Raw genomic sequence first — 115,343 nt, 5'->3', positions numbered from 1 at the left:
GGTGTGCCCGCCGATATCCGCAAGAAGATCGGCGTGCTCGATACGACGATCCGGCTCTCGATCGGGATCGAGCATCCGTCCGATCTGGTCGCCGATATCGCGCAGGCGTTGAGCAGGGTGTGAACGGGATGAGCAGGGCAGGAGAAGAAGCATGTTGACGATCACGGCGGTCATCCGCGCGAAGAAGGGCCATGAGGCGGCGATGCGTCAGGCATTGCTCGACGTCGTCGAGCATGTCCGGGCCAACGAGCCGTCTACCGCCGGCTATTACGTGTCGCAGGATGCCGCCGATCCCTGCGTGTTCGCGACCTATGAGCGATACCTCGATCAGGCCGCCATGGACCGGCACAACAATTCGCAAGCCGTGGCGCGGTTCTTCGACATTGCGAAGCCGATCATCGATGGCGATGTGGTATTGGTGTCGGCGACCGAGATCGCCAGCAAGTAAGCGCGTCCGCTCTCGGGCACCAACAAGGACAACCGGCGGTGTCCAAAATGGCTCACGGGCGGAACAAATACCAATCACGCGAGAATCGCGCACGCGTGCGGGAAATCCTGCTTCGCGACTGGGACCCCATTGGGGTTTACGGCATTCCAAAGGCTGCTAATGAATACGACAGCTACGCGGACAAGGCTTACGTTATGCTGATGGATGATGGCGCATCCGCGAACGCAATCGCGCTCTATCTTTTCAAGATCGCCACCGAGCATATGGGGTTGACCGATCGCGGACGCCTTGCCGAAAAGAGCAAGGAGGTGGCCCGATTGCTGGTTCAGCTTCGGCCGGAGTTTGGCATTCAATGAAGGCGATCTGACATGACTGGCGAACGCGCCTCGGCAGCATGTCGCTGCGGCAAGGTGGAGCTCGAGACCACCGGGCCTCCAATCCTGCGCGGCATCTGCTATTGCGCGAGCTGCCAGGAAGCGGGGCGCCGGCATCAGGCGGTGTCCGGCGCGGATGCCGTCCTGGCCGACGACGGCGGCACCGACTACGTGCTCTATCGCAAGGATCGCGTCCGCTGCATCAAAGGCGGCGAGCTGCTCGAGGCGCGGCGGCTGAAGCCGGAGTCGCCGACGCGGCGGATGGTGGCGCGCTGTTGCGAGACCGCCATGTTCCTCGACTTCACCAAGGGGCATTGGCTCACGGTCTATCGCGACCGCCTGGGTAACGGCATCGGGCCGGCAACCATGCGGATGATGACGGCCGAGCGGCCCGCGGGCACGATCCTGCCTGATGATATCGCCAACTATCCGGGCCACTCCGGCAAGTTCGTGCTGAAGCTGCTCGGGGCGTGGCTGGCGATGGGATTCCGGCGGCCGGGCATTGAGGGGGTGCCGCAGGGTCACAAATAATAGCCTGCTCCGGAAAGGCTTCATCGCAAGGGATTCATTCTGGGATTCAGTCGACACGGAGTAATTGCTGACCAAAGTAATCGGCGATTTCAGCACAAACCCACCGCGGCAAGACAAGATCGAAGCGGGCGCGCGCCCGTGAGGACGTTGACGCGGAGACGGCGTGCCATTATTGGCGGCGCGGAAAATTCCAACGCAACGATACGGGATGGACTCGATGCAAGTGACCTTGATGAAGGGCAAGATTCATCGCGCGCACGTCACCGAAGCGGACTTGCACTACGAGGGTTCGATCTCGATCGACCGCAATTTGATCGAGGCCGCCGGCTTCCTGATCAATGAACGCGTCGACATCTATAACATCGACACCGGTGCGCGCTTCTCGACTTACGTGATCGAGGCGCCCGCGGGATCTGGCATCATCGGCCTCAACGGCGCGGCCGCGCGGCTCGTAATGGCGGGCGACAAGGTCATCATCGTGGCCTACGCCGGCTTCGACGCCGATGAGGCGCGCAAATTTCATCCGCGGATCGTGATGGTCGACGACAAGAACCGGCAGATCGCAAAGACCGGTGCATCATCCGCGAAAGCTTTCGCGGAGGCGTAAGCCGTCAGCCGGCCATGACATCGCGCAAAGCAACGCGTTGTTAGGAAAGTGTGCGCCCCGATTTGTGCGATTCCGATTCGTTCTTCGCGAACAAAGTAGAGTCGGAGGGGGAACAAAGCGGTCTGCGGGCCTGCGAGTGCGCAGCGAGGCGCGGCCAACAGTGCAGGATCCGGTGGAGCGTAGCTTCACGCATACGACATGCTGCTAAATCTGCGGCACGATCCCACCGGCCTTGGCGATCAGCTCGAACGACCGTAGCCGCTTCTGGTGATCGTAGACGTCGGAGACGATCATCAGCTCGTCAGCGCCGGTCTCGGCGACCAGCGCATCGATGCCGGCACGCACCGTCTCGGGCGAGCCGATGATGGTGCGCTCCAGCATCCGCATCGCCTGGACTTTCTCCGACGGCGACCAATAGGTCTCGATGTCGTCGATCGGCGGCTGGCTCAGGCCGCGCGCGCCGCGGAAGATGTTGGTGAACGACATCTGCTGCGTGGTCGCAAGCCGCCGCGCTTCCGCGTCGGTGTCGGCGGCGACGATGTTGACGCCGACCATGGTGTAGGGCTGCGCGAGCTGCTCGGACGGCTTGAAGCGCGCGCGATAGATCTGCAGCGCCTGGTTCAACAGCTCGGGCGCGAAATGCGAGGCGAAGGCGTAGGGCAGGCCGAGCTCGCCGGCCAGCATCGCGCCGAAATTGCTCGAGCCGAGAATCCACAGCGGCACGTCGGTGCCGGCGGCCGGCACCGCCTGGATGCGCTGGTTCGGACCGGCAGCGGCGAGGAAGGCCTGCACCTCGAGCACGTCCTGCGGAAAGTTCTCGGCGGATTCAGGCGTGCGGCGGAGTGCGCGCAGCGTCAGCTGATCGGTGCCCGGCGCGCGGCCGAGGCCGAGGTCGATGCGGTCCGGAAACAGTCGCGCCAGCGTGCCGAACTGCTCGGCGATCACGTAAGGCGCGTGGTTCGGCAACATGATGCCGCCGGCGCCGACGCGGATGGTGGTGGTGCCCGCCGCGATATGCCCGATCACGACCGACGTTGCGGCGCTCGCAATGCCGGCCATGTTGTGGTGCTCCGCCACCCAGATGCGGCGATAGCCCAGCGCCTCGGCATGGCGGGCCACATCGCGCGCATTGTAGAGCGCGCCGCGCGCGTCGGTCTCTTGGGTGACGCGGACGAGATCGAGAATGGAGAGGGCGGCCACGGCGGCTCCGGAGCGTTGGGGACGGGAGCCGGTGGTATTTGGCTGTGTCCAGGTGGGGCGAAACGGCGCGGCGGCCGGTTCATGCAGATGCATATGGATACGGTCGCCGTGTGGGTCAATCCGCCGACCGCGGGAACGCGCCGAACCGACGACGCAGTGCTGCGAATCCAAAAATATCGAAAAACAACCCCATGCACAGTAGCTGTGGCCGTGGGGATCCCCGGAAAAAGCGACTTGACGCGTCGGGCAACTCGGCGGTATTTTTCCATTATTCCGAAATTGTGCAGTTCGTAGGTGTGACCTTGGTGAGCAAGCGACGGGCATCGCTTCTAATCCGCCCTACAGTTTGAGACTCGTCGCGTCAGCCCCCAGACGATCGCGGCCGTGGCTGCCGTCGCGATCAGATGCTTCAAGGTGTGTCCGCTGACGGAGCCAAGCGTGTTTGCCATCTGATGGTCGAGCACCTCGGCGAGCTTGGCCACGACATACAGCGCCATCGCGGCGGCGAAGGCGAGGCGCTCGGTGCGCGGCGCGCGATCGATCGCCTGCCAGAGTGGGATCAGGATCAGCGGCAGCACCTGCAACAGCAGATACGGCCGCAGGTCGCCCGCACCATGGCTATCGGTAAAGACCCAGCATGCGACGCCGGCCACGGCGAACAGCGCGAGCGCGATCGCTTCGATGTTCGTCCTCGATCCCGGCCGGGTGTCGCCGCGGACGCCGACGAGCAAGCCCGCGCCGGCGAGCGCGATCGGCAGCATGTCCCAGGTCAGCCGGCCATTGCCGGGGGCGAGGTGAAAATAGGCGGACCCGAACGCGGTCAGGAACAGGCCGATCAGGAACAGGCGATAGCCCGGCCACCCGGCGCGGAGCTGAGCGCTGTTGCGCCGGGGCCAGAGCGCCAGCCAGCCCCAGATCGCGACCAGGGCGAAGCCGGCGTTGGACAGCACATCGCCTGCGTGGGGGATGCCGAACAGAGCCGAGTGATCGGCGAAATCATTGTAGTGGGCCGGCTGCGCAATTCGCCCGTGCACCGCGAACGCCGCAATGATGCCGAGCGTGATCAGCGTCGGGGTGTACTTCATCCACGGCTTCACGGGCCGATCGGACCCCGTCAATCCGTCCATCCGGAAGGTCGTTTGCATCGCCGGCTCCATCAAAAATGAACAATGTTCAATAACTGATCATAAAAATGAGCGATGTTCAAGTTCTATTTCTAAGGGAGCGGCTGGCGATGGAGGAGGTGCCTGGGCCGCCACCAAGAGTCTTCGGCCTCGCGGGGCACGGCTTCGGCGCCGTCAGCCGTGCTCCGCCGCAAAGCAGCTAGCGCGCAGCGCGTCGCAGCGAAACGCAACTTGCCGAAAATGTGCGCATGGTGGCCGCTTACGCCCACGGCAGATCCACCCTACCTTCGCTGGGCGCCGACCGCGCAGCCCACCGATCCGATCCGGAGCGAACCCATTCCCCAACTCATCTTCGGCCTGACCAGTCTCCTGATCCTGGCCCGCTTCATCTGGCCGCTCGACTGGCCGCTCCCGGCCAAGATCGTCGCCGCGGTGCTGGTGCTGGTCGCCTTGCAGTTTCACCGCTGGAACAGGCTGTCGTCGGGATCGGAATTCTCGCCGGAGTTTCCGCGTCCGGTGGTCGCGCTGTTCAACTGGGCGTTCGGCGCGGTCATGCTGCTGGCGCTGTTGCAGATGGCGCTCGATGCCGGACTGATCATCGCTGCGGTGATCCATGGCGGCTTCGTCGGCGCGCCCGACGGCGTTCGCTACGCGATCGCTGCGATCGCGGCCGCAGCGGCCGCGATCGGCGTCCAGCAGGCGATGCGCATTCCGCCGCTGAACGATGTCGAGGTCGCCATCCCTGGATTGCCGCGCGAGTTCGACGGCTACACCATCCTGCACCTGACCGATCTGCACATCAGCCGGCTGTTTCCGGCGTCATGGGCGCGCGAGGTCGTCGCGCGATCGAACAAGCTCGGCGTGGACCTGATCGCGATCACCGGCGACCTGATCGACGGCACCATCGATGCGCGACGCAACGACATCGCGCCGTTGGCCGACCTGATGGCCGCCGACGGCGTCTACGTGATCTCGGGCAATCACGAATATATCTTCGGCTATGACGGCTGGATGGCGCACTACGATACGTTGGGCCTGCGCTCGCTCGAGAACCGGCACATCGTGCTCGAACGCGGCGGCGGCCGGTTGGTGATCGCAGGAATTACCGACCGCGCGTCGCGCCATCGCAAGCATCCAGTCCGCGACCTTGCCGCGGTGCTCGACGGCGTCCCCAAAGGCGCGCCAATCGTCCTGCTCGATCACCAGCCGGCCGACGCGCGCAACTCCGCTCGGCTCAGCGTCGCCCTGCAACTCTCGGGGCACACCCATGGCGGATTGATCATCGGGATCGACCGCCTGGCCGCGCGCGCCAATGCCGGCTTCGTCTCGGGCCGCTACGACGTCGACGGGATGACGCTCTACGTCAACAACGGCACCGCGCTGTGGCCGGGCTTTGCCCTGCGGCTCGGCCGCCCGTCTGAATTGACGCGGATCACGTTGCGTGTTGCGGGCGAAGCCTGAGTGACTTGTTTCGCATGCTGTGATGCGATCACAGACTCGTAGGAAACCCATCACTGTCGCCGCGGGTGAAAATTGATGGGTTTCGCTGTGCTCTACCCGACGTGACCTATGCGGACTTGGTCAAGCGCCTGAAGAAGCATGGCCTCAAGGATGAGACCGAGGCCGGGATCACCATGAAGCCCAAGCGGGGATCGTTTACGGCGATCTTCTTTCTTGCGTGCGTTGCAGCACTAGAACTTGAACAGGTGGTGCTGGAAGAAATTTAGGCTCGGCCATAGAGTTGTGGCCATGTACCCGCGCTGGATGGAAATCGCTGGATACGTCTCTATCGCCATCGTTGGGATATTGATCTTTCTCGCCGCGATTTTGGCCGAGGGACTATACCCTGCGATTGGTGAAATTGTCGGCCTGCTGTTGTTTGTTGCCATTGCCAGTCGCCTCAGTCGGCGGCCTCGGGGAGCAAAATGAGTACAGCAATCAAGGGCCGTTTGATCGGCCTAGCTGTGATCGAGTTGATCATATTCGTTATGTGGCTGTTCGGCAGTACGAACCCGGCGGTTTTCGCTTGGATAGGACTTGGTCTACCCGTCCTATTTTTGACGTTTGCTGTGCCCATAGCGGCGTACATCAGGTACCGTCGCTCTTTGACTGAAAATGGGTCGCCCGCACGACACTAGGCCGCTTAACCCGCTTGTGGCGCTTGCGCCATAATACCGCAAATATCTCCGCAATTGAGACGCCGCGGCGATGCCGCATGCTTAAGACATTGGTCATCTCTTTGCTTGCATTTTCGCGACCTCATTCAGCAGGAGGCACCATGTCCGACATCACCATTCCCGGCGGAAAAATTCGTTCCTTCGTCGAGCGGATCGAGAACCTTGACACTGAAATCGGGGAACTCAGCGAGCAGAAGAAGGAAGTCTTCTCGGAGGCCAAGGGCGAAGGTTTCGACGTGAAGATCCTCAAGGAGATCATCAAGCTGCGCAAGCAGGACCAGGACGAGCGCGACGAGCGTGAAAGCCTGCTTGATCTCTACATGCGCGCCATGGAGACGGCGCCGGCAGAAGGCAAGACCGCAAAGGCGGCGTGAGGTTTGGGAAGCGTGATGCTTCCACAAGCAGACAGCAGAGTAGGGCGGGTTCGCGACTTGTCTGCCGTCGCTCATTGAGCGAAGACGGAAGCGCAACCCGCCGAAGTTCTTGCACTGTTCTCGGGGCGGATTCACAAGACCGTCTGTTGGTCAACCCCAGACAATGACGAAGAACGTTTTCTTATCTCCTCTCCTGTATGCCAAAGTCTGCTCCGGCCGCATAACGGGACAAGGGAAAATCCGAAACCATGATCACGGACCTTGGAAGTGCCGACGCCGCTGCGATGAGCGAGGGCGATATGCCCGGACCTCGGTCGCGCTTTCTCAACCGCCGGACGTTTCTGGCCGGCTCTGCTGCCGGTCTCGCCGCACTGAGCCTGGCCGGTTGTGCATCCGACTACATGAGTATGGCCGAGGCGGCGAAACTCTACGGGCCCGTGCCCGACGAGAAATTCCCGATCCCCGCGGTCGACGTCAGCAAGGTCGATCCGAAATATTTTCGCAAGACGGTGAAGTACGACAGCGATGAGGCGCCCGGGACGATCATCGTCGATCCCGGCAAATACTATGTCTATCGCATCGAGGGCGAGGGAAACGCGACCCGCTATGGCGCCAATGTCGGCCGCGATGGATTCCGCTGGAGCGGGGACGCTTATGTCGGACGCAAGGCCGAATGGCCGACCTGGACGCCGCCCAAGGAGATGATCGCGCGCCAGCCGGAGGCGGCCAAATATGCGCGCGGCATGCCGGGAGGCCTCGACAATCCACTTGGCGCGCGCGTGCTCTACCTCTACCAAAATGGCGTGTACACGCTTTACACGATCTATAGCACCAGCGCCCCCGAAACGATCGGGAACGGCATCACGAGCGGCTGCACCGGCCTCCTCAGTCAGGACATGATCGACCTCTATTCGCGAACGCCCGTCAAAACGAAGGTGATCGTGCTGCCGGCGTAGACGGCGTCGGCCGTCGGTCCGTCAGTATGGGCTCGGCCCTGAAGGGGGCAACCGCGGCAGCGGAAAATTCGTTCCTTCGTCGAGCGGATCGAGAAACCTTGACACTGAAATCGGGGAATTGAGCGAGCAGAAGAAGGAAGTCTTCTCGGAGGCCAAGGGCGAAGGCTTCGACGTGAAGATCATCAAGGAGATCATCAAGCTGCGCAAGCAGGACCAGGACGAGCGCGACGTGCGTGAAAGCCTACTCGATCTCTACATGCGCGCCATGGAGACTGCGCCGGCGGAAGGCAAGACCGCAAAGGCGGCGTGAGGTTTGGGAAGCGCTTTCATGCGCTTCGACAACAGGTAGCGGGTAGGGGCGGGTTAGCGAAGCGCAACCCGCCGCGACTGTTGCGCACGAAACGGCGGATTACGCCTGCTTGATGGTCAGTCGAGTTGGCCCGGAAAGTTCACCTTACGTCCAGCTTCCAGATTGCGCACCATATTGTCGACCGATATCTGGTAGAACTCGCGGACATCGAAGCTGTGCCCGTCGTTCAGTCCTGCCTCATGTTCCGAAATTATCCTTATAACGCAGTTTGCGAGGGAAATTACTGCTGTCTCACTCAAGGGGAAGTCCGAATAGATCGAACGTGGATCAGCGAAGTATCGTTTGTCGAGGTGAGCGAAGAACTTGTCTCGTCTGTGCGGTCAGATTCAACGTTAGGTTCGACCTAGCAAATAATTCGTCTAAATACTCGCGAGGCGGCTGAACCTGACCTGGCGGATACGGTATGTAAGTCGGCTGCCCAGCGGTGAGAATGCTTTGTAGAAGTTCGGGCCCAGTGGTATCCAGCTTAACTTCTACGCGAGAGATTGGAGCTAGTGGGGTCCCTTCTTCCCGTGCCAAAGACCGATGCGGTTTGGTCGGAAGGGCTGAAAGACGAAATGCTTCGAGGAGCGCGGTTTTTCCAGAATTGTTCTGCCCAACGACTACAGTGAAGCCCTTTGGGATGCTTATCCAACCAGAGTCACCAAAACCCTTGTAATTTAGAATGCGGAGCTGGCTGATTTGCATCGTTTTCTCTGAGAAGTGTGCGCATCCTGGTCTGTACCAAAAGGGCGGCCTATTCGGCCGCCCTTTGTCGATAGTCGAGTCGAGGCTTGAAGTAGGCGCCGCCGCCTAGCGCCTCACGAACACCCCGTCGTGCTTCCGCAAGTATCGCACTTCATGCAGGTCCCGTTCCGCACCAGCGTGAAGTTGCCGCACTCCGAGCACATCTCGCCTTCGTAGCCCTTGGCCTTGGCTTCGGCGCGACGCTCCGCCTTGGACGGGGCGGCGGCTGCGGCGGTGCCGGGCTTGCTCCAGTTCAGCGCCTCGAGCTTCTCGGTCGGCGAGAGATCGTGGCTGACTTCCTGCTTCAGGGCGACCGCGCCTTCGACGGTGTCGGAGGCGCCGCGAGAGGTTGCGCCGTGCGAGGCCAGTGAGGTCACGCGGTTGCCGCCGGCAGGGGCGTTGTCGGCGTTCTGGCTTACCGCGGCCGAGCCGCCGCGCATGATGACGAGGTTGTCAGTGCGCGAGCGGGTGAGGCCGCGCGACAGATACTTCGTCGCCTGGTGCTGCGGCGCCTCTTCCGGCTGCTCCTTGCCTTCCTCGACGCCCTTGCCGAGCGCGTCGAAGCCGCTCTCGTTCGGATCGACGTGGGCGAGATCGAAGCGCGACATGTAGCTCACCGCGAGCTCGCGGAAGACATAGTCGAGGATCGAGGTTGCGTACTTGATCGAGTCGTTGCCCTGCACCGGACCCGCGGGCTCGAAGCGGGTGAAGGTGAAGGCGTCGACATACTCTTCCAGCGGCACGCCGTATTGCAGACCGAGCGACACCGCGATCGCGAAGTTGTTGATGAAGGAGCGGAGCGCCGCGCCTTCCTTGTGCATGTCGATGAAGATCTCGCCGAGCCGTCCGTCGTCATATTCGCCGGTGCGGAGATAGACCTTGTGGCCGCCGACAACCGCCTTCTGGGTGTAGCCCTTGCGGCGATCCGGCATCTTCTCGCGCTCGCGCATCACGACGATACGCTCGACCAGCTTCTCGACGATCTTCTCCGAGACCTGGGCGGCACGCGCAGCCATCGGCTTCTCGTAGAGCGCCTCGACCACATCGTCCTCGTCCTCATCGTCGGAGATGAGCTGCGAGTTCAGCGGCTGCGACAGCTTCGAGCCGTCGCGGTACAGCGCGTTGGCCTTCAGCGCCAGCTTCCACGACAGCAGGTAGGCGGACTTGCAGTCCTCCACCGTGGCGTCGTTCGGCATGTTGATGGTCTTGGAGATCGCGCCCGAGATGAACGGCTGCGAGGCCGCCATCATCCGGATGTGGCTCTCGACCGACAAATAGCGCTTGCCGATCTTGCCGCAGGGGTTGGCGCAGTCGAACACCGGGTAGTGCTCGGCCTTGAGGTGAGGGGCGCCTTCCACCGTCATCGCGCCGCAGATGTGCACGTTGGCGGCTTCGATCTCGCGCTTGGTGAAGCCGACGGCCTGGAGCAGGTCGAAGCCGGGCGTGGCAATCGCTTCCGCGCCGATGCCGAGCTGGTCGCGGATGAAGTCCTCGCCGAAGGTCCACTTGTTGAAGGCGAACTTGATGTCGAACGCGGTCGGCAGCGCCTTTTCCACCTTGGCAATGGCTTCATCGGTGAAGCCCTTTGTCTTGAGGGTGGAGGCGTTGATCCCGGGCGCATTCGACAGCGAGCCGTGGCCGACGGCGTAGGCCTCGATCTCGGCGATCTCGCTCTCGCGATAACCGAGCGCGCGCAGCGCCGAGGGCACCGCCTGGTTGATGATCTTGAAGTAGCCGCCGCCGGCGAGCTTCTTGAACTTGACCAGCGCAAAATCAGGCTCGATGCCGGTGGTGTCGCAATCCATCACCAGGCCGATGGTGCCGGTCGGCGCCACGACGGTGGTCTGGGCGTTGCGATAGCCGTTGACCTCGCCGAGCGCCAGGGCGTCGTCCCAGGCCAGCTTGGCATGGGCGACGATGTCGGCCTGCGGGCACGAAGCGTGATCGAGCGGCACCGGGTTGACCGAGAGCGCCTCGTAACCGCCGGCGTTGCCGTGGGCGGCGCGGCGGTGGTTGCGGATCACGCGCAGCATGTGGCTGGCGTTCTTCTTGTAGCCCGGGAAGGTGCCGAGCTCGGCCGCCATCTCCGCCGAGGTCTTGTAGGAGATGCCGGTCATCACAGCGGTCAGCGCGCCGCAGAGCGAACGGCCTTCCTTGCTGTCATAGGGCAGACCCATGGTCATCAGCAGGCCGCCGATGTTCGCGAAGCCGAGGCCGAGCGTACGGAATTCATAGGAGAGCTCGGCGATCGCCTTCGACGGGAACTGGGCCATCATCACGGAGATTTCGAGCACGATGGTCCAGAGCCGGCAGAGATGCTCGTAGGACTCGATGTCGAACCGTTTGGTGGTGGTGCTGTAGAACGTCAGCAGATTGGCGGAGGCGAGGTTGCACGCCGTGTCGTCCAGGAACATGTATTCCGAGCACGGATTGGAGGCGCGGATGTCGCCCGACGACTTGCAGGTGTGCCAGTCGTTCATCGTGGTGTTGAAGTGCAGGCCGGGATCGGCCGATGCCCAAGCGGCGTAACCGATCTTCTCCCAGAGGTCGCGGGCCTTCAGCGTCTTGGTCACCTTCTTCGTGGTGCGGCCGACGAGGTTCCAGTCGCCGTCGGTCTCGACCGCGCGCAGGAAGTCATCCTTCAGCGACACCGAATTGTTGGAGTTCTGGCCGGAGACCGTGAGATACGCCTCGGAATCCCAGTCGGTGTCGTAGATGTCGAACGAGATGTCCTTGTAGCCCTGCTTGGCGAACTGGATGACGCGCTTGATGTAGTTGTCGGGCACCAGGTTGCGGCGGGCGAGCTTGATCTCGCGGCGCAGCGCCGGGTTCTTCTCGGGATCGAAGCAATCGTCGCCGCTGCCTTCGCAGTTGACGCAGGCCTTCATCACGGCCTTGAGGTGCTTCTGGTTGATCTTGGAGCCGGTGACGAGGGCTGCGACCTTCTGCTCCTCCTTCACCTTCCAGTCGATATAGGTCTCGATATCAGGGTGATCCGCATCGACCACGACCATCTTGGCGGCGCGGCGGGTGGTGCCGCCCGACTTGATCGCGCCGGCGGCGCGGTCGCCGATCTTGAGGAAGCTCATCAGGCCGGACGAGCGGCCGCCGCCGGAGAGCTTTTCGCCTTCGCCGCGCAGGCTCGAGAAGTTGGAGCCGGTGCCGGAGCCATATTTGAACAGGCGCGCCTCGCGCACCCAGAGGTCCATGATGCCGCCCTCGTTGACGAGGTCGTCGCCGACGCCCTGGATGAAGCAGGCATGCGGCTGCGGATGCTCATAGGCCGACTTCGACTTGGTCAGCTTGCCGGTCTTCCAGTCCACGTAGTAGTGGCCCTGGCCGGGACCATCGACGCCATAGGCCCAGTGCAGGCCGGTGTTGAACCATTGCGGCGAGTTCGGCGCGACCATCTGCTTTGCCAGCTGGAAGCGGAGTTCGTCGTAGAAGGCGAGGGCATCTTCTTCCGTGGAGAAGTAGCCGCCCTTCCAGCCCCAATAGGTCCAGCAGCCGGCGAGGCGATCGAACACCTGCTTGGCGCTGGTCTCACCGACGATGCGCTCGTTCTCGGGCAGCGCTGCGAGCGCCTCGGTGTCGGGCACCGAACGCCACAGCCACGACGGCACGGTCTCTTCTTCGACCTTCTTCAGGCGCGCGGCGACACCGGCCTTGCGGAAATACTTCTGCGCCAGCACGTCGGAGGCGACCTGCGACCAGAACTCCGGAACCTCGACGTTCTCGGCACGGAACACGACCGAGCCGTCCGGATTGCGGATCTCTGAGGTGGTCAGGCGGAAATTGATCCCGGCATAGGGAGATGCGCCGCTGGTGGTGTTGCGTCGTTCGATTCGCATGGTCGAGCCCCGTCACTTCTTCTGCCCGGTCCCGCGTTTCCCCGCAGGTTGCCGGAATGTTGTCTGTTCGCGAACTCCGGGAATACGTGTGCACGCCTCCCGTCATCCGCAGCTCAGCCGGTGGATCCGGCCTGTTCCCTCGTCCGCTCGGCGCGGGTTTGGCCCGGCCCTGCGGCGGCACAATCCCTTGGGGGTGCCCGACTGGTCGGGTCCTTCGGGTCATGCAATTCAACGCCCCAAACGCTATCCACGCGACACGCACGCGTACGCATTTTGCGGGCCGGTTTCGGCCTCTGTTTCCGGGTCCTTCTCGGCCCGTTTGTCGTTCCCGACGCGGCCCAAAATCAGGGCAGACAAGCCCTTCACCCGCGGCCGAAGGCCTGGCGGAGTGGTCATTTTGGAACCCTTGTGGGAGCGACCGGCGGGGACCCAAACACACTCGCGCCGAACAGGTTGAAAACTAGGCCATGTCCGTTACGCCCGTCAAGAACTAGTACGAGTTTCTGAATCAAACACTAAATATGGTGGAGGGGAGGGGGATAACAGGGGGCGGTGCCGCGCCTGTGATCGAGCCAACTATCGGTGAGTCCTCAGGGATTCCCAAGCCAAAAAAATTCCTGCGCCCTGTGGATTGGAGTTTCGCCCCGCTGTTCACAGGCGAAGTATTTATTCGCCGTCCCGGATTGAATTTTCGGGACTCACGTAAGGCTACGGGCAAACTACGGATCAGGCATGTCAGCGGCGTGATGGTCGGGCGACAAAATCGCGGGCAAGGTGGGGCCGACTCACATTCCTTTTCACACCCTTGCCGGGTTCCATGACAGATCCGAAGCACTCCGCGCGGCCGCGCCTTGCGCCCGCCGGCCTGATGTTCCTCGCCATCACCTCGGTGGGCTGGGGGTTCAACTGGCCGTCCACCAAGTTCCTGCTTAGCGAGCTGCCGCCGCTGACCCTGCGCGGCACCACCGGGGTGATCGGCGCCGTGCTGCTGGCGGTGCTGGCGTTGATCCGCGCCCAGAGCCTGCATGTCGAGGCAAGGCTGTGGCCACGGCTCGTGCTGTATGCGCTGCTCAACGTCACCGGCTGGATGGTGCTGATGGGGCTCGCGCTCTTGTGGCTACCGGCGAGCGAGACCGCGCTGATCGCCTACACCATGCCGGTATGGGCCTCGCTCCTGGCCTGGCCGGTGCTCGGCGAGCGGCCGACGCTGCTGCGGACCATCGCATTGGTGATGGCATTCGCGGGGCTCGCCGCGATCATGGGCGGCAACGGGATTTCCGCGAGCGAGGAGAAGCTGCCGGGAATCATCATGGCGCTCGGCGGCGCGTTCGGCTTCGCGCTCGGCACGGTGCTGGCGAAGAAATATCCGCTGGTGATGCCGCCGATCCCGGCCGCGGCCTGGCAGATCGGTATCGGCTGCGTGCCGATCGCGATCATCGGCCTGTTGATCGAGACCACGCATCTCGACCGCATCACGACGGTCGGCTGGTGGCTGCTGGTCTATTCGACGGTGATCCAGTTCTGCGTCGCCTATGTCGCCTGGTTTGCCGCGCTCGCCCGCCTGCCGGCCTCGGTCGCCGCGATCGGCACCATGGCGGTGCCGGTGATCGGCGTGATCGCCTCCGCGGTCGCGCTGCACGAACCGCTCGGGCCGACCCAGATCACGGCATTGCTGTTCACACTGGTCGGCGTCGCGCTGGCGACGCGGTAGCTCGCACCCCGCTCTGCGTTATGCGGTGGTTAGCGCCTAACCCCGTCATCCTGAGGAGCGCGAAGCGCGTCTCGAAGGATGCACGGCCCGGCCGGTGGCCGATTCATCCTTCGAGGTTCGCAAGTGCTCGCACCTCAGGATGACGGGGCTGACGGAAGAGTCACGTCACTCACCCAGCGCCTGCTGTAGCATGCTGGCGAGCTGCGCCTTGCGATAGGGCTTTGCCAGCAGCAGCACGCCTTCATCGAGGCGACCGTGATGCACGATCGCATTCTCGGTATAGCCGGAGGTGTAGAGCACCTTGAGGTCGGGCCGTCGTTTTCTCACTTCGTCGGCGAGCTGGCGGCCGTTCATGCCGCCGGGCATGATCACGTCGGTGAACAGCAGGTCGAATTTCTCGCCCTTGTCGATCAGCGCCAGCGCGGCGCGCGCATCGGGCACCGCGATGGTCTTGTAGCCGAGGGCGCCAAGTTGCGTGACCACGTAGTTGCGCACCAATTGATCGTCTTCCACCACCAGGATGATTTCGCTGCCGCGCCGCACCGGCTCGGGCGCCGCAAGCTCGACCTCGACCTGGCCGCGGGCAGGGGGCAGATAGAGCTTGATCGTGGTGCCGTGGCCTTCCTCGCTGTAGATCTTGATGTGGCCGCCGGACTGCTTGACGAAGCCGTACACCATGCTCATGCCGAGGCCGGAGCCCTTGCCGACCTCCTTGGTGGTGAAGAACGGCTCGAACACCTTGTCCTGCACCGCGTGCGACATGCCGGTGCCGGTGTCGCTGACCGCGAGCAGCACGTAGCGGCCCGGCGTGATGTCGGGATTGGTCGCCGCATAGGCGTCGTCGAGCACGATGTTCTTGGTCTCGAACAGCAGCTTGCCGCCGTTCGGCATCGCGTCGCGGGCGTTGATCGCCATGTTGAGCAGCGAGTTCGCAAGCTGCGACGGATCGATATGGACGCTGGCGACATCGGGCGCCAGCACCGAATTGATCTCGATCTGCTCGCCGAGCGTCGGCCGCAGCAGTTTCGCGATATCGACCACAGTGCCGTTTATGTCGACGGTGCGCGGCTCCAGCGGCTGGCGGCGGGCGAAGGCGAGCAGATGCTGGATCAGCTCGCGGCAGCGCTCGGCGGCGCGGTCGATCAGCTCGGCGGTCTGCGCCAGCTTCGGCTGGGCGCGCAGGCTGTCGACCAGCGTTTCGGTGGTGCCGGTGATGACGGTCAGCATGTTGTTGAAGTCGTGCGCGACGCCGCCGGTCAGCTTGCCGATGGCGTCGAGCTTCTGTGCCTGCTGCAGCTTGTGCTCGGTTTCGCGCGAGGCGGTGATGTCGTGATAGATCAGCGCGGCGCCGGTGATGGCGTCCTCGCCGTCGCGCAGCGGCCGGCCCGACACCACGAGGTGAATCTCCGACGCGCCGCGCACCGGCTTGGCGACGAATTCCAGCCCGTCGAATTCCTCGCCGCGCAGCGCCCTGGCCGAGGGCATGTCGTTGGCCTGCATCGGCGTCTCGCCGTCGGCCTGGAACACGTTGCTCATGGCGCGCAGCTGCCGCACCGTCATACCAGGCTTGTAGCGCAGCATCTTCTCGGCCGCCGGATTGGAGAGCAGCACCGTGCCGGCGCCGTCGAGCACCAGCACCGCCTCCGCCATGGTGCGGAAGGTGGTTTCCATCACCGAGGTGGAGCGGCGGAGCTCTTCCAGGGCGGCGCCGAGATCCTTGGTGCGCTCGGCCACCTTGCCCTCGAGCGACAGATTGGTCGCCTTGGTCGCGCTGAGCGCGCCCTGCAATTCGCGGCTGGCGCGCCGGGCCGCCAGCGTCAGCGCGACCGCCAGCGCCAGGATCATCGCGACGCCGGCGAGGTCGATCGCCAGCAGCAGCCGGCTGTTGCTCTTCGACTGGTCGGTGCGAATCCCGAGCAGGCGGCGTTCCTCGGCGACCAGCCGGTCGAGCGCGGACCCGATCTTGTCGGTCAGGGCGCGGCCTTCGCCTGCGGAGATCAGCGCCGCAGTGCCGGCGGTGTCGCCCGCGGTGCGCAAGCGGATCAGTTCGGCGGCGAGCGCAATCGCGCGCTCGACCTGTCCCCTGGTGCCGGCGAGCAGCTGGGCTTCCTCCGGAGCCGACTTCACCGCGGTCGTCAGTTCGTCGAAGGCTGCGGTGAGGGCGGTGCTCTGGTCGTGGAATTCGTCGGCGAAGGAGGCATCGCCGGTCAGCGCGAAGCCGCGCGCCGCGCTCTCGACGCCGCGCGGCAGCGGCCGCGCATCCGAAATGCATTTGAGGATTTTGAGCGTGTGGTCGACCGAATCAATCGCGCTGCGCGACTTGACATCCAGCCCGATCGACGCCGCGCTGATGACAAGGAGGATCGCAAGGCCACTGCCAAGAATGAGACGCTGGGAAGCCATCGGCGATGAGAGTACGAGCAATTATTTCGAAAGACGAGCAGAAGGAGCGGACTTCGCGAGACATTCGTTAACGGCGGCGATCAGCGCCTGCGGGGTAAACGGCTTGCGCAGGCAGGCGGAGGCGCCAAGTTCGATCGTCATCCGCAGGAAGTCCGGAGCGCGATCGGCATTGGCGAAGGCATAGCCGGACATCGCGATCACGGGAATATCGGGGGCGCGCTCGTGGAAGACGCGAATCGCCTCGAAACCGCGCATATGCGGCATGAACACGTCGACCAGCATCACGTCGAAGGTGGCCTTTTCCAGCGCGCGCATGCCCGCTTCACCGCCGTCGGCGACGGTGACGTCGAAGCCCTGGCGCTGCAAACACACCTCGATGGCAACGCACACCATCGGGTCGTCATCGACCACGAGAACGCTCGGCACGATGCATCCTCTTTCTGCGGCCTTGCGTGCCGTCGACTCGCTTGGCCCGTCTGCCGATTAAGGCGGAACCCAAGTGGAAAGTCTGTATCATAGAATGCATATGCCGTTTGCTGACAAGCGGATTTCCAGCTAGCCCTGACGCCATCACTTGTATTTGTCCGCCCACATTACGACAGGTCCATGACCGCAGTTCCCGTCGCCGGCCGCGCCCCGCTGTCACCGCTCGGCCTCGGATTTCTGGTGGTCGCCTCGACCGGCTGGGGTCTCAATTTCCCGATCATGAAATTCCTGCTCACCGAGTGGCCGCCGCTGTCGTCGCGCGGGCTCTGCGGCGTGATCGGTGCGATCGCACTCGGCCTGGTGGCGCTCGCGCGCGGCCAGACGCTGCGCGTGCCTGACGGCATGTGGCCGCGGCTCGCCTTGGTGTCGACGTTGTCGATCGGCGGCTGGGTCGCCTCGATGGGTCTCGCGCTGATCTGGTTGCGGGCCAGCGAGGCGGCCGTGCTCGGGATCTCGATCCCGGTGTGGGTCGCGCTGGTGGCCTGGCCGGTGCTCGGCGAGCGCGTGTCGCTGCCGCGCGCGCTCGCGCTTGGCGTGGCGCTGGCCGGGATCGCTGCGCTGATCGGCGGCGGCGGCATCGACTCGAGCCTTGGCAAGCTGCCGGGGATTCTGTTCGCGCTCGCCGGCGCGCTCTGCGTCGGGCTTGGCACGGTGCTGACCAAGTATTTCAAGCTCGCAATGCCGCCGCTGTCGCTGGCGGCCTGGCAGCTTGCGATCGGTTGCGTGCCGGTCGCGATCGCCGGCCTGCTGATCGAGCAGCCGCAGCTCGCCGCGCTATCGCAGCTCGGCTGGGCGTCGATGATCTACATGACGCTGATCCAGTTCTGCCTCTGCTATGTCTGCTGGTTCGCCGCGCTGGAGCGGTTGCCGGCGGCGACTGCATCGATCGGCACGCTGCTGGTGCCGGTCGTCGGCGTGCTGGCGGCAGCCGCGATGTTGCGCGAGCCGCTCAGCACCAGCGACATCGCGGCGCTGGTCGTGACGTTCGCAGCGGTCGCGGTGGCCTTGCGCACGTAAGGCTCGTGGACACGGGATCTACGGGCACGAAAAAGGGCGGCGTTGCCGCCGCCCTTTGTTCGCTCAGCCATTCAGGCCTTCGTTACGGGCAAGGGTGCCGCAGGCCGTCATAGCCGAGATAGGTGCCCGAGGCCGGGTCGTAGGACTTGTAGCGCTGCGCGCAGTAGCTGGCGTCGCCACCGGGCGCGGCTTCCACGGCGACAGGGGCGCTGTCGTCGTAATAGCCATAGCTGTCGTCATAGTAGCCGGGGCCGTAGCCGTAATAGGCGCCCGATGCGAGGGCACCGCCGACGACCGCACCGGCCACCGCGCCGGGCCAGAACCCGCCGCCACGGTGATATCCGCCGTGCCAGCCGCCACCGCCGCCGCGCCAACCGCCGCCGCCACCACCGGCCCAATGGCCGCCACCGCCACCACCGTGCCAGCCGCCGCCACCGCCCATGGCCGCACCACGACCGCCGCCAAAGCCGCCGCCGCCGCCGACATGGCCACCGCCACCACCGCCACCGCGGGCACCACCGCCGCCGCCCATCGCGCCCATCTGCGCGGCGGATTGGGCGAACGAAACGGTCGGCGCCACGGCCAGCGGCAGCGCAAGCGCCAGTGCCGCAGCGGTGCTCAGAACCTTCATATTGATCATTTTGGACTCCATCAAAACGGACAATGTCTAACCGCTTCTGCGGTCGGACGTTCCAGTGCGAGACATTGATTGTCCGTCATCTTGGCTTGCCCGCCGGCGCATGTATGGCAGGTGAACAAAACTTCCCGTGACCGCGTCATTTGGTCGCCAAACCGGGCCCGCCATCGAAGGCTATTCCGGGAGTGCCGGGCTACCTTGGCGGCGGCTGGACATTTCGGGATTCAGGTGGCATCAGAGCCTGATAGCTTCGAACCCGTGACCGGCCACGCATGAAACAATTCCTGCTGAAATTCTTCACCTGGTGGAACGGCCAGACCTTTGGCACGCAATTCTGGACCTCGCGCTATGGCGAGCTGGTCGGCGAGGACGAGCAGGGCAATCGCTACTATCGCACCAAGGGTGGCGAGATCGACCCGACGCTGCATTTCGAGCGCCGCTGGGTGGTCTATAACGGCTATGCCGAGGCGTCCCGGATCCCGGCCGGCTGGCATAGCTGGATGCATCACACCGTCGATGTGCCCCCGACCGAGCAGAAATACGTCGCCCGGGAGTGGGAAAAGCCGCATCTGCCGAACCTGACCGGCACCGCGCAGGCCTACCGTCCGTCCGGCTCAACGCTGGCGAGCGGCCGCCGCCCCAAGGCGACCGGCGACTACCACGCCTGGACCCCGGGAAGCTGACCTTCACGCAGTGTTGTCTCGAGCGCGCGCGTAGCAACGCGCGTGCATTGCACGCTTGCCCGGCAGCGCAAGTGCGCGCCTGTGGACAACGGTAACAGCGGGGACAGGTGCGTCGCCGTTGCTGGTGTCCGCTTGCGCCGTGCGCGCCTTCGCGGCTCAATGAAGCCATCTTACGGAAATGGGAAACCATCGCGTCGGATCGGGCTCCAGATCGCGACTGTCCCGATGAGCAGCGGCCTCCGAGTTGGATGCGGCCGGGAGATAGGCCCCCGGTACAGACGTCCTGAAATCGCCCGCAAATGTGGGGCCACCGTGAGACAGGAAGGGCCGCTCGGGAAACCGGGCGGCCTTTTTCTGTTGCAGCGTGCACGACATGCTCGGCATCTTTCGAGGATCAATCCAACAGGCGGGAGCATCGGATGAAGCGCTTGTGGACGATCATCGGCGTTGCCGACGTGCCCCGGAGCTTCAGATGGTACCAGTCGTTGCTTGGCCTGCCGGAGTCGGCGCCTGCGCACGACTATTTCGGGCAAATCGTCGATTCCGACGGAACGGTCTTGCTCTGCCTGCACGCCTGGGGCGCCCACGAACATCCCACATTGGCATGCCCCGGCGACGCCCGGCCCGGCAACGGCCTCCTGCTGTTCTTCCGGGTCGACAATCCTGACGTCGCCTTGCTGAGGGCGCGCGCGCTCGTCAGCCGACTCGAAGAAGAGCCGCATCAAAATCCCAACACCGGAACGATGGAGTTTTCGCTCCGGGATCCTGACGGATACTACGTGACGATCAGCGCGCTCGATCCAGCCTGACGCCTGCCTTGCGTTATGGCGACACGCTCTGGGCAAGCCGGGCCGCCGCGCGGCCCATCAATTCGCCGCGGCGCGCATGCGCCGGTCCCATCCGTTCCTTCATGAAGGCGAGAATCTCGGCCGGCGCGGTGTCGGGCGAGCCGGCATTGAACGGCGGGGCGGGGTTGTATTCGAGCCTGAGCTGAATCGCTTCCGCCGTCTTGCGGTCGACCAGTTCGGACACCAGCGTCAGCGCGAAATCGATGCCCGCGGTGACGCCGCCGCCGGTGAAGCGATTGCGGTCGACGCAGACCCGCGTCCTGGTCGGGATCGCGCCGAAGCCGGCGAGGAAATCGATCGCGCTCCAATGCGTGGTGGCGCGATAGCCTTTCAGGAGACCGGCGGCGCCGAGCACCAGCGACCCCGTGCACACTGACGTGACGTACTTCGCTCCGTCGGCCTGCTTGCGCAGGAAGGCGAGCATCTCCTCGTCGCCAACCATGTCGTCGGTGCCGAACCCGCCGGGGACGCAGATCACGTCGAGCTGCGGGCAGTCGGCGAAGGTCGTGGTCGGCGTCAGCACCATCACGGAATCGCTCGGAACCGGTTCGATCCGTTTCCAGATCAGATGCACCTTGGCGCCGGGTACCGAGGAGAACACTTGCAGCGGGCCGGTCAGGTCGAGCTGGGTCACCTTCGGGAAGACGAGCAATCCAATCTGCAGGGGTTCGGACATCGGAGGCCTCCAAATAGCGCTTGACGGAACCACGATGCCATGATGGCCTCCTGTCCAAAATGGCGTAATTCCCTCATTTTAGGACACCGCGCCATCGCAAGGACATTTGGAAGTATCCCGCACATGATAGGCATCCTGATCTTTCCCGACTTCCAGCTACTCGACGCGGCCGGCCCGATCGCGGCGTTCGAGATCGCGGCGCGCTTCGCCAACGACGCGCCCGCTATCAAGACGATTGCGGTGAAGGCGGGGCCGGTGCGCTCGTCGTCCGGCGTCGAGATGCTTGCCCGCGGCTTCAAGCCTTCGGCGGCCATCACGACGCTGATTATCGCGGGCGGCAACGGCGTGCGCGCGCCGGCGACCTGTCCGATTACGCTGTCCTTCGTGCAACGGATGGCGGAGCGCGGCATTCGCGTCGCCAGCGTCTGCTCGGGCGCCTACGTGCTGGCCGAGGCGGGCCTGCTCGATGGCCGGCGCGCCACCACGCATTGGCAGCGTACGCCGCATTTCGTGAAGGCCTATCCGAAGATCAAGCTCGAGCCGGACCAGATCTTCGTCCGCGACGGCAATATCTGGAGCTCGGCCGGCATCACCGCCGGCATCGACCTCGCGCTCGCGATGATCGCCGAGGATTACGGCGACGAGGTCGCGCAGAACACCGCGCGCCAGCTCGTGTTGTATCACCGCCGCAGCGGCGGGCAGTCGCAGTTCTCCTCGCTGTTGGAATTGAAGACGCCGAACGGAAGGTTCGGGCCGCTGCTGGCCTGGGCGCGCGAGCATCTCGACGCGCCGCTGACGGTCGAGGATCTCGCCGACAAGGCCGGGATGAGCTCGCGGCATTTCACCCGCGCCTTCATCGCGGAGACCGGCACCACGCCGTCGAAGGCGGTGGAGCGGCTGCGGATCGAGGTCGCGCGGCAGCGCGTGCAGTCGTCGGGCGAGGCGATCGAGCGCGTCGCCGAGATCACCGGCTTCCGCGATCCCGAGCGGATGCGCCGCGCCTTCATTCGCGCCTTCGGCCAGCCGCCGCAATCGCTGCGCCGGGCTGCGCGCGCCGGGTAAGTGAGTTTGGGACAAGTTCGTTGTCCGATCTCACGCGATTCATTTTGCCTTTGCATTGATGAACCGACGCGAAGGTTCCTGTGACCCACGTCAAGTGGGCGTTGGGGACCGGAGGAGGTTCTGAATGACAAAGCATCGAACGATTACCGGGGTCGTGGCCGTCGTCCTGCTGGCTGTCACTGCAACCGCCGCAACGGTGAGGTCGCACTTGCCCCGGACCGCGGGCGTTGTCGTCGCCGACACGGACGTGCTCCCGGCCAAGGATTTCAGCGACCGCTGGTCCGCGATATCCGCCTTGCCGTCGGCAACCGACATGGCTGGGCGCGCGCCTGACGCGCGTTAAAGTCGGTTAGGTCCGGCCGTTCGAGGCGCGCAGGGTTTGCTGCAGCACAAAAGCCCCCGCCGAGGCGGGGCAGCATGTTGAACGACTTGGTCTCAAATAGAACTAACGGTTTGGCCGCGCCGACATAGCGCAGGCATTCACCAATACACGCTGAAAATCCACGGATACGCTGAGCACGAAACGTGCCCAAGTCCGGATCTCACCGGGTCAATGTGTCGGTCGCGATCTTCTTCTTGAGTGCTTCGCAGGTATCCCTGACTTCCGTGGTCATCAACGAGACGGCTTCGATCTGCAGGAAAAAGCGCTTGCCCTGATCGCGATAACCCGCGGCGAACTCCTTGATTTCCGCGATCATGTCATGGACCCCGGCCACCATGACCTCGCAGTTCTTGGCGGCCAATTGCAGTTCAGATCCGAGGGCCTCGATCTCTTTCACCGCCGCTTCATATTCGCGCACGACCGCCTCGGCCGACAGCATGCCCACCTCGTTGACGCCGTTGCGGTGCTCGACGTAGTCCGGCATCGGTGAGAGGGGTCGAATGTTGTTGCGTGGCCGATGCGGACCAGCAGCGTTGGTTTCGCCCTCGATCTGCTCCGACGGGGCACGGGCGAGGACTTCTGCACTAACACTCATGCGAACGCTCCATAAGTTGTTACGGCGAATGGAGTTTAGCAATGTCAACGGATTTGTCTCGCTTTTCCACAGTTTTGAAGTAAGTTCATTGTGCGTCGCAACGCGGCGAGTTTCGCATGTGCGAGACCAGGTTGACCAATACCTGAGCGTCTGCGGCTAGCGACCGCAATGACTACGTTGCGCGGGTGGGGCGGCGGGCCGCCTCCACGGCGAGCTCAATGCGGCGCGTCGGGGTGCCAGCCGAGCAACGCCAGCATCACAAAGAAGCCGACGACATAAGCCACCATGATCGGCCAGCCCTGGGTGATCCAGCGGACCACGGACTTGGCTTCCGGATACAGGTTGGACACCGCAACGCCGGCGGACGAGCCGAACCAGACCATCGATCCGCCAAATCCAACCGCATAGGCGAGAAAGCCCCAGTCGTAGCCGCCTTGCTTCAGCGCCAGCGCGGTGAGCGGGATGTTGTCGAACACGGACGAGACGAAGCCGAGCCCGAGCGCGGTCTGCCACGATGCGGTCGGCAGCTCTTCCACCGGCATCAGCGAGGCCGCCGTCACCAGCGCGAGCAGGAACACGGTGCCCTTGAACGTCTCGGGCATGACAGACCAGTCCGGCCGCCGCAGCAGCGCGGTGACGAGGATCGCCGCCCAGACCGCGAGCCCGAGCACAGGCAGCGCATCGAGCAACGCGGGAAATTTGAGGTTGGCCGTGACATTGGCGGTCAGCGCGGCGAGCAGGATCACGGCGACGATCGCAACCCGCGTCCAGTCGATGCTGAGGCCGGACGGCGCTTTCTTCACGATGGGCGAAAACCGGTGCTGCTGCAGCGAGGCCGGCACCGCGAACACCAGCATCGCCACAATGGCGGCGACATAGGCGTCGACAACGGTGAGCGGGCTGACGCCGTCGATCCACATCATCGTCGTCGTGGTGTCGCCGACGATGCTGCCCGAGCCTCCCGCATTCGACGCTGCGACGATGGCCGCGAGATAGCCGATGTGGACACGGCCGCGGAACACATGTCGCGCGACGGTGCCGCCGATCAGCGCGGCCGCGATATTGTCGAGAAAGGCCGACAGCACGAACACGAGCACGAGCAGGATCAGTCCGCCCTTCCAGTCATCGGGCAGCAGCGCCGGCATCTCGTCGGGGATGCGGCTCTCCTCGAAATGCCGCGACAGCAGCGCAAATCCCATCAACAGCAGGAACAGGTTCGCGAGCGTGACCCACTCATGCTCCATGTGGTGCACGAGGCCGGGCAGGCCCGCGCCGAATTTCGCAAAACCCGCGAACAGCAGCTTGTAGGCGACAATCGCGGCAAGGCCCGTCAACGCCACCGCGAGTGTGTGGTGATGGAAGATCGCGACGCCGAGCAGCGTCAGCGCGAACAGGATGAAATCAAGCGGAATACCGTAGACGATCATAGGCGTGAACAGGACCATCTTGATGGTTGGAGTGCCCAGCGTGGTGCGCTTGTGGCCGCACTATCGCGCGGCGCTGCGAAGTTCAAGGCGCGCTAACGCCGCAACACGCGGTTGCCCAATCGTGCGATCCAAACCTTGATGGGGGGGAGGCGCCGCGCGTCGCCCCCGATCCGTTCGCTCAGCCCAGCGTCTTCAGCCAGGCGCTGATCTCGGTCACCGCGACATTGGCCTGATTGAGCAGCTTGCCCATCGTGAAGAAGCCGTGGAACTGGCCGGGGAAATGCCGGTAGGTCACGGGCACGCCGGCGTCCTTGAGGAATTTCGCATACTCGTCGCCTTCGTCGCGCAAGGGATCAGCGCCAGCGGTCAGCACATAGGCCGGCGGCAATCCAGCGAAGCTCTTTGCGCGCGCGGGCGAGGCGCGCCATTCGCTCGAATCCGCGCCACCGAGATAGTGATCACCGAACCAGCCGATCACCGAATGGGTCAGCAGGATGCTGGTCTCGGGCTCGCGATGCGAGGGATGCTTCCGCGAGAAATCGGTCGCTGGATAGACCAGCAGCTGGGCGGCGAGCTTCGGTCCTCCATCGCGCGCGGTGAGGGCAACCACGGCCGCGAGGTTGCCGCCGGCACTGTCGCCGCCGACGATCAGGCGCGCGGCATCGATGCCGAGATCTTTCGCATTGGCGGCGACCCATCTGGTCGCGGTGACGGCGTCGTCCACCGCGGCGGGAAAGCGGTGCTCGGGTGCCAGACGGTAGTCGACCGAGATCACGATCAGCTCGCCCTCATGCGCCAGCTTCTGGCAAACCACCTCATGGGTATCGAGATCGCCGATCACCCAGCCGCCGCCATGGAAGAACACCAGGCACGGTGCGAGCCCGCCCGTCTTGCGCAGCGTCTTCGGCGTGTAGATACGGGCCGGGATGGTGCCGTGCGGCGCCGGGATCGCCAGCTCCTTGCTCGATTCAAGCGCGGGCGGCTCGGGATTGGAGACGATGCGGGCGGCGCGATAATATTCGCGCGCTTCCGGTGCGGTCAGCGATTCATAGGCAGGGCGGCCGGCCTCCTGGAACGCCTTGTAGACGGCGGCGGCATCGGGATCGAGAACGACGGGCATGGACAACGAACCTTCTTGTGATGCTGAACTGAAGCGTCAGGCGGCGGTGCGGCCGCCGTCGACGGTGTAGGCCGAGCCTGAGACGTAGCTCGCCTCGTCGGAGGCCAGGAAAGCGACGATCGAGGCGACTTCGCTGGCGAGCCCGAGCCGGCGCGCCGGGATGCGGTCGACGATCTTCTCGACCGGCGGCGGGGCATTGCCGCCGGAGCGGCCCTGCAGGATGGTGCTCAGCATCCGGCTCTCGATCATGCCGGGGCAGACGCAATTGACCCGCACGCCGGTGCCGGTGCATTCCCAGGCCGCGCTCTTGGTCAGTCCGATCACCGCGTGCTTGCTGGCGCTATAGACCGCGATCATCGGCGATCCCACCAGGCCCGCGATCGAGGCGGTGTTGATGATGCTGCCCTTGTTCTGCTTCAGCATCACCGGCAGCACATGCTTCATGCCGAGGAAGACGCCGACCACGTTGACGTCGAGCACCCGGCGGAAGCTCTCCAGCGAGTATTCCGGGATCGGCTTGATGTCGCCTTCGATGCCGGCGTTGTTGTAGAAGGCATCGATGGTGCCGAAGCGGTCGACGGCCGCGCGGACGTAATCCCTGACCTCATCCTCATCGGTGACATCGGCGGTGATCGCGAGCGGCTCGGCCGAGGCGGGAAGGTCCTTGATGGCGGCGGCCAGATCGGCCCCCTTGCGGTCGACTGCGACAATCCGCGCCCCGCGTTCGGCGAGCAGGTGTAGCGTGGCGGTTCCGATGACGCCGGCAGCCCCGGTGACGACGGCGACCCGGCCGTCGAGCCTGATGCGATCTGGCATGTTGGGTTTCCTCTGGCTGGTCCGGTTCGATCCGGATTTTCCTGGTTTTCACGCGCTGCCGCGTGCCTTCAGCGTGAGGACTATCACACGTGTCCCCAAAGGTGACCAGAGGCTGACCGGTGGGCCGGGGAGAGGTGGTCGGGTGCCCTTTCCCCGCCGTATTCGGCGTGTTAACCGGTGGCCTGCGAGCGGCCGATATCAAGGTAGACTGTCGCGAGCCCGATTCGCCCTTTAAAGCCGCGCGAGATGCTTCGAACCGTTGCCCTGACTGGCTTTGCGGCCTTGATTGCCGCCTCAACCATCTCGCTTGCGCCGCCCGCGCGCGCGCAGATCGGAACGATTTTCTCCGATCCGGCGCCGCGTCCGCCCGGCTCGATCCCGCGTGGCCAGGTGGCGCCGCCCAGCGACGACGACGAGGAAGTGCCGGAATTGCCGCGCGGTCGCCTGCTGCCGACGCAGCCACGCGCGTTGCCGCCGGGGCAGGCGGTGCCGCCGCCCGGCAGCGTGCAGTCGCAGCCCTTGGCGCCGCCGCCCGGTTCAACGGTCGCTCCGCCCGGGGTTGCCGTGCAGCCGCCGCAACCCAATGGGCCCGCCGTTGCCAACACGCCGCCCGGCGCCAACCCGCTGCCGCCCGGGCAGCGCCCCAAGGGCGCGCCGCAAGCTGCGCCTCAGGGCGCGCCCGGCACCGCGCCTCAGACGCCGGCCGCGTTGCAGCCCGGCGACGAGGTGGTGCAGGAGCCGCCGTCGACCAAGATCACCAACAAGAAGGCGAGCTTCTCCGGCCTCGACAAGATCACCGGACGCATCATCAATTTCGACGAGGATATCGGCGAGACCGTGCAGTTCGGCGCGCTGCGGGTGAAGACCGATGCCTGCTACACGCGGCCGTCGACCGAAGCCGCCAACACAGATGCCTTCGTCGAGGTCGACGAGATCACCTTGCAGGGCGAGGTGAAGCGGATCTTCTCCGGCTGGATGTTCGCGGCGAGCCCCGGCCTGCATGGCGTCGAGCATCCGATCTACGACATCTGGCTGACCGACTGCAAAGGGCCGGACCAGACCATCGTGACCGCCGCGCCCGATCCGCCGAAGGCACCGACGCCGCCTCCGCCGCCGGCCCAGAAGCGCGCGCCGCCGAAGCAGGCCGCGCCGCGTCCGCCGCCGCAGCCGTTGCCGCAATACCAGCAGCAGCCGCCACCTCCGCCGCCCCAGCAGCAGCGGCCGGGCGGGTTGTTCGGCGGATTATTCGGGAACTGATTGAGCAACCCGGATCGTGCCAGAGCACGGTCCGGGCTAAATCAATTGCGCGTCGCGATGATCGCCAGTGCGTCGGCGCCCTTGACGGGCTGTGTGGCGTCGAGCTTGCGGAAATCCGCCGGCGCGCCTGTGATCGCCTTGTCGAGCAGCGCGCGATAGCGGCGCCGCGAGATCTCGACCGCACCAAACGTCTTCAGATGCTCGGTCACATATTGCGTGTCGAGCAGTTCGAATCCGCCGGCGATCAGCCGTGCCACCAGATGCACCAGCGCGACCTTCGATGCGTCGCGTTCGGTGTGGAACATGCTTTCGCCGAAGAAGGCGCGGCCGAGGCTGACGCCATAGAGCCCGCCGACCAGATTGTCGTCCTGCCAGACCTCGACGCTGTGGCAATGGCCCGAGGCGTGCAGCCCGACATAGAGATCGCGGATGCGCTTGTTGATCCAGGTGTCGTCGCGGCCGGGCTGCGGTGCCGCGCAACCGGCGATCACGGCTTTGAACGCGGTATCGACGGTCACGGTGAAGGCATCCGAGCGCACGGTGCGCGCCAGGCGCGAGGCGACGCGGAAGCCTTCGAACGGAATCACGCCGCGCAATTCCGGCTCGACCCAGAACAGCGTCGGATCGTCGGCGCTCTCCGCCATCGGGAAGATGCCGCAGGCATAGGCGCGCAGCAGCACCTCGGGCGTGATCTCGGAGGAGGCGGAGTCGCGTGACGTCATGCCCGTGAAGATAGCAAAGCGCGGGCGGTCTTGCGATGGGCCCCCCGGCGTGGTCGCGACGTGTTGACGAAATGCGCCGGTTCCTCCACAAGCCGCGCCATTCGGCCGCAGTCACCCGAGACGGACTGCGCGGCCGTGCTACATTGCAACAAAAAGATGGCGGCGCCGCCGGGGACCTGTTCGGGACTTGGTGGCTTGCGCGCCCGACAATCAAAACAGTTGAGGGGGACACTGCATGAAGTCGTCATGGCGGACGTTTGCGCCGTTGCTGGTCTGGCTGGTGATCTATCTGGTGCCGGTGCCATCAGGGCTGAACGCCAATCAGTGGCACTATTTTGCGGTGTTCGCGGCCGTCATCACCGGACTGATCCTCGAATCGATGCCGGTCGGCGCGGTTGGCCTGATCGGCCTGACGGTTGCCGGCATCGGCGGCTATGTCGAGCCCGATCCCAACAAGTCGTTGCGCTGGATGCTCAGCGGCTTTTCCGAGAGCACGGTATGGCTGATCGTCGGCGCCTTCGTGTTCTCGATCGGTTACCGCAAGAGCGGGCTTGGCCGAAGGCTGGCGCTGCTCTTGGTGAAGGGGCTCGGCCGCCGCACCATCGGGCTCGGTTATGCGGTGGCGTTCTCCGATCTGGTGCTGGCGCCGGCGACGCCGTCCAACACCGCGCGCTCGGGCGGCACCATCTATCCGATCGTCAGCAACATCCCGCGCATCTATGGCTCGGAGCCGGGGCCGACCGCGGGCAAGATCGGCACCTTCGTGATGTGGACGGCGTTCGCGACCACCGCCGTCACCAGCTCGCTGTTCCTGACTGCGCTGGCGCCGAACGCCGCTGCGCTGTCGATCGCCAAGAAGCTCGTCAATATCGAGGTCGGCTGGTCCCAATGGTTCATCGGCTTCGCGCCGCTCGGCATCCTGTTGCTGATCGTGGTGCCGCTGCTGAGCTACGTCGTGTGCCGGCCGGAGATCAAGGCGAGCCCGGAGATCGTGACCTGGAGCGAGGGCGAGCTCGCCAAGATGGGGCCGCCGTCGCGGCACGAATGGATCATGGCGCTGCTGGTGCTGCTCGCGATGTTCCTGTGGATCTGCGGCTCCAACCCCAATATCAGCGTGCCGCTGCTCGGCTCGAACTTCATCAACGCGACCACGGTCGTGTTCGTCGTGATCTCGCTGATGCTGCTGACCGGCGTGATCTCCTTCGAGGACATCGTCGCGGAGAAGAGCGCCTGGGAGGTGTTCTTCTATTTCACCTCGCTGCTGACGCTGTCGTCTGGCCTCAACGAGATCGGCTTCATCAAATGGGTGGCCGATGGCTACGCGAGGCCGCTCGCCGGCACATCGCCGCTGGTCGGGATGATCCTGCTCGTCACCTTCTTTTTCTGGATCCACTATTTCTTCTCCAGCATCACCTCGCATACCGCAGCCGTGCTGCCGGTGGTGCTTGCCGTCGGCTCCAGCATTCCCGGCCTGTCGGTGCAGACCCTGATGCTGCTGTGCGTCTATTCGCTTGGCCTGATGGGCGTGATCTCGCCCTACGCCACGGGACCGGCGCCGATGTATTACGGCAGCGGCTATATCGGCAAAGGCGACTTCTGGAAATTCGGGCTGATCTTCGGCCTGATCTACTTTGCCGGATTGTTGCTGATCGTGTTGCCCTGGTTACAGACGATCGGGTAAAATAGCCACAATCCAGCGTGAAACAGCGCTCGACCGGAAAGGAGGGGCCATCCTTTCCGATTCTTAACGCGCTTTGTCAGACGGAAGCGTTCAAAATGCTTCCTCGAATGTGGCGCGCGCGGATTCTAGGGGACACATAGAGCCGCGTGAGCTCGTTCGTGTTTCTTCGTGGGCAAGTTATGGACCAGCAAGTAAAAGACCCGTCGATCGTCGCACCTGGACCTGTCAGGCGAGCGTCGCGTTGGCCGGGAATTCTGACCGGATTTCTCGTGCTGGCGGTGCTTGCTGGCATCGTCTGGTGGACGCGGCAGCAGGCCGCGCCACAGCAGGCGGGAGGCGGGCGCAACGCCGGGCCGATGTCGATCGTGCCGGAGACCGTCGGCAAGGGCGATATCGGCGTCAGCCTGAATGCGCTCGGCACCGTGACGTCGCTCGCGACCGTGACGATCCGGAGCCAGATCAGCGGCTACCTGATGAAGATCGATTTCAAGGAAGGCGATGAGGTCAAGAAGGGTGACCTGATCGCCGAGATCGATTCGCGGCCCTATGAGGCGACGCTGGCGCAGGCCAAGGGCACGCTGGCGCGCGACGAGGCGCAGCTCAAAGGCGCCCAAGTCGACCTCACGCGCTACCAGGGCCTCGCCACCCAGAACGCCGTGCCGCACCAGACGCTGGATACCCAGGTCGCGCTGGTCGCGCAGTATCAGGGCACGGTGGAAGCCGACCGTGCCGCGGTGAAGTCGGCCGAAGTGAATCTGCAATATTGCCACATCGTGTCGCCGATCAACGGGCGCGTCGGCCTGCGCCAGGTCGACCTCGGCAATTACGTGACGCCGGGCGACACCAACGGACTCGTCGTGATCACGCAGCTCGAGCCGATCAGCGTGCTGTTCACGCTGCCGGAAGACAATCTGCAGGCGGTCTCGAAGCGGCTGAAGGAGGGCGCGGTGCTGCCGACGGCGGCCTACGACCGCAGCGGCGCCAACAAGCTCGCCGAAGGATCGCTGCAAACCTTCGACAGCCAAATCGATGCGACCACCGGCACGATCAAGCTGCGCGCCCAGTTCGAGAACGACAAGCGCACGCTGTATCCGAACCAGTTCGTCAACATCCGCCTGCTGCTCGATACCCACAAGGACGCCATCACGATGTCGACCGCCGGCATCCAGCGCGGCGTCCCCGGCACCTTCGTCTATCTCGTCAACGCGGACAGCACGGTGTCGGTGCGGGCGGTGAAGATCGGCGTCACCGACGGCGACCGCGTCGAAGTGCTGTCGGGGCTGGTGCCCGGCGATCGCGTCGTGATCGACGGCGCCGACAAGCTGCGCGAGGGCGCCAAGATCGTGGTGCGCTCCGCCGCCGACGCCGCGAACCCGGCCGCTGCGGCCAAAGGTGCGGCGAACGGGGCTGCGAAGGGCGACGGCAAGGACGCAGCTGATCCCGGCGGCGGCCACCACAAGCGGTCCGAGGACGGGCAGAAGAAATGAACCCGTCGCGGCCATTCATCCTGCGGCCGGTGGCGACGACCCTGCTGATGATCGCCATCATGCTGTCGGGCATGCTGGCGTTCCGCTTCCTGCCCGTCGCGGCGCTGCCTGAGGTCGACTACCCGACTATCCAGGTGCAGACGTTCTATCCGGGCGCCAGCCCCGACGTGATGACGTCGTCGGTGACCGCGCCGCTCGAGGTGCAGTTCGGCCAGATGCCGAATTTGAACCAGATGAGCTCGGTGAGCTCGGCCGGCTCCTCCGTCATCACGCTGCAATTCGGCCTGTCGATCTCGCTCGACGTCGCCGAGCAGGAGGTGCAGGCCGCGATCAACGCAGCCGGCAATCTGTTGCCGACAGACCTGCCGGCGCCGCCGATCTACGCCAAGGTTAATCCGGCCGACGCGCCGATCCTGACGCTTGGCCTGACCTCGAAGACCATGCCGTTGACGCAGGTGCAGGACTTCGTCGACACAAGGCTGGCGCAGAAGATCTCGCAGCTGCCCGGCGTCGGCCTCGTCAGCATCAGCGGCGGCCAGCGGCCGGCGGTGCGGATCCAGGCCGACATCCGCAAGCTAGCGGCCTACGGGCTGAACATCGACGATCTCCGCACCACGCTCGGCAACGCCAACGTCAACACGCCGAAGGGCAATTTCGACGGCGCGATGCGGGCCTATACCATCAATGCCAACGATCAGATCCGCAACGCCAGCGACTACCGCTCGCTGATCATCGCCTACAAGAACGGCTCGCCGGTCCGCCTCAGCGATGTCGGCAACGTCGTCGACGGCGCGCAGAACGACAAGCTCGGCGCCTGGATGAACGAGACGCCGGCGATCATCCTCAACATCCAGCGCCAGCCCGGCGCCAACGTGATCTCGGTGGTGCAGGGCATCAAGGACCTGCTGCCGCAGCTGCAGGCGACGCTGCCGGCCGCGATCGACCTCAACATCCTGACCGACCGGACCATCACGATCCGGGCCTCAGTCCGCGACGTCGAATACGAGCTGTCGCTCGCCGTGATCCTGGTCGTGCTGGTGATCTTCGTGTTCCTGCGCTCGACCCGCGCCACGCTGATCCCGAGCCTGTCGGTGCCGCTGTCGCTGGTCGGCACGCTGGGTGCGATGTATCTGTTCGGCTTCAGCCTGAACAACCTGTCGCTGATGGCGCTGACGATTGCGACCGGCTTCGTGGTCGACGACGCCATCGTCGTGATCGAGAACATCTCGCGCTATATCGAGGAGGGCGAATCGCCGCTCGAGGCGGCGCTGCGCGGCTCCGAGCAGATCGGCTTCACGATCATCTCGCTGACGGTGTCGCTGATCGCGGTGCTGATCCCGCTGCTGTTCATGGGCGACGTCGTCGGCCGCCTGTTCCGCGAATTCGCCATCACGCTGTCGGTCACGATCCTGATCTCCGCCGTGGTGTCGCTGACGCTGGTGCCGATGGCCTGCGCGAAACTGCTGAAGCCGGAGAGCATGGCGCGCGAGAACACCTTCCAGCGGCTCAGCCGGGAAGGCTTCGACCATGTCATCGCGATCTACGGCCGGATGCTGAACTGGGTGCTCGACCGTCAGACCTTCGTGCTGCTGATCGCGCTCGCCACCTTTGGCCTGACCGCGCTGCTCTACGTCGTGATCCCCAAGGGCTTCTTCCCGGTGCAGGACACCGGCGTGATTCAGGCGATCTCCGAGGCGCCGCAATCGGTGTCCTATGCGGCGATGGCCGAGCGGCAGCAGCGGCTCGCCAGCGCGATCCTGAAAGATCCTGACGTCGAGAGCCTTTCGTCGTTCATCGGCGTCGACGGCACCAACACCACGCTCAACAGCGGCCGCATCCTGATCAATCTGAAGCCGCATGAGCAGCGCAAGGCCGGCGTCGCCACGGTGATGGACCGGATCAAGGCGAGCACGGCTGAACTGACCGGCATCACGCTCTACATGCAGCCGGTGCAGGACCTCACCATCGAGGGCACGGTGAGCCGCACGCAGTATCAGTTCATCCTGCAGGACGCCGATCCGAACGAGCTCGCGGAATGGACGCCGAAGCTGGTCGACAAGCTCCGCGAATTGCCTGAGCTCAGCGACGTCACCAGCGATATCTCCGCGCAGGGGCTGTCGGTGTTCGTCGACATCGACCGCGACCAGGCTGCCCGGTTCGGCATCACGCCGGCCACCATCGACAACGCGCTGTATGATTCCTACGGCCAGCGCATCGTCTCCACCGTGTTCACCAATTCGAACCAGTACCGCGTCATCCTCGAGGCCGATCCGTCGCTGCAGAACTCGCTGGATTCGCTGTCGTCGATCTATCTGCCGTCATCGGTCGGCACCACGCCGGTGCCGCTGTCGGTCATGGCCAAGATGCGGGTCGAGACCGCGCCGCTGCAGGTCTCGCATCTCGGCCAGTTCCCGTCGGCGACCGTCTCGTTCAATCTCGCGCCGGGCGCCTCGCTCGGCGGCGCGGTGACCGCGATCAAGCAGGCCCAGGCCGACATTAACCAGCCGCTCGGCATGATCACGAGCTTCCAGGGCGCGGCGCTGGCGTTCCAGTCCTCGCTGTCCAACCAGCTGTTCCTGATCCTGGCCGCGATCATCACGGTCTATATCGTGCTCGGCGTGCTCTATGAGAGCTTCATCCATCCGCTGACCATCCTCTCGACGCTGCCGTCGGCCGGCATCGGCGCGTTGCTGGCGCTGATGATGGCCGGACAGGATCTGACGATCATCGCGATCATCGGCATCATCCTGCTGATCGGCATCGTGAAGAAGAACGCGATCATGATGATCGACTTCGCGCTCGATGCCGAACGCAACGAGGGCAAGCCGCCGCGCGAGGCGATCTACCAGGCCTGCCTGCTCCGGTTCCGGCCGATCATCATGACGACGATGGCAGCCGTCCTCGGCGCGCTGCCGCTGATGCTCGGCAGCGGCGCCGGCTCCGAGCTGCGGCATCCGCTCGGCATCTCGATCGTCGGCGGCCTGCTGGTGAGCCAGCTGCTCACCCTGTTCACGACGCCGGTGATCTATCTCTGGTTCGATCGGCTGGCGCTGCGGTTTGCCGGGCGGGCGGACGAGGTCGGCGAGGCGAGCGGGTCGCGTTGAGCCATGGGTCCGTCAACGCCATTCATCCGCCGACCGGTCGCAACCACGCTGTTGACCTTCGGACTTGCGGCGGCCGGCATCGTGGCGTTCTTCAAGCTGCCGGTATCGCCGCTGCCGGCGGTGGATTTCCCGACCATCTCGGTGCAGGCGACGCTGCCCGGTGCCAGCCCCGAGGACGTCGCGACCACGGTGGCAAGCCCGCTGGAGCGGCATCTCGGCCAGATCGCCGACGTCAGCGAGATGACCTCGTCGAGCTCGGTCGGGCAGACCCGGATCACGCTGCAGTTCAACCTCAACCGTGACATCGACGGCGCCGCGCGCGACGTGCAGGCCGCGATCAACGCGGCGCGGGCCGATCTGCCGACCAGCCTGCGCAGCAATCCGACCTACCGCAAGGTCAATCCGGCCGATGCGCCGATCCTGATCCTGACGCTGACGTCGGATACGCTGACCCGCGGCGATCTCTACGATGCGGCGTCGACGGTGCTGGCGCAGAAGCTGTCGCAGGTCGAGGGTATCGGTCAGGTCGTGGTGGGCGGCAGTTCGCTGCCCGCCGTCCGCGTCGATCTGATCCCGCAGGCGCTCTACAAATACGGCATCGGCCTGGAAGACGTGCGCGCGGCGTTGTCGAACGCCAACGCCCACAGCCCCAAGGGCGGCATCGACGTCGGCGACCAGCGCTATCAGGTCTACGCCAACGACCAGGCCAACAAAGCCGCCGATTACAGATCTCTGATCGTGGCCTACCGCAACGGCGCGCCGGTCCATCTCTCCGATGTCGGCGAGGTGACCGACGGCGTCGAGAATCTGCGCAATGCGGGGCTTGCCGACGGCAAGCCGGCCGTGCTGGTCATCCTCTACCGCCAGCCCAACGCCAACATCATCTCGACCGTCGATCTGGTGAAGGCGTTGATGCCGCAGCTCAAGGCCTCGGTGTCGCCGGCGATCGATATCGGCCTAGCGGTCGACCGCTCGACCACCATCCGCACCTCGCTCCGGGATGTCGAGCGAACCCTTGTCCTCGCGGTGCTGCTGGTGGTCTTCGTGGTGTTCGCGTTCCTGCGCAGCGCACGCGCCACCTTCATCCCGGTGGTCGCGGTCTCGGTGTCGCTGGTGGCGACCTTCGGGGCGATGTATCTGTTCGGTTACAGCCTCGACAATCTGTCACTGATGGCGCTGACGGTGGCGACCGGCTTCGTGGTCGACGATGCCATCGTGGTGCTGGAGAACGTCACCCGGTACATCGAGGAGGGCCTGAGCCCGCTCGAGGCGGCGCTGAAGGGCGCCAACGAGGTCGGCTTCACCGTGCTGTCGATGAGCATCTCGCTGATTGCGGTGTTCATCCCGATCCTGATGATGTCGGGCATCATCGGCCGCCTGTTCCGCGAATTCGCGGTGACGATCTCGATCTCGATCCTGATCTCGCTCGCGGTCTCGCTGGCGACGACGCCGATGATGTGCGCCGTGCTGCTGCGGCCGGATACCGGCAGTCACGGCAGGCTCTATCAGATCAGCGAACGCTTCTTCGATGCGATGCTGGGCTTCTATCGAAGGACGCTGACCGGCGCGCTCGAACATCCCCTGAGCGTCGTACTGATCTTCTTCGTCACGATCGGTCTGACCGGCTATCTCTACGTCGTGATCCCGAAGGGCTTCTTTCCGCAGCAGGACACCGGCCGGCTGGTCGGCTCGATCCAGGCCGACCAGAGCGTGTCGTTCCAGCTGATGCAGCAGAAGCTCGCGCAGTTCGTCGGCATCATCAAGCGCGACCCGGCTGTTGAGACTGTGGTCGGTTTCACCGGTGGCGGGCAGACCAATTCCGGATTCGTGTTCGTGTCGCTGCGGCCGCTCGACCAGCGCAAGCTCGGCGCCGACGGCGTGATCGCGCGGCTGCGCCGCGAGATGGCGGTGGTGCCCGGCGCGAGCCTGTTCCTGCAGGCGGTGCAGGACATCAGGGTCGGGGGCAGGGCGTCGAACGCGCAGTTTCAGTACACGCTGCAGGGCTCGACGCTGGAGGAGCTCAACGACTGGACGCCGAAGATCGCGGCGGCGCTGCAGCGCGATCCGAACCTTGCCGACGTCAACAGCGACCAGCAAAACAAGGGCCTGGAGTCGGACCTCGTGATCGACCGCGACGCGGCGGCCCGGCTCGGCATCACGGTCAGCCAGATCGACAACACCCTCTATGACGCCTTCGGCCAGCGGCAGGTGTCGACGATCTACGTCGCGCGCAATCAGTACCACGTCATCATGGAGGTCGCGCCGCGCTACTGGCAGAACCCGGAGACGCTGAAGGACGTCTATATCAGCACCTCGGGCGCATCGGTCGGCGGGTCGCAATCGACCAATGCGGTGGCGGGCACCGTGGTGGCGTCGGGAACCTCGAGCGCGGCCAGTTCGGCCAACGCCCAGGCAGCGCGTAACCAGGCCACCAATTCGATCGGCTCGACCGGGAAGGGCGCGGCCTCGACCGGATCGGCGGTCTCGACCAGCAGCGAGACCATGATTCCGCTGTCGTCGGTCGCGGCCTTCAAGCAGGGCGCGACGCCGCTGGCAGTCAATCATCAAGGCCTCCTGGTCGCCAACACCATCTCGTTCAACTTGCCGCCGAACGTCTCGCTGAGCACCGCGGTTGCCAGCATCGAGGCGACCATGAACCGGATCGGCGTCCCGGCCACGATCCGGGGCACTTTCCAGGGCTCCGCCAAGGCGTTCCAGGATTCGCTCAACAACCAGCCGTTCCTGATTCTGGCCGCGATCATCACGATCTACATCGTGCTCGGCGTGCTCTATGAGAGCTACGTCCACCCGCTCACCATCTTGTCCACACTGCCTTCGGCAGGTGTGGGTGCCTTGCTGGCGCTGATGGCATTCAAGACCGAGTTCAGTATCATGGCGCTGATCGGCGTCATCCTGCTGATCGGCATTGTGAAGAAGAACGCCATCATGATGATCGACTTTGCGCTGGAGGCGGAACGCGGGCGCGGGCTGGAGCCGCTGGAGGCGATCAGAGAGGCCAGCCTGCTGCGCTTCCGCCCCATCATGATGACGACGATGGCCGCGCTGCTCGGCGCCGTGCCGCTGGCGATCGGCATGGGCGACGGCGGCGAGCTGCGGCAGCCGCTCGGCATCGCCATCGTCGGAGGCCTGATCCTGAGCCAGGTCCTGACGCTCTATACGACGCCCGTGATCTATCTCTACCTCGACCGGTTCCGCCTGTGGGCCCTGCGCGTTCGCCGTGGCGGCGCCATGCGGATGCCGGGCTCCTCACTTCAACCGGGCGAGTAAATGCCGACAGGTGCAGCGTTGCGAAGTCTTCAAATGATGCGAAAGCCGGTCCGGTTCCTGCGCCGGGCGGCGTTCGGCGGCCTAAGCCTTAGCCTGGGCATCGGCCTGTCCGGCTGCATCCCCGGGGTGGAGAAGCCCGAGCTCAGTCTCGAAGTGCCGGCGAGCTACAAGACTGCGGCCAAGGGCGATGCCGACGCGGCCGTTCCGGCGCTCGCCTGGTGGCGCGGCTTCCGCTCGACGGAGCTGACCGGGCTGATGGAGTCCGCGCAGCTCTACAATCTCGATATCGCGGTGGCGATCGCTCAGATCGTGCAGGCCGACGCCCAGGTCGGCGTGTCCGGCGCCGCGCTGCTGCCGTCGATCTCCGGATCGGCGAATGCCGAGAGTCAGCGGGTGGCAGCGGGATCGAGTACATCGCTCGCCGGCGGCAGCACTTTCTCGCAGTACAGCCTCGGACTGAGCGCGAGCTATATCGTCGATTTCTGGGGTAAGAACCGCGCGACGCTGTCGGCGTCGGAGGAGAGCGCCACCAGCGCCCGCTACAATCGCGAAGTGGTCGCCCTGAGCACGATGGCGACGGTGGCCAACACCTATTTCCAGGTGCTGGCGGCGCAGGACCAGATCAAGGTCACCCGCCGCAACCTGGCGGCGGCCGAACGCATCCTTGCGCTGATCAAATCGCAATTCGCCGGCGGCACCGCCTCGCAGCTCGATCTGTCGCAGCAGGAGGCGCTGGTTGCCACGCAGCGCGCCGCGATCCCGCCGCTCGAGGTGACGGTCGGGCAGAACATCGCGGCGCTCGCCGTGCTGGTGGCGCGCGCGCCGGCCAATTTCACGGTACGCGGCGGCAGCACCACGCAGATCGCGGTGCCGCGGGTGACGCCCGGGCTGCCGTCGGAACTGCTTTACCAGCGGCCTGACGTCCGCCAGGCGGAAGCGCAATTGGCATCCTCCAATTTCAGCGTCGACGCGGCGCGCGCGGCGTTCTTCCCGCAGATCCAGCTCACCGGCACCACCGGCTTCCAGAGCGCGGCGCTGGCCTCGCTGTTTGCGCCGGGCGCTTGGTACTACACGCTCGCCGCAGGGCTGACCCAGCCGCTGTTCGACGGCTTCCTGCTGGAGAGCCAGCTCAAGCTCGCCAAGGGCCAGCAACTGCAATACCTGCAGGCCTATCGCAAGGCGGTGCTGTCGGCCTTCGCCGATGTCGAGAAGGCGCTGATCGCGCTACAGAAGTACACGTTGCAGGAGCGCCTTCAGGCCGACGTCGTCGCCGCCTCACGCAAGGCGTTCGAGGTCGCCGAGACGCAATTGCGCGGCGGCACGGTCAACCTCATCACGGTGCTGCAGGCGCAGCAGACGCTGTTCACGGCTGAAAACAATCTGGTCACGGTCAGGCTCAACAAGCTGCTGGCGGCGAGCAGCCTGTTCCAGGCGCTCGGCGGCGGCTGGACGCCCGCCGGCACGCTCGCGGCGGCAGTGCCATGAGGTCGGTCATGCAGCGGTTCGTCACACCTTTCGTCATGGTCCTCTTGGCCCTCATCGTCGCGCTGGGCGCGCTTGCCGACACCGCTACCGCGCAGCAGCGGCCGCCCAACAGCGTTCCGCTGGCCTTCGGCATGAATGCCGACCAGGCCAGCCAGTCGCTCGGCGCTCCCCTGAACTACGTTCGCGGCACGCCGGGCAATGAACTGTTCGTGGCGCTGCCTAATGTCAGGGGCAGCGTGCTGTCGCGACGCAGCGACGGGCTCTATCTGCAATTCGGCAAAGGGCGCCTGATCGCCTGGAAGGGCGACTGGGGGACCAATCCGCAATGGGGGCTTGGACGATGACTGCCATCAGAGCACTGATCGCCTGTGCCGCCATCGCGCTCGGCACGGCTGCCGTGTCGGCACAGGAATTCGCCCCGCAGCGGCCGCTGCGCTACGGCAGCACGGGCGGGGCGTATTTCGACGGCAGGAATGACGATCGCGATTTCCGGAGCAACGGCTCGTTTCCGGGCAGCTTTGCCGCCGATCCCTTCAGCGCGGGTTTCGGCGCGGCCGGCCTGTTCGGCTCGACGCCGTATCACTCGGCGCGGCCGTATCCGTCGCAGGTGATCTTCGGCGCGCCCTGTCGGGATTGCCGGCCGTATCGGACGCGACGGCACCGCGACAGGCACGATTGAGGCGTCCGGGGGGAAGGGCGCCTCGCTAGCCCCTGAGCAGCAGGTCGTCGATGATGCGCGGCTTCATCCAGCCGGCCTTGTCGATGATCTCCCTGCGTAGCGCGTCCTTTTCCATCTCATATTGCTCGTTCGGCACGTCGCGTCCGCCGCTGTCGGGGATTCCGAACGCCTCGAGCAAGCCGTCGTGCCGCGCCTTCCACTCGATCACATGCTCGGTCATGATCTGCGTCACGGCCGGAAGAAAGCCGGGGTGGGCAGCCAGGCCGCATGATGCCGTGGTCTGCGGATCTGAAGCCAGCATGATCACGTTCCACTCGTCGTAGCCGATCAGGTTCATCTGCGCGTAGAGAAACGCGCCGTGCGGACCGTCCCAGATCTTGTGGTCGATGACCAGGAACGGCACTGCGTTGCAGTGGCCGTGGCGCGCAGTCATGTCGCGGTTGAAAGTCTCGGTGCGTTGCTGCAGCCGCCTGTTGGCCGCGGCGAACACGGCAAGCCGATCGTCCGCCGTCGGCGCGATGCTGCCGGCGTCATCAGGCGCGAAACCGGCATCACGCAGCATCGATCCGATCCGCGGATCATCCCACTGCTTCTTGTGAAAAGCAGGCGGAGCGCTGTCGGCGTCCGGTGCCGGACGCTCGGTCTCCTTGAGCTCGCCCAAGGTCTCCTGCTTCTTTCCGAAAACCACCCTGCGCCCGAACATTGCGTGCCGTTCCTGCCAAGCTGGGGGAAAAGCTTGGCAAACAATGCCGAGATTTCCCTTAATTGGTCAGGGCGGGCGGTTGCGATCGAGCAACAGGGTGACGCGGCCGTTAAGGGCGTCGCGAAAAAGCGATCAATCTGCGATCGGCAACGGCCTAACTCGCGGCGACGCTTGTCGATTTTGCCGGTGCCGGGCTGATACGGGCGAACCGCACCACGAAGCGGGTGCCGGTGTGGGTCGGGTCGCGCTCGACGCTGGCGTCGAGCTTGACGGCCATCGCCGCGACGATGCGCTGGCCCATGCCGGTGCCGCGCGGGTCGGCCTTGTCGGAGTAACCCACGCCTTCATCGCTGATCGCGAGCTGCACGTCGTCGCCCTCCGGCTTGAGCTCGACATGGATCGGGCCGGCGCCGTCCGGATAGGCGTATTTCACGGCGTTCATCACCAGCTCGTTGACGATGATGCCGATCGCGACCGCGCGGTCGGGATCGATCTCGACCGGGGCGGCCTTCAGCGTCAGCCGCGACATCTTGTTGCCCTCGGCCGATCGCCTGAGATCCTCGAGCAGCGCCTCGAGATACTGGTTGAGCATCACCGTCTTGAAGTCGTGCGAGGTGTAGAGGCGGCGGTGCACCTGCGCGACGGCGGCGACGCGGCCCATCGCATTGGTGAGCGCCGCCTTGACGTCTTGCTGGCTCGCGGAATTGGCCTGCAGATGCAGCAGCGAGGCGATGATCTGCAACGAATTGCCGACGCGATGGTTGACCTCGCGGAGCAGGACCTCGCGCTCCGCGGCCAGCGCGGCGTAGCGGTCGCGTGACGCATGCACCTCGGCCTCAGCCTCGTCGCGTGCCTTCCGGATCTCGGCCTGCCGGATCGCGCCGTTCACCGCGACCTGGAGCAGGGGGATGAAGTCGCCCCTGACGTCCTTGACCAGATAGTCCGCCGCACCGGCCTTCAGCGCGGTGACGGCGATCGCCGAATCCTGCGAGGCGGTGACGAACACCACCGGCGGGGCGTCGGCAATCCTGAGGATCTGCTCCAGCGTCTCCAACCCGTCGAGCCCGGGCATAACCTGATCGAGCGCGATGACGTCGATGCCGCCCTGGGCGAGCCGGTCGAGGCCGTCCTGGCCGCTTGCGGCGTGCACGACCTTGTAGCCCGCGCGCGTCAGCCCGCGTTCGACCAGGCGCGCCAGCGTCGCGTCGTCGTCGATATAGAGCAGTGTCGGCGTTGTGCTGGTCATAGGGAAGCTGGCGGCACCTGAATCACGGAAAAGAACAGGCCAAGCTGGCGAATGGCGTTGGCAAAGCTTTCGTAGTTCACCGGCTTGGTGATGTAGACGTTGCAACCGAGTTCGTAGCAACGCTTGATCTCCTGGGAGTCGTCGGTGGTGGTCAGCACGACCACCGGCGTCGACTTGAGATACTTGTTCTCCTTGACCCGCTTCAGAATGTCGATGCCGGTCATGTCAGGCAGATTGAGATCAAGCAGGATGAGCAGGGCCTGGCCCTTGCGCTCGACCGCGCTGCCATCCTTGCCGAAGAGGTAGTTCACCGCCTCTGTACCGTTGGTGAACGGGACGATCTCATTGTTGACACCTGAGCGCCGGATATTCCGCTCAATCAGGCGGGCATGGCCCTCGTCGTCCTCGATCATGATGATGGTGACTGGATCGCTCATGATGCCTTATCCCGGTTCTTGCCTGACCATTTGATAGGCAGCGTGATCGTGAACGTGCTGCCGTTGTGAAGTTCCGATGCTACCGACATGGTGCCGCCCAGTCTGCGCACAAGTGCGCGGACATGCGCAAGCCCGATGCCCTGACCGGGCTTGTCCTGGGTTCCGGCACGCCGGAACAGATCGAAGATGCGCTGATGATCCTTCGGATCGATACCGCGGCCGTTGTCGGTGACCTCGAAGATCGCGAAGCCCAGCTTGGTGCGGCCCTCGATCGAGATCGCACCTGGGACGCCATCCTTGAGGTACTTCAGGGCATTGTCGATCAGGTTGGAGAAGATCTGCTCCAGCGCGAGGCGGTCGCTGACGATATTCGGCAGCGCGCCGACCTCGACGGTCGCATCGGCCTCGACCGCCTGATGGGCGACTGTCTTGACGATGCCGTCGATCAGCTCGCGAAGGTCGATGCGCTCCGGCTTGAACTCACGGCGGCCCTCGCGGGTGAGATTGAGGATCGCGCTGATCAGGCGGTCCATCTTGGCGATCGACGATTTGATGAAGCCGATCGATTCATTGAAGTCGTCGGACAGCTGTTTGTCGGAGCCTTCGAGCTCGGGCTCGGCCACGTCAGTGGCGTCTTCCGGCATCGCCGGCGCCAGCGACGCGGTGCGATTGAGCGTGGCGATGCGCTTGAAGATGTCGCCGCGCAACTCTTCCAGCTCGCTGGTGAAGCCCATGATGTTGACCAAAGGCGAGCGCAAATCGTGACTGACGATATAGGCGAAGCGCTGGATTTCCTCGTTGGCCTCGCGCAGGTCGGCGGTGCGTTCGTCGACGATGGTTTCGAGATTGACGTTGCTGTCGCGTAGCCTCGCCTCGGCCTCGTCGCGCGCCCGCGCGGATTGCCGCAGCAGCACGACCGAGAGGGCAGCGAGCGCCAGCACCATGCAGGAGCCGGCGATGGTGACGGAGGAGGCCAGCACCTGGGTCCTGTCAGCGGTTGCGGTGCGCATCGCCAGCAGACGATCCTCCTCGGCGCGCATGTCGCGGCCGATCCGGGTGATCGCCTCCACCGCATCGCTCGTTGTGCCCTTGCGCAGCACGTCGATGCTGGTCGCCGCGTCGTTGTTCTGGACGCGCTCCATGCTGAGGGCGAACTCGGCCAGGCGCTGCTCGACGGCGGCCTTGAGTTTCGCGGCATTGGCGACCTGCACCGGATTATCGACGGTCATCATCTGGAGATGACCGAGCGTGGCCGGTAGACCGGCTGCGGCGGCCTGATACTCGGACAGATATTGCGGTGCTGATGTCAGCAGATACGCCCGGGTCGCGCTTTCGGCGCGCCTGACGTCAAACAGCAGATTGGCAACCGCGCTCTCGACCTCGACCGTATGCACGACCAGAGCATTGTCCTCGCGCGCCTTGTTGACCAGCAGGACCGAGGCCACGCTGATTGCGACCAGCACGAAAAATCCCGCCGAGAGCAGCAGGATCTGTAGCGTGGAGCGGCGTCGTGAAATTGCCGTCACGACGGCCTCTTTGCGGGAGTGGGATTCAATGCGTCCCCGTTGAAAGCCAATAACCCTATAGTACGTTTGAAAAGGGTTCGGGTTCCACGGAGTTCAGAACTATTTTGCAGCGTCGGATGGCTGGCCGGCAAGATACTGCTCGAGCCAGTGGATATGATAGTCGCCTTCGATGATGTCGGGCTCGCGCACCAACGCGCGGAACAGCGGCAGCGTGGTCTCGATGCCGTCGACCACCATCTCGTCCAGCGCCCGACGCAGCCGCATCAGGCATTCGCCGCGGGTCTTGCCGTGCACGATCAGCTTGCCGACCAGCGAGTCGTAATAGGGCGGAATCACGTAGCCCTGATAGACGGCCGAATCGATCCGCACGCCGAGGCCGCCGGGTGGATGGAATTGCGTGATCCGTCCGGGCGAGGGACGGAAGGTCTGCGGATTCTCCGCATTGATGCGGCATTCGATGGCGTGGCCGATGATCGCGATGTCGCTCTGCTTGGCCGGCAGATCGCCGCCGGCCGCAATCCGGATCTGCTCCAGCACCAGATCGATATCGGTGATGCTCTCGGTGACCGGATGCTCGACCTGGATGCGGGTGTTCATTTCGATGAAATAGAACTCGCCGTCCTCGTAGAGGAATTCGATGGTGCCGACGCCGAGATACTTCATGTCCCGCATCGCCTTGGCGCAGGTCTCGCCGATCCTGGCGCGCGCCGCTGCCGCGAGCACGGGCGAGGGGCCTTCCTCCCAGACCTTCTGGTGGCGGCGCTGCAGCGAGCAATCGCGCTCGCCGAGATGGATGGCGCCGCCGCGGCCGTCGCCGAGAATCTGGATCTCGATGTGGCGCGGCTTCTGCAGGTATTTCTCGAGATAGACCGAGGCGTCGCCGAATGCCGACTTGGCTTCGTTGGCCGCGGTCGAGAGCGCCAGCGCGAGATCGGCCTCGGTGTGCGCGACCTTCATGCCGCGGCCGCCGCCGCCGGCTGCGGCCTTCACCAGCACCGGGAAACCGATCTCCTTGGCGATCGCCATGGCGTCGTCGTCCGCGGTTACCGCGCCGTCGGAGCCGGGCACCACGGGAATGCCGAGGCGCTTGGCGGTCTTCTTGGCTTCGATCTTGTCGCCCATCAGGCGGATGTGCTCGGCCTTCGGTCCGATGAAGCCGAGATTGTGGTCGGCGAGGATCTCGGCGAAGCGCGCATTCTCGGACAGGAAGCCGTAGCCGGGATGCACGGCGTCGGCGCCGGTGATCTCGCAAGCGGCGAGCAGCGCCGGTATGTTGAGGTAGGAATCCTTCGACGGCGGCGGACCGATGCAGACGCTCTCGTCGGCGAGCCGGACGTGCATGGCGTCGGCGTCGGCGGTGGAATGCACCGCGACGGTTGAGATGCCGAGCTCCTTGCAGGCTCGCAGCACGCGAAGCGCGATCTCGCCGCGATTGGCTATGAGGATCTTGTCGAACATCGCAGCGCCTGACGTTGACGGAAGCTATTCAATGATGACGAGCGGTTCGCCGAATTCGACGGGCTGACCGTCCTCGACGAGGATCTGCGTCACGGTGCCTGCGCGCGGCGACGGAATCTGGTTCATCGTCTTCATCGCCTCGATGATCAGAAGCGTCTGGCCGGCCGAGACCTTGGTGCCGACTTCAATGAACGGCTTGGCGCCCGGCTCGGGCGACCAATAAGCGGTGCCGACCATCGGCGAGGGCACCGCGCCCGGGTGCTTGGCAAGGTCGGTCGCAGCCGCAACGGCGGCAGCCGGCACAGCCACCGGCGCGGCAACCGCATGCACGGCTGACGGCACGGAGGCCGCGATGCTGATGTTGCGGGCGACCCTGACGCGCAGGCCGGCGCGCTCGATCTCGATCTCGGTCAGATTGGTCTCGGCAAGCAGAAGCGCGAGCTCGCGAATGAGGACGCTGTCGTCGCTCTTCGAGTCGTTCTTGGATTTTGCGGCTGATTTGTCGTCTGGCTGGCGCGCCATGTTGTTTGATCCGAAATCTCTGTCTGGTGACGGGGAACGTCAGGATTGACGATTAAGTCTTTGCCTTGACATCGCTCTTGGCACCGATCCTGGTGGCGAGGCCGATGATCGCAAGCCGGTAGCCGTCGATGCCGAAGCCGCAAAGCGACGCGAAGGCGGCTTTAGCAGTGAACGAGTGGTGCCGGAAGCTCTCGCGGGCGTGGATGTTGCTGACATGAACTTCGACGGCGGGAATCTTGACCGCAACCAGCGCGTCATGCAGCGCGATCGAGGTATGGGAGTAGCCGCCGGCGTTGATGATGATGCCGACCGCCTTCTTGGCGTGGGCCTCATGGATGAAGTCGATCAGCTCACCCTCGCGATTGGACTGTCGACAATCGGCGGTCAATCCGAACTGACGCGCGGTGTCCGCGCACAGCTTCTCGACGTCGGCGAGAGTGGCGTGGCCGTAGGTCTCCGGCTCGCGCGTCCCCAAAAGATTGAGGTTCGGGCCGTTCAGCACATAGATGGTTCCGGCAGCAGCCATTCCAAAAATTCCGGCCAAAGGTTCCGACGAGGGGTTCCGAGAAGGGGTGAAGTGGGCCGGGTTATAGGTAACAACCGGCCGCAGGGGAAGTCTTTAGGTGAAATCGGAACGTCTTCAACAGCTTCTCCCTGGCTGTTAGGTAGTTGCCATAACCTACGGAAATTGCTGATTAACCAAACTTCGCGGAAGACACGGTGCGGCGGCGCCCCGGCGCGTCATCCACCGGGGACTGCGGGTCAGGGGTGAATGCAAAACCCCGCCCCCTGAAGGGGCGGGGTTGGGATTGCGGCGAGGGCCCGCATGGCACCCTCGCGCCGAGGCCGACTTAGCCCTCGATGATGTAGACGATCTCGTGGGTCTCCGGCTGCACGATGATGTAGCGGCCCTTGACCAGGATGAAGTCATAACCGCGCCACTGCGGATAGATCGTCACGACCCGCTCCGGCAGCGGATAGAAGTGAACGTCAGCCGGGATGCGGGTGCCCACCGACACGTTGAAGTTCACATTGGTGACTTCGGTGACGTGCTCCGACTTGATCGCGGTCGAGATCTGGGTGCGCTTCTCGGCCGGCGGAGCCGCGGTGGCCGACGTCGCCGCGTTGCCCGTCGTGGTCTGGGTGCGGCTGGTGTCGTTGGTCTGCGCGCGGTTGGTGTCGGTCGGGCTCTTGGTCTGAGCGTTCTGGTTGGTGGTGGCGCCGTTCTTGTCGCGGCTCTCGGCGGCGTTGTTCATCTTGCCGCTCTTGTCATGCTCCTCGGCCTTCATGTTGCCGCTCTTGTCGCGGCCTTCGGCCTTCATGTCCTTCGCGCCTTCCTTGGAGCCCTTGGTCGCATCGTTCTCCGAGCTCATGCCCTTCGACTTCTGCGTATTGTCCTGCGCACCCTTGGTGGCGGGGCCGGACTTATCGGACTCGGCGCCCTTCATGCCGGGCGATTCGTTCTTCATGCCCGAAGAAGATTCACCGGTCGTGGAGTGCTCGGAACCCTTCATGCCGCCCGTATCGTGCTGCATCGTGCCGGACGATGCGGCACCTGACGGTGCAGAGTGCTGCATGCTCGCGCCGCCGCCGGCAGCCGGCGATTCCCTGTTGGCGCCGCCGGTGCCCTGTGCATTGGCAAAGCCGGCACCGGCGATCAAGGCCGCCGCAGCAACCGAAATCAGAAAGCGGTTTGTCATCATATTCCTCCTCGTTTTTCAGCATTGCCCGCGCCGACAACGAGAGAGGATGTGCGATGTTCCTGATGATTTTCGGTTCCCGCGCTTTGTATCTTATGTGAATGCGCGATGAATGTGCTTCAACCGCAGGCCCAGTCGAACTCCATGCTCGCAAGATCGAGCTGGCCGTTGCCGCCGCCGAAATTGAAACCGCCGAAATGCTCTTCGATCTCGAGATAGGTCGCGCTGAATTTCGGCGTCCACTGGTTCGGAAACATCGTGCCGCCGAGATGGTTGCGGCCCTGCAACCGTTCGAGGCCGTGAGCGCTGCCGTGCTCGCCGTAAGGCGCGACGTAATCGCCGAGTTCACCCTTGTGCAGCAGATGATCGCGCGGCGGCTTGCCGACATTGGGATCGCCGTCGCGCGGCGCCAGCGCGATGCCGTAAGCGTGGTGTCCGGTCTCCGGGATTTGGCCGAACAGGCGATACCAGTACGTCTTCTCCAGCTCCTCGATCCGCGTGGTGCGGCCGACATGGACATCGAACGCCGTGCGGGCCGCGCCCTTCACCAGCCAGCGCGGCGGTGGATTGGCGTCCAGCAACGGATTATCGGCAATCTCAGGCGGTCGGCACAGCGGTGCTGCGAACTCGCTCTCGGTGAGCCAGATCGCCGCGAAATTGTGATCGATGATGTCCTGCATCCGAAACTCCATCGGATGGCGGTTCTGCCGGTAGGTGAAGTAGGGCAGCAGATTGCGATCTGCCGGACGCTCTGATGTCTCAGCAGCGAGATATTGCGCGACCGCCTCGATCTCCTCGGGCTCGTCATATTGCTGGTCGGCGAACATCGCGAGCGCGACATAGGCGTCGCCTTTGGCACGGTATTGCGCAGGAATCCGCAACGTGAAGCAGTGCTGCATCGGAAAGCCGTCATGCGGGCTGAGCGGCCATTGCTCGCTGCGAAGGCCTGGCGGCAGGCCGTAGCACCAGCCGTGATCGTGTTCGGTGCCGCGCTGTGGCGCCGTCTTCAGCAGTGTGAGGTCGTAGGCAAGATTTGGCGGGGCCGGGGGCATGGCGCGCGGGGTCCGTTTGTTGGTGACGGCCCTTGGTTGCGGCCCGCGCCGCGCTGGTTCGATGAGCGCAATAAAAAATCCGGCTGCATGGCAGCCGGATTTTGTTGAATGAAGGCGGTTGGAGAGGCGATCAGCAGGTCGCCTTGCCGCAGCGGGCGATGCCGATCTTCTCCTTGAGATTGTCGACGCCGACCGCGCCGACCACGACCTGCTTGCCGATCACGTAGCTCGGCGTGCCGTTCATGCCCATGGATTCGGCGAGGCGGAAGTTTTCCTCGATGGTCGCCTTGACCTCGGGGCTCGCCATGTCCTTCTCGATCTTCGTCATGTCGAGACCGACCTCCTTGGCGACCGCCAGCGCGCGCGCCTTGTCGGCGGCGCCGCGGCCGCCCAAGAGCTTCTGGTGAAACTCGAGATACTTCTTGCCGGTCGGATCCTGCATCCGCACGGCGACCGCGACCTGCGCGGCCTCGACCGAGCCCTGGCTCAGCACCGGGAATTCCTTCAGCACGACCTTCAGCTTCGGATCCGATTTCATCAGGTCCATCATGTCGGCCATCGCGCGCTTGCAGTAGCCGCAATTGTAATCGAAGAACTCGACGAAGGTGACGTCGCCGTCCTTGTTGCCGAGCATGACGCCGCGCGGCGAATTGAAGATGGTGTCGGCGTTCTTGGCAACGCTCTGCTCATGCTTCTCGGCCTCGGCGGCGGCCTGCCGCTTGCTGAGCTCGTTCATTGCCTCTTCGAGCACCTCGGGATGCGCGATCAGGTAATTGCGCACGATGGTCTCGATGTCGCCGCGCTGGGTGTCGTTGAAGCTCTGCGCGGACGCCGACAGCGGCGTGGCGCAGATGCCGAGCGCGAGCAGGGCAGGGGCAAGAAAACGAAGCGCTGGCATGACGAAATCCTTGTTCGAGATGGCCCGAAATGCGGCGGAGCCGTGGGCCGGTTTCAGTGATCGTTGTATGGAACTACGGTTTATTTCTAGTTGTTTTTCTGGCCCGGCATCGGCTTGGCGCTCACAATGTCGTCAGCTTTGACCCAGCCGGGCGTGCCGATCGCGAACCGCGTCTTGGCGCGCGACGCCAGCTCACGGGCGGTCTTGCCGTCGCCACGCAGATAGGCCGCCTGCGCCGAGGCGAGGTCGGCCTGGGCATAGTCACCCTTGCGGCCGTAGGCCATCGCGAGCTGGGTATAGCCCAGCGGCGCCTCGGGCTCGCGCGCCACGGCGGCCCGCAGCATGTTGATTGCCTCGTCGGTCAAGGCCTTGTTGTCGGAGGCAACCAGCGCCTGGCCGAGCAGCATCTCGATCAAGGGCGCGCTGCCGGAGAGTTGCACCGCGCGGCGCAGCGGTGCGATTGCCTCGGCCGGCCGGCCGCCTTCGAGCAGCGCCTGGCCGCGCAATTCGTAGAAATAGGGATTGTTGGGCTGGACCTGGATCAAGCCGTCGATCTGCGCGATCGCCGAACGCAGATCGCCGTGCAGATAGGTGGTGATCGCGCGCGCATAGCGCGCCGGCAGGCTGGTGTTGGTCAACGGATAGCGGCGGTACACCGTGTCCTGCCGCTCCATGAAGCCGGAGATCTTGGCGCGCATCATGTCGTGACGCAGCTGCAGCGCCGGATCGTCCTTCTTGTCCCAATAGGGGCTCGAGCGCGCCAGTTCCTCCAGCGCGGAGACGCGATCGACCGGCATCGGGTGCGATTGCAGATAGGGGTCGGCGCCGCGCGAGGCGAACAGGCTCTCGTCGGTGAAGCGCTTGAAGGTCTCGTACATGCCGCGGGCAGACTGGCCGGTCGCAGTCAGGAATCTGACGCCGGCACGGTCCGCGTTCTCCTCCTGCTGGCGCTGGTAGGACAGCAGCGTGCGCTGAATCACCGATTGCGGCGCCGAGATCGCGGCGGCGCCTGCGCTGGAGAGGCCGCTGCCACCGCCGCCACCCGCAGCACCCGCGGCCAGCGCGCCGACGCCGAGCAGCATCGCGATGATCATCTGGGTCTGCGCCCGCGCCAGCTGCTCGCGCATCTTGGCAAGATGACCACCGGCCAGATGCCCGGTCTCATGCGCCAGCACGCCGATGATCTGGTTCGGCGTCTCCGATTGCAGCAGCGCGCCGTAATTGACGAAGATGCGGCGGCCATCCGCGACGAAAGCGTTGAACGAACTTTCGTTGATGATGACGATCTGGATGTTCTGCTTCTCGAGGCCCGCGGCGCGCAGGATCGGCCGGGTGTATTCGCGCAGCAGCTGCTCGGATTCGGTGTCGCGCAGCACCGGCGGACCCTTCTGCTGCTGCGCTTGCGCGGGGACGACGGGACCGATTGCGAGCGCGACCGCGGTCAACAATGCGGTCAGCTTGAAGGTCCCGGTGCGGAGCGTGGGGCGGAACAGCATGGGCGATCTATCGGCAATGACCGGCCGCGCCGGCACGAAGCCGGGTTCCGGGACCGACCGGATCAGGCGCATGGCGCAGTCTGTTGTTTTTGCAGTTCTTCTTCACGCGAACCGGGTATGCACTTGTATTTTCTTGGCCTGAAAGCGCTATAAGGAGCCACCGAATGCGGCCAGTCTGGGGCGGTCGCACGTAACGGGAACCCGAATTCGGCTGCGGCCGTGCCATAGCAGAAATCCATGCGTGAAGCGACAGCGAGAGACCGTGTGAGCAGCCTTTTGACAGCCTCCGGCCGGAGCGATGTTCCGCCGTTCATGGTGATGGACGTGATGGCCGCTGCGGCGCGAATCGAGGCCGCGGGCGGCCATGTCATCCATATGGAGGTGGGGCAGCCCGCCGCCTCCGCACCGAAGCAGGCGATCGCGGCTGCACAGGCCGCGCTTGTGGACGGGCGGATCGACTACACCTCGGCGCTCGGCATTCCCAGCCTGCGCGCGCGCATCGCCCGGCATTACCGCGACACATATGGCTGCGCGGTCGATCCCGAGCGCATCATCGTCACCACGGGCTCGTCGGGCGGGTTCATCCTGGCGTTCCTTGCGATGTTCGAGCCGGGCGACCGGGTCGCGGTCACCGTGCCCGGCTATCCGCCGTACCGGCACATCCTGACTGCGCTCGGCTGCGAGCCGGTGCTGATCGAGACCTCCGGCGACACTCGCCACGCGCTGACCGGCGAGGCGCTGCTGGCCGCCCATCGCAAGGCGCCGCTGAAGGGCGTGCTGGTCGGCAGTCCCGCCAACCCGACCGGCACCATGATGTCGCGCGAGGCGCTGTCGAGCCTGATGGCGGCTGCCGACAGCGCCGGCATCCGCTTCATCTCCGACGAGATCTATCACGGGCTCGACTACGCATTCCCCGCGGTGACGGCGGCCGAGCTGTCGCCGAATGCGCTCGTGATCAACTCGTTCTCAAAATACTTCTGCATGACCGGCTGGCGGGTCGGCTGGATGGTGGTGCCCGATGTGCTGGTGCGGCCGATCGAGCGGCTGCAGCAGAATTTGTCGATCTCGGTGCCGACCCTGTCGCAGATCGCAGCGGAAGCGGCGTTCGAGGGCCGCGAGGAGATGGAGGCGATCAAGCGCGGCTACCAGGAGAACCGCCGCATCCTGATCGAGGGCCTGCCGAAGGCCGGGCTGACCAGGTTCCTGCCCGCCGATGGCGCGTTCTATCTCTATACTGACGTCTCCGACTTCACCTCCGACAGCTTCGCCTTTGCCAGCGAGATGCTCGAGAAGGCACATGTCGCAGCGACCCCGGGCGTCGATTTCGATCCGATCCACGGCCGGGCCTTTATCCGTTTTTCCTATGCGCGTTCGGCCACGGACATGCAGGAAGCGGTTGCGCGGATCGCGCATTGGCTTAAATAGCGCCCCAATCTTCAAGAGCCTTCCATCTTGTCGGTTCGATCGGTTTCGCGTGCCTGGCCCTGGTTTCGATGGGAGCGGCGCGCGACAGATCGCCGCGGATAAACGGCAGGCCTCACACAGTTCCATTTGACTTGAACGGCCAAGTTGATCTTGGCTATTTCCGCCATTTCTGAGGGGGAGTGAAACATGGCAACGGCTACCGTTGCCACGGCTTCACCGGCCAGCGCCGGTCGCAAGCCGTGGTACAAGATTCTCTATGTGCAGGTCCTGATCGCGATCGTGCTCGGCGCGCTGGTTGGCGCGTTCTGGCCGTCGCTTGCCACCAATGAGTGGATCAAGGCGCTCGGCGATGGTTTCATCAAGCTGATCAAGATGGTGATCGCGCCGATCATCTTCTGCACGGTCGTGTCGGGTATCGCTCATATACAAGATGCCAAGAAAGTCGGCCGCATCGGCGTCAAGGCGCTGGTCTATTTCGAGGTGGTCTCGACCTTCGCGCTGGTGATCGGATTGCTCATCGGCAATATCGTGAAGCCCGGCGCGGGCTTCGGCGGCGCGGCGGCCAACGCGCAGGCGGTTGCCAATTATGCCAAGCAGGCGGAGGCGCAGAAGAGCGTCGACTTCGTGCTGCACATCATTCCGGACACCGTCGTCGGCGCCTTCGCGCAGGGCGAGATCCTGCAGGTGCTGCTGTTCTCGGTGCTGTTCGGCTTTGCGATCATGGGCCTCGGCGAGCGCGGTCACACCATCCGCTCGTTCATCGACGACGCCGCGCATGCGGTGTTCGGCGTCATCTCGATCGTGATGCGGGCGGCGCCGCTCGGTGCGTTCGGCGCGATGGCCTTCACCATCGGCAAGTTCGGCACCGGCGCGATCCTCAATCTGATGGGGCTGATCGCGACGTTCTATCTGACGGCTGCGCTGTTCGTGTTCGTGGTGCTCGGCATCATCGCGCGGATCGCGGGGTTCTCGATCTTCAGGTTCCTGGCCTATATCAAGGACGAACTCCTGATCGTGCTCGGCACCTCGTCCTCGGAGAGCGCGCTGCCGTCATTGATGGAGAAGCTCGAACGTCTCGGCTGCTCGAAATCCGTGGTCGGCCTCGTGGTGCCCACGGGCTATTCGTTCAACCTCGACGGCACCAACATCTACATGACGCTGGCGACCCTGTTCATCGCACAGGCGCTCGGCTTCGATCTCACCTTCAGCCAGCAGCTCACCATCCTGATCGTGGCGATGCTGACCTCGAAGGGCGCCTCCGGCATCACCGGCGCGGGCTTCATCACGCTGGCGGCGACGCTCGCGGTGGTCGATCCGCGGCTGGTGCCGGGCATGGCGATCGTGCTTGGCATCGACAAGTTCATGAGCGAGTGCCGCGCGCTGACCAATCTGTGCGGCAACGGCGTCGCCTGCGTGATCGTGGCCTGGTGGGAGGGCGAGCTCGATCGCGACAAGCTCAATGCCAATCTGACCCGCCAGATCGATCCGACCGACATGGAGACGGCGCTGACGACGGACTAAAGATCGTTGTTTTGACGCGTTTTCTTCACGCGAACCGGGATCCACTTCGCTCGAAAACGCTTCGTTGACGTCAGAACCGATCCAGCCGATACGGCGAGGTGTCCACGGCGGATGCCTCGCCGTTCATCGTTTCGGCCAGCACGCGCGCCGTTGCCGGGCCGAGCGTGAAGCCCTGATGGCCGTGGCCGAAATTCACCCACAGCCCGCGATGGCGCGGCGCGGGTCCCAGCACCGGCAACATGTCGGTCGTGCAGGGGCGGGTGCCGAACCACGGCTCAGGCTCGACGCGGCTGCCGATCTCGAGCAGTTCGCGCGCGGCGGCTTCGGCGTGGCCGAGTTGGATCGGCGTCGCCGGCGCGTCGGGACTGGTGAGCTCCGCGCCGGTGGTGATGCGGATGCCCTTGGCCATCGGCGCCATTGCATAGCCGTTCGCGGTGTCGACCAGCGGCAGGTCGAGCGAGCGGCCGCCCTGATAATGCATGTGGTAGCCGCGCTTGCGCACCAGCGGGATGCGGTAGCCGAACTTGCGCAGCAATTGCGGCGACCACGGCCCGAGCGTGACCACGACGTGGGCGGCATCGATGCGGCCGCCAGTCGTGTCGACCGACCAGCCGGATGGCGTCTGCGCCAGCGTTTGCGCATCGCCGTTGAGCAGCGTCCCGCCGAGACGCTCGAACAATCCGGCATAGGCCGAGACCAGACCTCCAGGATCCGACACGGTCCACGGCCCGAGCCAGTGAATGGCGCCGGGCAGATCGTCCCGCAGCAACGGCTCGGCCTTGGCAAGCGCCTTGCCATCAAGCACGCGGAACGTCACGCCGAAGTCGCGCTGGTTCTCCTCGGCGACCGCGATCGCCTGCTCCAGCGCCGCGGGATCGCGATGCAGCAGGCGATAGCCGGCGCGGCGGATCAGGTTGTCGGCATGGGCATCGCGGATCAGGGTGTCGTGCTCGGCGGTGGCATAGGCGATCAGGCGCGCCCAGGCGATGGTCGCCTCGCGGTGCCGCTCGGGCGTCGAGTTCCACCAATAGCGCAGCAACGGCCCGGCGTGCTGCGGCAGCGATGCGAGGCGATAGCGCACGTCGTTGGTGCGTCCCATCGCGATTCTGGCGAGGATGGCCGGATCGCGCGGCATCGGGTAGGGCCGCACCGCCTCGCTCTGGATGATGCCGGCATTGCCGTAGCTGGTCTCGCGGCCGGGCTCCCTGCGATCGACGAGGGTGACCGACCAGCCGCGGCGCTGCAAATGCAACGCCGTGCTGACGCCCACCATGCCGCCGCCAAGAACGATCGCGCTTTGCATCGGATCCGTCTCCGTCAGGCTGCGTTACGCCGGGCTCTGACGAACGGAATGCCTGTCCAATAAAAACGCCCGGCGTGAACCGGGCGTTTTGACTTTCAGGGAACCTTAGTTGCCGCCGCCGAAGCGGCGCGACCACCAGCCCTTGCGGGCCGGAGCCTCGGCCGCAGCGGTTGGCGCCGGCTCCGGGGCTGCGGGTTCAGGGGCCGTTTCCTCTGCCGGGCTCTGAGCCAGCGTCGGCGCGTCGGGCTGCGCGCTCGATGCGAAGCTGACCTTTTCGCGAACCGTGGAGCGGCGGCGCTGCGCGCGGTCGCTTTCGGCGGTGTCCTCGGCGGCTGCGATCGGAGCCTCCGGCGCAGGCGGGGCAACGGCCTCGACAGCGACGGCCTCGACCGGCTGCCATTCCGCAGGCGCGGCAAACAGCTCGGGTTGCACAAGCGAGGGAGCCGGCTCCGCGTCATGGCTATCGAAATCGGCGACCGCGTCGGTGGCTTCGGACGCCGGCGCCGGGCTCAACTCATCGGAGATCGATCCGGCGAGACCGTCATCCGGCCCGCCGCTGCCGCGCCGACGGCGGCCGCCACGACGACCGCGGCGGCGCGGGCGGCGATCGCCGTTGCCGGCCTGGTCGTCGCGCGCTGCGCCCTGCGCTTCGTCGCCTTCATCCTCTTCGCCTTCGGCGTCGCCGGCGGCAACCGCCTCGCTGCCTTCGGGCAAGACATGCATGAGATCGCCGTCCTCACGCGGCTGCGGAGGAGCGCCCTCGCGCGCTTCGTTGGCACCACCGCGACCACGGCGGCGGCGGCGGCGCTTGCGGCGCTGACCATCGCCTTCGCCCTCGGCCGCGCCTGCTTCTTCGCCGGCCGCCCGGTCGTCGGCGAGGCCCTCGGTCTCGTCGGTCTCGATCTCGGCCTCGTATTCGAACAGCTCTTCCTCGTCATCGGCCTCTTCGGCCTGCGCCGGTGCGGCAGCGGCTTGCGCGGCAAGCAGCGCCTTGGCGGCTTCGAGCGTATGCACCTGCTCGCCGCGATCGATGATGTAGGACTGCTGGCCATGCACCGTGGCGTCCGCGACGATCGACAGCGACACCCGGAAGGAGTCCTCGAGGTCGCGCAGATGGCCGCGCTTGTGGTTGAGCACGTAGAGCGCGACGTCGGTGCGGGTGCGGACCACCAGATTGTGGGTCGCGCCCTTCATCAGGATCTCCTCGATGCCGCGCAGCAGCTGCAGCGCCACCGACGAGACCGAGCGGACGTGGCCGGAGCCGCCGCATTGCGGGCAGGGCTCGGTCGAGCTTTCGAGCACGCTGGCGCGGATGCGCTGGCGCGACATTTCCAGCAGGCCGAAATGCGAGATGCGGCCGACCTGGATCCGCGCGCGATCCTGCCGCAGGCAGTCGGACAGCTTGCGTTCGACCGCGCGGTTGTTGCGCTTCTCGTCCATGTCGATGAAGTCGATGACGATCAGGCCGGCGAGGTCACGCAGGCGCAGCTGGCGCGCGACTTCTTCCGCGGCTTCCAGATTGGTCTTGAGCGCGGTGTCCTCGATATGGTGCTCGCGCGTGGCGCGGCCGGAGTTGACGTCGATCGAGACCAGCGCCTCGGTCTGGTTGATCACGATGTAGCCGCCGGAGCGCAGCTGCACGGTCGGCGAGAACATCGCGTCGAGCTGGCTTTCGACGCCCATCCGCGAGAATAGCGGCTGGCCGTCGCGATACTGCTTCACCGCGCGCACATTGGCCGGCATCAGCATCTTCATGAAGTCGCGCGCTTCGCGGTAGCCGGCTTCGCCCGCCACCTGGATCTCGTCAATCTCCTTGTTGTAGAGGTCGCGCAGCGAGCGCTTGATCAGCGAGCCTTCCTCGTAGACCAGGGTCGGCGCCTGCGACTTCAGCGTCAGGTCGCGCACCGTCTCCCACATCCGGATCAGGTACTCGAAATCGCGCTTGATCTCCGGCTTGCTGCGGGAGGCGCCTGCGGTGCGCAGGATGATCCCCATGCCCTCGGGCACGTCGAGGTCCTGCACCACTTCCTTGAGCCGCGAACGGTCCTGGGCCGAAGTGATCTTGCGGCTGATGCCGCCGCCACGCGCGGTGTTGGGCATCAGCACGGCGTAGCGGCCGGCGAGCGACAGGTAGGTGGTCAGCGCGGCGCCCTTGTTGCCGCGCTCTTCCTTGACGACCTGCACCAGCATCACCTGCCGGCGCTTGATCACTTCCTGGATCTTGTACTGGCGGCGCGGGCGGAACGCGCGCTCCGGAACTTCCTCGAGCACATCGTCGCCGCCGACGGACTCGACGACGTCCTCTTCCTCGCCTTCTTCGCCGTCGTCCTCTTCGTCATCTTCGCCGGCTTCGTCGCCATGCCCGGCTTCGGGTGCGGCCACCTCGGCGAACGCTGCGTATTCGGCGACCGCATGCTCACCGGCCACGGCGTGAACCTCGTCGCCAGCCACGTGCGGCGCGTCGTCGGCATGCGCGGCGTTTTCCTCGACCTGCTCCTCATGGGCCCGCTCGGGCTCATGATTGACCTCGGCAGGCTCGACATATTCGGGCACGGCCGACGCAACGGAGGCTTCGACCACCGCGACGACGGGGTCGGACAGGGAGCTGGCGGCCGCCGCGCTCACCGCAGGGGCGTGGTCGTGATCGTGCGCGTGATCATGGTCGTGGTGGTCATGATCGTGATCATCATGGCCGTGATCGTCGTGACCATGGTCATGATGCTCGTGATCGTGGTGATGCTCATGGTCCGCATGATCATGCGCCTCATGCTCATGACCCTCATGGGCGAGCACGTCATGGTCGTGATGCCCGGCCTCATGGTCATGATGCTCGGCATCGACGGAGTGCTCGTGAGCCTCGACCGCGGGCTGCGGCTGCGCGTCGGTGGCACCCTCGATCACCTCGCTCTGGACGCGGTCGCCATGGCCGCGGCGGCGGGCATTGCGGTGGCGCGACCGGCGGCGGTGGCCGCGGTTCTCGTGCTCTTCCTCGGCCTCGCGATGGGCGCGCTCGTCGGCTTCGATCAGCGCCTGACGGTCGGCGACCGGGATCTGGTAGTAGTCGGGGTGGATTTCGCTGAAGGCCAGGAAGCCGTGACGGTTGCCGCCATACTCGATGAAGGCGGCCTGCAGCGACGGCTCTACGCGCGTGACCTTGGCGAGGTAAATGTTGCCGCGCAGCTGTTTGCGCTGGGCGGTCTCGAAATCAAACTCTTCGACGCGATTGCCGCGGACCACAACGACCCGGGTCTCTTCCGGGTGGGTGGCATCGATCAACATCTTGTTGGGCATTTTGGAGCTCTTGACGGCGGCGGGCGCGGATCAAGGCGCGCGCAAACTGCGCCGCCCGGTGACGCGACGGTCCACCTGATTCGGGGGTGAGGGGAAGGCCAAAACGCGTCTCGCGACACAGCGCCGGACGGGAACCCACCGGGATGATGCGACGGGCGAAGTTTTCACCTCGCGTCAGCGCGATCATTCGGGAGATCCTGGTCGGCAATGCAGTCTGGCGCATTAAGCGTCGGCCCGTCTAAACATGTTGGCGGCGAGAAATACCGCCGTATCTTTTGCTGAAAGCCCAGCCCGGCGCCGAAGCACCTGCTGGCCATCGCATATCGAGGCCCCAAGGGACCGGATAATCGGTTATGCCGTGTCTCAAACCGTCCCTCTGGCGAGGGAGTGTGTCTGGGACTGGACGCCGCTCGGGCTTGAATCCGCCACTCCGTGTCAGCCGCGCGCGGCGCTGGCTGGGGAGGGACCGGAAAAACACGGCGGGATCTTCGATCTGGAAGGTTCCACCGCTGCACCGGGAGGCTGAACGCGACACAACCGGGAGTACTAGCCGTCAGCATCCCGTACATACGTGGATTGACCGCCGCGTGCAAGGGAAGCGTCACGCCGCCGCAACACTCGGTTCTTTTCATTGGGCGTCATTAGGGTGCGATTAACCGTGCGGTTTTAATGCGGTAAGAAGCAGCTGGGAGGCTCCGAATCGGGTGGAGAACCGCGCAAAACACCTTGTTTTTCTGGGCTGCGGGCTGTTGTGCGCTGCAGTATCGATATTTGCCGTGGCCAGCGCCCCGAGCGCGGCCGAGGGTCCGCAGACTGGGCAGGCTGCGCAGGCCGCTGGTGCCCCGACCGCCAGCACGTCGAATTTCCCGGTCGCATCCGGCGCCAGGCTCGCCGGCGACGACAAGCAGACCCGATTCATCCTCGACTTGGATCGCAAGATCGAGTTTCGCGCCTTCCCGTTGGCCGATCCCTATCGCGTCGTGGTCGATATCCCGCAGGTCAATTTCCAGCTCCCTGCCGGCACCGGCGGGACGGGGCGGGGGCTGGTGAAGGCGTTTCGCTACGGGCTCGTGATGCCCGGCGGCTCCAGAATCGTGTTCGACCTGAACGGGCCGGTGAAGATCGCCAACTCCTACGTGCTCGACGCCGCCAATGGTCAGCCGCCGCGGCTGGTGCTGGACTTCGAAGAGGTCGATCGCACCAGCTTCGTGCAGTCGCTCGCGCCCGAGAGCCGGCCCGAACTGAAGCCTGCGATCTCCGAATCCACCACCGCGACCATTCCGGCAGTCACGACCGCGGCGCTGCCGCCGGTGACGACCACCGACCCGCGTCCGCTGATCGTGATCGACCCCGGTCACGGCGGCATCGACAATGGCACCCAATCCGGTGACCAGACCGAGAAGAACCTGGTGCTGGGCTTCGGCCTTGCCCTGCGTGACCGGATCGAGAAATCGGGCAAGTATCGCGTGCTCATGACCCGGTCCGACGACACCTTCATCCCGCTCAACGACCGGGTGAAGATCGCCCGATCGCAGTCCGCGGCGCTGTTCGTCTCGATCCATGCCGACGCGCTGCCGCGCCGTGAGGGCGACGCCCAGGGCGCCACGATCTACACGGTGTCGGACAAGGCCTCCGACGCCGAGGCGGAACGGCTGGCTGAAGCGGAAAACAAGGCTGACGCCATCGCCGGCGTGAACCTGACCGATGAGCCGACCGAGGTTGCCGACATCCTGATCGACCTCGCGCAGCGCGAAACCAAGACCTTCTCCAACCGCTTCGCCCGTCTGCTGATGGACGAGATGAAGACCACGGTGCGGATGCACAAGAATCCGCTCAAATCGGCCGGCTTCCGGGTGCTGAAAGCGCCCGACGTGCCGTCCGTGCTGGTCGAGATCGGCTACGTCTCCAACAAGGGCGACCTCGAACACCTGGTCTCCGAGAACTGGCGCAACAAGGCGGTCGGTTCGATGGTCCAGGCGATCGATGCGTTCTTTGCCAAACGGCTGGCAACTGCCGGACCGGCAAAGTGAAATCGGCCGACTGAAAAGCCGGCGCCGTTGCCCGGAAGCCCTAGTTTGGCCACAGCGGCGACGGTATAGACAATGGACCGCAGGTCCGCAGAATCGACCATATTGTCCGGCGGCTCTTGTATTTTCGTGTGCGCAAGGTGGCTCGCTGGGCCAAAGCTTGGGGCCTCGTTAGATGAGGCGCCGTTGTGTGAGGCCGTCGCACTTTTGGACAGGCGCTTCGATCGATTAGGCGCCGGAGGGTAGGAACGGAACGTCGATAATGCGCCTGCTCGTGCGGTTTTTGGGTTTCTTGTTCGCCGCCGGAACGGTCGTGTTCCTGGTCGGGGTCGCCGGCGTCGCTGGCGCGATCTGGCATTTCTCGAAGGACCTGCCGGACTATTCGCAGCTCCAGGACTACGAGCCGCCGGTGATGACCCGCGTGCATGCCGCCGACGGGGCGCTGCTCGGCGAATACTCCAAGGAGCGCCGGCTCTATCTGCCGATCCAGGCGGTGCCGAAACTCGTGATCAACGCGTTCCTCGCTGCCGAAGACAAGAACTTCTACGAGCATGGCGGCATCGACTATTCCGGCATGGCGCGCGCCGCGATCCTCTATGCGCAGAACTACGGCTCCAACCGCCGCCCGCAAGGCGCCTCGACCATCACCCAGCAGGTCGCCAAGAACTTCCTGCTCACCAACGAGGTCTCGTTCAGCCGCAAGATCAAGGAAGCGTTGCTGGCGATGCGCATCGAGCGCGCTTATTCCAAGGACCGCATCCTCGAGCTTTACCTGAACGAGATCTATCTCGGGCTCGGCGCCTATGGCATCGCGGCCGCGTCGCTGGTCTATTTCGACAAGTCGGTCAACGAGCTGACGATTGCCGAAGCGTCCTATCTCGCCTCGCTGCCGAAGGCGCCCGCGGCGCTGCATCCGGTGCGTAACCGCGACCGCGCCATCGAGCGCCGCAATTATGTGATCGACCGCCTGCTGGAGAACGGCTGGATCAAGCAGGCCGACGCCGACAAGGCGCGCAAGGATCCGCTCAACGTCACCAACCGCTCCAACGGCGCGCACATCTTCGCCGGCGAATATTTCGCCGAGGAAGTCCGCCGCGACATCTTCGAGCGCTACGGCGAGAAGAAGCTCTACGAAGGCGGCCTGTCGGTGCGCACCACGCTGGATCCGAAGATCCAGGTGATGGCGCGCAAGACCATGGTCGCGGGTCTCGTGAACTACGACGAGGCGCAGGGCTGGCGTGGGCCGGTTCACAAGCTCGACGTGTCCGGCGATTGGGGCGTCAAGCTTGCCGACGTCAAATCGCTCTCCGACATCTCGCCATGGCGGATGGCGGTGGTGCTGGAAACCAGCGACCAGTCGGCGCGGATCGGCTTCCAGCCGGGCCGCGAGCTCGGCGGCGCGGTCAGCAAGGAGCGGCAGACCGGCATCATCACGATGGATGGCGTGCGCTGGGCCAAGTCCAAGGGCAAGGCGCCGACGGCGGTCTCGCAGGTGCTGCAGCCGGGCGACGTGATCTATGCCGATCCGCTGGTGACCAAGGACGGCAATCCGGTCGAAGGCCAGTATCGCCTGCGGCAGTTGCCTGAAGTCTCCGGCGCCATGGTGGCGATGGATCCGTGGACCGGCCGCGTGCTCGCGATGGTCGGCGGCTTCTCGTTCGACCAGAGCCAGTTCAATCGCGCGACGCAGGCCTACCGGCAGCCGGGCTCGTCGTTCAAACCGATCGTGTATTCGTCGGCGCTGGACAATGGCTATACGCCGTCGACCACGGTGATCGACGCGCCGATCGAGATCGACCAGGGGCAGGGCGCCGGCGTGTGGCGTCCGGAGAACTATTCGACCGGCAAATATTATGGCCCGACCACGCTGCGCAACGCGCTGCAGCGCTCGCTCAACACGGTCACGGTGCGGCTGGCGCAGGACATCGGCATGCCCTTGGTCGGCGAGTATGCAAAACGCTTCGGTGTCTATGACGAGTTGCCGAACTATCTGTCCTACGCGCTGGGTGCGGGCGAGACGACCGTGATGCGCATGGTCACGGCCTATTCGATGTTCGCCAATGGCGGCCGCCGGGTGAAGCCGACCTTGATCGATCGCATCCAGGACCGCTACGGCCACACCATCTTCAAGCACGACACCCGCGAATGCCGTGGCTGCGATGCGCCCGGCGGCTGGAAGAGCCAGCCGGAGCCGCAGCTGGTCGACCGCCGCGAGCAGGTGCTCGACCCGATGACCGCCTACCAGATCACCGAGATGATGGAAGGCGTGGTCCAGCGCGGCACCGCGACCGTCGTCAAGGAGGTCGGCAAGCCGATCGCCGGCAAGACCGGCACCACCAACGACGAGAAGGACGTCTGGTTCGTCGGCTTCTCGCCGGATCTCGCGGTCGGTGTCTACATGGGCTACGACAAGCCGCGCAATCTCGGCCGCACCGCGACCGGCGGCCACGTCGCTGCGCCGATCGCCCGCGACTTCCTCAAGCTTGCACTCGCCGACAAGCCGCCGACGCCGTTCAAGGTGCCCGCGGGCATCAAGCTGATCCGCGTCGATGCCAAGACCGGCATGCGCGCCGGCCCGGGCGATGGCGGCAACACCATCCTCGAAGCCTTCAAGCCGGGCACCGCGCCGCCGGACAACTACTCGGTCATCGGCGTCGCCGATGCCGACGGCCGCAGCCCTGCGCCTGGCCCGCAGCCGTCACAGAGTGGCGGGCAGCCCGACGGCGGCTTCTTCATGCGGCCGGGAACCGGGGGGCTGTACTAGCCGCCCATTCCGCCAATTCGCCGGGATAGGGCCGCCAAGCCGATTGCGCTTTGCCGCGCCGCTCGCTACATCCCCCGGAACCGTTTTAGCCAACACCTGAAAGACCATGCGCGCGGAAATCGAACGCCTTGTTGAAGAGATCAAGCAGTCAGTCGGGCTGCTGAGGAGGCATCTTTGACGTCGAACAATCGACGGCACGCCTCGCTGAGCTGAACAAGCTCGCAGAAGATCCCAATCTCTGGAACGATCCCCAGAAGGCCCAACGGCTGATGCAGGAGCGCACCTCATTGGAGGACGCGCTCTCGGGCATCGGCAAGGTCGAGCGCGAGCTCGAGGACCAGGTCGGCATGATCGAGCTCGGCGAGGCCGAGAACGATGCGGGTGTGGTCGCTGATGCCGAGAAGGCGCTCAAGGACCTCAAGAAGGAGGTCGCCCGGCGCGAGCTGGAGGCGCTGCTCTCGGGTGAGGCCGACAAGTTCGATTCTTATCTCGAAGTCCATGCCGGCGCCGGCGGTACCGAGAGCCAGGACTGGGCGCAGATGCTGCTGCGCATGTACACGCGCTGGGCCGAGAAACACGGCTTCAAGATCGAGTTCCTCGAGGAGTCCCAGGGCGAAGAGGCGGGCATCAAGTCCGCCACCATCCAGATCTCCGGCCACAACGCGTATGGCTGGCTGAAGACCGAGGCCGGCGTGCATCGCCTGGTGCGGATCTCGCCGTTCGACTCCAACGCGCGGCGGCACACCTCGTTTTCGTCGGTGCAGATTTTTCCCGTGATCGACGACAGCATCAAGATCGAGATCAAGGAGTCCGATGTCCGCACCGACACGATGCGATCGGGCGGCGCCGGCGGTCAGCACGTCAACAAGACCGAGTCGGCGGTACGCCTGACGCACATCCCGACCGGCATCGCGGTGGTCTGCCAGGCCGGTCGTTCCCAGCACAAGAACCGGGCGCAGGCCTGGGACATGCTGCGCGCGCGGCTCTACGAGATCGAGCTGAAGAAGCGCGAGGAACAGGCCGCTGCCGATCAGGCTGCCAAGACCGATATCGGCTGGGGTCACCAGATCCGCTCTTACGTCTTGCAGCCCTATCAGATGGTGAAGGATCTGCGCACGGGTGTGCAGACCTCCGACACCTCGGGGGTGCTCGACGGTGATCTCGATGAATTCATGGCGGCAACGCTGGCGCAACGTGCCTTCGGCACCGGACCCGGCTCCGTCGAGGATGTGGATTAGCCCATGCCGCGCGTCGCTTTCATCGGATTGGGACGCATGGGTCACGGGATGGCCGGCCGCTATCTCGATGCCGGCTTCACGGTCGCGGTGTGGAACCGGAGCAAGGCCAAGGCCGAAGACCTGATCGCGCGCGGCGCGATTTGGGCGACGTCGCCGGAGGATGCCGCGATCGACGCCGATGCCGTCGTGACCATGGTTGCAGACGACGAGGCCTCGCGCGCGGTCTGGCTGAGCAAGGATGGCGCCGCCGCCACCATGAAGGCCGGCACACTCGCGATCGAATGCTCCACGGTCTCCTACCAGCACACGCTCGAGATGGCGCGCGAGCTGCACAGCCGCAGCCTGATCTACATCGATTGTCCGGTCACCGGGCTGCCCGAGGCGGCCGCCGCGGGCAAGCTGACGCTGCTGGTGGGGGCTGATGCGGCCGATCTCGATAAGGCACGGCCGTTCCTCGCCCCGATCGGCAGCACGATCCGTCATTTCGGCGCGGTCGGCACCGGCACGGTGTTCAAGCTGATCAACAATCTGATCGGCGCGGTGCAGATCGCAAGCCTCGCCGAAGGCGTTGCGATCGCCGAGCAGGCCGGCCTCGACATGCAATTGGTCGCCGAAGCGTTGGCCTCCGGTGCAATCGCGAGCCCGCAGGTGATCCGCCACAGCAAGCGGATGATCGACCGCAATTTCTCAGGTGCATCCTTCACCTCAGCGCTGCGCCATAAGGATGCCGACTACGCCGTGCGTCTCGCCGAAACGCTGCTGCCTGGCGTGCCCGTCAGCCGCGCCGCGCTCGCCGCCTACGACAAGGCCAAGGCCCATGCACCCGATGGCGACGAAGGCCAGATGATCGAGATCGTGTCGCGCCCGAAATAGGCAGGGCCGCCATTCACGGAAATCGGGTGGGAATATTCGCGCGCCTGCGTTAGTCACCTGGGCGACTGCAGGTGAGTGCCCGACATGCCTTCCGCCGACAACCGCATTGATAGCCGCGATTGGGGGCTGCTCGGTCTGCTGTCGGTACTCTGGGGCGGCTCGTTCTTCTTCAACGGCGTGATCCTGCGCGAACTGCTGCCGCTGACCTTGGTGTTGCTGCGCGTCGCGCTCGGCACGATCATCCTGCTGCCGCTGCTGCGGGCGCGGAAGATCGAACTCCCGCGCGGCCTGTCCGGCTGGGCGCCGTTCGCCGCGATGGGGCTGTTCAACAACGTGTTGCCGTTCTCGCTGATCGTGTTCGGACAGACCTATATTCCGAGCGGACTGGCCTCGATCCTCAATGCGACGACGCCGCTGTTTGCGGTTGTCGTGATGGCGGCGGCCGGTGAGGAGCGGCTGCAGGCGCGCCGCGTCGCGGGCGTGGTGGTCGGGCTGATCGGGGTTGCGATCCTGCATGGCGACGCGCTCGGCTTCGAGAGCAAGCAGGGCATCGGCATCCTGCTTTGTCTCGCCGGCGCCTTCAGCTACGGCCTCGCGGCGCTGGTCGGGCGGCGGCTGCCGCAGCGCGTGCCTCCGTTGGGAACCGCGACGTTCCAGATGATGGCATCGGCCGTGATGATGGCGCCCATCGCCGCCGTGGCCGACCGTCCCTGGCTGTTGCCGATGCCGCATGTGACGACGTGGCTTGCGGTGCTCGGGCTGGCAGCGCTGTCGACTGCGCTGGCCTATATCGTGTTCTTCCGGATCCTGCAGCGCTCCGGCCCGACCAATGTGATGCTGGTGACGCTGCTGATTCCGGTCACCGCGATGCTGCTCGGATATCTCGCGCTCGGCGAGCCGATCGCGCTGCGCGAGGTGATCGGCGCGCTTGTCATTGCGAGTGCGTTGCTGCTGATCGACGGCCGCGTGCTGAGCCGGTTCAGCCGCGCGCCTGCTTCCACGCCGCATACCATCCGGTAAAGCGTCCGCTGTCGCGCTCGCCGCCGTGCCAGGCGGCATAGGCTGTGCCGTCGTCGGCGACCAGCACCACGGCATCCAGTCCCTTGGAGCGGCGCAGCGTGTCCATCGCCTGCGCCGGCGTCTGCGCGATCGGGCCTGCGACATTGAACGACGTGTTGACCGACATCTCGACGCCGATGTGGCGGCCGAGCGCCTTCAGATAGGCGTAGGTGAGGGGATCGTCGGCCTCGCGCACGATCTGGATACGGCCGGTGCCGTCGGCATGCACAACGGCGGGAATCTTCGCGCGCGCCTCCGGCTTCGAATGCGCCGTGAGCACCATGTAATTGTAGGCGTTGTAGTCGCCGTCGGAGGCGCCGTCTTCCAGCTGGAAATAATCGCGCGCCGCCTCAAGCGTTGCCATCGGCGCCAGCGGCCGGATCGCCTCGCGATACTTGACGCGCTCGTTGAGCCGCTCGCGCACCGCCGGATCGCAGGGATTGGCGAGGATCGAGCGATGGCCGAGTGCGCGCGGGCCGGTCTCGGCCGCGCCCTGATAGATCGCGATCACGCCGCCTTGCGCCACCATGCCGGCCATCAGATCGGCGATCGCATCGCGGCCGTCCGAAGTCGCGACATGGCCGATCACGGTCGAGGCGATGTCGTCGGCTTGCAGCGCTGTGGTGATATCGGCGTTCGAGGGCGGCAGGCCGCAATAGAAGGCGTGCGACAGCGGCGCACCGCGCGGCGCGCCCGCCATATGCGCGAACAGCCAGGCGGCGCCGATCGGCACGCCGGGATCGCCGGGCACCGGCGGGATCCACATATGCAGCCGCGTCTTGCGCTGCTGCGCGCGTTCGAACCACGCCTCGTCGAAATGCTCGAGCAGCCGCATGTTGCCGAGCGCGTTCAGCGCCACGCCGCCGGTCAGCACCAGGCGGTCGGTGCCGGTGATGCGCAGGAGATGATCGATGACATGGATCATCGCGTCCTCGAACACCAATTGCGTCGCGGCCGCCTTGTCGACGCGGTCCTTGGTGTCGGGGCGGTGATTGATGTCCTCGACACGCAAGACGGCGTCGGGATTCCAGAGCTGGTCGGGCCGCAGCGGGGGCCCGAGAATATCGATCAGCGGCTGATGATAGGGATTGTCGGCCGGATCGGCGTACCAATTGGCCATCGCGCGATTGAGCTGCACGCTGCCATTGGGCCCGAGCTGCAGCACCTCCTTCAGGCGCGCATAATACGGATTGGTGGCGCGGTTCATGTCGCCCCAGGCGGCGGCGCCCATGTAGCGGCCCTCGCTGGAGAGCCAGGTCCAGCCGCCCTGGCTCGACGAGATCACCGTGTAGAAGGCGCCGAGCGAATCGAACAGGCTCTCATTGCAATAGAGCTGCTTCATTTCGCCGTTCTCGGCGACATAGAGCGAGATCGAGCCGACATCGCCGGTGCCGTCGAGCACCGCGATCGCGACACGCTCGCGCACCTCGGCGAACGGCGAGGCCGTGAACGAGTACCAGGCGTGATTGTCGTGATGCGGCATGCAGATCAACGGCAACTGCTCGCCGAGCCCGTACATCTTGGCAAGCTTGCGCGAGATGCGCCGCACCTGATCCATCTGTCGCAGGTTGATCGCGGGGGCGATCGGCGCGCGCAGCAGTTTGAGGCTGGAAGGCGCCTCCTCGAACGAGGTGCGGATCAGCATCGCCATCAGCGCCGGATAATCCCACGTCGTGACGAAGGCCGCGATGTCGCCGATGTCGCGGCCGATCCGCTGCAGCACCTTGCGCATGTCGTCGAGCGCGTGTTGTGGAAACTCGTTGGTATGTTTGTTTCCGGAAAAGCGCTCTTCCTCGTTGTTGACGATCAGGCGCGGCCCGTCCTTTTGGGAGACCTCGACCAGCGCGACGCCGGTGTTGTGCGTGCCGGGGCAGGCGAGGCCGGCGATGTAGATGGTCTCGCCGCGCTGCAGCCTTTCGCGGATCGACGCGATCGTGCGCTGCGCGAACTCACCGTTGGCCTTGTGCAGGCCAAGCTTGGCCATCGCACGTTCGCTGAGGCGGCGCGTGATCTCATAGCCCGCGGCCGCAAAACGCGGATGCCGCGGACCGGTACGAATGTCCGGTTTACGCAATCAGAACGCCTCGACTCGTGATCCCCAGATCGACCTTCAATCATAAATAGCGCCAGGCAACAATGCCGTTTCGCCCAACGGAAAAACCCGGCGCTTGCCAGCATATGCGTCTCTTGCGAGACTTGCCGTCAAAACCAACGACAAAAATCGGGAGAAAACGATGCCGGCTCGTTCTGGATATATTGGCGCGATCGTGGCGTTCGCAAGTGCGGCACTGATCGCAAGCTCGGCCGCCGCGCAGAAGAAATACGATCCCGGCGCCAGCGATACCGAAATCAAGATCGGCAACATCATGCCGTATAGCGGCCCGGCGTCGTCCTACGGCGTGATCGGCAAGACCGAGGCCGCATTCTTCAGGATGATCAACGAGCAGGGCGGCATCAACGGCCGCAAGATCAACTTCATCAGCTACGACGATGCCTATTCGCCGCCGAAGGCGATCGAGCAGGCGCGCAAGCTGGTCGAGAGCGACGAGGTGCTGTTGATCTTCCAGCCGCTCGGCACGCCCTCTAATTCGGCAATCATGAAATACATGAATGCCAAGAAGGTGCCGCAATTGTTCGTTGCCTCCGGCGGCACCAAATTCGGCGACCCCAAGAACTTTCCCTGGACGATGGGCTTCCAGCCCAACTACCAGAGCGAGGGGCGTATCTATGCGAAGTACATTCGCGACAAGTTCCCCAATAGCAAGATCGCGGTGTTCTGGCAGAATGATGACGCCGGCAAGGATCAGTTCAAGGGCCTGAAGGATGGGCTCGGCGACAAGGTCAACATGATCATCGCCGACAAGTCCTACGAGGTCTCCGATCCTTCGATCGATTCGCAGATCGTCGCGCTGCACGATTCCGGTGCCGATATCTTCTTCTCCTGGGCGGCGCCGAAGGGCTCGGCGCAGGCGATCCGCAAGGTTGGCGAGCTCGGCTGGAAGCCGAAATTCTTCCTCGCCAACACCGCGACCTCGGTCGCCTCGGTCTTGAAGCCGGCCGGGCTCGAATATTCCAAGGGCATCATCTCGACGGCCTATCTGAAGGACCCGACCGACCCGACCTGGGACAAGGATCCGGCAGTCACGAGCTGGCGCGCCTTCATGGACAAGTATTATCCCGACGGCGACAAGGGCAACGCCAACAACCTCTATGGCTATGTGCAGTCCGAGGCCATGGTGCAGGTCTTGAAGCAGTGCGGCGACAATCTCACCCGCGAGAATGTGATGAAGCAGGCCGCCAATCTGAAGAACTTCCACTCCGACCTGATGCTGCCGGGCGTCATGGTCAACACCTCGCCGGACGACTACTTCCCGATCGAGCAAATGCAGCTGATGCGGTTCAACGGCGAAGCCTGGGAGCTGTTCGGCGACGTGATCACCGGCGAAGTCGGGCACGAGGCGACGCGGTAGGGGGGCGTCACAAGGCCGCTGCTCGCGCCGCAAAGGTCGCTGTCGTCCCTGCGAAAGCAGGGATCCATACCCCGTGGCCCGCGTTGTGAACGGGCCTCTTGGTTCCGACGTCGTGCACCAAGAACCATCCGTGATTATGGGTCCCTGCTTTCGCAGGGACGACACCGAATTTGTGGCACGGACTTTGACTAGTACGCCTACAGAATCTTCTCCGGCCGTCGAGCCCGCAGCGCCATGCCGCCGGCGACGCCGACGCCGATCACATACATCCAGCCTTCGTGGAAATCGGCGAGATGCGAGTTGAGCAGCGAGCTCGTGACGTTCTGCACGACGATCACGAGCCCGATCCAGCTCACGAGGTCGCGGCCGGCGAACAGCCTGACGTGGCTGATCCACATCGCGTAGAGTAACAGGACGCCAACGAGCCCCCACTGGATGGCGGCATTGAGGGTCTGGTTATGCGGGTTGTTGATCACCTCGGCGTCGAGGCCGGTTCGTCCGACGGCATCCTGCGTGAACATCTGCTTGATCGAGCCGGTGCCGTGGCCGAGCCATGGCGCCGCGGTGATGAATTTCACCGACTTCCGCCAATAGGTCAGGCGCTGCGCCGTCGAAGCGATCCCGGAGGTGTCATGGGCGCGATACTCGATGCCGACGTCGGCGATGCGCTGGCGCAGATAGGGCGAGGTGGTCCAGACCACGAGGCTGGCGAGGGCGACGCCGGCGAACAGCAGGCGCGTGGCGCGCCGCGACAGATGCAGCGAGGCGAACAGGACCAGCAGCACCGGCATGTAGATCAGCGCTGTGCGCGCCGAGACGACGTAGAGCATGTTGACGATGAACAGCAGGATGAGCGCACCGGCGCCGGCTGCGATGCGCCATTGCCGGGCGCGCAGCGCCGTCAACGCCGGCAGTGCCAGCGCGAAGGCGCACAGCGCGAATTCCTGGCTCTGGTCGAGGTAATTCTTGACCGGCACGCCGGCGGAGGCGGTGTGCGCGAACCTGAGCTGCGGCAGCGCCAGCACGATCCATGACAGGATCATCACCAGCGCGCACGACGCCAGGAAGGCGGCGAACACCCAGAGCCCGCGCTGCGATCGCTGGAAATAGCCGAGCAGGAACGGCAGCAGCAGCAGCTTGCTGAGCGGCTTGATGCCCTGCAGCCGTTCGGCCCAACTGGCCTCCGACCACGCCAGACCGATCACCGCGAGCGCGACCAGCGCGATCGGCAATGCGAACGCCGGTTGCGCGAGGTCGAGAACGAACTGCTCCCAGTCGATGGTCGGGATCACGGCGATAAGCCACAGCAGCATGAAGACGGCGAGCGCCGTCGTCGACCAGGGCAGGGAAGCCGCGGCCAGCGCCATCAGGATGTCGGTGGTGCGGACATAGGCGGCCGTACCTGACCAGGCGCGAACGCGGTCGCGCCATTGCAGTGCAGGTTCGACGGCGACGTCGATGGCGTGGGACTCGGTGGTCATGATCGGACTACGCGGTCGCGCCGTTGAAAGTCGCCATCGCGGTGGTGAGCGCCGCGGCGGCGTTCGCGACATCGGGGGCAGGCCGATGGGCCAGCAGGTCGCGAGCCTGGGTGTGGTGGCCGAAGCGTTCGGCGAGCTCGGCTCGGCGCTCGCGAATCCGGTCGCGCCATTGCTCTTGTTGCGCCAGGACGCGGGTGACCGAGGCGCCGATCGACTCGGTCGAGAACGGATCGAAATAGTCGGCGAGCTCGCCCGCAACCTCGCGGAATACGGCGATGTCGGAGCACAGCACCGGTGTGTTCGCGGCCAGCGCCTCGATGATCGGCACGCCAAAGCCCTCGGCGAGGCTCGGCATGATCAGGCCATGGGAATCCGCGATGAGAGCAGCCTTCTCGTGCTCCTCGACATAGCCGGAAAAGCGGACGTTGGACGGTGCATTGCGGGTCAGGCCGGGGGCGCCGGTGTAGCCGATCACGACGAGGTCAGCCTGGGGCAATTTGCGGAAGGCGCGGATGACAGCGGCGAGGTTCTTGCGCGGCTCGGCGGAGACGATCACGACGAAGTACGGCCGCCCGCTCGGGGCAGCCGGCGTCGGCAATGCCGCCGCGTCGAATTTGGTGCGGGGATAGACCACCCGCGCCGGCACGTGCGCGAACTGCGGAAGCAGGGCGCGGAACCGACCCAGGCTGTAATTCGAGACGAAGGCGAGTTCGTCGGCCTGTTGCAGGCTGGTGAACAGGCGCGACAGGAACAGCCGCGTCGCGACGTCGCTGAGCTTGAGGTCGGTCAGCGGCAGCAGGTCGTGCACGACGCAGATCACCTTGGCGCCGGGCTTGCGCTGGATCGCGACCCGGGTCGGCGTATCGACGAGGATGACGTCGTAGCCGCGTGCGTCGACCCGCGGCGGCGGCAGCCGCAGCAGCGCCGAGGTGTCCTGATAGCTGTAGAAGCCGGGCTCGAGCAGGAAGTCGCCGAACAGCTTGAGATGGCGCAGGTCGGTCGGGATGTATTCGAGGCCGTCGGCGTGGTTCTCGATCAGGCTGACGCCGGGCGGCAGCAAATGGAGCGCGCGCAGGAAGCTGACCGCGAATTCCAGCGAGGTCGCGGCGCGGAGCTTGCTGCGGAACCAGTCGACGGTGCGGCGCAGGCCGCCGCTGCTGCGCATGACGGGCGCATTCATGTCGGCTTCGTCGAGGAAGCGATAGAGCGCGAGCAGCTCGATCAGCCGCGACCCGTCGGGCAGCAGCCTCGTGCGCTGCTGGCGCTGGCGCAGCTTGCGATAGCGGCGCGTGGTTTCGACCAGCAGCGTCAGCTCGTGGCCGTCGCCGGCCAACGAGCGGATCAGCTCGCGGGTGAAGTGGAAGATGCCGCGCTTGTGGTTGGGTTCGCCAAGCGCCTCGCTGACGACCAGGATCTTTGTCATGCGGTGATTTCTCTGAGCTCGAGGTGATGCGGGACGGGCGCATCCAGCGCAACGGTGCTGGCGATGCGGCCGTGATCGAGATTGATGATGCTGTTGCAGGTCCGGCGCAGCAGCGCGTGATCGTGCGAGGCGATGATCACGATCGCCGCGGTCTCGACCATTTTGCGCAGCCGCTGCTCGGCCTTGGCCGAGAATTTCTCGTCAACGACGCTGAGCCATTCGTCGAGCAGCAGGATGTCGGCCGGAAAGGCGGTCGCGGTCGCGAACAGTACGCGCATCAGCATGCCGGAGGAGAACATCCGCAGCGGCAGCCGCTGCATGCGTTCTTCCAGCTCGGTGAATGCCCAGATCTCGTCCAGGATCGCTTGCGTCGGCTTGCGGCCGGAGATCCGCAGCAGCAGGTTGATATTGTCGGCGGCGACGAAATCGAGATTGACGCCGGCGCCCAGGCCGAGCAGCGGCACGATGTTGCCCGTTGTCTCGACCCGGCCGCTGGTTGCCGGAAATACGCCGGCGATCAGCCGCAGCAAAGTGGACTTGCCGGAGCCGTTCGGCCCGGCGAGGCCGATGCGTGCGCCGGCCTTCGCCTCGATCGAGAAGTTGTCGATCGCGCGGATGGTGCGCATCTCGCTGCTCTGTCGGAACAGGTGCCCGAGCAGGCGGCGCTTCAGCGAGAAGTCGTAGGCGCCGTACAGCGGATAGTCGAGGCAGGCGTCTTGGAGGTGGATGCTTGCCATGGCTAGATCCAGAATGCCGCTTTGCGCAGATGGGCGATGGTGACGGTCGCGGCGACCGCGAGCACCGCGAGGCAGGCCAGCACATAGATCAGGCTGGTCGTTGCGACGTGACCCGTCGCCAGCGGCTCGCGCCAGATCGCGAACAGATGGGTCAGCGGATTGAGCCGCGTCACGGTCGAGCCGCGATCGATCATCTCCGATGTCCAGATGATCGGCGAGGCCAGGAAGGCCAGCGTCAGCGAGGATTCGATGATCGGCTTGATGTCGCGGTAGCGCGTCGCCAGCGCGCCGAGCACGAGGCTCAGGGCCATCGTGCAGATCACGAACAGGGCCAGGCCGGGAAGGGCGACGATGGCGCCGCCGAAATCCCGCGGCGTCAGCGCGAGCCACAGGATCAGCGGCACCACCGCATTATGGGCCGCGAACAGCGCCTGGCGGAAGGTGCATTGCAGCAGGAAGATCACCGGCGGCAGCGCGCGATCCTTGATCAGGCTGGCCGAGCCCTGCAGCGCGGTGGTGGCGTCGAGCACGACGCTGTTGAGGAAGGTCCAGGCGGTGAGGCTCGCCGCCAGCATCGGCAGCCGCGCCATTGCGCTGGAGTTGGAGAGATGGCCGATGACCGAGCCGAGCACGGCCACCATGATCGCCATCTGGATCGACATCCAGAAGGGTCCAAGGAGGGAGCGGACATAACGGTGCCGCATGTCGGACCATGCCAGCGCGGCGGCGATCCGGATCGCACCGACGGGACCGGCCATTTGGAGATGCGGGGCTGGGGCTGACGACCCTGCATCCTTTGTGGCGGCCTCTTCGGCAACGACCTTGCGGTACACCGTCTCCACTCCCTCCTTGAAGGCTGTTGTCGAGTATTTCGTCACCGCGCGATGGCGCGCGGCCTGACCCATGCGGCGGCGCCGCTCTGGATCGTTGATCAGCGTCTCGATGGCATCGGCGAGTGCCGTGGGATCGCCGGGCGGCACCGTGATCGCTTCGAGACCGTCGCGGGCGACATGGGGAACGCCGGTGCCGAGCGCGGTGTTGACGATCGGGCGGCTCGCGGCCATCGCCTCGAGCTGAACCAGCCCGAAGGTCTCCGCATTGGTCACCGACGGCATCACGAAGACGTCGGCGATGCGCATCAGCTTGACGCGCTCGCTCTCCGACACCGAGCCGAGCAGGCGGACGCGGTCCTGCAGGCCGTAGTCACGGATCAGCTGCTCGAGATTGTCGCGCTCGCGGCCCTCGCCGACGATCCAGACCTCGAAATTGCGGGCGTGGGCTGATCGCACCAGCACGTCGAAGCCTTTGTAGGGAACGAGGCGTCCGCAGGCGAGAACGAGGCGGCCGCGGGCGTTGACGTCATCAGCCTGCGCGGCCGGCCGGTCATATTTCGCCACATCGACGCCGAACGGAACGGCGTGGCACTTGTCGGCAAATTCCTGCAGCAGCGGCGTGGTCTCGACCAGCACCGGATCGGAGACGATGATCGCTGAGGCGCGGCGCAGGGTTCGCCGCATCAGCGGCTCGACCAGGAAGCGCAGTGCCGCATGCGAGACGATGTCGGCGTGCCAGTGCACCACCAGCGGACGGGTGCGGCCGAGACCGAACGCGAACACGAGGTCGGCGAGCGGGAACGGCGCGTGCAGCGCCAGCAGATCGTGCTCGGCGATGCGGCGCCACAGCCGCCACGGATAGGTTGGCGCCGCCGGCAGCGACAGCACGTCGCCGAACGAGTGCACGCGCTCGACGGCAACGTCGTTGATCACGATCTGCCGCTCGCCGCCGGAGCGCGAGCAGACCAGCACGGCGGCGTTGAACGTGTCCTTCAGCGAAGCACAGATATCGCGGATCACGGTCAGCGTGCCGCCGAACAGGTCGGGGTAGTAGACCTTGAAGATGTGAAGCACCGACGGACGCCGGACCGGCTCGTTGACAACAATCATGGGCGGCTCGATCCGGATCATGCTGCGTACAGGGCGACGACGAACGGCAGCGCTAGCGCGGCGAAGAACACCAGCGAGCGCAGCAGCGCCGGAAATACCGGCTCGATCGGGCCGCAGGGCGCCTGGGGCGTGAAGAGTGTGGTGGCGGCGAACCGGCCGAATTCGCGAAGCGAATCGGATTCGCGAAGCGAATGGAGGCCGCGGGCCGAACGAAGAGGCATTGCGTCGGATTCCCTGCTGAATGGATTCTGGATACGTGGGAAAATTTCACACGTCAATGGCTGCGGACTAAAATGTGGGATTATGTCCCACGTAAGGCGGTGGAAAACTTTTTGGAGAACGGAAAGGCAGGCATGCGGCTGCGATCGCGCCGCGATTGCGCGTAGCAGGGTGGGCGAAGCCGGGAGTGTTTAGCCGAGCGTCAGGCCGGCTCGGCCGGGCTGCGTGTCGTTGTTGCCAGCAGCTGGCGTCGGATGGCGGGAATGTCGAAATGGATCCGCTCCGGCAGCATCGCTGCCGCGGGCCGCTGCAGATCCTGCTCGATCACGACACGCTTGCCGCCGTCCGATGTCAGCGCGATCGAGATCGATTGCGCGCGCGGCTCGGCGGAAAGGCCGGCATGCGCGCGGCTGGCATATTCGCCGGCGCGCAAGCCGCCGAGACCGAAGGCGAGCAGCCGGCCATAGATGTACAGCGCCAGCAGGTCGGTTTCGCCGAAGCGGCGCGGCGATCCGGGCACGACTCCCGGCAGGCAGGGATAGCCGCCCGCCATCACCGTCGACACGAACTCCTCGTAGGGAACCTGGGCGATCCGGCAGGCTTCCGCGATCGCAAGATCGAATCGGGCAGGCGTCATGGAAGGGGTCCGTATCGATGCCAGGCACCGTGACAGCAGCGCCCGCAAGCGCGCGGTGTGTCCGGAGGTAACTTTGTTTCCCATAAGTGGGAAAATGTCACACGTCAAGTGGGGTGGGATTGTGTCCCACGCAATCGGCGGCTAAAAGTTAGGCATGAATGCCAAGGCCCCGAAGTCGAAGACGGGATCGTCTGCGCCGATCGCCGCAGCGAAGCTGCACGCGCCGCTGGCGCGGATGCTGCGTCCGCTGGTGCGGCTTTGCATTCGCGGCGGCATGACGTTTCCGGCGCTGACCCAGCTCTTGCGCGAGCTCTATGTCAACGTCGCTGAGCATGACTTCGCGCTCGAGGGCAAGGAGCAGACCGACAGCCGCGTCAGCCTGTTGACCGGGATCCACCGCAAGGAGGTGGCGCGGCTGCGCGGCGCCGGCGCGCCGGTCAATGCGGTGCCGGCGACGCTGTCGCGCACCAGCGCGATCATCGCGCGCTGGCTGGCCGCGCCCGAATTCACCGACGCCAAGGGCGATCCGCTACCGCTGCCGCGCACCGCGGATGGCGGCGCACCGTCGTTTGAGACGCTGGTCGAATCGATCACCAAGGACGTGCGGCCGCGTGCGGTGCTCGACGAATGGCTCGACCGCAAGCTCGTCACCATCAATGACGACGACGAGATCATGCTGGTCGAGGAGGCCTTCGTCCCGCACGGCGACGACGACCGCAAATGGCACTATCTCGGGCGAAATCTGCACGACCATGTCGCGGCCGCCGAGCAGAACGTGTCGTCGGCAACGCCGCGCTTCCTTGAACGCGCGGTGCATTACGACGGCCTGTCGGCGAAGTTGGCAAAACGGCTCGAGGGGCGGTCGCGCGAGCTGGCGATGGAGGCGCTGAAGGTCGCCAACCGCGAGGCCAACCGCGCGCTCGCAAAGGACAAGGGCGGCGACTACCGCTGGAATTTCGGCATCTACATCTATCGCGAGGGGCCGGACGGGCCAGTCGATGACGATGCCGACGAAGGCGGTGCGTCGTGAAGCGCCCGCCGCTCGTGTCGCGTCGCGCACTGCTGATCGGCTTCTGGCTTGCCGGAAGCTCGCTCGCCGGCGCGCAGGTCAAGAAGCGTGGCAACGACCAGGGCATCGGCGGCACCGGCATCACCGGCTCCGACCAGGGTATTGGCGGCACCGGCATCGTCGGCGTGATCCAGCGGTTCGGCTCGATCTATGTCAATGGTGAGCGCGTCGCCTATGCGGCCGATGTGCCGGTCAGGATCGACGGCGAGGCGGCGAGCGCGAAAGCGCTGCGGATCGGACAGCTCGCGCGCGTGGTGGCGGAGCGCGGCGCCGGCGGCACGCTGTCGACCAAGCGCATCGATGTCACGAGCGAGGTGACCGGGCCGGTCGAGCATGTGAAGCCCGGCGAGCTGAGGGTGCTCGGGCAGAAGGTCGCCTGGAGCGGCGGTGAGAGCTGGCTGAAGCCGGGCGCGCATGTCGCCGTGTTCGGTCTGCGCCGCACCGACGGCGTCGTCGTCGCAAGTCTGGTGCAGGAGCGCCATGACACTGCGATGCGCGTCGCCGGACCGCTCGAGCGCGACCGCGCAGGTAGCTTGCGGATCGGAGAGCTCAAGCTTGCCGGCGTCGATGCGGCGCTGGCCGGCCAGCGCGTGCAGGCCGAGGGCCATGTCGCGCAGGGCGTGATGCAGGTGTCGCGCAGCCGCGCCGACGACTTCTCCGATCTGACCGGCGCCAAGCGGCTCCTGATCGAGGCCTATGTGCGGCGGGTCGGCAATGATCTGCAGCTCGGCTCCGGCTTCGTCGCTAGCGATCACTCGCGCTTCTCGCCGGCGGCGGATACGCGCGTCGTCGTCAATGCGCAGCTCTCGGGCACCCGCGAGCTGCGGGTCGAATCGGTGCAATCGGTCGGCCATTTCCCGGGTTCGTCGGTGCGCAATCCCGGCACGCCGGGGCGCGGGTCCGGTGGCGGCGGAGTTGGAGGCGGAGCAGGTTCGGGCGGGCGCGGCGCGCCCGGTGGCGGGCCTGGCGGACCTGGTCCCGGCGGCGGGCCGTCCGGTGCACCGGGAGGCGGGCCATCGCCCGGCGGCGGTCCTGCGCCCGATCCCTTGAGTGGTGGAACGACCGGCCCGGGGCCGGGCGGCTTTGGCCCGCCCGGCGGCGGTGGTCCGTTCGGGCCCGGCGGTGGATTCGGTGGTGGCGGCGGATTCGGTGGCGGCGGGCCGCCCGGCGGCATGGGCGGCGGTGGCCGCCGCTAGAAGCATGATCCGGAAAAGTGGAAACCGGTTTTCCGAAACATCATGCTCAGACAAAGCGATGAGATCGTGATGCGATCCCTTCCAATCGCATCATGGTCGCACGCCACAAACGAAAGCGGCGCAAGCGAGCCGCTTGCGCCGATATTCAGATCGATCGTTGAGAGCTTGAGCTAGCCTGCGCTGAGCCGGACGCCGGCGCGGAGGAATTTCTGTGGATCGACCGCTTCGCCGTCGATGCGGGTTTCGTAATGCAGATGCGGACCGGTGGAACGGCCGGTCGAACCGACGGCGCCGATCACCTGGCCGATCTTGACGTATTCGCCGACCTTGACGCCGATCTCGGACAGATGGCCGTAGCGGGTCGACAGCCCGTTGCCGTGATCGACCTCGATCATGCGGCCATAGCCACCGGCCCAGCCCGCCGACACCACCTTGCCGTTGGCGGTGACCCGCACCGGATCGCCCTGCGCGGCGCGGAAGTCGAGGCCGGTGTGCATCGCCGGCCGGCCGAGGAAGGGATCGGAACGAACGCCGAAGCCGCTGGTGAACTCGACTTCGCCGACGACGGGCTTGCGATAGGGCACCAGCGCCAGCGTCTGGTTCAGCCGCTGCATTTGCGCGCGGTTGATGTTGATGCGGTAGAGCTGGCGCTCGAACGCGCCGGCGTCGGGCGATAGTTTCACAGGAACGAAAGGTCCGCCCATGCCCGAGCGCGGCACAGCCGCTTCGAGCTGCGCCATGTTGAGGCCGAGATCGCTTATCACGCCGCGCATCCGGCGCACTTTGGAATCGATGTTGTCCTCGACCGAGGAGAGGGCCGCGACCTGGCGGCGCTCGACCTGGTCAAGCGAGGTCTGCAGACGGACCAGCACGTTGTCGACGCCCTGGGCCTTGGCGAACTGGTTCGGCTGCGCCTTGGCGATCAGTGGCGCGCGCGATTCCAGCCGCGCCTCGCGATCCGGCGGCGCCACGAAGATCACGGTGTCGCTGATCGGCGAAGGTTTCAGCGAGCCGGAGGAGGGCGCCGCCTCGGCGCGGCCCTGCGGCTTGATCGATCCGGTCGCGGTGGCATCAGGCATCGCGCCGAGCGCGGTGGCGCGCGATTCCAGCGTCGACTGCCGCTTCATGATCTGGTCGAGCTTCTGGTCGAACTGCTCCTGGTCGAGCAGCTGACGGCTGGTGGTGCGGTCGACCTTGGCACGCAGCTCGGAGATGCGGTCCTCATAGGCGTATTGCATCTCGGCCTGGCGCGCGATCAGCCGGGTCAGAACGTCATCGCGGAAAGCGAAATAGGTGGCGGTCGCCGCCGACCACATACCGAGCAGGACTACCGTGCCGACCGCGATCCAGAACACGACCGGTCCGAACCGGACCTGCTTGCCGGCATGGACCAGCGTATAGCCCTCGCCGGCGGTAGCTACCGCAGCGGCATGCTGGGCTGCCGGACGGCGCGTCGGCGTTCGGCCATGGTCCTGCGGATGATGGTGTTTTTGATATTCCTGGTGATGACCGGACCGGCTCGACATCGGTACTCCCGCGGCCGGTCGGACCAAGCTCCGTACGGCTAATTTGCGGGGGCGATTTGAGCCCGGCATGGTTAATTTTCAGGAAACGGAACCGCTTCGGTCAGAGCGCGCGGGCGGCCTCCAGTACCGCTTCGGCATGGCCGTCGACCTTCACATGGCGCCAGATCCGGGCGACTTTTCCACTGGAATCGACCAGAACCGTAGTGCGAATAATTCCCATGAAGGTCCTGCCATACATGGATTTTTCGCCCCAGGCGCCGTACGCCTCGAGCATCTCATGGGCCGGGTCGGAGGCCAGCGGCACCGACAGCTGGTGTTTGTTTCGAAATGACTCCTGCGCCTTAACCGTATCGGCCGATATGCCGACCACTTCGGCGCCTGCGGCCGCGAACTCGCTTTTGAGCCGGGTGAAGTCGATCGCCTCCCTTGTGCAGCCGGGGGTGTCGGCGCGGGGATAGAAGAACAGCACCAGCTTCTTGCCGCCAAAATCCTTCAGTGAGACGCTGCTTCCGCCGTCGCGCGGCAGGTTGAAGCCGGGTGCCGCGGCGCCTTCGGCAAGTGTGACGGCGGACGACTTGGTCACGGTCGCGGCCGGCTCTCGCTTTAACGGTTTCGACGCAGCCTTGTGCGAGGCTTTCTGTTGAACACCCGCTCCGGCCTTTGGCGTCGTCGCTTTCTTGGTCGTTTTCTTCGGCGCTGCCTTTTTCGCAACCGCTGTGCGGGTTTTCGTCGCGGACTTCCCAGTGCTTGCGCTTGCGGCGCGCGCAACTTTCGTTGCGACCCGCTTTCCGGTTGTGTTGGAGGATTTCTTGCGCGTTTTCTTGGACATACGCCTTCCTTTCGTCGCTTTCCGAAGCTCAACCATTGGGGTATTGCGAGGCTCATTCGCGGCGGCCGGATTCGCACCGGCCGCTGGGCAAGTTTGATGGCCACGGAGTATGGTGACAAGGAATTCGACGCGTTACCCGTCCGCTTGCTGAATTGGCGTTTGATTGGTTGGTTTGGTCCGTTCTGGGGGCCATCGGCGAGTAACATGATGAGGCGAGGATAGGCGGCGATGCCGGCACGGGAGCGCTCGATACGAATCGACGGGCGCCCCGATGACGGCGATCAGCGTCGCCGTCAGCACCGAGAGGCAATGGCTAGGAACACGTCGCCGCAGGGTCCAAATCCGCGCGCCGGGGCTGACTTCTCGAAATGGGAAGACGACGCCGCGTGGGACGAGCAGGATGAGGCGGCGGGCAACCGTGCGCGGCAATTGCTGTCGCGTTCCAACACCAATTTGCATCGCTTCACCGATTTCTGTTCCGGCATGCAGCGCTGGCTGAACGGCGAGCGCTGGATCCGCCGCATCGGATTGGTCCTCGTGGTGCTGGTCGTGATGTTCGCGACCTGCTTCGGCGCGCTGTGGTGGCGGCTCGGCGCCGGTCCGATCAATCTCGATCTGGCGACGCCATGGCTTGCCGCGGCGATCGAGGAGAATATCGGCCACGGCAATACGGTCGAGGTCGGCGGAACCCAGATCGAGCGCGCCGGCCGCGTGAGGATCGCGGTGCGCATCCGCGACATCATCGTCCGCGACCGCGACCATGCCGTCGTTGCCAGCGCGCCGAAGGCCGAAGTGCGCCTGTCCGGAACGGCGCTGCTGATGGGGCAGTTGCGCGCGGAGAGCCTCAATCTGGTCGATGCAGAACTGTCGGTGCGGATCACGCCGGACGGCAATGTGACGGTGTCCGCCGGCGACACCGCAAAACCGCTCGCCACCGGCGTCGCCTCCAAGCGCGATGCGGGGATGCCGCCGACATTCCCGCGACCGGCACCCGGGGCGTCGCCGCCGGTTGCTTCGCCGCCGGCTGCTTCCGGGCCCGCGGCTGCCTCGCCCGATTCGGCGCAGAGTGGGCTGCTCGCCGGTCTCGACTGGCTCGACAGCCTCAGCATGACCGGCCTCGACGGGCAGAACCTCAACGAGATCGGCCTGAAGAACGGCAATCTCGTCGTCGACGACCAGCAGCGCGGCAACAAATGGAGCTTTGAGAATATCAGCCTCAGCCTGCGGCGCCCGAGCGGTGGCGGGGTTGCGCTCAGCTTCGGCGAGGAGGGCGCTAAACCCTGGTCGGTCCGCGTCCTGGTCGGACCGCAGCAGAACGGCGTGCGCTCGGTCGATATCAAGGCCGACAAGGTGTCCACCCGGAACATCCTGCTCGCGATGAGGACCAAGGATCTGACTTACACCGCCGACCTGCCGATGTCGGGCGAGATGAAGGGCGAACTCGGCCGCGACGGCCTGCCGACCTATTTCCGCGGCAAGATCAATATCGGCGCCGGCAACATCATCGACACCGATACGCCCGACTACCCGATGCCGGTCGACTCGGCCGAGATGAGCGTCGAATGGGATTCCGGACGGCGCGTGCTGCTGGCGCCGATCAAGATCGTCTCGGGTGCCAACCGCATCACGCTGCTCGGGCACCTCGAGCCGCCGAATGACAACGTCACCGACTGGCAGGCGGGCCTGTCCGGCGGCACCATCGTGCTGGCCGGCGACGACAAGAACGAGCCGCCGCTGATCTTCAACCGGATCAATATCGGCTTCCGCTTCGACACCGAGAAGAAGCGCGTGCTGCTGACCCAGGCCGACATCTCCAATGGCGAGATCGGCGTCGCCGGCACCGGCAGCATCGACTATTCCGGCGAGCCGCGGCTGCAGCTCGGATTCGCCGGCACGCCGATGTCGGCCTCCGCGTTGAAGCGGATGTGGCCTGTTATCATCGTGCCCGAGGTGCGCGAATGGGTACTCGAACGGATCGACCGCGGCACGCTCCAGCGCATCGATGTCGGCGTCAATTCGCCGGTGCATAACCTGTCGCGCAAGGGGCCGCCGATTCCGGATGACGGTCTCTCGGTCAACATCGTCGCCTCCGGTGTCACCGTGCGCCCGGTGGACCAGATGCCCGCGGTGCATGATGCGGATCTGAAGGCCAGGGTGACCGGCCGCACCGCGACCGTGACCATCAACCAGGGCATCGCCGATACGCCAGCGGGCCGCAAGATCACGATCTCGGACTTCACCTTCGAAGTGCCGGACATGGCGCCGAAGCCGTCGCCGTCGAAGGTCAAGTTCCGGGTCGATTGTCCGGTGCCGGCCGCGGCCGAGATCCTCGCATCCGACCGGCTCAGCGATCTCTCCGGTCCGCCGATCGATCCCAACGCCAGCAAGGGCAACGTCACCGCGACGATCAATCTCGGCATGCCGGTGAAGGGCGAGCTGACCAAGGCCGACACGACCTATTCCGTGGCCGCCGATATCTCCGGCGTTGCCGTCGACAAGCTGGTGATGAACCAGAAGCTCGAGGCCAATGCGCTGAAGCTGATTGCCAGCAATGCCGGCTTCCAGGTCAAGGGCGACGTCAAGATCAACGGGCAGGCCGCCTCGCTCGACTATCGCAAGCCGGCCGACGGCGATGCCGACGTCAAGCTGCAGGCGACGCTGGACGATGCGAGCCGCGCGCGGCTCGGGCTCGATCTCGGTCCCGCGGTGTCGGGCGCGATCCCGATCAAGCTGAACGGCAAGATCGGCAGCGGCGACAATCCGACCACCAAGATGGGCGTCGAGGCCGACCTGACCCAGCTCAAGCTCGACAACATCCTGCCGGGCTGGGTCAAGGCGCAGGGCAGGGCCGGCAAGGCGACCTTCAACGTGGTGCCGAAGGGGCAATCGACGCGGTTCGAGGACATCTCGATCGACGGCGTCGGCGTGTCGATCAAGGGCGCGCTCGAGGTCGACCAGAACGGCGACCTGATGAATGCGAACTTCCCGACCTATGCGCCGTCGGAAGGCGACAAGACATCGCTGCGGGCCGATCGCGGTCCCGACGGTGTGATCAAGGTGACAATGCGCGGCGACGTGTTCGACGGCCGCGGCTTCCTGAAGTCGGCGATCTCCGGCCGCGACAGCGATCCCAAGAGCAAGACCAAGACCACCGATTTCGACGTCGATCTGAAACTCGGCGCGGTGGCGGGCTTCAACGGCGAGGCGCTGCGCAGCGTCGATGCCAAGATCTCGCGCCGCAACGGCTTCTTCAAGGGCTTCACGCTGAGCGGCAAGGTCGGCCGCGATACGCCCGTTACGGTCGACATGCGCGGACGCCAGCAGGGCCGCGAGGTGATCTACCTCCAGACCAGTGACGCCGGCGCATTCCTGCGCTTCATCGACACCTATTCGAAGGTGATCGGCGGCCAGCTCACGCTGGCGATGGAGCCTCCGATCCCCGAACCGAGCCCCAGGGAAGGCCTCATCAACATCACCGGCTTCTCGGTGAAGGGCGAAACCCAGCTCGACCGCGCCGTCGCCGGCGGGCCGGTCAGCACCCAGAACGGCATCGGCTTCGACGCGCTGCGCGCCGAGTTCACGCGGCAGAGCGGCCAGCTCTCGATCCGCAACGGCGTGGTCAAGGGACCGAGCATCGGCGCCACCATCGAAGGCAGCATCGACTACATCGGCAACCAGGTGCGGATGAACGGCACCTTCATTCCGATGTACGGCCTGAACAACATGTTCGGCCAGATCCCGTTCTTCGGAATTTTCCTCGGTGCCGGCAGCAACGAAGGCCTGATCGGCGTGACCTACGAAGTGGTGGGAACGCCGAGCCAGCCGGTGCTGCGCGTCAACCCGATCTCCGCGCTGGCACCCGGCCTGACCCGCAAGATCTTCGAGTTCAAGCAGTACGGCCCGAACGATCTGCCGACGACGAACAACAATTAGGGCAGGCGGTCATCGGCGTCGGCGGGCGATCCACGTTCGGATGGGTTTGCGGGATATGGCTGACCGGATCGTCGATCCCTGCGAGCGCCATGCCCAGACGTGCAGGCTCTCGCACATAGCCTGCCTCCGCAGGGGCGCACCGCCAAAACATCGAAAACAACCCCATGCAAAGTAGCCGTCGGCGTGCCGGCATTCGACACGGCCGCTTGACATGTCGGGCAACTCAGTGGCATTATTCTATTATTCAGAAAATACGCGGCGTGCGTCACCCGGCGCTATGGGACTTGGCGGTAGCCACCACCTGATCAGAGTAGATTGCTTTTCAAGACGTTCGCGGGCAGCGAGCGAGCAGGGATCATGACGGCGCCTGCACGTCACCTACCGCCGCAGCGCCGGCACCACCAGGAACGGGATCAATCCCAGCACCACGTTGACCAGCGCAAACGCGATCAGCGGATTGTAGCTGTGGGTCCAGTCATGGATCAGGCCGCCGCCCCATGAGCCGAGGCCGGAGCCGATCATGATGGTGCCGTAGATCGTGCCGACGCGCGGCTCGCTGCAAGCCGCCAAGCTTTTGCCAAGGCCACTCGCCAAAAAATCGCTCGTCGGCATCACCAACGCCTCTGATTCCGCCAGTGGTTTTGAATTCGCCAGCGACGTAAAAGTGTTGGTCGCCCGGAAAGTTAGAATAATTCCGCGCAAACGACTCGTTACAAGTCGTGCCTCCGGTATCAACAATAAATACCTGCCCCTCTCTCACGCCCTTTATAGCTTCGACAACGCGTACTCTGAGTAGGTGTGTTTTGGTCCAGCCATCCTTCGGCACACTGGGTGGCAGTAGCTCAATAGGGTCAACAACCGCGACTATGGGCTTGGTAAGAGCATCAGAAGGCAGATGGTACAGCAGGGTGCGACTCGGCTCCTTACAGGCGCTCGCAGGTCTTATTGAGGCTAACGCTATCAAGCACGCAATCACGTATCGCTTCATGATGCTTTCACCACGCTAGTCACACAAAACATCTTCCCACAATGATCAATCATCCAGTGATTGTTCATGACGTTCAACATCGTTCAATCTAAATCGGGTGACACGCGCCGACAACTTCACCGGCTACGGATACGTCAGCGACTTCTTTGCATTGCGGTAAATGGTGACCCAACGACCGGCAAACTGTTCGTCTATGATGAGCCGTTCCGAGCCGCGTGGCTCGCTGTTGGGTGGAGAACATCTGGCGTCCTTTCACAGCCGTGCGCGAGGTCGCGCTGCCATCCCGCAAGACGCACCTATAATGGCAAGAAAATGCCCGCGACGCGGGGAACGTAGCGGGCTGATGAAATCAGCGGTGTTCGTTAGCGCCGCAGCGCCGGCACCACCAGGAACGGGATCAATCCCAGCACCACGTTGACCAGCGCAAATGCGATCAGCGGATTGTAGCTGTGGGTCCAGTCATGGATCAGGCCGCCGCCCCATGAGCCGAGCCCGGAGCCGAGGCCGCTGCCGATCATGATGGTGCCGTAGATCGTGCCGACGCGCTCGCCGCGGAAGATCTTCAGCGCGGTCGCGGTGATCAGCGGGCCGCGCGAGCCGATCATGCTGCCGAAGCAGATGATGAAGCCGGTCAAGAGCCAGTAGTTCGGATGCCACTGCAACAGCCAGAGCAGGATGATGCCGAGGATCGAGACGCCGTAGCTGAACAGCACTGAGGGCCTGCGGCCGATGATGCCGTCGAGCGTGGAGACGCCGAGCATGCCGACGAACAGTGCGACGCCGGAGAAGCCCCAGGCGGTGGCCGCCTGCAGCGGCGGGAAGCCGACGTCGATCAAATAGGCGACGATCTGCGCCGTCAGCGCATACATCGCGATCGCGGTGAAGAAGAAGGTCGAGAACAGTGCCCAGAAGGCGTGGTGGCGCATTGCGGCGAGCAGCGTCCAACCTTCGTCGATCAGGCCGGTCTCGGCCTTCTTGACGATGTGGGGCGATCCGCCGGCGAGCAGCCGCCACGGCAGCAAGACGAGCGGAACGAGAAGGCAGAGCGCACTGACGCCAAACACCTGATAAGCTTCGCGCCAGCCGATCCGGTCGATGAGAACCTGCGACAGCGGCAGCAGCAGCAAGAGGCCGGCGCCGGTCGCCGAATACATCACGGCCATAGCGGTCGGCAGCCGCGGCCCGAACCAGCGGCCGAGCAGGATCGAGTTCGACACGTTGCCGATCAACGCGGTGCCGAAGCCGACGCAGAGGCCGACGCTGAGCTGGAATTGCCAAAGCTCATGCGCTCGCGAGGCAATCAGGAACGCGCAGCCGAGCAGCGACAGACCCAGCGCATAGACCACGCGCGGACCGGAGCGATCGAACAGACGTCCGACCAGCGGTGCGGTCAGGCCGCTGGCGAGCCAGGTCAGCGAATAGACCGACACGACCGAGGCGCGGTCCCAGCCGAAATTTTCCGAGATCGGCTTCAGGAACACGGTGAAGCTGTCGCTGAGGCCGCGCCCGAGCACCGACAGCACGAAGCAGAGCGCGAGCACGTTCAACGCGACGCGCGACTGCTTCGCAGGCGCGGCAAGCGTGTCGTTCGGAGACGTGGTCTGGTCCATCGCATTCTTTTCGAGCGCGATCGGACGCAAAACCGGAAGTCCACTTTTGCTGATCGCGCTCCTAGAGGGAGCGCGCTTTCCGCACTCGCGACAACCGACAAAAGCGAATGCGCCTATGCAGGCTTCAGCAGCACGTGGCGCTTCTTGCCGAGCGACAGCTTGACCACGCCTTCCGGCGTCAGATTGGCCGATGTCAGCAGCATCTTCTCGTCGGTGACGGCGGCATCGTTGACGCGCAGTCCGCCGCCCTTGATCTGCCGGCGCGCTTCGCCGTTGGAGGCGACGAGCTCGGCCTTGACGAAGGCGGCCAGCACGCCAACGCCGGCTTCAAATTCGCTGCGCGGAATTTCCACGGTCGGCAAGGTCTCGGCCAGCGCGCCTTCCTCGAAGGTGCGGCGCGCGGTCTCGGCGGCTTCATTGGCGGCATCGCGGCCGTGGAGCAGGGCGGTCGCTTCGGTCGCAAGCACCTTTTTGGCTTCGTTGATCTCGCTGCCGCCGAGCGCCGCGAGCTTGTTGATCTCGCTCATCGGCAGGATGGTGAACAGCTTGAGGAACTTGACGACGTCGGCGTCCTCGACGTTGCGCCAGTACTGCCAGAAGTCGTACGGCGAGAACTGGTCGGCGTTGAGCCACACCGCGCCCTTGGCGGTCTTGCCCATCTTGTCGCCGGAGGCGGTGGTGAGCAGCGGCGTGGTCAGCGCGAACAGTTGCGGTGACCCCATGCGGCGGCCGAGATCGACGCCGTTAACGATGTTGCCCCACTGGTCGGAGCCGCCCATCTGCAGCCGGCAGCCGGCGCGGCGCGACAGCTCGACGAAGTCGTAGGCCTGGCAGACCATGTAGTTGAACTCGATGAAGCTCATCTCCTGCTCGCGCTCGAGCCGGAGCCGCACCGAGTCCATGGTCAGCATGCGGTTGACCGAGAAGTGCCGGCCGATGTCGCGCAGCATCTCGATCCAGTTCAGCTTGGTCAGCCATTCGGCGTTGTCGAGCATGATGGCGTCGGAATGACCGTCGCCGTAGCGCAGCACCTTGGCGAACACGCCGCGGATCGATGCCTTGTTGGCTTCGATCTCGGCGACCGTGCGCATCGCGCGCGTCTCGTCCTTGCCGGAGGGATCGCCGACCATCGTGGTGCCGCCGCCCATCAACGTGATCGGCTTGTTGCCGCTTTGCTGCAGCCAGTACAGCATCATCATGGTGAGGAAGTTGCCGATGTGCAGCGACGGCGCGGTGCAGTCGTAGCCGACATAGGCGGTGGCCTCGCCCTTCGCGGCAAGCGCGTCGAGGCCCTCGAAATCGGAGCACTGGTGGACGAAGCCGCGTTCCTGTAGAGTGTTCAGGAAATCCGATTTAAATGCAGTCATTTGTCGGCCAGCCAGGTCATTCTTGTTTTACGGTTTTTGCATCTATTTGCGGAACCTTGGCGCTGAGGCTGCCGCAGGCGGACGCGCAGTGGCATTATAGGATGTACTTGTTTGAGACAAGCCGGGGGTTCCCGGCTGGGGCGCTTCCACGATGATGTTAACGGCACTCGGTCTGATGAGCGGGACCTCGCTCGACGGGGTCGACGTCGCACTGATCGAGACCGATGGCCGTCAGATCAAGGCCTTCGGACCCACGGGCTATCGCCCCTACACCGATGGCGAGCGCAGCCTGCTGCGGCAGGCGCTGACCGAGGCCGTTCATCTGTCGCAGCGCGACGCCCGGCCGGGGATCTTGCGGCAGGCCGAGCAGGCCGTGACCAGGGCCCATGCCGAGGCGGTCGCCAGCTTCTCCGCGCAGCACCGGATTGCCCCCCAGGAGATCGACATCGTCGGGTTCCATGGCCAGACTGTGCTGCATCGCCCCGAGCGCAAGCTGACGGTGCAGATCGGCGATGCACCGGCGCTCGCCAGGGCGATCCACATCCCGGTGATGCATGATTTCCGTGCCGCCGACGTCGATGCCGGCGGGCAGGGCGCGCCGTTCGTGCCGGTCTACCACCGCGCGCTGGCGCAATCGCTGAACCGCGAGGGGCCGATCGTCGTGGTCAATATCGGCGGCGTCTCCAACATCACCTATATCGACGGCACCGACGCGCTGATCGCTTGCGACACCGGTCCGGGCAATGCGCTGCTCGACGACTTCATGTTCCGCCAGATGCATCAGCCGTACGACACCGCCGGCAAGTTCGCGGCGCTGGGCAAGCCTGACGACGCTTGGATCGGGCAGGCGCTCAAGCTGCCGTTCTTCTCGGCTCCGCCGCCGAAATCGCTCGACCGCAACGATTTCGCCAGCCTCAAGCTCGGCGCCGTGGCGCCGGCCGATGGGGCCGCGACGCTGACCGCTTTCACGGCGGCCGCGATCGCCCGGATCGTGCCGCTGCTGCCCAAGGTGCCGAAAAGCTGGATCATCTGCGGCGGCGGCGCCTCCAACCTGACGATGATGCGGATGCTGCGCGATCGCCTGGCGCCGGCAACCGTCGAGCCCGCCGAGGCGCTCGGCTGGGCGGCGGACGCGATCGAGGCGCAGGCCTTCGGCTTCCTCGCCGCGCGCGGCATGAAGGGACTGCCGCTGAGCTACCCGACCACCACGGGGGTGCCGATCCCGATGACCGGGGGCATCATCGCGCGACCGTGATTTAGATGCAAATGCATCTACCTTGACAGTTCCATGCCGCTGCATTTAATTCGATGCAGTTGCATTGAACGCGAGGTTCGTCATGGCCGCCCTGAAGCTGATCAGCCACAAGCTCTGTCCCTATGTGCAACGCGCTGTCATCGCGCTGCATGAGAAGGGCGTGCCGTTCGAGCGGATCGACATCGATCTCGCCAACAAGCCGGACTGGTTTTTGAAGATCTCGCCGCTCGGCAAGGTGCCGGTGCTGGTGGTGACCGGCGACGACGGCAAGGAGGTCGCGCTGTTCGAGAGCAACGTGATCTGTGAGTACATCGAGGAGACGCAGGGCGGCGCGAAGCTGCATCCCGAGGCCGCGCTCACCCGCGCCGAGCATCGCGCCTGGATGGAGTTCGGCTCGGCCATTCTCGGCGATCTCTGGGGGCTCGAGACCGCGACGGATGCTGCGACCCATGAGAGCAAGCGGCAGGCGGTCGCGGCGAAATTCGCGCGCGTCGAGGCTGCGCTCGGCGCCGGTCCGTTCTTCGCGGGCGACAAGTTCAGCCTGGTCGATGCGGTATTCGCGCCGGTCTTCCGCTACTTCGATCTGTTCGATCAGCTGACCGATCTCGCTGTGTTCACGCACACGCCGAAGGTGCGCGCCTGGCGCAGTGCGCTGGCCCAGCGGCCGAGCGTGCGCAGCGCCGTTTCGTCTGACTATCCGGCCCTGCTGCATGCGTTCCTGGTCAGCCACCGCGCGCATATGCTGAAGCTTGCCGCGTAAGCCATGTCGCACTCGCTTGCCTGGATCGCACTCGTCGTCGCCGGTCTTCTCGACGTCGGCTGGGCGATCTCGATGAAATATGCCGAAGGCTACACGCGGCTCGGCTGGACGCTGGTCTCGTTGGTGCTGCTCGCCGCCTTCGTGTTCCTGCTCGGCCGCGCGTTGCAGGTGCTCGGCGTTGGCGTCGCCTACACGGTGTGGACCGGCATTGGCGCCGCAGGCACGCTCGCGATGGGCGTGCTGCTGTTCAACGAGGCGCTGAACCCGATGAAGGTCGCGGGGATCGCGTTGGTGCTGATTGGTATCGCCGCGCTGAAGTTCGCGCCGGAGTGAAGCCGTAGCCCGGATGGAGCGAAGCGCATTCCGGGCTACGGGAGCGCCTTACCGCACGTTGGCGAGGCGCATGTCGAGATAGCCGGTCACCGTCTCCATCAGCGGCTCGAGCTTGCCGTCGAAGAAATGGTTTGCGCCGGGGATCACCTGCTGGTCGATCACGATGCCCTTCTGGGTCTTCAGCTTCTCGACCAGCGTGTTGACGTCCTTGGGCGGCACCACGGCATCCTTGTCGCCATGCACGATCAGGCCCGACGACGGGCAGGGCGCGAGGAACGAGAAGTCGTAGAGATTGGCGGGCGGCGCGATCGAGATGAAGCCCTCGACCTCCGGCCGGCGCATCAGAAGCTGCATGCCGATCCATGCACCGAACGAGAAGCCGGCAACCCAGCAGGCACGCGCTTCGGGATTGATCGCTTGCGCCCAGTCGAGCGCGCTCGCCGCATCCGACAATTCGCCGGTGCCGTGATCGAACGAGCCCTGGCTGCGGCCGACGCCACGGAAGTTGAAGCGCAGCACCGAGAAGCCGCGATGCGCGAACGCGTAGTAGCACTGATAGACGATCTGGTGGTTCATCGTGCCGTGGAACTGCGGATGCGGATGCAGGATCATCGCAATCGGCGCGTTCTTCTGCTTGGCCGGGTGATAGCGGCCTTCGAGACGGCCAGCAGGGCCGGTGAAAATGACTTCAGGCATTGTGTTCCCTTGATTGACGCGTTCCCTTGATTGACGTCGATCAATCAACCGGTTGGAGCCATCTTCAGCGACGGGGCGCGAACAGGGCGGCTCATGATGAAATCGGCACAGGCACCGCCGGGCGGCACGCTGGAGGGCCTTCTAGCATGACGCAAGGGGCAAAAATCAAGGAAATTGTGCCGCTTGGCCGCGGCGAATCCGGAGTGCAACGGGCTGCGCCCGCGATGATCTGGATCAACGGGCCGAATTGTCTTTTGGCTACCTAAAGTTTTGGTTTGTCACATTGCTATCGCGCGCAAGGGTGCTTGCGAATGTCTTGCCTGGCAACACGATGAGACGTCCGGCGAGAACGAAAAATCCGTCGCGCCGGGGACTCTGATCTGGTCTCGGTGCCTGACTGCGGTTATGTCGCAGTGGTAGGGCCGCAGCCACGGTGATTGCGGCGGACAAGCTCGATGACCGATCGCGTCTATCTCGACTGGAACGCCACCACGCCGCTTCGCCAGGAAGCGAAGGCGGCGATGACGGCTGCGTGGGACTTGAGCGGCAACCCGTCCTCGGTGCACAGCGAGGGACGGCGGGCGCGCCGGTTGGTCGAGGATGCCCGCAATGCGGTGGCCAAGGCAGTCGGTGCCCGGCCGCAGGACGTCGTGTTTCTCTCTGGCGGGACCGAGGCCAATGCGCTCGCATTGACGCCGGGATTGCGCCGTGGGGCCAGTGCGCCGGTGCGGCGGCTGCTGGTGTCCGCGATCGAGCATGCCTCCGTGCTCGCGGGCGGGCGGTTTGCGGCGGATGCGATCGGCGCCATCCATGTCACGCGTGGTGGCGTGATCGATCTCGATCATCTTCGTGCGCTGCTGGCTGATGGTCCGCCCGCTCTGGTCTCGGTGATGCTGGCGAACAACGAGACCGGCGCGATACAGCCGGTGGCTGACGTCGCCGACATCGCCCATGCGGCCGGTGGGCTGCTGCATGTCGATGCGATCCAGGCGTTCGGCAAGATTCCGTTCGACCTTGCCTCGACGCAGGCCGACCTCGTGACGCTGTCAGCCCACAAGGTCGGCGGACCGAAGGGCACAGGCGCGCTGGTGCTTGCCGAAGGCGTCGAGGGATTGGAGGCGGCGCTGCGCGGCGGCGGGCAGGAGCTCGGGCGGCGGGCAGGGACCGAGAACGTTGCGGGCATTGCCGGCTTTGGCGCGGCCGCCAAGGCCGCGATGGCGGCGCTCAAGGTCGATGCCGCCCGCGTCAGGGGGCTGCGTGACCGGCTTGAGCACGGGCTGCGGCAGACGCCTGATGTGCTGGTGTTCTCCGACGACGTCAAAAGGTTGCCAAATACCGTTCTGTTCACCGCGACAGGGATGAAGGCCGAAACGGCGGTCATCGGGTTCGACCTCGGGGGAATCGCGGTGTCCTCCGGTTCCGCCTGCTCGTCGGGCAAGGTCCAGCCCTCGCACGTATTGGAGGCAATGGGATACCGTTCGGAGGTGTCCCAGGGAGCGGTGCGGCTCAGTCTTGGCTGGTCTACCACGGAGACAGACGTGGATTTGACCCTCAAGGCTTGGCGAAAGCTCGCCGATACCTTAGTTAAGGGGGAACGACGAAACACAGCTTGAACTGTTCTAAGCGGATTTCGTCTTCAAAGCCTCGTAAGAGATTTTCGGAACTTGAGATCCACCGCGGTCCTTGAAACCGCGAGCGGAGGATTGAATGCCTGCTGTACAAGAGACGGTCGAGCGCGTCCGGCGCATCGACGTCGACCAGTATCGATATGGGTTTGAGACGCAGATCGAGTCCGACAAGGCCCCGAAGGGTCTGTCGGAAGACACCGTCCGCTTCATCTCAGCAAAGAAGAACGAGCCGGCCTGGATGCTGGAATGGCGCCTGGAGGCGTATCGCCGCTGGCTGACCATGACCGAGCCGACCTGGGCGCGCGTCGACTATCCGAAGATCGACTATCAGGACATCTACTACTACGCGGCGCCGAAGCCGAAGAAGACGCTGTCCTCGATCGACGAGATCGATCCGGAAATCCTCAAGACCTACGAGAAGCTCGGCATTCCCCTGCGCGAGGTCGCGATCCTCGAGGGCGTCGAGCCGCCGCCGGGTGGACCGCAGACGCCGAACCGCAAGATCGCGGTCGACGCCGTGTTCGATTCGGTCTCGGTTGCGACCACCTTCCAGAAGGAGCTGAAGGCAGCCGGCGTGATCTTCATGCCGATCTCGGAGGCGATCCGCGAGCATCCCGAGCTGGTGCAGAAATATCTCGGCACCGTGGTGCCGACCTCCGACAACTATTTCGCGACGCTGAATTCGGCGGTGTTCTCCGACGGCTCGTTCGTCTACGTGCCGCCGGGTGTGCGCTGCCCGATGGAGCTGTCGACCTATTTCCGCATCAACGAGCGCAACACCGGCCAGTTCGAGCGCACGCTGATCATCGCCGACAAGGGCTCCTACGTCTCCTATCTCGAAGGCTGCACCGCGCCACAGCGCGACGAGAACCAGCTGCACGCCGCGGTGGTCGAGCTCGTCACGCTCGACGATGCCGAGATCAAGTATTCGACGGTGCAGAACTGGTACCCAGGCAACTCGGAAGGCAAGGGCGGAATCTACAATTTCGTCACCAAGCGTGGCGACTGCCGCGGCCGGAATTCCAAAATCTCCTGGACCCAGGTCGAGACCGGTTCGGCGATCACCTGGAAATATCCGAGCTGCATCCTGCGCGGTGACAATTCGAGCGGCGAGTTCTACTCGATCGCGATTTCGAACGGCTTCCAGCAGGTCGACAGCGGCACCAAGATGATCCACCTCGGCAAGAACACGTCGAGCCGGATCATCTCCAAGGGCATCGCCGCCGGCAAGTCGCAGAACACCTATCGCGGCCTCGTCAGCGCCCATCGCAAGGCGACCGGCGCGCGCAACTACACCGCCTGCGACTCGCTCCTGATCGGCGACAAATGCGGTGCGCACACCGTGCCCTATGTCGAGGCCAAGAATTCCTCGGCGACGTTCGAGCATGAAGCGACGACGTCGAAGATTTCCGAGGACGTGCTGTTCTACTGCATCCAGCGCGGGCTCAGCCAAGAAGAAGCCGTCGGCCTCGTCGTCAACGGCTTCGTGAAGGACGTGCTGCAGCAACTGCCGATGGAGTTCGCGGTGGAAGCGCAGAAGCTGATCTCGATCAGCCTTGAAGGTTCGGTTGGTTAATCCATCCGCTGAAGGCGCGACCGACGCGCGCCTTGCGGATGATGCTCAGGAAAAATCAGATGTCTCTGCTTGAAGTGAAAGATCTCAAGGTTCGTGTCGAGGAGCGCGAGATCCTCCACGGGCTGTCGCTCACGGTGAACCCGGGCCAGGTGCACGCGATCATGGGGCCGAACGGCTCCGGCAAGTCGACGCTGTCGCACGTGATCGCCGGCAAGCCGGGCTATGAAGTCACCGGCGGGCAAATCCTGTTCAAGGGCGAAGACCTCCTGGAGATGGACCCCAATGAGCGCGCCGCCAAGGGCGTGTTCCTGGCGTTCCAGTATCCGGTCGAGATCCCCGGCGTCACCACCTGGAATTTCCTGCACGCGGCGCTCAACGCTCAGCGCAAGGCGCGCGGCGAGGACGAGATCTCGTCGCCGGCCTTCCTCAAGAAGGTCCGCGAGGTCGCCAAGTCGTTGAACATTCCGCAGGACATGCTGAAGCGCGGCGTCAATGTCGGCTTCTCCGGCGGTGAGAAGAAGCGCAACGAGATCCTGCAGATGGCGCTGTTCGAGCCGGCCGTCTGCATTCTCGACGAAATGGACTCTGGTTTGGACATCGACGCGCTGCGGATCGCGGCCGACGGTGTCAACGCGCTGCGCTCGCCGGAGCGCGCGATGGTCGTGATCACCCACTATCAGCGGCTGCTCAACTACATCGTGCCCGATGTCGTGCACGTGATGTCGAAGGGCCGGGTGGTGAAGAGCGGCGGCAAGGAACTGGCGCTGGAGCTGGAAGAGTCCGGTTACGCGCAGTTCGAAGACGCTGCCTGATAAACGCGGGTTCTCAGATGAACGTTGTTGCAAAGACCGAGACCGGGCGCGCGCTGGGCGATGCATTCGCCGTGGTGCGCGACCGTCTGCCGGGCAAGGGCAAGATCGCCGATCAGCGCCGCGAGGCGTTCGAGGCCTATGAGCGCCTTGGACTGCCGCATCGCCGGATCGAGGATTGGAAATACACCGACCTGCGCGCGCTGATGCGCGAGGTGCTGCCGCTGGCCCCCGCGCCGGATGCGGCGGCGCTGGCTCGCGCCGCGGCCGCGATCAAGCTGCGGGCCATCGACGGCGTACGCCGCCTGGTGCTGGTCGATGGCGCGTTCGCGCCTGATCTCTCCGACCTCGGCAATCTCGACAAGGGCCTCAGCATCCGCCCGCTGCGCGACGTGCTCGACGCCGGCGACAATGCGCTGTCCGTGCAGGCCATTGCGACCGACGTCTCCAATCCGATGCTCGCGCTGAACGGCGCGATGGCGACCGACGGCGTCGTCATCGACATCGCCAACGGCACCGTGCTGACCCAGCCGCTGCACATCGTGCACGTCGCATCCGGCACGGCGCCGGCCTCGATGTTCACGCGCTCGCTGCTGCGGCTCGGCCGCGATGCCGGCGTCACGCTGGTCGAGAGCTATCTCGCCGGCGAGGGCGCCAAGGCCTACCAGACCCATGACGGGCTGATCGTCGCGATCGGAGACAATGCGCGGCTTGATCACGTGCGCCTGGTCGAAGACAGCATCGACGCCTTCAACATTTCCTCGGCGACGGTGTCGCTCGGCGCGCATGCCCATTTCAACACCTTCGGCCTGACCTCGGGCGGTCATGTCAGCCGCTACCAGCTGACGGTGACCTGCGCCGGCGAGGGCTCGAAGGTCGAGACCAACGGCGTCAACCTGATCAACGGCAAGCAGCACGCCGACACCACGCTGTTCATGGATCACGCGGTGCCGCATTGCGCGAGCCGCGAGATCTTCCGTGCCGTCGTCGATGACCGTGCCCACAGCGTGTTCCAGGGCCGCATCATCGTTCGTCCGGACGCGCAGAAGACCGACGCCAAGATGATGACGCGTGCGCTCTTGCTGTCCGACGACGCGGAAGCCGACAACAAGCCCGAGCTCGAGATCTTCGCAGACGACGTCACCTGCGGTCACGGTGCGACCACCGGTGCGCTCGACGAGAGCCTGCTGTTCTATATGCGCGCCCGCGGACTGCCCGAGAAGGAAGCGCAGGCGCTTCTGATCCAGGCCTTTGTCGGCGAGGCGATCGAGACCATTGCCAGCGACGCGTTGCGCGAGGTCGCAATTGCCACCGCGCAGCGCTGGCTGAAGGCGAGGGCGTGAGCATGCACAAGGCGGTCGCCAACGGTTCTTACGACGTCGCGCTGGTGCGGCAGGATTTCCCGGCGCTCGCCATGCAGATCTACGGCAAGCCGCTGGTCTATCTCGACAACGCCGCCTCGGCGCAGAAGCCGAATGCGGTGCTCGACCGCATGACCGAGGCTTACAAGAGCGAATACGCCAACGTGCATCGCGGCCTGCATTACCTCGCCAATGCCGCGACCGAGGCCTATGAGGGCGCTCGCGGCAAGGTCGCGCAGTTCATCAACGCCCGCCGCAACGAAGAGATCGTCTTCACCCGCAACGTCACCGAGGCGATCAACCTCGTGGCGTCGTCCTGGGGCGGGGTGAACATCAAGGAGGGCGACGAGATCGTCCTCTCGATCATGGAGCACCACTCCAACATCGTGCCGTGGCATTTCCTCAGGGAGCGCCAGGGTGCCGTGATCAAGTGGGCGCCGGTCGATGATGAAGGCAACTTCCTGATCGAGGAGTTCGAGAAGCTCCTGACCCCGCGCACCAAGATCGTCGCGATCACCCAGATGTCGAATGCGCTCGGCACGCTGGTTCCGGTCAAGGAAGTGATCCGGCTGGCGCATGCCCGCGGCATTCCGGTGCTGGTCGACGGCGCGCAGGGCGCGGTGCATCTGCCAATCGACGTCCAGGACCTCGATTGCGATTTCTATGCCTTCACCGGCCACAAAGTGTATGGCCCGACCGGCATCGGCGCGCTCTATGCCAAGCACGAGCATCTGGTGGCGATGCGGCCGTTCAACGGCGGCGGCGAGATGATCCGTGAGGTGGCCAAGGATTGGGTCACCTACGGAGATCCGCCGCACAAGTTCGAGGCCGGCACGCCGCCGATCGTCGAGGCGATCGGGCTGGGTGCTGCGATCGACTACGTCAATTCGATCGGCAAGGAACGCATCGCCGCGCATGAGCACGACCTGCTCACCTATGCGCAGGACCGCCTGCGCGAGATCAACTCGCTGCGCCTGATCGGAACCGCCCGCAACAAGGGCCCGGTGATCTCCTTCGAGATGAAGGGCGCGCACCCGCACGACGTCGCGACCGTGATCGACCGACAGGGCATCGCGGTGCGTGCCGGCACCCATTGCGTGATGCCGCTTTTAGAGCGGTTCAACGTGACGGCCACCTGCCGCGCATCCTTCGGGATGTATAATACAAGGGAAGAAGTCGACCATCTGGCGCAGGCGCTGATCAAGGCGCGGGAATTGTTCGCATGACCGATACAGCCGAAGTCAAGACGGCCTCCATGGAAACCACCTCGGCACTGCCGGCGGAGGAGACCGAGCGCATGAGCGGCGAGATCGTCGCCGCGCTGAAGACGGTGTTCGACCCGGAAATCCCGGCCGACATCTACGAGCTCGGCCTGATCTACAAGGTCGACCTCAAGGACGATCGTTCCGTCGACATCCTGATGACGCTGACCACGCCGAACTGCCCGGCTGCCGGCGAGCTGCCGCAGATGGTTGAGAACGCGGTTGCCAGCGTTCCCGGCGTCGGCGTCGTGAACGTCAATCTGGTGTGGGATCCGGCCTGGACGCCGGACCGGATGTCGGATGAGGCGCGCCTCGTCCTCAATATGTGGTGATGCGTTAGGGGATTGAACTTAGGCTCGAGAAGATCGGCAGTTGATTTGCCGCTGGGACTGACCACATGAGTGATATGACGCAAGCTTCACCGACCCCAGCCAAGCCGAAGCGGCCGCGCCCGCAGGTCATGAGACTGACCGATGCCGCGGCGGAGCGGATCACCGAGCTGACCAAGCGTGCGGACTCGGAGATTGTCGGGCTGCGCGTCGGCATCAAGAACGGCGGCTGCGCCGGGCAATCCTACACCGTCGAATACGCCCACGAGATCCGACCGAGCGACGAAGTGGTCGAGGACAAGGGCGTGAAGATCCTGGTCGATCCGAAGGCTGTGCTGTTCCTGCTCGGCACCGAGATGGACTACGTGGCCGACAGGATGCAGGCCCAGTTCGTGTTCAACAACCCGAACCAGGTGTCCGCCTGCGGTTGCGGCGAATCGGTGCAGCTCAAGCCGGCCACGGTCTGATCGCTGCCGCGCCGGCGAGCGCGCAATCGCGCGCGCCTTTAGATCAGATACCCACCATCGTTGCGTGTCGAGGTATTCGTCGACCATACTGCGCAGCCAACGGGCTGCGGCAGGCGTGTCCGGTCGCGCTGGAATGAGGGTGGGCACATGGACCGTGAATTTCTCACCGACCTGTTCGCCGATTTCGGCCCGGTCACGCTGCGCCGGATGTTCTCCGGCTACGGCATCTCCGCTGACGGCACCAACTTCGCGCTGGCCTTGCGTGCCGGCCTCTACTTCCGAGCCGACGAGCAGACCATCCCGCAATTCGAGGCGGAAGGCTCCAAGCCGTTCCAGTACCAGACCAGCTCGAAGACAGTCACGGTGAATTCCTATTGGCAGCTGCCGGCGCGGCTGTTCGACGATGCCGAGGAGCTTGCGGTCTGGGCACGCTCGGCGCTCGGTGCGGCTCAGCGCGCCGCGCTGCGCAAGCGGCCGAGGAAACGAGCGGCAGCGGGAAAGTCGAAGGCGCCGGCGAAGAAGGCTGCCGCGAAGAAGACTGCGGCCAAGAGCGTGGCGAAGAAGCGTGCCGCCAAGTCGAAACGTAGGCTGGGCCAAGCGAAGCGTGCCCACCATCGCACATCGCGCTAGATGAGGTGGGCACGGCGCTATCGCGCTTCGCCCATCCTGCGAAGCTACGAAGTCCTGAGAGGTGAGATTTACGCGACGCGGGTCTGGGATTCGGCGCTGTATTCCGGATCGGCTTCGCAGATCACGCGGTTGCGGCCGGCGCGCTTGGCGGCGTAGAGGCAGGCGTCGGCGCGTTCGATCAGCGAATCCGTGTCGTCGGCCGGCTTCAGCATCGAGACGCCGACCGAGATCGTGACACGGCCGAGGATCTCGCCGGTCGACTTCTTCTTCAATTCCTTCGCCATCACGGCACGGCGGATGTGGTCGGCGACCGTCAGCGCCTGGCGCAGCGCGGTGTTGGGCAGCACGACAGCGAATTCCTCGCCGCCATAGCGCGCGGTGATGTCCTGGCCCTTGATGGTCTGCTTCAGCGACTGCGCCACCAGCCGCAGCACCTGGTCGCCGGTGAGGTGACCGTAGGAGTCGTTGAACGACTTGAAGTGATCGATGTCGAACATCAAGAGCGACAGCGGCTCGCCGCTGGCGAGCGCAGCCTGTACCGCCATGTCGATCGAGCGGTCGAAATATTTCCGGTTGCCGAGGCCGGTGAGGGGATCGGTCAGGCTCTCGGCGCGGATCGCCTCGAGGCTGTGCTGCAGGTCGCTGATCTCCGACTTCGAGAGCGCGAGCCGGTTCTCCAGTGCCTGGTTGGTCTCGCGCATCTCGCGCGTCGATTTTGCCAGGCTGTCGACGATGACTTTGATGTGATCGCGAGTGGTCGCGGTGGCGAGCTTGTCGGTGGCACCGACCAGGCTTGCGTCGTAGGTCGCGGACACGCCGAGCGCATCGGTGATCAGCCTCATGACCGCGTCGATCTCGCCGATGACGCGCGCGCCGACCTTGTCGATGCGATCCGAGGTCTTGATGTGCGAGAGGTAGGTTTCGTAGATCTGCTCGAGGTCGGATTCAGAGAGCTTGCCGCTGCGCGCCAGCGTCTCGTTGATGACCTTGTTGAGCGGTGCGTTGTATCCGGTGGCGTAGACGTACCAGATTTCATAGTTGCGGGGGACAGCGGTCTGGCGAAGCGAGCGAATCTGACCAAGTGCGACTTCGGCAAACGCCAACGTACGTTCGTGTTCGTCCAGCAGCTTGACCACTGTTACGTCCTCAATGCACGCAATGCCGGCTATGTCCGGCCGCAATGACTAAATTATTGGCGCGAGGGTACGGGACGAGAATGAAGGCAAGGTAAACAGTGGAACTACGGGGATTTGGCCGCAACTAATGTCGTACGAGCTCGATTCCGTCGCGATCGCGCGCGGCTTTCGAACGTCTTTCGCTTGCTCACCGTTGCGATGCGAAAACCGCGCGCATTTGCTTCAAACGCGGGAGATCGGAGTGTGCGCCGGTCGCTGGCGGCAACGTGGCGCCCTCTGACCACCGCCGCTGGCGCGGCAGCATCAGACCGGCCTTACGCGCGTGCGCGCACGGGTCGCAGCAGGAAGGCGGGCAGGTGCGAATGATCGGCGGGCTCGTGGTCCACCTCGCGCTGCGGCCGGCGCGGCTCGGCGCGCCCGATCGACGGCACGTGCGACGGGGCGGCCTGCGGTGGCGTGTTGCGGCCTTGGCGCGGTTCGCGCTCCGGCTTCGCCACACGCTCCCGGCGGGGCTCGTGGTCCTGACGGGGCTCGCGCTCAGCGTGACCCGCCTCGCGTTCACCGTGACGCGGTTCGCGTTCACGCCGCGGCTTGCGGCCGCCGCGGGCGCCGTCGCGCGACCCTTCGCGGCCACGCGAGCGGCGCGGCGCAGCGTCCTCGTCAGAAGATTCGCTGCGAACGGTGTAGTCGCCCTCGGCGCGCGGGATCGGCTGGCCGATCAGCTTCTCGATCGCGGTCATCGACTTGCTATCGAGCGAGGTGACGATGGAGATCGCAGTACCGGTGCGTCCGGCGCGGCCGGTACGGCCAATGCGGTGGACGTAGTCATCGGGGTGGTGCGGTACGTCGAAATTGAAGACGTGGCTCACCGCGGGAATGTCGAGGCCGCGGGCGGCGACGTCGGAGGCGACGAGCAGCGGAATCTCGCCCTTGCGGAATTGATCAAGCGCGGCCGTGCGGGCGGATTGATCCATATCGCCGTGCAGGGCGCCGACACTGAAGCCATGCTTCTGCAGCGACTTGTGAAGGACCGCGACTTCGCGCTTGCGGTTGCAGAAGATAATCGCGTTGTTGAGATCCTTGGCGTCGCGCAGCAGGCGGCGGAGGATCTCGCGCTTGTCATGCGCTTCGCGACCGGCGGGGACCTGCAACTGCGTCACAGTGACGGCGGTCGTTGCGGGTTTGGAGACTTCGATCCGGGCCGGGTTGTGCAGGAAGGCCTCGGTGATGCGGCTGATTTCCGGTGGCATCGTCGCGGTGAAGAACAGGGTCTGCCGCGTGAAGGGGACGAGCTTGCAGATGCGTTCGATGTCGGGAATGAAACCCATGTCGAGCATGCGGTCGGCTTCGTCGATCACCAGCAGTTCGACGCCGGTGAGTAGCAATCCGCCGCGCTCGGTGTGGTCGAGCAGCCGGCCGGGCGTTGCGATCAGGACGTCGACGCCGCGCATCAGCTTGGAGTCCTGGTCGCCGAACGAGACGCCGCCGATCAGCAGCGCCACGTTCAATTTCTGACCGGCGCCGTATTTGTCGAACTGCTCCTTCACCTGCGCAGCAAGCTCGCGGGTCGGCTCGAGGATCAGGGTGCGCGGCATGCGTGCCCGCGCGCGGCCCTTCTCGAGGAGGGTGAGCATCGGGAGAACGAAGGCAGCGGTCTTGCCGGTGCCGGTCTGGGCAATGCCGAGGACGTCGCGCCGGGCGAGGACGTGCGGGATTGCCTGTTCCTGGATGGGAGTGGGGTTGGTGTAACCGGTGGCCGCAACAGCGGCGAGGACCTTATCGGACAGGCCTAGATTGGAAAAAGACATTGAGCCTCTGGTCGACACCGCCGTTCGGAATCGAAGGTAAAAGGCTGTCGCGTTCGGCCCCGAAACGGCTCGCTTTTCTATAAAGCTCGGGGGCTCTGACTAACGCTGACGGACGGCAAACCTGACGAATCGCGTTTCGATCCGAGGGCCGCGTTGCCTCGCAACATAGGGGCGAAACCGGCAAAGTCAATCTTGGAACCGGCCGGAAAGCCCAAAAAGCTTAACGTTTTCGCCAAAATAACCGTCATTTCCGTCATTTGGCGGTCAAATGAATCGCCAGTCCCGGATCCGATGACGAGGCCCTGGCGGGGGCTGGCGGCGCCTTTGCGGGGGAGACGCGTTGCCAAAATATCGAAAAACAACCCCATGCCGGAGCCGGCGGTGGCCGGCGTTCGACTGGCTGTTGACACGTCGGGCAACTCACGGTTATATTTCTAATATTCCGAAATCACGCAGGCGCTACCACGCGTAGCGGACCACGCCCTTGCCGGCGTAGGAGCGGGTCACGTTGGAGAATTCGCCCTCGAAGCTTGCGAGCGCCGACCAGCCGTTCGCCCATTTCAGTTCAGCCGAGGCGGTGGTGAGGGCGGAGTCGGAGGCCTGGGTCGCGCCGCTGACGACGAAGCTCGCACCAGGCAGGGTCTGGAATGTCGCGGCGATGCTGCGGTCCGGATTGAAATCATGCGCCCAGGCGGCGCGGCCGCGCAGCGTCAGGATTGCATCGGACAGCGCGAAGGACTTGTCGGCACGCAGGCCAAGTTCGCTGCGGCTGTCGGTGACGCTCTTGGAGTTGTAGGCGAGCGCGAAGGTGTTGGCGCCGACGATAGCCTGCTCGGCGTAGCCCGGCAGCTGGAATGTCGTGAACTGGCCGGCTGCATAGGGCGTCAGGCCGACGCCGCCGATCCAGGGTGCGACGAAACGGTAGCCGCCTTCAGCGCGACCCGACCAGGCGTTGGCCTTGAACTCGGCACGCAGTCGGTCGACGCTCCCGACCATCACCGTACGATCGGTGGTGACGTCTTGCCAGCCATAGGCCAGCGCGCCGGCCATGTAGGCTGCGCCGATATTGTGGCGCACGAAGGCGCCGGCCTGGAACAGGTCGGAGCGGCCGCCGCCGCTGTTGGCGACGCCAAAATTGGTGCCGCCGCCGGCGAGCGCGAAGCCGGCGATGGTGTTCGGCGAGAAGCGATAGTCGGCGCCAATGGCGGTGCCGAACACCTGGCTGGTGGTGTTGTTCGAGCCGAGCGCAGCGTTGCCGTCGGTGGTCTGCGAGCCGCCATACGCCGCCGCCCACACGCTCCAGCGCGGATCGTAGCCCTGTGCGATCGGGGCCTTGCGATAGATGGCGGCAGCGGCGGCGCTGGTCGAACGCTTGGCGGCATAAGCCAGCGAATTGTCGACGGCGTAGGACATGGTGCCGGCCGGCATCGCGTTCGCGCCGCGACCGTCGAGGAAGGGATCGAGCATCGTGCCCATGAACTGGTTCATGGCGTTGAACGTGGTCTGCTGCGATCCCGCGGCGCTCTCGCCGGAGAGCTGGGTCAGGCCGTTCAGGAGATTGTCGCCCGACAGGTTGAAGATCGCGCTGAACGCGTTGGAGAGGTTGGCGCCGCCGAGCAGGCCGTTGTCGATCGCACCGGCGACGCTCCTGTGATTGACGCCGGCGTTGGCCGGCAGGATCGGCGAGAGCAGGCCCGGATCGATCGACAGCAGCACGTCGTTGCCGACATAGCTCAGCACCGGATTGCGGGCGAGGTTGTTGGCGAGCAACAGGCTTGCCGAGCCGAAGGTGCCGCTCAGCGTTCCTGCATTGACGATGGTGTAGGTGGTCTTTTTCGTGATCCGTTCGAGCGGCTCGACCACGACATTGCCGGCGACACTGGCAGCGCCGGTCACGATGGTCTTGTCGCTGATCGTGTTGGTGACCTGCACCAGATAGGTCGCCGCCGCAGTCATGGTCAGGCTCGCCATCGTGATCGTGCCCGGCGAATTGCCTGGTGACAGCGTGCCGCTGATGATGGTGTTGCCGATGGTGCCGTTGCCGCCGAGCGTGCCGTCGGGGCCGACCGTGACGCTGGCGTTCGGCATCGCGCCGTTGAGGATGAACGTGCTGTCGACGCTGATCATTCCGGCAAAGTTCGAGTTGTTGCCGGTGAAGCTCCAGTTCGAGCCGGCAAGAACACCGAAATTGGCGAAGCCGGTGCCGAGTTTCGACAGGTCGAAGCTTGCGGCGGTCGTGCCGCCGAACTGCACGATGCTGGTCCCGCTGCCGACGAGGTTGCCGTTGAACACGGTGCTGGTCTGGACTTGCAGCACGTCGTTGGTGCCGCCGAACTGGACGGCGGTGCCGCCGGTGCCGGTGATGGTGCCGTTGGCGACGAGCGTGGTGGTGCCGCCCGACGTCACGATGCCGGTGGTGCCGGTGACGGAGGTGCCGGTCGTGATGAAGATGTTGCCGGGGGTCGAGCGCGAGGCGGAGATGCCGATGCCAGAGCTTTGCACGCCGGCGAGCGCGTCGATCTTGATGTCGCCGAGACCGTCGCGCTGGGCGAAGATGCCGTAGCTCCCGGCCGCCTTGCCATTCGCGATGACATTGCCTTCGGCGCGCAGTGCCAGCGTTGCGGAATTGTCGGCGCCATTGGCGATGACACCGCTGATGCCGATCGCCGCTGCGCGCGTCGAGGTGGCGCTCACGGTCCCCTTGGTATCGAGATCGATGCCGCCGAGTCCCGCAGTCGCGGTAGGGGATGTGCCGGAGCCGCGGCGCAGCGCGATGCCGGTCGCGGCGCCGTCCGAGGCGGCGGTCACGTCGCCATTGGCGCGAACGGTCATCGTGCCGGTGTTGATGCCGGTCAGAGCAAAGCTGCTCCCTGTGACCGTGATACCGGTGGCGGTGCTGCCGGAGCCGATCGCGGTGGCCGTCACGGCGCCATCGGTCGTCAACCGCATCGTGCCCAGATTGTGTTGTCCTGCGCTGATCCCGATGACGCTCGACGCAGTGTCAGCGATCGACGTTGCCGTCACCGCGCCGTGCAGATTGAAGTCAACCGGAACTGCGCCGGAGGCTCCCAGGGAAGCTCCGGTCACATTCGCGGCGTCGCCCGACCGCGACATGCCGGTGACCGAGACCGATCCGTTGGCGTTCAGCGTCGCCGAGCCGTCACTGGATGTGCTTCCCAATCCGACCGAAAGGCCGGCGACGCCACCACCGGACGTATGAAAAATGGACGTCCTGGTGTCGAAGGTTCCGGAAATGTCGCCGTTGAACGTCGCAGTGTTGGTGCCGGCGGCGGAGAAACCGACAGACGCCAGGGCGCCGTAAAAGAACGAGTCGGGGCCGTTTCCTTTGGCAATATTGCCGTCCACGACGAGGCTGCTGTTGGCGCCGCCGCCGGACACGGACAGCGTCCCGCCCGTGATGCCGCGTGTCCGGATCGTGTTGGTGCCCGAGCCGTAGTTCAGCAGACTGACGTCGCCACTGACATCCTGATTGAGTTTCACCGTGAACGCATTGGTGTTGGCTGAATTGCTGGCCAGGAGGTAGATGCCCCCGACGACGCTCGCATTGGTGGTGAGGTCGACGGTGCCGATGCCGGCGTTCTGGAGATACATGCCGCCAACGACCGCGCCGTTGGTCGTGACGGACAGATTGCGTGCAGTTTGGGTGTTCTGTCCCATCCGAACGAAAATCCCGCCGCCGGTTTGGGTTGTGGTGCCGGTGACTGCGCCCGTCGCGATCGTGACGTCGGATTGGCTGCCGCGGGTGTCGACGAAGATTCCAGTCCCGTTCGGTGCCAGGATCTGGCTGCCAACCGTGTTGATGTTGACGCTACCCCCAGGTCCTGCGCTCGAGACACTGATGGCAGTGTTGGCCGTGACGGTGCCGGCGGTCTGCGTAATCGAGACCGGACCGGTGCCATAGACATGGATCGCGTACCAATTGGCGGTGACGTCAGCCGATCCCGTGTAGGTGATCGCGCCCTGGCCGACGCCATTGAGCACGATGCCGTCGTACATTGATCCCGTGATGCCCGCGGGATCGTTGTGATTGAACGTGATGCTGCCGTAGGCGCTCACGAGCACGCCGCCGGAGTTAATTCCGGCGCCGGCGTTGACGTTGACAGTGACGTCGCCGTTGAAGCTCGTGTTGAGCCCGCCGTCCGACGGATGGGCGGCGTCGCAGAGCACGTTGGCGGTGCCGACGCCCGTGCAGTAGACCGCGGCCTCGGCCGTGGAGCTCAGCGCGATCAACGACGCCGATCCAAGCAGCGCGCCGCGCCACATCCCCGGCCTGCCGCCGTCCGCCATGACCATGCCCCCACATGCCATTGTAACTGGGTGTTTCTGGCGCAACGGCCGTGCGCTGTCTTCTCAGTGCGCGCATACCGTCGATCCAAAGCGCGCCTGCCGCGGAAATGCAGCCAAGTGTGGCCGTAAGGCCGCAGCGGGTCGCCGTCGTGGCTAGTGCCCCGCAGCCCGGTACTCGCCGGGCGTCAGGCCTTCGGATGCGCTGAAGATCCGGTAGAACGTCGCCAGGCTGCCGAACCCGCAGGAAAGGGCGATGTCGGCGATCGGTCGCGGCGGCTTTTGGCGCAGCAGATTGCGGCTCTCGCTCAGGCGCTCGGCGGTGACGGTCTGCGAGAAGCTCGCCCCGGTCGCTTCGAACAGGACGTGCAGGTAGCGGATCGAGACGCCGAGCATGTCGGCGACCATCCCCGGCGACAGCGACGGCTTGGCGAGATGACGGGTGATCAGGCGGCGCGCGAGGCTGAGCCGGCCGACGCGCAGCGCCTGCTGGGCGCGGCGGCTTCCCGGCCGGATCGCGCCGCGCTCGATCAGCGCAAGGTCGGCGACGATCTTAACCAGCGCAGGAATGCGCGCGTTGTCGCCAGCCTCCGTTGCCTCCTTGAAGTCGGCAAGGCAGGCTTCGAGCAACGGCGCCCAGCCGCGATTGCCGGCTGCTGAAGCACCGTGGCCCGCAGCCTCGAGCACCGAAGTTTGATCCGCGTGCAGCTCCACAACGCTCGGTCCGACCATGCGCGCCGGGCCGGTGGATGATGCCTCCGGGCCTTGATCGTCGTACTTACCGCGCATCGTGCATGACCCCTCGCTCTGCATGAGAGCGCGCGTCGCCGGTGACGGGATTGGCTGTGCCTGATCCGGGCGAAGCGCCAGCGCGGTTCTGGCGAAGTCGACGGAAATTATCTTCTCAGTGCGCGCAGGCTGATCATTTGGGTTCGGAGCAGGCCGGATGGCGTGGCGACGGCTCTCGTCGTCCGTTTGCCTCATGTCAGTCATTTGCGACGTCCCCGAAAGTCTTGCGATGCAATATCCTATATTTCACATAAACATGTAAAATATGAAATAGGTAACATGTGCCAGAAGATATCCACGGCCCGGCGACATGGTCAGCCGGCGCCTGAGGGGCGCGATTGTTCGTGGGGTGAGAGAGCGGCGACGCCTGCGGCGCGGTCGGGCAGGGCGCGGATTACTTGCGCTTCGGAATCACGGCGCAGCCGTAAAGCACCATCGCGCACATCTGGCGATAGCGCGCCGAGAAGTCGTCACGCGCGATCGGCGGCAGCGCCTGGTTGACGGCACGTGCGCCGTCGGCAAGCGCCTGTGCGATCTGCGTCGGCGTGAACTCACCGTTGAGCTTCAGCAGTTTGGCGGCCTGCAACTCGACCACAAGTCTCTCCAGATCAGCCTGGAACGAGACGGCGGATTTGATCATCAAGTCGCGGCAGCGCTTGAAGGCCTCGGCATTGAGCTCGACGGTGTGCGGCGAATGCGTGAGGCGCCGCCGCGTCTCGCCGTAGCGGACATCGAGAATGGTTGCGAAGATATCCAGCGCGCCGCCGCCCTTCGCCCGTACCGCACGGCCGGCCTCCAGCGCGAGCCCGACGTCCTCGACGTGGCGCCAGCCGATGACGGCGCGAAACGCCTCTTCCTTGTTGCTGAAGTAGTAATACAGCGCGCGTTGCGTGAAGCCGCAGGCCTTGGCGAGCCCCACCATTGACAGCCCGCCATAGCCGTAGTCGAGAAAAGCCTGGTTGACCTGCGTCAGCAGGTCAGGTCCGGGCTTGATCATCTTCTTCGACATCAGGATTCCGAGGACGACGAGGGGGCGGCGCGTGATGCCGGGAATCCCGATTACGGGCATCAAGGCGCTTTAGCAACCCGCAACAGCGGTGTACCCCGGCGGGAGAACGCTCAGGCCGGCTGCGCCCGGTAATCGCCCGGCGTCATCGATTCGGACGCGTTGAACAGGCGATAGAACGTCGCAAGGCTCTCGAAGCCGCAGGCAAAGGCGACCTCGGCGATCGTCTGCCTCGGCTGCTCGCGGAGCAGGCGGCGGCTTTGCGCCAGCCGGAGCGCGGTGACGGTCTCCGAAAAGCTGTTCTCGGTCTCCTCGAACAGGATGTGCAGGTGACGAACCGAAATGCCGAGCAGGCCGGCAATCAGGCTTGGCGTCAGCGCCGCGCTCGAGAGATGCCGACGGATCAGGCGGCGGGCCAGCGACAAATGGGCGGTTCGCAATGCCTGCTGGGCGAGCCGGCTCTTCGGTCGCATGTGACCGCGCTCGATCAGCGCGATATGGGCCAGCGCCTGCAGCATCGGGGTAGAGTCCATCGCCGCCGCATCGTTGGCTTCGGTGAGGTCGCGGAAGCAGGATTCCAGCAGCATGCGGAGGGCGGTCTCATCCTGCACCGGCTTGGGGACGAGCTCGCCGAGCTCGGCACCCGGCGGCACGATGTTCGCGACCGGAATCTTGATGATGCGCAGATGGAAGCCGGCATCGTGCAGCGGAACGGTGCGATAGGGCAGGTCCGAATAACTGGTCGCGAACATGCCGTCGCGCACCGCGAACTCATCGAGCCGGGCGCCGCCGAACCAGCCACCACCGCCGAGCTGCTGGTAGATGCACAGGCTGTCGCTCGCCGCATCGGCGATATCGCCGGCGCGCCGCTCAACACGATATGGCGAGGCGCGCAGCTCGACCAGCCCGGCATCGCCGAGCTTGCGCAGCGAGAACTCGCCGAAGAAGTCGCGGCGCCGCTCGGGCTCGAGCTCGGCGGTGACGCCGAACAACCCCTTGGCGCGGACCTCGCGCCAATAGTCGAAGCGATCCCGGGGATCGACTTGATCGGTGGACCATGTGTGCACGGAAAAGCCCTTGGGACCTGTGGAGAGCTCGCGCCGGAGTGAATGCCCGAATCTATCACGCCGGCCGTAAAAAGAAACTTGACCTGAGGCGGATGGACCGCCCCATGGTGGCCTGGCGGGGGCCGGAACGGTGGTCCGGTATGGCCGGCCTTGAACCGGCCAAACGGCTGATCCGACTATTAAGCGGCGATCGCACGGCGTGCAGGCGGGATTTGGGATGAAGAGCTGGCTTTCGGTACTTTCGGCGACCCTTTTGGCAGTCGCTCTTGTCGCATCGGCCGCGCCCGCCCAGGCCGAGAAGCGCGTCGCGCTGGTGATCGGCAACAACGACTACCGGAATGTGCCCAAGCTGCAGAAGGCGGTGAACGACGCGCGCACCATGGGCGATACGCTGAAGCAGCTCGGCTTCAACGTCATGGTGGCCGAGAACCTGAACCGGCAGGCGTTTTCCGAGGCGCTGCTCGCCTTCGACCGCTCCGTGGAACCCGGCGACACAGCGTTCTTCTTCTATGCCGGTCACGGCTTCGAGATCGCAGGCCAGAATTTCCTGCTGCCGACCGACGTGCCGGCGGCGACCGAAGGGCAGGAGGAGTTGGTGCGCGATGCTTCTGTCCTCGCCGACCGCATCATCGAGCGGCTGCAGAACAAGAAGGCGCGGACCTCGATCCTGGTGTTCGACGCCTGCCGCAACAATCCGTTCGAGCGGGCTGGCACGCGCGCGGTTGCCGGCGGCGGCGGCCTCGCGCCGATGACGCAGCTGCCCGAGGGCGTGTTCTCGGTGTTCTCGGCGGGGCCGCGCCAGACCGCACTCGACCGTCTGTCGAACGACGATGCCAATCCCAATTCGGTGTTCACGCGAACCTTTGCCAAGGAGCTGCTGCAGCCCGGCGAAAACCTGGTGCAGGTTGCCCAGCGCACACGGCGCCTGGTCAGCGAGATGGCCGAGACCGTCAAGCACAAGCAGATCCCGGTTTATTTCGACCAGATGGTCGACGACGTCTTCCTGAACGGAATCGCGAAGGCGCAGGCCGAGGCGGCCAAGCCGTCCGCGCCGCCGCAGCAGGTGGCCGCGCTGCCGCCGGTCTCGGTGCCGAAGCTGCCGAAGGAGGACTCGATCAACGCGCCGATCGCGAGCTTCTCGCGGCACAATGGCGGCTGGACCGTGGTGTTCTCGGTCGCCGATCCGACGCTCGGCATGTCCTGGCGGATCGGCGACAGCGGCGACTTCCGCGAGACCGGCTTCATGGACACACTGGATCCGCGCACGCGCAAGCGGATGCCCAATCCGTCGATCGAGCTGCCGGCCGATGCGCCGGCGGCCACGATCGAGCTTCGCTATGTCGATACCCAGGGCGAGATGCAGGGGCCGTTCCCGATCAAGTTCGATCCCGACGCAGCGCTGATCCGCGACCAACGCAAGATCCTCGACATGACCGCGACCAGCTGGCTGTCGTTCCGCGAGTTCAACGGGCTCTTGGTCTACTACACGCATCTGATGTCGTATCGCTGCGCGATCCGCGAGGTGCGGATCGGCATCGACAGCGCGGTGCCGGACAAGGTGTTGAAGATGCCACCCTGCAATCAGCGCGATCCCAGCGCGATCCCGTCCGATGCGCAGCCCTATCTGAAGCTCGCCCCGCAGACCAAATCGGTCTCGGTCGAGCTGACCTATCGCGACGGCAGCGTGTCGGAAATCAAGACGTTCCGGCGCTAGCTTTGCATCCTTGTCGTTCGATCCGCGTTACAGTCGGAGCCTGAAGTGCGAGGCAGCGGTAAGGACGGCAACATGGATGCAGGCAATCCGGCAGGGCCGAATTCGCGACAGATGAAGGTGCGCTGCTGCGTGGTCGGCGGCGGGCCGGCCGGGATGATGCTCGGCTATCTGCTCGGGCGCGCGGGCGTCGATGTCGTGGTGCTGGAGAAGCACGCCGACTTCTTCCGCGATTTCCGCGGCGACACCGTGCATCCCTCGACCTTGCAGGTGATGGATGAGCTCGGTCTGATCGACGGCTTCCTCAAGTTGCCGCACCAGGACATCCAGAAGCTCGACGGCATGTTCGGCGGCACCTCGGTGCGGATCGCCGATCTCAGCCGTCTCAGCGTCAAATATCCCTTCATCGCGATGATGCCGCAGTGGGACTTCCTCAATTTCCTGCGCGCGAGCGGCACGCGTTTTCCCTCGCTGAAGGTGCTGATGAACGCAGAGGCGACCGACCTGATCCGACGCGGCGACGCTGTCGCCGGCGTGCGTGCGACCACGCCTGACGGGCCGATCGATATCGAGGCGGATCTCACCATCGGCTGCGACGGCCGGCATTCCATCGTGCGCGAGCGCGCCGGCCTCGAGGTCGAGGAAATCGGCGCGCCGATGGACGTGCTGTGGTTTCGGGTCGGGCGGCGTCCGGACGAGACCGAGAATTTGTTCGCGCGCATCGACCACGGCAAGATGATGGTGACCTTCGACCGCGGCGACTATTGGCAATGCGCCTATGTGATCGCCAAGGGACAATATGAGGCCGTGAAGGCGAGGGGACTGCCGGCGCTGCTCGACGACGTGCTGCGGCTGGCGCCGATCCTCAAGCCCGGCATCGGCGACGTGAAGAGCTTTGACGACGTCAAGCTGCTCACGGTCGCGATCAATCGCCTGACGCGCTGGACCCGGCCCGGCCTGCTCTGCATCGGCGATGCCGCGCACGCGATGTCGCCGATCGGCGGTGTCGGGGTCAACCTCGCGGTGCAGGACGCGGTCGCCACCGCCAACATCCTGGCGGCCAAGCTCGTTGACGGCGTGCCGACCGAGGACGAGCTCGATGCGGTGCGGCGGCGCCGCGAATTTCCGGTGCGGGTGACGCAGCGCATGCAGGTGGTCGCGCAGAACAACCTCATCAGCGCGGCGCTGAAACCAGGCGATCAACCGGTGCCGTTCGCGTTGCGGTTGATCACCGCGATGCCCTGGCTGCAGGGCCTGACGGCACGTCTGGTCGCCGTCGGGGTGCGGCCGGAGCACGTCCATTCGCCCGCCGCGGGCTGACGGCCGCCGCTCAAACTGAGCTGGAATTTGTTAGGGATAACAGCCTCTTAAATCGATGGCTCGAAGTTGCGTGGTTGCAACAGCCGGACATGATTCGAAATCAGCCGACACGGATTCTGCGCTGCCGGTTCCCGCGGTTTTCTTTTGGTAAGGGTCTCTCTGGGAATGCTGGTGGCCATCAGACAACCTGGGGGTGCCGCCGTGTCTCATGCCAAATTCATTGCCGCGTTGACCGTGACCACGGCGCTTGGCGTCACCGCCGCTTCGGCCGCCGATCTTGCCGCCCGGCCGTACACCAAGGCACCGGCCTATGTGGAGACGATCTACAACTGGGCCGGCTTCTATCTCGGCGGCCATCTCGGTGGCGCCTGGACCAACGAGCAATGGGTCAACAGCGCCAACACCACGTTGTTCGGCGATCTCGCGCCGGGGCAGGGCTTCCGTCAGCGTGGCTCCGGCTTCATGGGTGGCGGTCAGATCGGCTACAACTGGCAGGCCAACAATTTCGTGTTCGGCATCGAGGGCACGATCTCCGCGCTCGACAATTCCGGCCGCGTCACCAACACGGTGTTCGGCCTCGGTCGCGATGATCAGTTCAGCTGGCGCTCGAATGCGATGGCGACGATCGTCGGCCGTGCCGGCTACGCGATCCAGAACAACCTGCTTTACTTCAAGGGCGGCTATGCCGGCGTGAACAACCGCCTGTCGGTCGTCGACAACCTGCCGCCGGCAACCGGCTCCGGCAGCCAGACCCATTGGGCGAGCGGCTGGACCGTCGGTGGCGGCTGGGAATACGGCATCACCCGCAATTGGACCATCGGCGTCGAATACAATTACGCGGCGTTCGAGCGTCAGACCTATCAGCTCGCCGGCACCGCGGCGGGGACCTATACGTTCGACGCCAAGCCGCGCGACATTCAGTGGGCGGTGGTGCGCATGAACTACAAGTTCGACGCGCCGGTCATCGCGCGCTACTGAGTTTAGACCGAGGCGAACAGGATGCAGGAGCCCCGGCTAGCCGGGGCTCCTGTGTTTTTGGCGCTGATGTGTCAGACCATCACCGAATAGCCGCCGTCGACCGGGATCGCGGTGCCGGTGACGAAGTCCGACGCCGGCGACGCCAGGAACACGGTAATCCCCGCGAAGTCGTCGATGACACCCCAGCGCCCAGCCGGCGTGCGTGCCAGCACGCGATCGTGCAGCCCGGCAACCTGCTGGCGTGCGCCCTTGGTCAGGTCGGTGTCGATCCAGCCCGGCAGGATGGCGTTGACCTGGATGTTGTCAGGCGCCCACGCATTGGCGCAGGCGCGTGTGTACTGCACGATGCCGCCCTTGCTCGCGGCGTAGGCGGCAGCGAAGCTCGCGCCGAAGATCGACATCATCGAGCCGATATTGATGATCTTGCCGTGGCCCGACGCCTTGAGCGCCGGATACGCCGCCTTCGAGCACAGGAATGCGCTGGTGAGGTTGGTGTCGATCACCTTGCTCCACTCGTCGAGCTCGAGCTCGTGCGGCGGCTTGCGGATGCTCATACCGGCATTGTTGACCAGGATGTCGATGCGGCCGAGCTCGCTGACGACCCGCTCGACCATGGCCGCGATCGCTGCCTTGTCGGTCACGTCGGTTGTGACCGCGATCGCCTTGACACCGCGCTTGCCGAGATCCTCGACGGCGGCCTTCGATTTCGCCTCGTTGCGGCCGACCACGGCCACCGCGGCGCCGGCATCCGCCAGTCCGCGCGCCATGCCAAGCCCGATGCCGCCATTGCCGCCGGTGACGATCGCGACCCGGCCCGAGAGATCAAACTGTCCGTTTTTCATTGTT

At 65.0% G+C, this 115,343-nt stretch carries 95 protein-coding genes and 3 pseudogenes (1 of these 98 running past the window's edge); 51 read left to right on the top strand and 47 right to left on the bottom strand.

The features are described 5' to 3' along the window. From JQ616_RS10815 to panD, 5 genes are all read left to right on the top strand, one after another. On the top strand, positions 1 to 123 hold the 3' end of the coding sequence (locus JQ616_RS10815) for a cystathionine gamma-synthase family protein (RefSeq protein WP_212014227.1). The gene continues 1,161 nt to the left of window position 1, outside the view; only the last 123 of its 1,284 coding nucleotides appear in the window; the start codon falls outside the window, past its left edge; its stop codon occupies positions 121 to 123. Between the two features lie 28 nt (positions 124 to 151). Beyond that, on the top strand, positions 152 to 448 hold the full coding sequence (locus JQ616_RS10810) for a putative quinol monooxygenase (RefSeq protein ID WP_212014226.1): 297 nt from the start codon (positions 152 to 154) through the stop codon (positions 446 to 448). Positions 449 to 495: 47 nt separating this feature from the next. Beyond that, positions 496 to 804: a hypothetical protein gene (locus JQ616_RS10805; protein WP_249136705.1), complete on the top strand. Its 309-nt coding sequence runs from the start codon at positions 496 to 498 to the stop codon at positions 802 to 804. A 12-nt stretch (positions 805 to 816) separates the two neighbouring features. Further along, positions 817 to 1,353 (top strand): GFA family protein, encoded by a 537-nt coding sequence (locus JQ616_RS10800; protein ID WP_212014224.1) that lies wholly within the window; start codon positions 817 to 819, stop codon positions 1,351 to 1,353. A 217-nt stretch (positions 1,354 to 1,570) separates the two neighbouring features. After that, positions 1,571 to 1,960: an aspartate 1-decarboxylase gene (gene panD, locus JQ616_RS10795; protein WP_212014222.1), complete on the top strand. Its 390-nt coding sequence runs from the start codon at positions 1,571 to 1,573 to the stop codon at positions 1,958 to 1,960. Positions 1,961 to 2,164: 204 nt separating this feature from the next. Here panD and JQ616_RS10790 read toward each other — a convergent pair whose 3' ends face one another. After that, a complete protein-coding gene (locus tag JQ616_RS10790; protein ID WP_212014221.1) occupies positions 2,165 to 3,160 on the bottom strand; it encodes an LLM class flavin-dependent oxidoreductase in 996 nt (331 codons plus the stop codon). Between the two features lie 329 nt (positions 3,161 to 3,489). Further along, positions 3,490 to 4,305 (bottom strand): hypothetical protein, encoded by an 816-nt coding sequence (locus JQ616_RS10785; protein ID WP_212014219.1) that lies wholly within the window; start codon positions 4,303 to 4,305, stop codon positions 3,490 to 3,492. A 315-nt stretch (positions 4,306 to 4,620) separates the two neighbouring features. On the opposite strand from JQ616_RS10785, the gene JQ616_RS10780 reads away from it, so the two are divergent. The 6 genes and pseudogenes from JQ616_RS10780 (at position 4,621) to JQ616_RS10755 (ending at position 8,101) form a co-directional block, all read left to right on the top strand. Continuing rightward, entirely contained in the window at positions 4,621 to 5,745 is a 1,125-nt protein-coding gene (locus JQ616_RS10780; RefSeq protein ID WP_212014813.1) for a metallophosphoesterase, read from the top strand. A gap of 101 nt (positions 5,746 to 5,846) precedes the next feature. After that, positions 5,847 to 6,011 carry a DUF6471 domain-containing protein gene (locus JQ616_RS10775; RefSeq protein WP_212014217.1) on the top strand — a complete coding sequence of 55 codons (165 nt, stop codon included), beginning with the start codon at positions 5,847 to 5,849 and terminating at the stop codon, positions 6,009 to 6,011. A 22-nt stretch (positions 6,012 to 6,033) separates the two neighbouring features. Beyond that, positions 6,034 to 6,213 carry a hypothetical protein gene (locus JQ616_RS10770; protein ID WP_212014215.1) on the top strand — a complete coding sequence of 60 codons (180 nt, stop codon included), beginning with the start codon at positions 6,034 to 6,036 and terminating at the stop codon, positions 6,211 to 6,213. Between the two features lie 349 nt (positions 6,214 to 6,562). After that, positions 6,563 to 6,835 (top strand): DUF2312 domain-containing protein, encoded by a 273-nt coding sequence (locus tag JQ616_RS10765; protein ID WP_212014213.1) that lies wholly within the window; start codon positions 6,563 to 6,565, stop codon positions 6,833 to 6,835. Between the two features lie 248 nt (positions 6,836 to 7,083). Continuing rightward, positions 7,084 to 7,791, top strand: coding sequence for a L,D-transpeptidase (locus JQ616_RS10760; protein ID WP_212014211.1), 708 nt, complete (start codon positions 7,084 to 7,086; stop codon positions 7,789 to 7,791). Between the two features lie 66 nt (positions 7,792 to 7,857). Further along, positions 7,858 to 8,101 (top strand): annotated as a pseudogene (locus JQ616_RS10755) (DUF2312 domain-containing protein). Positions 8,102 to 8,217: 116 nt separating this feature from the next. Here the strand turns inward: JQ616_RS10755 and JQ616_RS39885 are convergent. From JQ616_RS39885 to JQ616_RS10745, 3 genes and pseudogenes are all read right to left on the bottom strand, one after another. Next, positions 8,218 to 8,466 (bottom strand): annotated as a pseudogene (locus tag JQ616_RS39885) (hypothetical protein); the annotation flags it as partial. Further along, on the bottom strand, positions 8,429 to 8,848 hold the full coding sequence (locus tag JQ616_RS39880; protein WP_212014210.1) for an AAA family ATPase: 420 nt from the start codon (positions 8,846 to 8,848) through the stop codon (positions 8,429 to 8,431). The gene JQ616_RS39880 and the pseudogene JQ616_RS39885, both read right to left, overlap by 38 nt. 113 nt (positions 8,849 to 8,961) lie before the next feature. Continuing rightward, on the bottom strand, positions 8,962 to 12,738 hold the full coding sequence (locus JQ616_RS10745; protein WP_212014208.1) for a vitamin B12-dependent ribonucleotide reductase: 3,777 nt from the start codon (positions 12,736 to 12,738) through the stop codon (positions 8,962 to 8,964). A gap of 817 nt (positions 12,739 to 13,555) precedes the next feature. Here JQ616_RS10745 and JQ616_RS10740 point away from each other — a divergent pair. Further along, positions 13,556 to 14,449 carry a DMT family transporter gene (locus JQ616_RS10740; protein ID WP_212014206.1) on the top strand — a complete coding sequence of 298 codons (894 nt, stop codon included), beginning with the start codon at positions 13,556 to 13,558 and terminating at the stop codon, positions 14,447 to 14,449. A 165-nt stretch (positions 14,450 to 14,614) separates the two neighbouring features. Here JQ616_RS10740 and JQ616_RS10735 read toward each other — a convergent pair whose 3' ends face one another. Both JQ616_RS10735 and JQ616_RS10730 read right to left on the bottom strand, forming a co-directional pair. After that, positions 14,615 to 16,852 carry a CHASE3 domain-containing protein gene (locus JQ616_RS10735; protein WP_212014204.1) on the bottom strand — a complete coding sequence of 746 codons (2,238 nt, stop codon included), beginning with the start codon at positions 16,850 to 16,852 and terminating at the stop codon, positions 14,615 to 14,617. 21 nt (positions 16,853 to 16,873) lie between these two features. Then, positions 16,874 to 17,278 carry a response regulator gene (locus JQ616_RS10730; RefSeq protein ID WP_076860141.1) on the bottom strand — a complete coding sequence of 135 codons (405 nt, stop codon included), beginning with the start codon at positions 17,276 to 17,278 and terminating at the stop codon, positions 16,874 to 16,876. Between the two features lie 180 nt (positions 17,279 to 17,458). Here JQ616_RS10730 and JQ616_RS10725 point away from each other — a divergent pair, with 180 nt between their 5' ends. Then, positions 17,459 to 18,355, top strand: coding sequence for a DMT family transporter (locus JQ616_RS10725; RefSeq protein WP_212014202.1), 897 nt, complete (start codon positions 17,459 to 17,461; stop codon positions 18,353 to 18,355). An 82-nt stretch (positions 18,356 to 18,437) separates the two neighbouring features. Here the strand turns inward: JQ616_RS10725 and JQ616_RS10720 are convergent, their stop codons facing one another. After that, complete coding sequence (locus JQ616_RS10720) at positions 18,438 to 18,995, bottom strand: BA14K family protein (protein WP_212014200.1); 558 nt, start codon at positions 18,993 to 18,995, stop codon at positions 18,438 to 18,440. A 269-nt stretch (positions 18,996 to 19,264) separates the two neighbouring features. Here JQ616_RS10720 and JQ616_RS10715 point away from each other — a divergent pair, with 269 nt between their 5' ends. Together JQ616_RS10715 and JQ616_RS10710 are read left to right on the top strand one after the other, a co-directional pair. Then, complete coding sequence (locus tag JQ616_RS10715; protein ID WP_212014199.1) at positions 19,265 to 19,675, top strand: NADH:ubiquinone oxidoreductase subunit NDUFA12; 411 nt, start codon at positions 19,265 to 19,267, stop codon at positions 19,673 to 19,675. 419 nt (positions 19,676 to 20,094) lie between these two features. Continuing rightward, positions 20,095 to 20,484, top strand: a complete 390-nt coding sequence (locus JQ616_RS10710; RefSeq protein WP_212014198.1) for a VOC family protein — start codon at positions 20,095 to 20,097, stop codon at positions 20,482 to 20,484. 13 nt (positions 20,485 to 20,497) lie between these two features. On the opposite strand, the gene JQ616_RS10705 is transcribed toward JQ616_RS10710, so the two are convergent. Next, a complete protein-coding gene (locus JQ616_RS10705; protein ID WP_212014197.1) occupies positions 20,498 to 21,199 on the bottom strand; it encodes a DJ-1/PfpI family protein in 702 nt (233 codons plus the stop codon). Positions 21,200 to 21,322: 123 nt separating this feature from the next. On the opposite strand from JQ616_RS10705, the gene JQ616_RS10700 reads away from it, so the two are divergent. Both JQ616_RS10700 and JQ616_RS10695 read left to right on the top strand, forming a co-directional pair. After that, a complete protein-coding gene (locus JQ616_RS10700; protein WP_212014196.1) occupies positions 21,323 to 22,261 on the top strand; it encodes a GlxA family transcriptional regulator in 939 nt (312 codons plus the stop codon). A gap of 124 nt (positions 22,262 to 22,385) precedes the next feature. Further along, complete coding sequence (locus JQ616_RS10695) at positions 22,386 to 22,604, top strand: hypothetical protein (protein ID WP_212014195.1); 219 nt, start codon at positions 22,386 to 22,388, stop codon at positions 22,602 to 22,604. Positions 22,605 to 22,803: 199 nt separating this feature from the next. Here the strand turns inward: JQ616_RS10695 and JQ616_RS10690 are convergent, their stop codons facing one another. The 4 genes from JQ616_RS10690 to JQ616_RS10675 all read right to left on the bottom strand — a co-directional run bounded on the left by JQ616_RS10690 (position 22,804) and on the right by JQ616_RS10675 (position 26,601). Further along, positions 22,804 to 23,238: a hypothetical protein gene (locus JQ616_RS10690; protein ID WP_249136612.1), complete on the bottom strand. Its 435-nt coding sequence runs from the start codon at positions 23,236 to 23,238 to the stop codon at positions 22,804 to 22,806. Between the two features lie 215 nt (positions 23,239 to 23,453). Next, positions 23,454 to 24,665 (bottom strand): SLC13 family permease, encoded by a 1,212-nt coding sequence (locus tag JQ616_RS10685; RefSeq protein WP_249136611.1) that lies wholly within the window; start codon positions 24,663 to 24,665, stop codon positions 23,454 to 23,456. Positions 24,666 to 24,843: 178 nt separating this feature from the next. Further along, complete coding sequence (locus JQ616_RS10680; RefSeq protein ID WP_212014194.1) at positions 24,844 to 25,785, bottom strand: alpha/beta hydrolase; 942 nt, start codon at positions 25,783 to 25,785, stop codon at positions 24,844 to 24,846. Positions 25,786 to 25,821: 36 nt separating this feature from the next. Further along, entirely contained in the window at positions 25,822 to 26,601 is a 780-nt protein-coding gene (locus JQ616_RS10675) for an SDR family NAD(P)-dependent oxidoreductase (protein WP_212014192.1), read from the bottom strand. 246 nt (positions 26,602 to 26,847) lie between these two features. On the opposite strand from JQ616_RS10675, the gene JQ616_RS10670 reads away from it, so the two are divergent. Continuing rightward, complete coding sequence (locus JQ616_RS10670; protein WP_212014190.1) at positions 26,848 to 27,858, top strand: DUF2155 domain-containing protein; 1,011 nt, start codon at positions 26,848 to 26,850, stop codon at positions 27,856 to 27,858. A gap of 41 nt (positions 27,859 to 27,899) precedes the next feature. Here JQ616_RS10670 and aat read toward each other — a convergent pair whose 3' ends face one another. Then, entirely contained in the window at positions 27,900 to 28,580 is a 681-nt protein-coding gene (gene aat / locus JQ616_RS10665; RefSeq protein ID WP_212014188.1) for a leucyl/phenylalanyl-tRNA--protein transferase, read from the bottom strand. A gap of 235 nt (positions 28,581 to 28,815) precedes the next feature. Here aat and JQ616_RS10660 point away from each other — a divergent pair, with 235 nt between their 5' ends. The 7 genes from JQ616_RS10660 (at position 28,816) to JQ616_RS10630 (ending at position 40,304) form a co-directional block, all read left to right on the top strand. After that, complete coding sequence (locus JQ616_RS10660) at positions 28,816 to 30,261, top strand: DASS family sodium-coupled anion symporter (RefSeq protein ID WP_212014186.1); 1,446 nt, start codon at positions 28,816 to 28,818, stop codon at positions 30,259 to 30,261. A 179-nt stretch (positions 30,262 to 30,440) separates the two neighbouring features. Continuing rightward, the gene (locus tag JQ616_RS10655; RefSeq protein WP_212014184.1) at positions 30,441 to 31,748 is read left to right on the top strand and encodes an MdtA/MuxA family multidrug efflux RND transporter periplasmic adaptor subunit; all 1,308 of its coding nucleotides are present in this window, start codon (positions 30,441 to 30,443) and stop codon (positions 31,746 to 31,748) included. Next, positions 31,745 to 34,852, top strand: coding sequence for an MdtB/MuxB family multidrug efflux RND transporter permease subunit (locus JQ616_RS10650; protein ID WP_212014182.1), 3,108 nt, complete (start codon positions 31,745 to 31,747; stop codon positions 34,850 to 34,852). The genes JQ616_RS10655 and JQ616_RS10650 overlap by 4 nt, the downstream gene beginning before the upstream one ends. A 3-nt stretch (positions 34,853 to 34,855) precedes the next feature. Then, positions 34,856 to 38,140: an efflux RND transporter permease subunit gene (locus JQ616_RS10645; RefSeq protein ID WP_212014180.1), complete on the top strand. Its 3,285-nt coding sequence runs from the start codon at positions 34,856 to 34,858 to the stop codon at positions 38,138 to 38,140. Positions 38,141 to 38,173: 33 nt separating this feature from the next. After that, on the top strand, positions 38,174 to 39,625 hold the full coding sequence (locus JQ616_RS10640; RefSeq protein ID WP_212014178.1) for an efflux transporter outer membrane subunit: 1,452 nt from the start codon (positions 38,174 to 38,176) through the stop codon (positions 39,623 to 39,625). 8 nt (positions 39,626 to 39,633) lie between these two features. Continuing rightward, a complete protein-coding gene (locus JQ616_RS10635) occupies positions 39,634 to 39,969 on the top strand; it encodes a hypothetical protein (RefSeq protein WP_212014176.1) in 336 nt (111 codons plus the stop codon). Further along, positions 39,966 to 40,304 (top strand): BA14K family protein, encoded by a 339-nt coding sequence (locus JQ616_RS10630; protein WP_249136610.1) that lies wholly within the window; start codon positions 39,966 to 39,968, stop codon positions 40,302 to 40,304. The genes JQ616_RS10635 and JQ616_RS10630 overlap by 4 nt, the downstream gene beginning before the upstream one ends. A gap of 25 nt (positions 40,305 to 40,329) precedes the next feature. On the opposite strand, the gene JQ616_RS10625 is transcribed toward JQ616_RS10630, so the two are convergent. The 11 genes from JQ616_RS10625 to JQ616_RS10575 all read right to left on the bottom strand — a co-directional run bounded on the left by JQ616_RS10625 (position 40,330) and on the right by JQ616_RS10575 (position 51,342). Continuing rightward, positions 40,330 to 41,007 carry a hypothetical protein gene (locus tag JQ616_RS10625; protein ID WP_212014173.1) on the bottom strand — a complete coding sequence of 226 codons (678 nt, stop codon included), beginning with the start codon at positions 41,005 to 41,007 and terminating at the stop codon, positions 40,330 to 40,332. Between the two features lie 154 nt (positions 41,008 to 41,161). Next, a complete protein-coding gene (locus JQ616_RS10620; protein ID WP_212014171.1) occupies positions 41,162 to 42,253 on the bottom strand; it encodes a sensor histidine kinase in 1,092 nt (363 codons plus the stop codon). Further along, positions 42,250 to 42,690, bottom strand: a complete 441-nt coding sequence (locus JQ616_RS10615) for a response regulator (RefSeq protein WP_212014170.1) — start codon at positions 42,688 to 42,690, stop codon at positions 42,250 to 42,252. Before JQ616_RS10615 ends, JQ616_RS10620 begins: the two co-directional genes overlap by 4 nt. Next, positions 42,687 to 44,207 carry a sensor histidine kinase gene (locus tag JQ616_RS10610; RefSeq protein ID WP_212014807.1) on the bottom strand — a complete coding sequence of 507 codons (1,521 nt, stop codon included), beginning with the start codon at positions 44,205 to 44,207 and terminating at the stop codon, positions 42,687 to 42,689. The genes JQ616_RS10615 and JQ616_RS10610 overlap by 4 nt, the downstream gene beginning before the upstream one ends. Before the next feature lie 108 nt (positions 44,208 to 44,315). Then, positions 44,316 to 45,674, bottom strand: a complete 1,359-nt coding sequence (accC, locus tag JQ616_RS10605; RefSeq protein ID WP_212014168.1) for an acetyl-CoA carboxylase biotin carboxylase subunit — start codon at positions 45,672 to 45,674, stop codon at positions 44,316 to 44,318. 24 nt (positions 45,675 to 45,698) lie between these two features. Next, positions 45,699 to 46,196, bottom strand: coding sequence for an acetyl-CoA carboxylase biotin carboxyl carrier protein (gene accB / locus JQ616_RS10600; protein ID WP_212014166.1), 498 nt, complete (start codon positions 46,194 to 46,196; stop codon positions 45,699 to 45,701). A 52-nt stretch (positions 46,197 to 46,248) separates the two neighbouring features. Continuing rightward, positions 46,249 to 46,722, bottom strand: coding sequence for a type II 3-dehydroquinate dehydratase (gene aroQ / locus JQ616_RS10595; RefSeq protein WP_212014164.1), 474 nt, complete (start codon positions 46,720 to 46,722; stop codon positions 46,249 to 46,251). 325 nt (positions 46,723 to 47,047) lie between these two features. Next, a complete protein-coding gene (locus tag JQ616_RS10590; RefSeq protein WP_212014162.1) occupies positions 47,048 to 47,896 on the bottom strand; it encodes a DUF1236 domain-containing protein in 849 nt (282 codons plus the stop codon). A 119-nt stretch (positions 47,897 to 48,015) separates the two neighbouring features. Further along, complete coding sequence (locus JQ616_RS10585; RefSeq protein ID WP_212014161.1) at positions 48,016 to 48,948, bottom strand: hypothetical protein; 933 nt, start codon at positions 48,946 to 48,948, stop codon at positions 48,016 to 48,018. Positions 48,949 to 49,078: 130 nt separating this feature from the next. Beyond that, entirely contained in the window at positions 49,079 to 49,846 is a 768-nt protein-coding gene (locus tag JQ616_RS10580; RefSeq protein WP_212014160.1) for a DsbA family protein, read from the bottom strand. A gap of 86 nt (positions 49,847 to 49,932) precedes the next feature. Then, positions 49,933 to 51,342, bottom strand: coding sequence for a M48 family metalloprotease (locus JQ616_RS10575; RefSeq protein WP_212014159.1), 1,410 nt, complete (start codon positions 51,340 to 51,342; stop codon positions 49,933 to 49,935). Positions 51,343 to 51,579: 237 nt separating this feature from the next. Here JQ616_RS10575 and JQ616_RS10570 point away from each other — a divergent pair, with 237 nt between their 5' ends. After that, complete coding sequence (locus JQ616_RS10570) at positions 51,580 to 52,767, top strand: pyridoxal phosphate-dependent aminotransferase (RefSeq protein ID WP_212014158.1); 1,188 nt, start codon at positions 51,580 to 51,582, stop codon at positions 52,765 to 52,767. A gap of 186 nt (positions 52,768 to 52,953) precedes the next feature. Further along, on the top strand, positions 52,954 to 54,288 hold the full coding sequence (locus JQ616_RS10565; protein ID WP_212014157.1) for a dicarboxylate/amino acid:cation symporter: 1,335 nt from the start codon (positions 52,954 to 52,956) through the stop codon (positions 54,286 to 54,288). A gap of 70 nt (positions 54,289 to 54,358) precedes the next feature. Here JQ616_RS10565 and JQ616_RS10560 read toward each other — a convergent pair whose 3' ends face one another. After that, positions 54,359 to 55,591, bottom strand: a complete 1,233-nt coding sequence (locus JQ616_RS10560) for an NAD(P)/FAD-dependent oxidoreductase (RefSeq protein WP_212014156.1) — start codon at positions 55,589 to 55,591, stop codon at positions 54,359 to 54,361. Between the two features lie 105 nt (positions 55,592 to 55,696). After that, a complete protein-coding gene (locus tag JQ616_RS10555; RefSeq protein WP_349629980.1) occupies positions 55,697 to 58,018 on the bottom strand; it encodes an Rne/Rng family ribonuclease in 2,322 nt (773 codons plus the stop codon). On the opposite strand from JQ616_RS10555, the gene JQ616_RS39775 reads away from it, so the two are divergent. From JQ616_RS39775 to JQ616_RS10530, 6 genes are all read left to right on the top strand, one after another. Then, on the top strand, positions 58,004 to 58,972 hold the full coding sequence (locus JQ616_RS39775) for a hypothetical protein (RefSeq protein WP_349629979.1): 969 nt from the start codon (positions 58,004 to 58,006) through the stop codon (positions 58,970 to 58,972). The two genes, JQ616_RS10555 and JQ616_RS39775, sit on opposite strands and share 15 nt — an antisense overlap. Positions 58,973 to 59,586: 614 nt before the next feature. Next, a complete protein-coding gene (locus JQ616_RS10550) occupies positions 59,587 to 60,912 on the top strand; it encodes an N-acetylmuramoyl-L-alanine amidase (protein WP_212014152.1) in 1,326 nt (441 codons plus the stop codon). A gap of 259 nt (positions 60,913 to 61,171) precedes the next feature. Continuing rightward, positions 61,172 to 63,673, top strand: a complete 2,502-nt coding sequence (locus JQ616_RS10545) for a penicillin-binding protein 1A (protein WP_212014151.1) — start codon at positions 61,172 to 61,174, stop codon at positions 63,671 to 63,673. A gap of 106 nt (positions 63,674 to 63,779) precedes the next feature. Then, positions 63,780 to 64,911 (top strand): peptide chain release factor 2 gene (gene prfB, locus JQ616_RS10540; protein ID WP_212014149.1). Its coding sequence is split into 2 segments (ribosomal slippage): positions 63,780 to 63,848 and positions 63,850 to 64,911, totalling 1,131 coding nucleotides; the frame shifts between segments, so codons are not numbered across the junction. Between the two features lie 3 nt (positions 64,912 to 64,914). Further along, positions 64,915 to 65,784, top strand: a complete 870-nt coding sequence (locus JQ616_RS10535; protein WP_212014147.1) for an NAD(P)-dependent oxidoreductase — start codon at positions 64,915 to 64,917, stop codon at positions 65,782 to 65,784. Between the two features lie 84 nt (positions 65,785 to 65,868). Further along, positions 65,869 to 66,804 (top strand): DMT family transporter, encoded by a 936-nt coding sequence (locus JQ616_RS10530; RefSeq protein WP_212014146.1) that lies wholly within the window; start codon positions 65,869 to 65,871, stop codon positions 66,802 to 66,804. On the opposite strand, the gene JQ616_RS10525 is transcribed toward JQ616_RS10530, so the two are convergent. After that, on the bottom strand, positions 66,764 to 68,917 hold the full coding sequence (locus tag JQ616_RS10525) for a carbamoyltransferase C-terminal domain-containing protein (RefSeq protein WP_212014145.1): 2,154 nt from the start codon (positions 68,915 to 68,917) through the stop codon (positions 66,764 to 66,766). The two genes, JQ616_RS10530 and JQ616_RS10525, sit on opposite strands and share 41 nt — an antisense overlap. A 160-nt stretch (positions 68,918 to 69,077) precedes the next feature. Here JQ616_RS10525 and JQ616_RS10520 point away from each other — a divergent pair, with 160 nt between their 5' ends. After that, positions 69,078 to 70,313, top strand: coding sequence for an ABC transporter substrate-binding protein (locus tag JQ616_RS10520; RefSeq protein ID WP_212014144.1), 1,236 nt, complete (start codon positions 69,078 to 69,080; stop codon positions 70,311 to 70,313). 197 nt (positions 70,314 to 70,510) lie between these two features. Here the strand turns inward: JQ616_RS10520 and JQ616_RS10515 are convergent, their stop codons facing one another. The 6 genes from JQ616_RS10515 to JQ616_RS10490 all read right to left on the bottom strand — a co-directional run bounded on the left by JQ616_RS10515 (position 70,511) and on the right by JQ616_RS10490 (position 76,753). Next, on the bottom strand, positions 70,511 to 71,794 hold the full coding sequence (locus JQ616_RS10515; RefSeq protein ID WP_212014143.1) for an O-antigen ligase family protein: 1,284 nt from the start codon (positions 71,792 to 71,794) through the stop codon (positions 70,511 to 70,513). Between the two features lie 7 nt (positions 71,795 to 71,801). Beyond that, on the bottom strand, positions 71,802 to 73,217 hold the full coding sequence (locus JQ616_RS10510; protein ID WP_212014142.1) for a glycosyltransferase family 4 protein: 1,416 nt from the start codon (positions 73,215 to 73,217) through the stop codon (positions 71,802 to 71,804). Continuing rightward, a complete protein-coding gene (locus JQ616_RS10505; protein WP_212014141.1) occupies positions 73,214 to 73,954 on the bottom strand; it encodes an ABC transporter ATP-binding protein in 741 nt (246 codons plus the stop codon). The genes JQ616_RS10510 and JQ616_RS10505 overlap by 4 nt, the downstream gene beginning before the upstream one ends. Before the next feature lie 2 nt (positions 73,955 to 73,956). Then, the gene (locus JQ616_RS10500) at positions 73,957 to 75,897 is read right to left on the bottom strand and encodes a glycosyltransferase (RefSeq protein WP_212014140.1); all 1,941 of its coding nucleotides are present in this window, start codon (positions 75,895 to 75,897) and stop codon (positions 73,957 to 73,959) included. Positions 75,898 to 75,914: 17 nt separating this feature from the next. Next, positions 75,915 to 76,118, bottom strand: a complete 204-nt coding sequence (locus JQ616_RS10495; RefSeq protein WP_212014138.1) for a hypothetical protein — start codon at positions 76,116 to 76,118, stop codon at positions 75,915 to 75,917. Between the two features lie 200 nt (positions 76,119 to 76,318). After that, positions 76,319 to 76,753: a hypothetical protein gene (locus JQ616_RS10490; RefSeq protein ID WP_212014136.1), complete on the bottom strand. Its 435-nt coding sequence runs from the start codon at positions 76,751 to 76,753 to the stop codon at positions 76,319 to 76,321. Between the two features lie 154 nt (positions 76,754 to 76,907). Between JQ616_RS10490 and JQ616_RS10485 the strand changes: the two genes are divergently transcribed. Then, the gene (locus JQ616_RS10485) at positions 76,908 to 77,783 is read left to right on the top strand and encodes a DUF6502 family protein (protein ID WP_212014135.1); all 876 of its coding nucleotides are present in this window, start codon (positions 76,908 to 76,910) and stop codon (positions 77,781 to 77,783) included. Further along, on the top strand, positions 77,780 to 79,018 hold the full coding sequence (locus tag JQ616_RS10480; RefSeq protein ID WP_212014134.1) for a DUF5666 domain-containing protein: 1,239 nt from the start codon (positions 77,780 to 77,782) through the stop codon (positions 79,016 to 79,018). The genes JQ616_RS10485 and JQ616_RS10480 overlap by 4 nt, the downstream gene beginning before the upstream one ends. 170 nt (positions 79,019 to 79,188) lie before the next feature. Here the strand turns inward: JQ616_RS10480 and JQ616_RS10475 are convergent, their stop codons facing one another. Both JQ616_RS10475 and JQ616_RS10470 read right to left on the bottom strand, forming a co-directional pair. Then, on the bottom strand, positions 79,189 to 80,544 hold the full coding sequence (locus JQ616_RS10475; RefSeq protein WP_212014133.1) for a M23 family metallopeptidase: 1,356 nt from the start codon (positions 80,542 to 80,544) through the stop codon (positions 79,189 to 79,191). Positions 80,545 to 80,644: 100 nt separating this feature from the next. Next, positions 80,645 to 81,373 (bottom strand): peroxiredoxin, encoded by a 729-nt coding sequence (locus JQ616_RS10470; RefSeq protein WP_212014132.1) that lies wholly within the window; start codon positions 81,371 to 81,373, stop codon positions 80,645 to 80,647. A 228-nt stretch (positions 81,374 to 81,601) separates the two neighbouring features. Here JQ616_RS10470 and JQ616_RS10465 point away from each other — a divergent pair, with 228 nt between their 5' ends. Then, positions 81,602 to 85,306, top strand: coding sequence for a YhdP family protein (locus tag JQ616_RS10465; protein ID WP_212014131.1), 3,705 nt, complete (start codon positions 81,602 to 81,604; stop codon positions 85,304 to 85,306). Between the two features lie 378 nt (positions 85,307 to 85,684). Here JQ616_RS10465 and JQ616_RS10460 read toward each other — a convergent pair. The 3 genes and pseudogenes from JQ616_RS10460 to tyrS form a co-directional block, all read right to left on the bottom strand. After that, a pseudogene (locus tag JQ616_RS10460) lies at positions 85,685 to 85,855 on the bottom strand (MFS transporter); the annotation flags it as partial. 801 nt (positions 85,856 to 86,656) lie between these two features. Then, the gene (locus JQ616_RS10455) at positions 86,657 to 87,904 is read right to left on the bottom strand and encodes an MFS transporter (protein ID WP_212014130.1); all 1,248 of its coding nucleotides are present in this window, start codon (positions 87,902 to 87,904) and stop codon (positions 86,657 to 86,659) included. Positions 87,905 to 88,017: 113 nt separating this feature from the next. Beyond that, the gene (gene tyrS / locus JQ616_RS10450; RefSeq protein ID WP_212014129.1) at positions 88,018 to 89,271 is read right to left on the bottom strand and encodes a tyrosine--tRNA ligase; all 1,254 of its coding nucleotides are present in this window, start codon (positions 89,269 to 89,271) and stop codon (positions 88,018 to 88,020) included. A 151-nt stretch (positions 89,272 to 89,422) separates the two neighbouring features. On the opposite strand from tyrS, the gene JQ616_RS10445 reads away from it, so the two are divergent. From JQ616_RS10445 to JQ616_RS10435, 3 genes are all read left to right on the top strand, one after another. Beyond that, complete coding sequence (locus tag JQ616_RS10445) at positions 89,423 to 90,526, top strand: anhydro-N-acetylmuramic acid kinase (protein ID WP_212014127.1); 1,104 nt, start codon at positions 89,423 to 89,425, stop codon at positions 90,524 to 90,526. Positions 90,527 to 90,608: 82 nt separating this feature from the next. After that, the gene (locus tag JQ616_RS10440; RefSeq protein WP_212014126.1) at positions 90,609 to 91,286 is read left to right on the top strand and encodes a glutathione S-transferase family protein; all 678 of its coding nucleotides are present in this window, start codon (positions 90,609 to 90,611) and stop codon (positions 91,284 to 91,286) included. Between the two features lie 3 nt (positions 91,287 to 91,289). Next, positions 91,290 to 91,619 carry a DMT family transporter gene (locus JQ616_RS10435; protein ID WP_212014125.1) on the top strand — a complete coding sequence of 110 codons (330 nt, stop codon included), beginning with the start codon at positions 91,290 to 91,292 and terminating at the stop codon, positions 91,617 to 91,619. Positions 91,620 to 91,667: 48 nt separating this feature from the next. Here JQ616_RS10435 and JQ616_RS10430 read toward each other — a convergent pair whose 3' ends face one another. Beyond that, positions 91,668 to 92,315 carry an alpha/beta hydrolase gene (locus JQ616_RS10430; protein WP_016843213.1) on the bottom strand — a complete coding sequence of 216 codons (648 nt, stop codon included), beginning with the start codon at positions 92,313 to 92,315 and terminating at the stop codon, positions 91,668 to 91,670. Positions 92,316 to 92,770: 455 nt separating this feature from the next. Between JQ616_RS10430 and JQ616_RS10425 the strand changes: the two genes are divergently transcribed. The 8 genes from JQ616_RS10425 to JQ616_RS10390 all read left to right on the top strand — a co-directional run bounded on the left by JQ616_RS10425 (position 92,771) and on the right by JQ616_RS10390 (position 100,377). Next, on the top strand, positions 92,771 to 93,928 hold the full coding sequence (locus JQ616_RS10425; protein ID WP_212014124.1) for a cysteine desulfurase family protein: 1,158 nt from the start codon (positions 92,771 to 92,773) through the stop codon (positions 93,926 to 93,928). Positions 93,929 to 94,022: 94 nt separating this feature from the next. Beyond that, the gene (gene sufB / locus JQ616_RS10420; protein WP_212014123.1) at positions 94,023 to 95,519 is read left to right on the top strand and encodes a Fe-S cluster assembly protein SufB; all 1,497 of its coding nucleotides are present in this window, start codon (positions 94,023 to 94,025) and stop codon (positions 95,517 to 95,519) included. Positions 95,520 to 95,578: 59 nt separating this feature from the next. Continuing rightward, positions 95,579 to 96,331, top strand: coding sequence for a Fe-S cluster assembly ATPase SufC (gene sufC / locus JQ616_RS10415; protein WP_212014122.1), 753 nt, complete (start codon positions 95,579 to 95,581; stop codon positions 96,329 to 96,331). A 17-nt stretch (positions 96,332 to 96,348) separates the two neighbouring features. Continuing rightward, positions 96,349 to 97,671: a Fe-S cluster assembly protein SufD gene (gene sufD, locus JQ616_RS10410; RefSeq protein WP_212014121.1), complete on the top strand. Its 1,323-nt coding sequence runs from the start codon at positions 96,349 to 96,351 to the stop codon at positions 97,669 to 97,671. After that, the gene (locus tag JQ616_RS10405; protein WP_212014119.1) at positions 97,668 to 98,915 is read left to right on the top strand and encodes a cysteine desulfurase; all 1,248 of its coding nucleotides are present in this window, start codon (positions 97,668 to 97,670) and stop codon (positions 98,913 to 98,915) included. Before sufD ends, JQ616_RS10405 begins: the two co-directional genes overlap by 4 nt. Continuing rightward, entirely contained in the window at positions 98,912 to 99,283 is a 372-nt protein-coding gene (locus JQ616_RS10400; RefSeq protein WP_166294943.1) for an SUF system Fe-S cluster assembly protein, read from the top strand. Before JQ616_RS10405 ends, JQ616_RS10400 begins: the two co-directional genes overlap by 4 nt. 74 nt (positions 99,284 to 99,357) lie before the next feature. After that, positions 99,358 to 99,747 (top strand): HesB/IscA family protein, encoded by a 390-nt coding sequence (locus tag JQ616_RS10395; protein ID WP_212014805.1) that lies wholly within the window; start codon positions 99,358 to 99,360, stop codon positions 99,745 to 99,747. A 147-nt stretch (positions 99,748 to 99,894) separates the two neighbouring features. Beyond that, a complete protein-coding gene (locus JQ616_RS10390; RefSeq protein ID WP_212014117.1) occupies positions 99,895 to 100,377 on the top strand; it encodes a TfoX/Sxy family protein in 483 nt (160 codons plus the stop codon). A 68-nt stretch (positions 100,378 to 100,445) separates the two neighbouring features. Here JQ616_RS10390 and JQ616_RS10385 read toward each other — a convergent pair whose 3' ends face one another. The 6 genes from JQ616_RS10385 to JQ616_RS10360 all read right to left on the bottom strand — a co-directional run bounded on the left by JQ616_RS10385 (position 100,446) and on the right by JQ616_RS10360 (position 110,488). Next, entirely contained in the window at positions 100,446 to 101,513 is a 1,068-nt protein-coding gene (locus JQ616_RS10385) for a GGDEF domain-containing protein (protein WP_212014115.1), read from the bottom strand. A 314-nt stretch (positions 101,514 to 101,827) separates the two neighbouring features. Next, positions 101,828 to 103,321, bottom strand: a complete 1,494-nt coding sequence (locus JQ616_RS10380; protein WP_212014113.1) for a DEAD/DEAH box helicase — start codon at positions 103,319 to 103,321, stop codon at positions 101,828 to 101,830. A 459-nt stretch (positions 103,322 to 103,780) separates the two neighbouring features. Continuing rightward, positions 103,781 to 107,629 (bottom strand): autotransporter domain-containing protein, encoded by a 3,849-nt coding sequence (locus JQ616_RS10375; RefSeq protein WP_212014111.1) that lies wholly within the window; start codon positions 107,627 to 107,629, stop codon positions 103,781 to 103,783. 153 nt (positions 107,630 to 107,782) lie between these two features. Continuing rightward, positions 107,783 to 108,415, bottom strand: coding sequence for a helix-turn-helix transcriptional regulator (locus tag JQ616_RS39270; protein ID WP_349629978.1), 633 nt, complete (start codon positions 108,413 to 108,415; stop codon positions 107,783 to 107,785). A gap of 394 nt (positions 108,416 to 108,809) precedes the next feature. Beyond that, on the bottom strand, positions 108,810 to 109,424 hold the full coding sequence (locus JQ616_RS10365) for a TetR/AcrR family transcriptional regulator (protein ID WP_212014108.1): 615 nt from the start codon (positions 109,422 to 109,424) through the stop codon (positions 108,810 to 108,812). Positions 109,425 to 109,534: 110 nt separating this feature from the next. Beyond that, entirely contained in the window at positions 109,535 to 110,488 is a 954-nt protein-coding gene (locus tag JQ616_RS10360; protein WP_212014106.1) for a helix-turn-helix transcriptional regulator, read from the bottom strand. A 217-nt stretch (positions 110,489 to 110,705) separates the two neighbouring features. Between JQ616_RS10360 and JQ616_RS10355 the strand changes: the two genes are divergently transcribed. From JQ616_RS10355 to JQ616_RS10345, 3 genes are all read left to right on the top strand, one after another. Further along, positions 110,706 to 112,202 carry a caspase family protein gene (locus JQ616_RS10355; protein ID WP_212014105.1) on the top strand — a complete coding sequence of 499 codons (1,497 nt, stop codon included), beginning with the start codon at positions 110,706 to 110,708 and terminating at the stop codon, positions 112,200 to 112,202. Positions 112,203 to 112,274: 72 nt separating this feature from the next. Beyond that, positions 112,275 to 113,519: an FAD-dependent oxidoreductase gene (locus tag JQ616_RS10350; protein ID WP_212014104.1), complete on the top strand. Its 1,245-nt coding sequence runs from the start codon at positions 112,275 to 112,277 to the stop codon at positions 113,517 to 113,519. Between the two features lie 201 nt (positions 113,520 to 113,720). After that, a complete protein-coding gene (locus tag JQ616_RS10345; protein WP_349629977.1) occupies positions 113,721 to 114,497 on the top strand; it encodes an outer membrane protein in 777 nt (258 codons plus the stop codon). Positions 114,498 to 114,568: 71 nt separating this feature from the next. On the opposite strand, the gene JQ616_RS10340 is transcribed toward JQ616_RS10345, so the two are convergent. Beyond that, positions 114,569 to 115,339 (bottom strand): glucose 1-dehydrogenase, encoded by a 771-nt coding sequence (locus JQ616_RS10340; RefSeq protein WP_212014102.1) that lies wholly within the window; start codon positions 115,337 to 115,339, stop codon positions 114,569 to 114,571. Between the last annotated feature and the right edge of the window lie 4 nt (positions 115,340 to 115,343).

Origin of the sequence: Bradyrhizobium tropiciagri, from assembly GCF_018130545.1 — a bacterium.
Taxonomy (GTDB): domain Bacteria; phylum Pseudomonadota; class Alphaproteobacteria; order Rhizobiales; family Xanthobacteraceae; genus Bradyrhizobium; species Bradyrhizobium tropiciagri_A.
Note: the sequence above shows the minus strand (reverse complement) of the source record. Positions and strands in the feature narration are given on the sequence as shown.

Coding starts and splice junctions, on each gene's coding strand:
- JQ616_RS10400 (WP_166294943.1), top strand. CDS start 98,912: ATGACCGATACAGCCGAAGTCAAGACGGCCTCCATGGAAACCACCTCG.
- JQ616_RS10510 (WP_212014142.1), bottom strand. CDS start 73,217: ATGACAAAGATCCTGGTCGTCAGCGAGGCGCTTGGCGAACCCAACCAC.
- JQ616_RS10785 (WP_212014219.1), bottom strand. CDS start 4,305: ATGCAAACGACCTTCCGGATGGACGGATTGACGGGGTCCGATCGGCCC.
- JQ616_RS10735 (WP_212014204.1), bottom strand. CDS start 16,852: ATGGCTTCCCAGCGTCTCATTCTTGGCAGTGGCCTTGCGATCCTCCTT.
- JQ616_RS10500 (WP_212014140.1), bottom strand. CDS start 75,897: ATGATTGTTGTCAACGAGCCGGTCCGGCGTCCGTCGGTGCTTCACATC.
- tyrS (WP_212014129.1), bottom strand. CDS start 89,271: ATGACTGCATTTAAATCGGATTTCCTGAACACTCTACAGGAACGCGGC.
- JQ616_RS10580 (WP_212014160.1), bottom strand. CDS start 49,846: ATGCCAGCGCTTCGTTTTCTTGCCCCTGCCCTGCTCGCGCTCGGCATC.
- JQ616_RS10375 (WP_212014111.1), bottom strand. CDS start 107,629: ATGGCGGACGGCGGCAGGCCGGGGATGTGGCGCGGCGCGCTGCTTGGA.
- accC (WP_212014168.1), bottom strand. CDS start 45,674: ATGTTCGACAAGATCCTCATAGCCAATCGCGGCGAGATCGCGCTTCGC.
- JQ616_RS10690 (WP_249136612.1), bottom strand. CDS start 23,238: ATGAGTGTTAGTGCAGAAGTCCTCGCCCGTGCCCCGTCGGAGCAGATC.
- sufC (WP_212014122.1), top strand. CDS start 95,579: ATGTCTCTGCTTGAAGTGAAAGATCTCAAGGTTCGTGTCGAGGAGCGC.
- JQ616_RS10350 (WP_212014104.1), top strand. CDS start 112,275: ATGGATGCAGGCAATCCGGCAGGGCCGAATTCGCGACAGATGAAGGTG.
- JQ616_RS10445 (WP_212014127.1), top strand. CDS start 89,423: ATGATGTTAACGGCACTCGGTCTGATGAGCGGGACCTCGCTCGACGGG.
- aat (WP_212014188.1), bottom strand. CDS start 28,580: ATGACGTCACGCGACTCCGCCTCCTCCGAGATCACGCCCGAGGTGCTG.
- JQ616_RS10470 (WP_212014132.1), bottom strand. CDS start 81,373: ATGTCCAAGAAAACGCGCAAGAAATCCTCCAACACAACCGGAAAGCGG.
- JQ616_RS10805 (WP_249136705.1), top strand. CDS start 496: ATGGCTCACGGGCGGAACAAATACCAATCACGCGAGAATCGCGCACGC.
- JQ616_RS10680 (WP_212014194.1), bottom strand. CDS start 25,785: ATGCCCGTCGTTCTCGATCCCGATGCCGCCGCCGTCTACAAGGCGTTC.
- JQ616_RS10545 (WP_212014151.1), top strand. CDS start 61,172: ATGCGCCTGCTCGTGCGGTTTTTGGGTTTCTTGTTCGCCGCCGGAACG.
- JQ616_RS10340 (WP_212014102.1), bottom strand. CDS start 115,339: ATGAAAAACGGACAGTTTGATCTCTCGGGCCGGGTCGCGATCGTCACC.
- JQ616_RS10560 (WP_212014156.1), bottom strand. CDS start 55,591: ATGCAAAGCGCGATCGTTCTTGGCGGCGGCATGGTGGGCGTCAGCACG.
- JQ616_RS10695 (WP_212014195.1), top strand. CDS start 22,386: ATGACAAAGCATCGAACGATTACCGGGGTCGTGGCCGTCGTCCTGCTG.
- sufB (WP_212014123.1), top strand. CDS start 94,023: ATGCCTGCTGTACAAGAGACGGTCGAGCGCGTCCGGCGCATCGACGTC.
- JQ616_RS10365 (WP_212014108.1), bottom strand. CDS start 109,424: ATGTCGAAGAAGATGATCAAGCCCGGACCTGACCTGCTGACGCAGGTC.
- JQ616_RS10715 (WP_212014199.1), top strand. CDS start 19,265: ATGAAACAATTCCTGCTGAAATTCTTCACCTGGTGGAACGGCCAGACC.
- JQ616_RS10810 (WP_212014226.1), top strand. CDS start 152: ATGTTGACGATCACGGCGGTCATCCGCGCGAAGAAGGGCCATGAGGCG.
- JQ616_RS10565 (WP_212014157.1), top strand. CDS start 52,954: ATGGCAACGGCTACCGTTGCCACGGCTTCACCGGCCAGCGCCGGTCGC.
- JQ616_RS10505 (WP_212014141.1), bottom strand. CDS start 73,954: ATGGCAAGCATCCACCTCCAAGACGCCTGCCTCGACTATCCGCTGTAC.
- JQ616_RS39775 (WP_349629979.1), top strand. CDS start 58,004: ATGCTCACCGGCCACGGCGTGAACCTCGTCGCCAGCCACGTGCGGCGC.
- JQ616_RS10740 (WP_212014206.1), top strand. CDS start 13,556: ATGACAGATCCGAAGCACTCCGCGCGGCCGCGCCTTGCGCCCGCCGGC.
- aroQ (WP_212014164.1), bottom strand. CDS start 46,722: ATGGCTGCTGCCGGAACCATCTATGTGCTGAACGGCCCGAACCTCAAT.
- JQ616_RS10455 (WP_212014130.1), bottom strand. CDS start 87,904: ATGGACCAGACCACGTCTCCGAACGACACGCTTGCCGCGCCTGCGAAG.
- accB (WP_212014166.1), bottom strand. CDS start 46,196: ATGGCGCGCCAGCCAGACGACAAATCAGCCGCAAAATCCAAGAACGAC.
- JQ616_RS10660 (WP_212014186.1), top strand. CDS start 28,816: ATGAAGTCGTCATGGCGGACGTTTGCGCCGTTGCTGGTCTGGCTGGTG.
- sufD (WP_212014121.1), top strand. CDS start 96,349: ATGAACGTTGTTGCAAAGACCGAGACCGGGCGCGCGCTGGGCGATGCA.
- JQ616_RS10435 (WP_212014125.1), top strand. CDS start 91,290: ATGTCGCACTCGCTTGCCTGGATCGCACTCGTCGTCGCCGGTCTTCTC.
- JQ616_RS10440 (WP_212014126.1), top strand. CDS start 90,609: ATGGCCGCCCTGAAGCTGATCAGCCACAAGCTCTGTCCCTATGTGCAA.
- JQ616_RS10720 (WP_212014200.1), bottom strand. CDS start 18,995: ATGATCAATATGAAGGTTCTGAGCACCGCTGCGGCACTGGCGCTTGCG.
- JQ616_RS10490 (WP_212014136.1), bottom strand. CDS start 76,753: ATGACGCCTGCCCGATTCGATCTTGCGATCGCGGAAGCCTGCCGGATC.
- JQ616_RS10530 (WP_212014146.1), top strand. CDS start 65,869: ATGCCTTCCGCCGACAACCGCATTGATAGCCGCGATTGGGGGCTGCTC.
- JQ616_RS39880 (WP_212014210.1), bottom strand. CDS start 8,848: ATGCAAATCAGCCAGCTCCGCATTCTAAATTACAAGGGTTTTGGTGAC.
- JQ616_RS10615 (WP_212014170.1), bottom strand. CDS start 42,690: ATGAGCGATCCAGTCACCATCATCATGATCGAGGACGACGAGGGCCAT.
- JQ616_RS10650 (WP_212014182.1), top strand. CDS start 31,745: ATGAACCCGTCGCGGCCATTCATCCTGCGGCCGGTGGCGACGACCCTG.
- JQ616_RS10465 (WP_212014131.1), top strand. CDS start 81,602: ATGCCGGCACGGGAGCGCTCGATACGAATCGACGGGCGCCCCGATGAC.
- JQ616_RS10725 (WP_212014202.1), top strand. CDS start 17,459: ATGACCGCAGTTCCCGTCGCCGGCCGCGCCCCGCTGTCACCGCTCGGC.
- JQ616_RS10700 (WP_212014196.1), top strand. CDS start 21,323: ATGATAGGCATCCTGATCTTTCCCGACTTCCAGCTACTCGACGCGGCC.
- JQ616_RS10590 (WP_212014162.1), bottom strand. CDS start 47,896: ATGACAAACCGCTTTCTGATTTCGGTTGCTGCGGCGGCCTTGATCGCC.
- JQ616_RS10800 (WP_212014224.1), top strand. CDS start 817: ATGACTGGCGAACGCGCCTCGGCAGCATGTCGCTGCGGCAAGGTGGAG.
- JQ616_RS10585 (WP_212014161.1), bottom strand. CDS start 48,948: ATGCCCCCGGCCCCGCCAAATCTTGCCTACGACCTCACACTGCTGAAG.
- JQ616_RS10425 (WP_212014124.1), top strand. CDS start 92,771: ATGACCGATCGCGTCTATCTCGACTGGAACGCCACCACGCCGCTTCGC.
- JQ616_RS10685 (WP_249136611.1), bottom strand. CDS start 24,665: ATGATCGTCTACGGTATTCCGCTTGATTTCATCCTGTTCGCGCTGACG.
- JQ616_RS10430 (WP_016843213.1), bottom strand. CDS start 92,315: ATGCCTGAAGTCATTTTCACCGGCCCTGCTGGCCGTCTCGAAGGCCGC.
- JQ616_RS39270 (WP_349629978.1), bottom strand. CDS start 108,415: ATGCGCGGTAAGTACGACGATCAAGGCCCGGAGGCATCATCCACCGGC.
- JQ616_RS10535 (WP_212014147.1), top strand. CDS start 64,915: ATGCCGCGCGTCGCTTTCATCGGATTGGGACGCATGGGTCACGGGATG.
- JQ616_RS10710 (WP_212014198.1), top strand. CDS start 20,095: ATGAAGCGCTTGTGGACGATCATCGGCGTTGCCGACGTGCCCCGGAGC.
- JQ616_RS10770 (WP_212014215.1), top strand. CDS start 6,034: ATGTACCCGCGCTGGATGGAAATCGCTGGATACGTCTCTATCGCCATC.
- JQ616_RS10670 (WP_212014190.1), top strand. CDS start 26,848: ATGCTTCGAACCGTTGCCCTGACTGGCTTTGCGGCCTTGATTGCCGCC.
- JQ616_RS10515 (WP_212014143.1), bottom strand. CDS start 71,794: ATGACCACCGAGTCCCACGCCATCGACGTCGCCGTCGAACCTGCACTG.
- JQ616_RS10640 (WP_212014178.1), top strand. CDS start 38,174: ATGATGCGAAAGCCGGTCCGGTTCCTGCGCCGGGCGGCGTTCGGCGGC.
- JQ616_RS10380 (WP_212014113.1), bottom strand. CDS start 103,321: ATGTCTTTTTCCAATCTAGGCCTGTCCGATAAGGTCCTCGCCGCTGTT.
- panD (WP_212014222.1), top strand. CDS start 1,571: ATGCAAGTGACCTTGATGAAGGGCAAGATTCATCGCGCGCACGTCACC.
- JQ616_RS10635 (WP_212014176.1), top strand. CDS start 39,634: ATGCAGCGGTTCGTCACACCTTTCGTCATGGTCCTCTTGGCCCTCATC.
- JQ616_RS10395 (WP_212014805.1), top strand. CDS start 99,358: ATGACGCAAGCTTCACCGACCCCAGCCAAGCCGAAGCGGCCGCGCCCG.
- JQ616_RS10485 (WP_212014135.1), top strand. CDS start 76,908: ATGAATGCCAAGGCCCCGAAGTCGAAGACGGGATCGTCTGCGCCGATC.
- JQ616_RS10625 (WP_212014173.1), bottom strand. CDS start 41,007: ATGTTCGGGCGCAGGGTGGTTTTCGGAAAGAAGCAGGAGACCTTGGGC.
- JQ616_RS10645 (WP_212014180.1), top strand. CDS start 34,856: ATGGGTCCGTCAACGCCATTCATCCGCCGACCGGTCGCAACCACGCTG.
- JQ616_RS10765 (WP_212014213.1), top strand. CDS start 6,563: ATGTCCGACATCACCATTCCCGGCGGAAAAATTCGTTCCTTCGTCGAG.
- JQ616_RS10520 (WP_212014144.1), top strand. CDS start 69,078: ATGCCGGCTCGTTCTGGATATATTGGCGCGATCGTGGCGTTCGCAAGT.
- JQ616_RS10620 (WP_212014171.1), bottom strand. CDS start 42,253: ATGACCAGCACAACGCCGACACTGCTCTATATCGACGACGACGCGACG.
- JQ616_RS10475 (WP_212014133.1), bottom strand. CDS start 80,544: ATGTCGAGCCGGTCCGGTCATCACCAGGAATATCAAAAACACCATCAT.
- JQ616_RS10575 (WP_212014159.1), bottom strand. CDS start 51,342: ATGCTGTTCCGCCCCACGCTCCGCACCGGGACCTTCAAGCTGACCGCA.
- JQ616_RS10355 (WP_212014105.1), top strand. CDS start 110,706: ATGAAGAGCTGGCTTTCGGTACTTTCGGCGACCCTTTTGGCAGTCGCT.
- JQ616_RS10745 (WP_212014208.1), bottom strand. CDS start 12,738: ATGCGAATCGAACGACGCAACACCACCAGCGGCGCATCTCCCTATGCC.
- JQ616_RS10630 (WP_249136610.1), top strand. CDS start 39,966: ATGACTGCCATCAGAGCACTGATCGCCTGTGCCGCCATCGCGCTCGGC.
- JQ616_RS10705 (WP_212014197.1), bottom strand. CDS start 21,199: ATGTCCGAACCCCTGCAGATTGGATTGCTCGTCTTCCCGAAGGTGACC.
- JQ616_RS10495 (WP_212014138.1), bottom strand. CDS start 76,118: ATGCCTCTTCGTTCGGCCCGCGGCCTCCATTCGCTTCGCGAATCCGAT.
- JQ616_RS10570 (WP_212014158.1), top strand. CDS start 51,580: ATGCGTGAAGCGACAGCGAGAGACCGTGTGAGCAGCCTTTTGACAGCC.
- JQ616_RS10675 (WP_212014192.1), bottom strand. CDS start 26,601: ATGCCAGATCGCATCAGGCTCGACGGCCGGGTCGCCGTCGTCACCGGG.
- JQ616_RS10655 (WP_212014184.1), top strand. CDS start 30,441: ATGGACCAGCAAGTAAAAGACCCGTCGATCGTCGCACCTGGACCTGTC.
- JQ616_RS10390 (WP_212014117.1), top strand. CDS start 99,895: ATGGACCGTGAATTTCTCACCGACCTGTTCGCCGATTTCGGCCCGGTC.
- JQ616_RS10760 (WP_212014211.1), top strand. CDS start 7,084: ATGATCACGGACCTTGGAAGTGCCGACGCCGCTGCGATGAGCGAGGGC.